The sequence below is a fragment of the Nocardioides ginsengisoli genome (assembly GCF_039537225.1).
GTDB classification, from domain to species: Bacteria; Actinomycetota; Actinomycetes; order Propionibacteriales; family Nocardioidaceae; genus Nocardioides; species Nocardioides ginsengisoli.
The window spans coordinates 1-93,763 of record NZ_BAABAC010000028.1 but is presented as its reverse complement, the minus strand read 5'-3'; the positions used below and the strand labels follow the sequence as shown (position 1 = coordinate 93,763).

Below are 93,763 nucleotides of genomic sequence, written 5' to 3'. Positions count from 1 at the left end.
ACACCGCACTCGGCGGCAAGTCACCAGCCGACCTCGTGCCCAACCTGCGTGGACAGAACACCTAGTCCGCGACGCCTAGTCCGACACCGACTCCAGCCAGCCCAGGCTGCGGGCGACCTTCTCCAGCGCGCCGACCAGGACGTCGTACTCCTGCTGGTCGAGATCCTCGGTCGCCCGCTCGACCACGGCCTGCACCGGACCGTCCTGCAGCTCGGCGACCCGCGCGTGCCCGGCCGCCGTGAGCCGCACCTCGTTGCCCTGGTGCTCGACCAGTCCGTCCTTCTCCAGCCCCCGTACGGCGTCCTCGACGTCGGACCCCGCGAAGGGCGCGAGCAGCTCCGCGACCCGGTCGTGGACGACGCCGCCCTGTGCGAGCCGACTCAGCACCTGCCAGCCGGCACGGGAGAGTCCGGTGGCCTCGACGGCGTCGGCGACCTGTTCGTCGAGGAGCCGGCCGAGGGTGGTGAGCCAGTAGCCGAGCGGGCGCGGTGCGGTCATGGTCACGCTGTACCCAGCGCCCGTCGCGCCACCCGCCTCCCCCCTACGACCGCCCGATAGCCTGGCCCGCATGCCCAGCGTGCGCCCGATCATTCCGACCGAGCACCGCGACCACCTGGCGTCGCTGCCGTCTGCGAGCTTCCTGCAGACGCCCGGCTGGGCGAAGGTGAAGAGCGAGTGGCGCAGCGAGTCGCTCGGCTGGTTCGACGACGCCGGCCGCCAGGTCGGCTCGGCGCTGGTGCTCTACCGCCAGCTCCCCAAGCTCAACCGCTCGCTCGCCTACCTGCCCGAGGGGCCGGTCATCGACTGGACCGGCGACGACCTCGCCGCCTGGCTCGACCCGATGGTGCGCCACCTCAAGAAGCAGGGCGCCTTCGCGGTCCGGATCGGCCCACCCGTCGTCACCCGGCGCTGGACGACGGCGCAGGTCAAGGACGGCATCGCCGACCCCGGCGTCCGGCTGCTCGGCCAGATCCCGCCGGCGGAGCGCACCCCCGGGGGCGCCCGCGTGGTAGCCCAGCTGCACGAGCTCGGATGGCGACACCAGGGCGTCGAGGGCGGCTTCGCCGCGGGCCAGCCGCAGTTCGTCTTCCAGATCCCGCTGCGCCATCCCGACGGCACGCAGCGCACCGAGGACGAGGTCCTCAAGGGCATGAACCAGCTCTGGCGCCGCAACATCAAGAAGGCCGCCAAGGAGGGCGTCGAGGTGGTCCGCGGCAATCGCGCCGACCTGCCCGCCTTCCACGAGCTCTACGTCCACACCGCCCAGCGCGACCACTTCACGCCGCGTCCGTTGCGCTACTTCGAGACCATGTACGACGCCCTGAGCGCCGACGCCCCCGAGCGGTTCACCCTCTGGCTGGCCCGCCACGACGGCGACCTGGTCGCCTCCACCATCGCGATCCGCGTCGGCGAGCACGCCTGGTACTCCTACGGCGCCTCCTCCACCGAGAAGCGCGAGGTCCGCGGCTCGAACGCCGTCCAGTGGGCGATGATCCGCGACGCGATCGCCGCCGACGCCGCGGTCTACGACCTTCGGGGCATCACCGAGACGCTCGACGCCGACGACTCCCATGTCGGACTCATCCAGTTCAAGGTCGGCACCGGCGGTGAGGCGGTCGAGTACGCCGGCGAGTGGGACCTGCCCGTCAACCGCCCGCTCTACAAGGCGTTCCAGCTCTACCTGAAGCGGAGGGGCTGATCATGAGCGAGCGAATCATTCAGAACAGGGCTTGGAGTGCCTCATGCCCGCCCGGAGCGAAGCGAGGACGGGCATGAGCTTGACGCTGTCCGTCGACGGCCCGCGCTGGCGCGCCCACCTCGAGTCGGTCGCCGCGACCCACCCGGGCATCGTCCCCGTCGCCAAGGGCAACGGCTACGGCTTCACCCTCGGCCGGCTCGCGCGCAAGACGCAGTGGCTGGCCGAGCGCGGCCACGACGTCCGCACCCTCGCCGTCGGCACCTACGACGAGCTGCCCGAGGTCGCCCAGCGCTGGCACGGCGACCTGCTCGTGCTCACCCCGTGGCGCCCGTGGGTGCCGCTGCCCGAGCCCGGGCTCGCCCGGCGCCTGATCCACACGATCAGCCGCGTCGACGACCTGCGCGACCTGCTCCACCTCGACCCGTCTGCCCGGATCGTGCTCGAGCGGATGACCTCGATGCGCCGCCACGGCATGGCCGCCCGCGAGCTGTGGGAGGCCGGCGACCTGCTCCGCAAGCACCCCGGCGCCCGGGTCGAGGGCCTCGCCCTCCACCTGCCGCTCGGGCAGGGCACCCATGTCGGCGAGGTCACCCGGCTGATGAACGACTTCGTCGCGGCCGAGGTCCCCGCCCGCGGCGCGCCCGTCGTCTGGGTCAGCCACCTCACCGACGCCGAGCTCGCCACCCTCCGGGGCCAGTACGGCGACTTCGTCTTCCGCCCCCGCATCGGCACCGGCCTCTGGCTCGGCGACCGCGGCGCGCTCACCGTGTCCGCGACCGTGCTCGACGTCCATCCGGTCGAGCGCGGCGACGCCTTCGGCTACCGCGGCCGCACCGCCCCGAAGTCCGGCCACGTCCTCGTGGTCAGCGGCGGCACCGCCCACGGCATCGGCCTCGAGGCGCCCACCGGCGAGCAGTCGATCAAGGCACGCGCGGCGACGCTGGCCCGCGGCGGCCTCGACGCGGTCGGCTTCGTCCGCTCGCCGTACTCGATCGACGGCAAGCAGCGCCTCTTCGCCGAGCCGCCGCACATGCAGGCCTCGATGCTCTTCGTCCCCCACGGCGCCCGTGTGCCGGCGGTGGGGGAGGACGTCGACGTCCGGGTGCGCTACACCGCGACGGCGTTCGACCGGATCGTCGTCACCGGCTGACGCTCGACCGGGTCGTGCGCCGGCCGGTAGAGGTCGCGCACGATGATCGCCGCGAGGTAGAGCTCGCCGGCCACGCGCACCACGATGCCGACCCAGTAGAAGCCGGCGTCGCCGCCGCCCGCCGGGGCCAGGTAGCCACCGAGGTACCACCACACGGTGCAGAAGTAGAAGACCTCGCACGCCTGCCACACGAGCTGGTCGCGCCAGCGCGGCCGGGCCAGGACGGCGAGCGGCAGCAGCCACAGCACGTACTGCGGCGAGTAGACCTTGTTGACCAGCAGGAAGCCGACCACGATCAGGTAGCCGAGCTGGGCCAGCCGCGGGAGCGGGGGCTCGCTGATCAGCTCGGGCCGGGGCGCCCACCGGGGTCGCCGCGAGGTCATGCCGATGACGAACACCCCGGCGCACCAGGCGCCGAAGAGCACCCACGACCAGACGTTGATCGTGTGCGCCGAGAAGTCGGCGTTCGCCGCCTGGTCGATGAGCATCCACACCGACCCGAGGTCGGCGCGCCGCTCGGAGTTGAACGACCAGAACACCTTCCACTGGTCGGGCCCGCTCAGGTAGCCGGGCGCGTTGGCGACCGCCCAGGCCGCGATCGCCCCGACGGTGATCATGACGAACCGCCCGACCTCGCGCCGGCGCAGCAGGATCACGAGCACCGCGCCGAGCAGGAAGAGCGGGTAGAGCTTGACCGCCGTACCGAGCCCGATCAGGACGCCGGTCAGCGCCGCCCGGTCGCGGGCGAAGGCCCACAGCGCCCCGGCGACCAGGGCGACGGCGAGCAGGTCCCAGTTGATCAGCCCGGTGAGCAGCAGCGCCGGGGAGAGGGCGAACGCCGCCGCGTCCCACGGCCGCCGCGGATGGACGCCGGCCAGCAGCCAGACCGACAGCAGGGCCAGCGCCCCGAAGCCGACCGCGTTGACCAGGAGGAAGATGCTCTGCTCGCGGATCACCTGCGGGTCGGCGTAGAGGTCGGAGACCGACTCGCGGTAGCGCGGCTCGAGGTCGGGCGATCCGTTGAGCCAGTGCGTGACCCACGCCGTGCCCCACGCCCAGTAGGCGATGCCGACGGGGTACTCCATCACCTCGTAGCGTGCCCGCGTCTGCTCGTCGCCGGTGAACGGCCAGGCGTTCTCGGCGAAGCCCCGCGGCACGTACAGCGGCCGCAGGTCGGTGTAGCACATGTGGGAGTAGGTCCAGTTCTGGTCCTTGCCCTGCGCCACCGAGCACGGCGCCTTCTGCGCCATGCCGGCCACGAACACCACCGCGGTGAGCAGCAGGAGCACCCGCACCGGCGTCCACCACCGGTGCCGGCGCGCCCGCTCGCCCATCGGCCCGCCGACGACCTCGCTCAGCGCCGCGACGACGCCGTCGTCCCGCGTCGGGTGGACGTGGGCCATGGCCTCAGGCGGCGCTGCGTCGCGTGCCGGAGCGGCGCCCGCCCGTACGCCGCCCGCCGCTGCGGCGCCCGAGCGTGGCGCGGCCCTGCGACTGCGCGGGCTTCGACGGCTTGGGCTTGCCGCCGCCCAGGATCCCGCCGCCGCTCGTGTCGCCGGACGACGGGGTGTCGGTCGGCAGGTCGGTCGGCGGGATCTCGGTCGTCGGCGGAGCCGTCGGCGTCGTCGGAGCCGTCGGGACGGTCGGCGTCTGCGTCGTCTTCGTCGGCTTCGGCTGCTTGGTCTTCTTCGGCGGCGGCGGCGGAGCCGGCTCGTGGCCGCTGGACGGCGGCGTGCCCTTGACCCACGCGGCGGGCGGCAGGCTCTCGACCGGGTCGCCGTCGAGGGCCTGCTTCATCACCGCGGCCCAGGTGAGCGCCGGGTAGGTGCCGCCGAAGTACGACGGCAGCCAGCCCTTGAGCTCCTCGTTGCCCTTGCCGCGGACGTACATCACCGCGGTCGAGAGCTGCGGGGTGTAGCCGACGAACCAGGCCGAGGAGACCTCGCCCTTGCCGTTGGTGGCGGTGCCGGTCTTGCCCGCGGCGGGGCGGCCGAGCGAGAGCGTCTTGGCGCCGGTGCCGGTCTTGACCACCTGCTGCAGCGCGTAGCCCACGTCGTCGGAGATGCCCTCGGAGATCGCCCGGTGGGTGGTGACCTTGTGGTTGTACTTCACGATGCCGTTGCGGTCGACGACCTTCTCGATGATGTAGGCGTCGGCGGCCTCGCCGCGGTTGGCGATGGTGGCGTAGCCGTTGGCCATGTTGATCGGGCTGACCGTCGCCGAGCCCAGCGAGACGCCGGTGTTGGCGTCGAGGCCGGCGCTGGAGCTCGGGTAGCCGTAGGGCGGGTTGGCCGGCTTCGCGGGCGGCAGGCCCATCGCGTTGGCGGTCGCGATGATCTTCGCCGGGCCGCCGGGGATGGCGAGGGTGAGGTCGATGTAGGCGGTGTTGATCGACTCCTCGGTGGCCTTGATCAGGTCGACCTTGCCGTAGGCGTGGTTGGCCTCGTTCTCGAACGGGCGGCCGCCGCCGGGCAGGTAGTAGGGCGAGTTGCCGTCGAAGGTGTCCTTGAGCTCGAAGCCGGCCTTGAGGCCCGCGGCGAGCGCGAACGGCTTGAACGTCGAGCCGGCCTGGCCGCCCGCGACCGCCCAGTTGAGCTGGGACTGCAGGTAGTCCTGACCGGCGAAGATGCCGCGGACGGCGCCGGTGCCGGGCTCGACCGAGGCGACCGCGACGTGCAGCTGCTTGGGCCCGAAGCCCTCCGGGCGCTCCTCGGCGACGCCCGCGGCGGCGGCGTTCATCGCCTTGCGGGTGAAGGTGGTGGTGACCCGCAGGCCGCCGCCGTTGATCTCCTGCTCGGAGAAGCCGAGGCGGAGCAGCTCCTTGCGGACCATGGTCAGCACGTGGCCGCGCTGGCCGCCGTACTGGGTCGTCTGCTTGATCTTCGGGAACTTCGGCAGCCCCTGCTCGAGCGCCTTCGCCGCCTCGTCAGCCGTGATCGTCTTCATGCTCTGCATGCCCTTGACGATGCGGTCGAAGCGGTCGGCGAGCCGGGCCTTGGCGGCGTCGCCGTTGGCCGGGTCGTAGAGCGTCGGGTTGTTGAGGACGGCGGCGAGCACCACGGACTGGCGCAGGGTGAGGTTCTTGGCGTCGCGGCCGAAGTACGCCTGCGCGGCGGACTGGATGCCGTAGGCGCCGCGGCCGAAGTAGATGGTGTTGAGGTAGCCCTCGAGGATCTGCTTCTTGCTCAGCGTGTTCTTGATCTTGAGGGAGAGGATCGCCTCCTTCACCTTGCGCTTCCAGGTGCGCTCCTGGGTGAGGTAGAGGATCTTCACGTACTGCTGGGTGATCGTCGACGCGCCCTGGGTCGCATTGCCCTGGGCGTTGCTGAACGCCGCGCGCAGGATGCCCTTGGGGTCGAGACCGTTGTCGGTCCAGAAGGTGCGGTTCTCGGAGGCGACCACGGCGTCCTTGATCGTCTGCGGCATCTCGTCGTAGCTGATCGAGTCGCGCTTCTGGATCGCGAACTGGCCCAGCTGGGACTTGCCGTCGGCGTAGAACACCTGGGTGGTCTCGGTGAGGAACTGCTGGTTGGGGTTGGGGATGTCGATCGACTTGTAGGCGACGAAGAAGGCGCCCACGCCCAGCAGCGCCAGCACCAGGCCGGTGATCAGGCTCCAGAGCGCGAGCCGCTTGATCCGCTGCTTCCAGGTGCGCGGCTCACGGCTCTTCTTGGAGCGCCCCTTGGAGCGCCCCTTTGAGCGCGCCGAGGACTGCGGGGAGGCGCCGGCGGACTTGCGTTTTCCCTGAACCACGGACCACAGGGTACGGGCGGGCACCACGTCGGCCCGATTCCGAGCCGTGGCCCGGGGATGGGCTGTGCGGCGGCGGGCCACGGTCGGGACGTCGTACCGACACTCCTGATCCATCGGAAGTTCACGTCCCGTGGATATATCGCTACGATAGGTCGTATGGCACGGCGTGGAGACACCATCGAGCTCGCGGTCCTCGGACTGCTGCACGAGGGACCCATGCACGGCTACGAGCTGCGCAAGCGGCTCAACCTGATGCTCGGATGGGGCCGCCTGCTCTCCTATGGCTCGCTCTACCCGGCGCTGAAGAAGATGCTCCGCGGCAACCTCATCGAGGAAGTCGTCCCGTCGGGCGTGCAGACCCGCCGGCAGCGGATCGTCTATCAGGTCACTGAGCTGGGCACCGAAGAGTTCTCGCGCCTGATGTCGGAGGTGGGTCCTGCCGCATGGGAGGACGACAACTTCGACATCCGGTTCCGGTTCTTCTCCTCCACCGACATGGAGATCCGCCTGCGCGTCCTCGAAGGACGTCGCTCGCGCCTCCAGGAGCGACTCGACCGGGTGCAGCGTGAGCTCTCGATGACCCAGAAGGAGGTCGACCGCTATGCCACCGAGCTGCAACGGCACGGTGTCGAGTCGGTCGAGCGTGAGGTCCGGTGGCTCTCCGACCTCATCAACGCCGAGCGCGGTGCCCAGGGGCACGGCACCGCCTCACCCGAGACGCCGACCTCGTCGGCGCCGTCGACCTGAGTAGACATTCACCCCACCTGAGCAGTCAGCAGTTCATGACCAAGGAAGGAACACCCCCAATGGGTTCGGTTCGAGTAGCGATCGCCGGCGTGGGCAACTGCGCCACGTCCCTGATCCAGGGCGTGCAGTACTACCGGGACGCCGATGCAGCGAGCACCGTCCCGGGGCTCATGCACGTGCAGTTCGGCGACTACCACGTGAGCGACGTCGAGTTCGTCGCCGCGTTCGACGTCGACGACAAGAAGGTCGGCAAGGACCTTTCCGAGGCCATCAACGCCTCGGAGAACAACACCATCAAGATCGCCGACGTCGCGACCCTCGGTGTCGAGGTCCAGCGCGGCCCGACGCTCGACGGTCTGGGCAAGTACTACCGGATGACGATCGAGGAGTCGGCCGCCGAGCCGGTCGACGTCGTCCAGGCGCTCAAGGACGCCCAGGTCGACGTCCTCGTCTCCTACCTCCCGGTGGGCTCCGAGGAGGCCGACAAGTTCTACGCCCAGTGCGCGATCGACGCCGGCGTGGCCTTCGTCAACGCCCTCCCCGTCTTCATCGCCTCCGACCCGGTCTGGGCCAAGAAGTTCGAGGACGCCGGCGTCCCGATCGTCGGCGACGACATCAAGTCGCAGGTCGGCGCCACGATCACGCACCGCGTGATGGCGAAGCTGTTCGAGGACCGCGGCGTGGTGCTCGACCGCACCTACCAGCTCAACGTCGGCGGCAACATGGACTTCAAGAACATGCTCGAGCGCGAGCGCCTGGAGTCCAAGAAGGTCTCCAAGACCCAGGCCGTCACGTCGAACCTGAACGGCCCGCTGGCCGGCAAGATCGACGACAAGAACGTCCACATCGGCCCGTCCGACTACGTGGCGTGGCTCGACGACCGCAAGTGGGCCTACGTCCGCCTCGAGGGTCGCGCGTTCGGCGACGTCCCGCTCAACCTGGAGTACAAGCTCGAGGTCTGGGACTCCCCCAACTCGGCCGGCATCATCATCGACGCCGTCCGTGCGGCCAAGATCGCCAAGGACCGCGGCGTCGGCGGCCCGATCATCCCCGCGTCGGCGTACCTCATGAAGAGCCCGCCGGTGCAGATCGAGGACACCGAGGGTCGCGCCCAGCTCGAGGCCTTCATCAAGGGCGTCTAGCCCTATCGACGCGAGCGTTACACATCGCTCCCTGCCGACCCCGGCTCGCTACGGCGAGTCGGGGTCGGTGTCGTTTTCGGGCGCGCGGCGTCGGGGGCCGGGCCGAGCGCGCTTGTAACTCGGTGTCCATGCATCCACCACAGGGTCATGACGTGTCACAGCACCGCGGTAGATCCCCGAACACCGAGTTACAAGGGTGCTCAGCCGCCGATCTTGAAGCAGCCGAGCTCCTTGCGGAACTCCAGCCGGGTCCAGACCGCGCGGTGGTCGGAGACCGCCGAGCGCAGGACGGCGGCCTGGATCGGCGTGAACCAGCCGTCGTGGAGCACGTAGTCGATCCGGTTGCGCGGGTTGCCCGCCGGCACCGTGTCGCCGGCGCCGGCGCCGACCGCCCAGGCGTCGCCGAGGCCTGACGAGCGCAGCATCTGCACCGGCGCGGTGCCGGGGCCGGCGTTGAGGTCGCCGCCGAGGATCTTCGGGTTCGGGTCCTTGGCCAGGATCTGGATGGCGGTGCGCGCCTGCGCCATCCGGGCGGTGCCGGCGCCCTGGTCGAAGTGCGTCGAGTAGACGCTGATCATCGTGCCGTCGACGTTGACCGTGGCGTGCAGCAGGCCGCGCTGCTCGCGGCCGCCGGCGACGGGGAGCAGGGTGTTGCTCCACGCGGTGATCGGGTAGCGGGACAGGATCGCGTTGCCGATCGGGCCGGTGCCGCGGCTGCGCTGGTTGCCGCCGTAGACCCAGGCCAGGCCGGTCGCCTTGGCGAGCGCCGCGGCCTGGGTGATGCCGCCGGTGCGGGCGCGGCCCTGGTCGACCTCCTGGAGCAGGACGATGTCGGGCTTCCAGGAGGAGATCTCGTGGCCGATCGCGCCGAGCTGGAGACTCTCACCGGGCGTCGCGCCGTGGTGGATGTTGAAGGTGAGCACCGTGAGCGGGCGCCTGAGCGGCGCCGACGGGCACAGGGACGCCGGGATGTCCGGCAGTGGCGGCAGCGGCTCGTCGCGGCTGGGCTGATAGCCGGACGACGGCGCCGAGGGCACCTCGCTCTGTCCGCTGCCGGGCGATCGGGGAGCGCTGCGCGGCGGCTCCTTGGCGCCCTGGATCACGAACACGATCCCGACGACCAGCAGGACGACGACCGCCGCCGCGACGGTCGCCACCTGGGCGGCCACGCTGGTTCCGGGCACGGCCTGGGGGCGCGCCGGCCGTTCCGGCTCGGCGGCGCCCTCTCCCTCGTCGTCCGGCTCCGGCGGACGGTCGTCGCTCACGCGCCCATTCAACCGGGCCCGCGGTCACCGCGGGCCCGAACCCCCGACGGGGAGCCTCAGGCCTCGGCCTCGGCCTTGATCCGCTCGAGGGTCTGCCGGATGCCGCGGCGCAGCTCGTCGGTGAACGGCTCCTGGCCGCCGAGGACGACCTTGGTCAGCAGCAGCGACAGGCCGGACACTCCGTGCGGGGTCTCGCGGCGCTCGGTGAGCCGGGTGCCGCCGGCGGCGGTGGGCTCCAGCTCGAAGGACCACACGGTGCGGTTCTCGCGGATCCGGAAGGCGAAGTCGCCGGGCGTGGCGTCGGTCGGCGGCTGGAAGCGGACCACCTTGCCGCCGGTCGGCCAGCGCTTGAGGCCCTGCTTGTTGAGGTTGCTGAAGCTGGCGCCCATCGTGACCACGCCGCCCTTGACGGTGGACTTCACGACCTGCGGGCTCCACTTGGCCATCGCCGGGATGTCGGTGACCAGGGCCCAGACCCGGTCGGTCGGAGCGTCGATCTCGATGGTGTCCTCGAGCAGCTTCGCGTACGTGTCGGCCATGGTGTTCCTCCGGAGGGAGACAGTCGGATCTCCGGCACGCTACCGCCCGGTAGCGTACCGACGGTACGTGACCCGCACCACAGATCGCCGTCCGCCTCGTGCGCGGAGCACAAGCGACGAGCAGCCGGGCAGCCGAGCAGCCGAGTAGCCGGGGGAGGGCGCTCAGTCGCGCGCGTCCCACCACTCCCGCAGCGCCGCGGCGGCGTCCTCCTCGGCCATCGGTCCGTTGTCGAGGCGCAGGTCGAGCAGGAACTTGTAGGCCTCGCCGACCTCGCGCCCCGGGCCGATGCCGAGGATCGTCATGATCTGGTTGCCGTCGAGGTCGGGCCGGATCGAAGCCAGCTCCTCCTCGGCGGAGAGCCGGTCGATCCGGGCCTCCAGGTCGTCATAGGTACGACGCAGCCGGTCGGCCTTCTTCTTGTTCCGCGTGGTGCAGTCGGCGCGGGTGAGCACGTGCAGCCGCTCCAGCTGGTCGCCGGCGTCACGCACGTAGCGGCGTACGGCGGAGTCGGTCCACTCGCCCGAGCCGTAGCCGTGGAAGCGCAGGTGGAGCTCGACCAGGTCCCCGACCGCGTCGATCTGGTCGTTGGAGAAGCGCAGCGCCTTCATCCGCTTGCGGGTGAGCTTGGCGCCGACCGCGTCGTGGTGGTGGAAAGTAACCGATCCGTCGTCCTGGAAGCGGCGGGTGCGCGGCTTGCCGACGTCGTGCATGAGCGCGGCGAAGCGGGACACGAAGTCCGGACCGGCGGGGATGTCGCTGCGCTCGGAGAGCCGCGGCTCGAGGTCGATCGCCTGCTCGAGGACGGTGAGCGTGTGCTCGTAGACGTCCTTGTGGCGGTGGTGCTCGTCGCGCTCGAGCTTGAGCTTGGGCAGCTCCGGAAGCACTCGGGCGGCGAGCCCGGTCGCGACCAGGAGCTCGAGGCCGAGCCGCGGGTACGGCGCGCAGATCAGCTTGGTCAGCTCGTCGCGCACCCGCTCGGCGGAGATGATGTCGATCCGCTCGGCCATCGCGGTCATCGCCTCGACCACGCCCGGGTCGACGGTGAAGCCGAGCTGCGCGGCGAAGCGCGCGGCCCGCATCATCCGCAGCGGGTCGTCGGAGAACGACTGCTCGGGCGTGCCCGGCGTGCGCAGCACCCGGTGGGCCAGGTCGAGGACGCCGCCGAACGGGTCCTCGATCTCGCGCCCCGGCAGCCGGACGGCCATGGCGTTGACGGTGAAGTCACGCCGGCCGAGGTCGCCGGCCAGGCTGTCGCCGTACTGGACGTCGGGCTTGCGGCTGTCGACGTCGTACTCCTCGGAGCGGTACGTCGTGATCTCGACCACCCAGTCGCCCTTGCGGCAGCCGATGGTGCCGAAGTCGCGGCCCATGTCCCACCAGGCGTCGCCCCAGGCCTTGAGGATCTTGTCGGTCTGCTCGGGGCGCGCCGACGTGGTGAAGTCGAGGTCGTTGGAGCGCCGCCCGAGCATCGCGTCGCGCACCGGCCCCCCGACCAGCGCCAGCTCGTGGCCGGCCGCGGCGAAGAGGGCGCCCAGCTCGTCGATGACGGGAGCGATCCGGTCGAGCTCGGCGGCGACCGCGGACTGGACGTCGGCCAACCGGAGCGGCTCACCCGGGGCGGGCAGCGGCGTGGGGCGGTCGGCGGCGTCGGTCACGGGCGGAGAGTCTAGGCGTGACCCTCCCGGGTGCCCCACTACCCTCGGGATCGTGGTCCGCCGTCAGTCACGCCTGCTCGGGGGAGTGGTGACGGCTCTCGTGGTCGCTCTCTGTCTCCTCGTCGCCCCGACGACGGCGAGCGCCCGGCCCGGCGACACCTACGACGCCCCGCTGCAGGTCACCATCGACGACCTCACGCCCGGGGTGCTGCCGCGCTCGGGCCCGCTCATCGTGACCGGCACGATCACCAATGTCGACCTCGAGACGTGGCACGACATCCGGCTCTACCCGATGTTCGGCGCCGGGCCCGACTGCACCACCTGCCCGCCGGTGATGACCACCGAGGCGGAGCTGGCGACGGCCGCCGCGAGCGACCCGGAGACGCCGGTGGGCGACCGCTACACGCGCGACCCGAAGGTCCGCTACGACATCACCACGCTCGACCCGGGGCAGTCGGTGAGCTATCTGATCCGGATCCCGCAGTCGGTGCTGAAGGACCGGTTCCCCCACCCGCAGGCGGGGGTCTACTGGTTCGGCGTCCATGCGCTCGGGTCGAGCCCGTCCGACAACGACCCGACCGCCGACGGCCGGGCCCGGACCTTCCTGCCGTCCGTGCCGGCCTCGACCAAGGACAGCGTCGACACGGCGGTCGTCGTACCGCTGCGGGGACGGATCGCGCACGCCGCCGAGGGCGAGCTCGGGCGCACCCAGGCGTGGGAGCAGGCCCTCAGCCCGGACGGCACGCTCGGGTCGGCGCTGGCGTTCGGCTCCGCGAGCGGCGCCAACCCGGTGACCTGGCTGCTCGACCCGGCGCTGCCGGACGCCGTACGCCAGCTGGCCCGGGGCAACCCGGTCCGGGCGATCACGCCGAACAAGCCCAACGAGGAGCCGCCGAGCTCCGACGGCGCGTCGCCCAGTGAGACACCGAGCGGCGACGCCGGCGACGGCGGGGGAGCGGCGGCCGAGGTCGACGGCGCCACCCTCGAGCCCGACAACCCGGTCGTGACGACGGCCGAGAGCTGGCTGCGCCAGGCGCAGGCGGTGCTGCCGGGCGGCTCCGTCGCCCTCCTGCCGTACGGCGACCCCGACCTCGCCGCGGCCGCCACCGGCCTGCCCGACCTCTACAAGACCGCGCGCGAGCACCCGGGCCGGGTCCTCAAGGACTGGGGCGTGCACGGCACCCCGGTCGTCGGCGCACCCAACGGCTACCTCGACGAGGCCGCCATCACCAAGGTGGACGACGGCGCCACGGTGCTGCTGACCGACCAGATGTTCCCGACCGAGACCTTCTCCGAGACCCCGCCCGTCGGCGGCCTGATCGGCGACAGGTCGGTCGTGGTGACCAGCTCCGGGGCGGCCCGCGGCGGCCCCGGGCCCGACGACGCCCAGTCGCCGGTCGGGCTGCGCCAGCGGCTGCTCAGCGAGGCCGCCGTACGCGTGCTCAAGGCCGGCGCCAGCCGCCCCGAGCCGCTGACCCTCGTCCTCCCGAGCGGCATCGACGCCGCCGGCGCCCGCTCCTTCTGGGACGGCCTCGGCGCCGTCCCGTGGCTGCACCTGGTCGACCTGCCGACCCTCGTCGGCGCCAGCTCGGTCGGGGCCGGGCCGTCCTCGGACCGGCAGATCGACCCCGACGAGCTGTCCTACCCCGACGGCCAGCACGACGCACAGCTCGACCCGAACGTCCTCGGCGAGGCGGGCACGCTGATCCGCTCGGCGCGGACCTTGCAGAGCATCCTCGGCAAGGACTACGCCATCGGCGAGGAGCTCGTCGGCGAGGCGCTCGCCGGCACGTCGTACGGCGTGCGGGGCGACAGCGACGCCGGTCCTCGCCTGGGCCGCACCCGGGATTGGGTGCTGGAGAAGCTCGACAAGATCACCATCGACGCCCCGCAGGGCGTGACCCTGTCGAGCAGCTCGGGCAGCTTCAACATCTCGGTGCGCAACACGCTCGACCAGCCGGTCACTGTCCGGATCGAGGCGACCACCGACGAGGGCGCGACGATCCGCGCGGCCAACCCGATCGTGCTCACGGCCAACAGCCGCGCGTCGGTGCCGATCGAGGCGAGCATGCGGCGGGCCGGCGTCCACAACATCCGGCTCCGGCTGACCGACGCCGACGGCAACCCGATCGGCGCCGAGGACGCGCTGCCGATCCGCTCCGGACAGGTCGGCGTGGTGATCTGGGTGATCATCGGCACCGGCGGCGGGATCCTGTTCTTCGCGATCGCGGTCCGGCTCTACCGCCGGATCCGCCGCCACGGCCAGGCCACCGAGCCCACCGAGCCCACCGAGCCGACCCAGCCCGCCGAGGTCACCCCGTGACCGAGAGCGCGCCCGCCGGCGAGCAGAAGGGCATCCTCGCCAACACCGCCGTGATGGCGGCTGGCACCGTGTTCTCCCGGCTGAGCGGTCTGATCCGGGCCACGCTCCTCGCGGCGGCGCTCGGCACCTTCCTGCACGCCGACATCTTCACCGTGGCCAACACGGTGCCGAACATGCTCTACATCCTCATCGCCGGCGGCGTGTTCAACGCGGTGATGGTGCCGCAGCTGGTGCGGTCGATGAAGAACGACCCGGACGGCGGCGCGGCGTACGTCAACCGGGTGATCACCCTGGCCGCCTGCTTCCTCGGCGCGGCGAGCGTGCTGCTCGTGCTCGCCGCGCCGCTGGTCATCGACCTGATGATGCCCAAGCTCGGGGCGCCCCACTATGCCGAGCAGCAGCAGTCGGCGATCGACTTCGCCCGCTACTGCCTGCCACAGGTCTTCTTCTACGGCATGTTCGTGCTGCTCGGGCAGGTGCTCAACGCCCGCAGCCGGTTCGGCCCGATGATGTGGGCGCCGATCGCCAACAACGTGATCTCGGTGGCGGTGCTCATCGCCTACATCGTGTCCTTCGGCACCGTCGGCCCCGACGAGCGGATCGCCGCCTTCTCCTCCCAGCAGGAGCTGCTGCTCGGCCTCGGCTCGACCGCCGGCATCGCGGCGCAGTTCCTCATCCTGATCCCCTACCTGCGCTCCGCCGGGATCCGGTTCCGCCCGCGCTTCGACTGGCGCGGCGTCGGCCTCGGCCACACCTTCCGGCTCGGCGTGTGGACGGTGCTCTTCGTGATCGCCAACCAGATCGCGTACGTCGTCGTGGTGCGCCTCGCGTCCGGCGGCACGGCCGAGGCGCACGACGGCACCGGCATCACGATCTACTCCAACGTCTTCCAGGTGGTGATGGTCCCGCACTCGGTGATCACCGTCTCCCTGGCGACCGCGATCCTGCCGCGGCTGTCCTCGGCCGCCGCGACCGGCGACCTGGGCCGGCTGGCCACGACGCTGAGCAGCACCATGCGGACGGCGCTCTCGGTGGTGGTGCCCTTCGCGGCGCTGCTGCCCGCCATCGCCAGCCCGGTGTCGCAGGTGCTGTGGGGCCACGGCGGGTCGGCCACGACGTACTACCGCTTCGAGCCGTCGCTGGTGCTCTTCGGCTTCGGCATCGTCGCGTTCACCGTCCACTACCTGGTGCTGCGCGGCTTCTACGCGCTCGAGCTCAACAAGCTGGTCTTCTTCATCCAGTGCGCGATCGCGGCGACCAACATCCTGCTCGCCGTCGTCCTGGTCGGCCGGGTGCAGCCGTGGGACACCTCCCCGATGCTGGTCGTCGCCTACACCGGCGCCTACACGGTCGGCTCGGCGATCTCGGCGTTCGTGCTGGTCCGGCGGCTGCGCCGCGGCGGCGCCGCCGACAGTCGGCGCGCCTGGCGCGGGTTCGTGCTGCGGTTGGTCGCGGCCAGCATCGTGGTCTTCCTGGTGGCGAGCTTCGTCGACCTCGTGGTCGGCGACACCATCGTCGAGATCGTCGGCACGCACCCGCACTGGACGCTCGCGGCGGTCGAGGTCGCCGTCGTCTGCGCCGCTGCGGGCGCCGCGCTGCTGGCGGTGGCGCGTCCGCTGCGGCTGACCGAGGTCAGCGCCGTCGTCGGCACGGTCCTGGGCCGCCTGCAGCGACGCTGATCGGGCTAGGGTGGCCAGAGGGATCACGAGGGGGATCGGAGTGGCGACGTCGACGCGGTCGGGGGATGTCCTCGCCGGCCGCTACCGGTTGATCGACCTGCTGACCGAGAGCGGCGGCGGGCGGTTCTGGCGTGCCCACGACAACGTCCTCGAACGGTACGTCGCGCTGCACGTCATCGCCGAGGACGACGAGCGCGCGGCCGGTCTGGTCGAGGCTGCGCGGACCTCCGCCCAGGTCCTCGACCCGCGCATCCTCCGCGTCCTCGACGCGGAGAAGGAGGACGGCCGCTGCTTCGTGGTCAACGAGTGGGGCACCGGCATCTCCCTCGACATCCTGGTCACCCACGCCGGACCGCTCGACCCGCGACGCGCGGCCTGGCTGGTCGCCGACGTCGCCGGCGCGCTGGCCAAGGCCCATGCCGCGGGCGTCACCCACGGCCGGCTCAACCCCGAGAACGTCCTCATCGACCGCTACGGCGCCGTCCGGATCATCGGCATGTGCGTCGACGCCGCGCTGCACGGCCTCTCGCCGGGCGACGTCCGCAGCGACCTCGAGGACCTCGGCGGCCTGCTCTACTGCGCCCTCACCGGCACCTGGCCCGGCCCGTCCGGCTCGATCGTGCCGGCCGCGCCCCGCGAGAACGGCGCCTTCCTCAGCCCGCGCCAGGTCACCGCCGGCGTCCCCAAGCCGCTCGACCTGCTCTGGCGCGAGTTCGACTGCCCCGGCGTCCACAGCCGCCGGCTGTTGCGCGGCGGCGAGCACCCGGACGTCGGCTCGGCCGCGGCGATCGCCGCCGAGCTGCTCGCCTTCGTCGGCGACACCACCGGCATGCCCGAGGAGCTCGCCCGCGCCATCCCGCCGATCAACGAGCTGCGTCCGGTCTGGCTGCCCGCGGTCGCCGATCCGCTGCCGCACGACTCCTCCCGCGACGATCTCCCCGTCGTACCGGACGATTCGGTCGCCGCAGCGGCCGCAGAGCGACCCGAACGTCCGGTACGACCGGAGCCCGAGGAGACCAAGGAGCCCAAGGAGCCCGACCCGCCGATCCCGCTGGTCACCGAGCTGCCCACCGAGGCCGGGATGCCGGTCTTCGGCGACGACGATGACGACGTCGCGTGGCTGCGCACCCGCACCACCCCGCCGCCGCCCCCGCCGCCGTTCGAGGACCTGCCGGAGCGTCCGCTGTTCGCGCCCGACCCGCCCGGCGGCGTACGGCGTCCGCGGATCCCGCCGGTACCGTCCGACCAGGCACCGACGGCCGGCCCGGGCTACTGGCCCTGGGACACCGGGTCCGGCCAGCCCCCCGGCGCCGACGACGACACCGCCGAGGACGAGCGCGTCCCCGGCCGCAACTGGCTGCGGCTCGCGATGGCCGTCGGCGCCGCCGTCCTGCTGCTGGTGGCGATCGCGATCGCGTTCAACCTCGGCCGCGGCCGCACCGCCCTCGGCGGCGACCCGGGCTCCGGCGACACCCCCAGCCAGACCACGACGCGCGCCGCGCGGGCCGCGGTGATCAACGGCGTCAACGTCCGCGACTTCGACCCTCTCGGCGGCGGCACCGAGAATCCCGACAGCGTCGGCAATGTCGTCGACGGCAACCCCGCGACGACCTGGCGCACGTCGACGTACGACGCCCAGCTCGGGCCGGTCGCGCCCGCGCTCAAGTCCGGCGTCGGCCTGGTGCTCGATCTCGGGGCGGCGCACACGATCAGCTCGGTCGACATCCGCGCGGTCGCGGGCGAGAGCACCGTCTCCCTCTACGCCTACGACACGGCGCCGTCGGCGGCGCCGACCGGCGACCCGTCGGCCCGGGCGAGCGGCTCGGGACGCTTCGACCTGACACCGGCCGCGACCTCGCCGGTGAAGGCTCGCTACCTTGTCCTGTGGTGGACAGCGTTGCCCAAGGTCAGTGACGGCTATCGGGCAGAGATCTCCGAGGTGGTGGTCCGTGGCGAGTGAGCTCTCGGCCGACCCCACGGACGCCGAGCTCCTGGCCGCCCACGTCGCCGGCGACCCCGACGCCTTCGCGACGCTCTTCGCCCGTCACCGCGACCGGCTCTGGGCCGTCGCGCTGCGCACCTGCGGGCACGCCGAGACCGCGGCCGACGGCCTCCAGGAGGGGATCGTCGCGGCCTTCCGCCGGGCGGAGTCCTTCCGCGGCGAGGCCGCCGTCACCACCTGGCTGCACCGGATCATCGTCAACGCCTGCCTCGACCGGCTCCGCGCCGAGAAGGTACGCCGGGCCGAGCCACTGCCCGACGACCTCGACGAGGCGGAGCGCCCGCACCACACGCAGGCCGACCCCCGGGCCGCCGACCCGGCCGAGCAGAGCCTCGCCGGCGAGCGCCGCCGGCAGGTGCTCACCGCGCTCGGGACACTGAGCGCCGAGCAGCGGGCGGCCGTCGTCCTGGTCGACATGGAGGGCTACTCGGTCGCCGAGGCCGCGCAGATCCTCGACTGCGCCGAAGGCACCGTGAAGAGCCGCTGCTCGCGGGCGCGGGCGCGGCTCGCCGTCCTGCTGGCCGAGCTGCACGGCGTCGACGCCGACGTGAGCGCCCCCACGGCGCCGGACGGGAACCCGCCGGGTCCGCCGGACGTCGGATCCCTGGCGTCGCGCGGACCGCCGGCCGACACCGCCGCCGTCGACTGACTCGCCCGGCCCCGGCCGGAGAACCCCCATCAGGACTGCCCCATGAACGACACCACCGAGCCCGACCTGCCGCTCACCCCTGCCCAGGAGGCGGCGGTCCGCCGTGCGCTCGCCGAGGCCGGCGGCCCCGAGCCGATGCCGGGCGAGGTCGTCGACCGCCTCGACGCCGTCATCGCCGACCTCGCCGGCGAGCGCGCGACCGCGCTGCCCGGCGGCGTGCCCGAGGGACACCCCGAGGCGCCGGCGGTCGTCGTCCTCGACCGCGCGGCGCGGCGTCGCCGTACCCGCGTGCGGGTGCTCTTCGGCGCGGCCGCCGCCGTCGCCCTCGTCGCGGTCGGCGTCGGCACGCTCGGCAACCGCAGCAGCAACGACGCCGCCGCCGGCGACGCGTCCACCGCGGCCGAGGCCCCGGCCGATCGCTCCGACTCGCCCGAGGCCGCCCCCGAGGGGAGCGCCCTGAAGAGCGCCACCGACGACAGCACGACGAGCAACAACCGGGTGCCCGACTCCGTCGCCGGCGGCTACGCCGCCGAGCTGCGCCGGGTCGACACCGACCAGCCGCTGCGCCGGGTGCGCCCGGACCACCTGCGTGCCGACCTCGTCGCGCTCCAGGCCGCCGTCCTGCCCGACCCGGCCACGGCCGACTACTCCGGCCTCACCCTCACCGCGCCCGCCGACTTCATGTGCGCGGCCGCCGCCTTCGGCCCCGGCCACCTCGTCGGCGTCGAGTACGACGGCACGCCCGCCGTGGTCGCCTTCCGCAAGCCGATGGGCACCACCCAGGAGGCCGAGGTGCTCTCCTGCGGCACCGGCGACGTCCAGCGCTCGACGACGCTCGCGGCCACCGGCTGACCGCGCAGCGGCCCGGACTCCCGTCCGGGAATGCCGCCGCCTACGATCGGGTTGCTCAGTTGCCGTTGTTTTTCCTTCTCCTGGGGAGCCCCATGTCCGACGTGACCACCTCCGAGACCCGCAATGTGATCGTCATCGGGTCCGGCCCGTCCGGTTACACCGCCGCGATCTACGCCGCCCGGGCGCAGCTGAAGCCCCTGGTCTTCGAGGGCTCCGTCACCGCCGGTGGCGCGCTGATGAACACCACCGAGGTCGAGAACTTCCCCGGCTTCCGCAACGGCATCCAGGGCCCCGAGCTGATGGACGAGATGCGGGCCCAGGCCGAGCGCTTCGGCGCCGAGCTGATCGCCGACGACGTCGTCGAGGTCGACCTCACCGGCGACATCAAGGTCGTCAAGACCGCCACCGACACCTACACCGCGCGCGCGGTGATCCTGTCGACGGGCTCGGGCTACCGCAAGCTCGACCTGCCCAACGAGGAGAAGCTGTCGGGCCGCGGTGTGTCCTACTGCGCTACCTGCGACGGCTTCTTCTTCCGCGAGCAGCACATCGCCGTCGTCGGCGGCGGCGACTCGGCCGTCGAGGAGGCCACCTTCCTCACCCGCTTCGGCTCGAAGGTCTCCCTGATCGTGCGCCGCGACGAGCTGCGCGCCTCCAAGATCATGCAGGAGCGCGCCTTCGCCGACCCCAAGCTCGAGATCGTGTGGAACTCGGTCGTCGAGTCCATCAACGGCGAGGACTCCCTCGAGTCGCTCACCCTCAAGGACACCGTCACCGGCGAGACGAGCGAGCTGCCCGCCACCGGCCTGTTCATCGCGATCGGCCACGAGCCGCGCTCCGAGCTGCTGGTCGGCCAGGTCGACCTCGACGACAACGGCTACGTGCTGGTCCAGCCCGGCTCGACGGCGACCAACATCCCCGGCGTCTTCGCTGCGGGCGACCTGGTCGACCACACCTACCGTCAGGCCATCACCGCCGCCGGCACCGGCTGCTCGGCCGCGCTCGACGCCGAGCGCTACATCGCCGTCCTCGACCACGCCGCGGCCACCGCGGCCGCGACCGCCTGACCCACCCGGAGCCGCGCGGCGGGGAATGTCTCGACGCCCGCGTAGGTTCAAGACACCAGACTTCTACGTTCAACCAGCTGAAGGAGCGCCACCCGTGGCCGACAACATCTCCGCCGTGACCGACGCCGAGTTCGACGCGCAGGTCCTCAAGTCCGACAAGCCCGTCCTCGTGGACTTCTGGGCCGAGTGGTGCGGCCCGTGCCGCCAGGTCGCCCCGATCCTCGACGAGATCGCCGGCGCCCACGGCGACAAGATCACGTTCTACAAGATGAACGTCGACGAGAACCCGGTCACCCCCGCGTCCTACCGCGTCACCGGCATCCCGACCATCAACGTCTACCAGGGCGGCGAGGTCGTGAAGACCATCGTCGGCGCCCGTCCGAAGGCCGCGATCCTCAACGAGCTCTCGGACTTCATTTCCTGATCCGCCGAGCGTGTCTCCGGCGTAGAGGGGGCAGCAAGCTGCCATCGCCGCCTCCCGCCACGCTGCCGGCACAGCACGTTCCAGAGCCCCCGTTCCCTCAGGAACGGGGGCTTCGTGCTTCCCGGGGCACCGGCGTCGGCACGTGCTTGGGCCGTCGTACGACGCCCACCAGGCGCTCCCAGGCCGCCTCGACCTCGCCGCGCCAGGTGACCAGCGAGCGCAGCTCCATCCGCATCCGGGGCGTACGCGGGTGCGGGCGGTGCGTCTTGAAGCCCACCCGGGCCAGGAAGTCCGCCGGCAGCACGCAGGCGGTGGGCCCGGTGACCGGCAGCCGCGGCGCCCGGCCGACGCGGGCGAACGCCTCCACCGCGCGGATCCCGTCGCGGCCGACCAGGTCGCGGGCCATGCCCTGGATCAGCAGCCGGCCGAGCCCGCCGCCGGTGTGCTCGGGGCGGATCCAGGCGGTGGTCAGCAGCACCGCGTCGCCCGACACCGGCGCGGTCGGGAAGGCGGCGACGCCGGGCACGAACGCCGCCGGGGCGTAGACCAGGTAGCCGACCGGCTCGCCGTCCACGAGCGCGACCCGGCCGCAGGAGCCCCACTCGCGCAGCACCTCGGAGATCCAGGCCTCCTTCTCGCGCGCCCGCTCCTCGGGCTCGAGGTGCTCGCGATGGACCGGCTCCCGCTCCCAGAACAGGCAGGTACGGCACGGCGCGCCGACGGCGTCGAGCAGGTCCAGGGTCAGCGGGAGCGTGGTCCGGGCCACACCTGATGCTACGCCGCGATATCCGGTGGCACCGACCTGAGAGAATGCCTCTCGTGCGCAAGATCCGCCAGAGCCAGAAGCTTCGCAACGTCCGCTACGACGTCCGGGGACCGATCCTCGTCGAGGCACAGCGCCTCGAGGCAGAGGGTCACAAGATCCTCAAGCTCAACATCGGCAACCCGGCACCCTTCGGCTTCGAGGCACCCGAGGCGATCGTCGCCGACATGGTGCACAACCTGCCTGACGCCCAGGGCTACAGCGACTCCCGCGGCATCTACTCCGCCCGCACCGCCGTCGCGCAGTACTACCAGTCGCGCGGGCTGAAGGAGACGGCCGTCGAGGACGTCTTCATCGGCAACGGCGTCTCCGAGATGATCTCCATGGTGCTGCAGGCGTTCGTCGACGACGGCAACGAGATCCTCGTCCCCTCGCCCGACTACCCGCTGTGGACGGGCGCGGTGTCGCTCTCCGGCGGCACGCCGGTGCACTACCGGTGCGACGAGGAGAACGGCTGGATGCCGGACCTCGAGGACATCGAGTCCAAGATCACCGAGAACACCCACGGCCTCGTCATCATCAACCCCAATAACCCCACGGGTGCCGTCTACAGCAAGGAGATGGTGGCCCAGCTCGTCGACATCGCCCGGCGCCACGACCTGGTCGTCTTCGCCGACGAGATCTACGAGAAGATCCTGTTCGAGGACGCCGTCCACCACCACGCGGCCGAGGCCGCCGGCAGCGACGTCCTGTGCCTCACCTTCAGCGGGCTCTCCAAGGCCTACCGGGTCTGCGGCTACCGCGCCGGCTGGGTGATGATCTCCGGCCCCAAGGAGATCGCCGAGGACTTCCTCGAGGGCCTCACCACGCTCTCCAACATGCGCATGTGCGCCAACGTCCCGGCGCAGCACGCGATCCAGACCGCGCTCGGCGGCTACCAGTCGATCAACGAGCTGATCGTCCCGGGCGGGCGCTTCTACGAGCAGGCCATGCTCGCCGACCGGCTGCTCAACGAGATCCCCGGCGTCACCTCGGTGCGTCCGCGCGGCGCGCTCTACTGCTTCCCCCGACTCGACCCCGAGATGTACCCGATCGAGGACGACGAGCAGTTCGTCATCGAGCTGCTGCGCGCCAAGAAGATCCTGGTCACCCACGGCACCGGCTTCAACTGGTTCGAGCCCGACCACTTCCGCCTGGTGACGCTGCCCGACGTCGACGTCCTCGAGGAGGCGATCGGCCGGATCGCGGAGTTCCTCGCCGCGCGTTTCTGACGCCCGCACCCCTCGCACACGCGACGGCCGTCTGCCCCCGGGCAGGCGGCCGTCGGCTTTTGTTCGCCCGGGGTGAAGATCGAGGGCGATTCTGCGCGACACGCAGTCGCGTTCTCTCAGGTTGGCCTGTCAGACTCCACCGGTGCTCGACATCACGTACCCGCCTGTCATCGTCACCGCCAAGGTGCTCTTCAAGCTGATGCGCCAGCGGGTGGTCGTCTCCGGCTCGGACTCGATCCCGCGCAAGGGTGGCGCCCTCCTCGCGATCAACCACACCGGCTACATCGACTTCATCTACGCCGGCGCCGGCGCCGAGCCGCGCAACCGCCTGGTCCGGTTCATGATCAAGAAGGAGATGATGGACAAGCCGGGCGTGGGTCACCTGCTGCGCTCGTTCCACCACATCCGCGTCGACCGGTCCTCGGGCGTGCAGTCGATGAAGGACGCGCTGGCCTACCTCAAGGCCGGCGAGGTGGTCGGGATCTACCCCGAGGCCACCATCTCCCGCTCCTTCGAGATCAAGGAGCTCAAGTCGGGCGCCGCACGGATCGCCGCCGACGCCGGCGTCCCGCTGATCCCCGTCATCGTCTGGGGCGCGCACCGGCTGATGACCAAGGACCACCCCAAGGACTTCTCGCGCTCGCCCAAGACCATCGTCGTCAAGGTCGGCGAGCCGATCTACCCGACCGGTGAGGACACGACCGCCGAGACGGCCGAGCTCCGCGCCGCGATGCAGCGGATGCTCGACGAGGTGATCGCGGAGTACCCCGAGGCCGAGAAGGCGCCGGGCTCCTGGTGGACGCCGGCCCGCTTCGGTGGCGGCGCCCCCACGCCGGAGGAGGCCGACAAGCTGGACCGCGAGGAGCTGCGCGCTCGCGCCGCCCGCCGCGCCGCCAAGTCCGCGGCCAAGAAGGGCTGACCACCCCCGCTCACCCGAGGCCCGGCGTCGTCACCGTGACGACGCCGGGCCTCGTTGTTTCACGGGAAACAAGCGGCGAGATGCGCGTCGCAGTCCGTTCCACGCCTGAGTGACGGTCGATCTATCGCCTTATCGATGTGTCGTCATGGCGACTTGTCGACAAATAAACAGCGCCCCGGTACGCCGTACCGGGGCGCTGGGCTGCTGCGGAGCCCACAGCGGGCGTGCAGCGGGCGTGCTGGGGGGAGCGATCAGATCGGCCGGTCCTGGCGGTTGCGCGGGTCGATCAGGTCGACGATGCGCTGCAGGTCGCCGGTGTTGGCGAACTCGATGCTGATCCGCCCCTTGGCCTTGCCGAGGTCGATCTTGACCCGGGTCTCCAGCCGGTCGCCGAGGCGCTCGGAAAGCTCGCCGAGTCCGGGGGCCTGGGGCTTGGCGCGGCGCGGCTTGGGCGCCGTACCGCCGATGCCGTCGCCGACCGCCACGATCTCCTCGAGGCCGCGGACAGAGATCCCCTCGGCGACGACCCGCTGGGCGAGGCGGTCCTGCTGCTCCGCGTCACCGACGCCCAGCAGGGCGCGTGCGTGGCCGGCGGACAGGACGCCGGCGGCAACGCGGCGCTGGACGGCGGGGGAGAGCTTGAGCAGGCGCAGCGTGTTGCTGATCTGCGGGCGCGAGCGACCGATCCGCTGGGCCAGCTCGTCGTGGGTGCAGGAGAAGTCCTCGAGCAGCTGGTGGTAGGCGGCCGCCTCCTCCAGCGGGTTGAGGTTGCTGCGGTGCAGGTTCTCCAGCAGCGCGTCGCGGAGCATGTCGGTGTCGTCGGTCTCGCGCACGATCGCCGGGATCGTGTCGAGGCCGGCGGCCTGGGTGGCGCGCCACCGGCGCTCGCCCATGACCAGCTCGTAGGCGTCGGCGCCCGTCTTGCGGACGACGACGGGCTGCAGCAGGCCGATCTCCTTGATGGAGTGGACCAGCTCGGCCATCGCCTCCTCGTCGAAGACGGTCCGCGGGTTGACCGCATTGGGTCGGATCGACCCGACGGGCAGCTCGGCGAAGTAGGCCCCGTCGACGGCCCGCAGAGCCGAATCTTCGATCTGAGAGCCGTTCACCGGGTGGGTGGACCCAGGGGCCACCGATGCGCCAGAAGGCGCTCCAGCGGCAAAGTCCGCATGCTGGTCATTCGAGTTGACTACAGCGGTGTCATTCCCGTTGGTCGGGGCCGGCGGGGGTGCCGTCGGGATGAGCGATCCGAGGCCACGGCCGAGGCCACGGCGGGGGGCACCTGCGTTCACGAAAGACTCCCTCGGACGACGATCTCGCGCGCCGCTTCGAGGTAGCTCAGCGCGCCCGGTGAGCCCGGATCGTAGGTCATCACGGTCTGCCCGTACGACGGCGCCTCGGACACGCGCACCGACCGCGGGATGGCGGTCTTGAGCACCTGGTCGCCGAAGTGCTCGCGCACCTCCGCCGCGACACCGGCGGCGAGCCGGGTCCGGGCGTCGAACATGGTGAGCACGATGGTCGACACGGCGAGGTCGGGGTTGAGGTGCGCGCGCACCATGTCGACCGTGGAGAGCAGCTGGCCGAGCCCCTCGAGGGCGTAGTACTCCGCCTGGATCGGGATCAGCATCTCCGCGCCCGCGACGAGCGCGTTGAGCGTGAGCAGGCCGAGCGAGGGCGGACAGTCGATGAAGACGTAGTCGAACCGCTCCTCGCCGATCACCTCGGCGGTGCCGATGCGGGGGTGGGCGTCGAGCGCCTTCTTCAGCCGCTGCTCGCGGGCCACGACGCTGACCAGCTCGATCTCGGCTCCGGCCAGGTCGATGGTCGCGGGGACCACCCAGAGGCCGGCCGCGTCGGGGCAGGGCTGGACGATGTCGGCGATCTGCACGCCGTCGACCAGCAGCTCGTACGACGACGGCGTGCCCTGCCGGTGCTCGATGTTGAGCGCCGTGGAGGCGTTGCCCTGCGGGTCGAGGTCGATGACCAGGACGCGCTGCCCGAGCTGGGTCAGGGCGGCGGCCAGGTTGACCGTGGACGTCGTCTTGCCGACGCCGCCCTTCTGGTTGGCGACCACGAAGACGCGCGTCTCGGAGGGACGGCTCAGCTGCTCCTGCGGGATGCCCGCGCGGACCATGACGGTCGCCTGGGCGGCCCGGGCCAGGGGAGTGAGGTCGTCGTCCTCGGCGGCCGCGCGCTCAGCGAGCTGGGCCGCTGTCATCGGGGCGGCCGGAGCCGCGGGGGCCGTCGGCGCAGTCACGGTGTCCGTTTCACGTGAAACGGCGACGTCGACATCGACGTCCGAGGAGCCGGTTTCACGTGAAACCTCGTGCTCCATGGCCGAGGTGGCCACACCGCCGTTCTGTGGATAACTAGGGGCGGACTGTGGAGAGTCACGCTCAGCACCTGCCCCCGGACCGGTGGAAAACCCGGGACCAGGACCCAACGAGTCGCTCACGACTTCCTCCTCTTCTTCTTCGTCGAACCACGTCGCGACCCCCGAGAATCGCGCTGGCCACGAAGCGGCAACGATACGCGGGCCGGATCGGCCCACGACAGTCGGACGATGCGGATCGGCTCGACCGCGCCCTCGGCGGCGAGCTCCGCACCCAGCTCCTCGATGACGGCCGGAGCACAGCCGAGACGGGCGAGGGTCGGCGTCGCTTCGGCGACCTCCTCCTCGGCACTCGTCCCCTTCATCGCCAGCAGCGCCCCCTCGGGCGCAACCAGCGGCATGCACCAGGTCGCCAGCTTGTCGAGCGCCGCCACCGCGCGGGCGGTGACCACGTCGAAGCTCGCCGTCCCGTGGACCGCATCGGCGCGGCCCCGGATCACGGTCACGTTGTCGAGGCCCAGCTGATCGACGGCCTCCTCGAGGAAGGTCGTCCGGCGCAGCAGCGGCTCGATCAGCGTCACCCGGAGGTCGGCACGGGCGATCGCGAGAACCAGGCCAGGCAGGCCCGCTCCGGACCCGACGTCAGCGACGCTGGCGTCGGCGGGCAGGGCGGCGGCCAGCAGGCCGCAGTTGATCAGGTGCCGCTCCCACAGGCGCGGCGTCTCGCGGGGGCCGATGAGGCCGCGGACGACGCCGTCCGTGGCCAGCAGCTCGGCATACGCCAGCACGAGATCGAGGCGGTCGGCGGGGAAGACCTCACCCAGAACCGCCGGGGGTGACGGCAGCACCCCCGGGCCCTCGCGGTCCTCAGGACCGGGGGACACCGGGGGTGCCTTGTCGTCGTGTTTCACGTGAAACGTCGACTCCTACGGACCGGGACGCTCAGGCGTCCGCGGGCAGTACGACGACGTACCGGCGCGGCTCGACGCCCGCCGACTCCGAGCGCAGTCCGGCCGCGGCGACCGCGTCGTGCACGATCTTGCGCTCGAAGGGGGACATCGGCTCGAGGGAGACCGGCTCGCCCGAGCCGGCCACGGCCGCGGCGGTCTCGGCGCCGAGCTGGGTCAGCCGCGAGCGCTTGTCGGCGCGGTAGCCCGAGATGTCGAGCATCAGCCGCGAGCGCTCACCGGTCTCCCGGTAGACGGCCAGGCGGGTGAGCTCCTGCAGCGCCTCCAGGACCTTGCCGTCCTGGCCGACGAGCTGGGAGAGGTCGGCGCCGACGATGGAGACGGCCGCACGGTCCGCCTCGACGTCGATGTCGAGGTCGCCGTCGAGGTCGGCGATGTCGAGGAGCTCCTCGAGGTAGTCGGCCGCGATGTCGCCCTCCTGCTCGAGGCGGGAGACCCGGTCACCCTCGGCGGGCGCGTCCGCCTCGTCGCTCTCAACCTCGGTGTCGGTGTCGACCTCGGCGGTCTCGACGCTCTCGGCGTCCTCGTGCACGGCTGCGGTGTCGGTCTCGATCTCGGCGCTCACTTGCTGCCTTCCTCGTCGTTCGTGGTCTGGTCCGGGTTCGGCGACGGGTTCGCCTGGGTGCCGGAGGTGTTCGGGGGAGTGGTCCGCGGACCGCCCTTGCGCTGCGAGCGGCTCTGCCGCTTCGGCTGCTGCCGGACCGAGGGACGCTCCTCGATCTCGGGACGCTCCTCGACGACGGTCTCCGTCGCGGTGTGACCGTGCCTGGCGGCCTTGGCCTTGTCGCGCTCCACCTTGGCGGCGAAGGCCGGCGTACCGGGCGCGGGGTTGTTGCGGATGACGTAGAACTGCTGGCTCATCGTCCACAGGTTCGAGGTCGTCCAGTAGAGGAGGACGCCGATCGGGAAGGCGACACCACCGAGACCGAAGGCCACCGGGAGGATGTAGAGCAGCATCTTCTGCTGCTGGGCGTAGGGGCCGCTCATCGCCTCGGCCGGCATGTTCTTGGCCATCAGCTGGCGCTGCGTGGTGAACGTGGTGGCGGTCATCGCGAGCACCAGGAAGGCGGCGACGATCATCACCGCGGTGTTGGGGGTGTCGCCCCAGGTCCGCGATGCCCAGAAGTTGCCGTTGATCGGCAGGCTGCCGAAGATCTTCGACTCACCGAACTCGTGCGCCTTGGCGACGGTGAGGAAGCCGTGGGCGGTGTCGCTCTTGGTGGCGCCGGAGAGCAGGCGGAAGAGCGCGAAGAAGATCGGCATCTGCAGCAGGATCGGCAGACACGACGCGAACGGGTTGGTGCCCGCCTCGCGGTAGAGCTTCATCGTCTCCTCGGCCAGCTTCTGCCGGTCGTGGCCGTACTTCTTCTGCAGCTCCTTCACCTTGGGCTGCAGCAGCTGCATGTTGCGGCTGGACTTGATCTGCTTGACGAACAGCGGGATCAGCGCCGCCCGGATGACCAGCGTCAGGCCGATGATCGAGAGCGCCCAGGACAGACCGCCCTTGGGGTCCAGGAACAGGCTGAACAGCTCGTGCCAGCCGATGAGCACCGCCGAGATGATGTAGTACAGCGGCACCATGATGAAGTGGCCGATGTCGCCGATGAAACCCACGGATCAGGCTCCTTGCGGGGAGTGGTGGTCGCCGGCGACGGTCGCCGGGCGGAGGTCTTCAGAGTCGCGCTCGGTACGCGCGGGGGAGGGGTCGTCACCGTGGCGGTGGCGCGGCGGGACGTGGTCGACGCCGCCGGGCGCCCAGGGGTGACAGCGCAGCAGCCGTCGTACGGCGAGCCAGGTGCCCTTGATCGCGCCGTGCACCCGCAGCGCCTCGAGCGCGTACGCCGAGCACGACGGGTAGTAACGGCAGGTCGGGCCCAGCAGCGGGCTGATCACCAGCTGGTAGCCACGCACCAGCCCGATCAGCAGCCACGTCACGGGGTTCACCGCGCGGCCTCCGGCCCGCCCGCGCGCACGCGGTCGAGGCAGCGGTCGAGCTCGCGGGCCAGCGTCGGGTACGACGCGTCGGCCGCGGCCGGCTGGGCGCGCACGACGAGCACCGCCTCGGGCGGGAAGGCGAGCATTCGCTCGCGCATGAGGTGGCGCAGCCGGCGCTTGACCCGGTTGCGGACCACGGCGCCGCCGACGGCCTTGCTCACGACGAAGCCGACGCGAGCCGGACGCTCGTTCGGCTGCTCGTGAGGCTGCTCGTGAACACCCCCGGACATGCCGACAACCTGCTGCTCGTCAGCGAGTAGCAGGTGGACGACGAGGGTGCGCGACCCGGCACGACGGCCTTGGCGGCTGGCGGACCGGAAGAGCTCCGGTTCGGTCAGCCGCTGGCCGGCAGCGAGCACGTCAGCCCCACGGGAACCGCTGGGCGGACACGCTGATCCGTCCTCAGACGGACAGGCTCGAGCGGCCCTTCCGGCGACGGTTCGCCAGGATGGCGCGACCGGCGCGGGTGCGCATGCGCAGTCGGAAACCGTGCACCTTGTGACGGCGACGGTTGTTGGGCTGGTACGTCCGCTTGCTCACGAATCGGCCTCTCAAAGGTGGTGCAATGCTCGGGAAGGGTCATCACCGGCTTGCGGCAGCGACTCCGGTCAGGAGCCGAACAGCACGTCGGCCGGCACCGCGCAGCCACGAGGCCCTCACGGTTGCGAGATCGTCGTGGACATGCGGCACCGGTCGACTCCGGTTGACCAATCAACGGTACGCGGAGGCCGGATCAGGGGTCAAACCGACGCGTGCTTGGAGGTTCCTGCCGTGCGCCAGATCAAAACCTGTGGATAGCGGGTTGATCCCTCCCCACACGGGCCGTTAGGTTCGACCGATCCGGTCTTCCCCACCAGCTCCGGGCACCGCCGCCGACCCGCATCGTCACTGCACCCTCCGCCAGCTCGGGATTGTGCCTCTGACCTGCACGAACACCGTCGTCACGAGGCCTGGGGAATGGTCCCGGTTAGGTGTCGTCACTGCGATGATGCAACTCTTCACAACCTGTGGACAAACTTGTGGAGCAACCGGCCTTCCGTTGGTGTCGCTCCACCAGGACGTACGACGACCGACGAAAGAGGGAGCGGCGTGACCGGCAACCCGGATCAGCCCCAGGACGACACGAGCAGCGCGGGCGGCGCGGCGCCCGACACCCCGCCCGTCGACCCGGCCACCGCTCGCCTGGTGCAGGAGTGGGCCGCCGTCGTCGGCGATCTGCAGACCCACCAGCGCGCGTGGCTCCAGGCCAGCCGCCCGGTGACCCTGCACGGCACCACCGCGATCGTCGCCGTCCCCGACGACTTCACCCGCAAGCGGCTCGAGGGCCGGCTGCGCGGCGAGCTCGAGGACGCGCTCACCGACCGCTTCGGCCACGACGTCCAGCTCGCGGTGACCGTCGACGCGAGCCTGCGCCACGACGTCGGCTACGACACCACCTCCTACGACGACGGCACGTCGTACGACGCGCCGAGCTACGACGCCCCCGTGGCCACGGCCTACGAGCGCCCCCGCGAGGCCGAGGCGCCGGCCCCCGTCGCCGATCGACAGATCGATATGTCGACAAAGGGACAAAACGACACGTCGACCTATGTGCCCGCCTACGACAGCGCCCCGACGCCGCCCGACCTCGGCGCAGCCGCCGGCAGCGGTCCCTCGGCCACGCCCGCCGGCGAGTCGCGGCTCAACCCCAAGTACACCTTCGAGACCTTCGTCATCGGCTCCTCCAACCGCTTCCCGCACGCGGCGGCGGTGGCCGTGAGCGAGGCGCCGGGGCGCAGCTACAACCCGCTCCTGGTCTACGGCGAGTCCGGCCTGGGCAAGACCCACCTGCTGCACGCGATCGGCCACTACGTCCGCACGATCTATGCCGGCTCCAAGGTGCGCTACGTCTCCAGCGAGGAGTTCACCAACGAGTTCATCAACGCGATCCGCGACGACCGGCAGGACCGGTTCAAGCGGAAGTACCGCGACATCGACGTGCTCCTCATCGACGACATCCAGTTCCTCGAGGGCAAGACGCAGACGCAGGAGGAGTTCTTCCACACCTTCAACACGCTGCACAACGCCAACAAGCAGATCGTCCTCACCTCCGACCGCCCGCCCAAGCGGCTCGAGGCGCTCGAGGACCGGCTCCGCAACCGGTTCGAGTGGGGCCTGATCACCGACGTGCAGCCGCCCGACCTCGAGACCCGGATCGCGATCTTGCGCAAGAAGGCCGCGATGGACCGGCTCACCGCACCCTCCGACGTCCTCGAGTTCATCGCCTCGAAGATCCAGACCAACATCCGCGAGCTCGAGGGCGCGCTGATCCGGGTCACCGCGTTCGCCAACCTCAACCGCCAAGACGTCGACATGACGCTCGCCGAGATCGTCCTCAAGGACCTGATCCCCGAGGGCGGCGAGCCGGAGATCACCGCGTCGCTGATCATCGCCCAGACCGCGGCGTACTTCGGGCTCTCCATCGACGAGCTCACCGGACCCAGCCGCGGCCGTCACCTGGTGATGGCCCGGCAGATCGCGATGTACCTGTGCCGCGAGCTCACCGGGCTCTCGCTGCCCAAGATCGGCGCGCAGTTCGGCAACCGCGACCACACGACGGTGATGTACGCCGAGCGGAAGATCAACCAGCTGCTCGGTGAGCGCCGCGCGGTCTTCAACCAGGTCAGCGAGCTCACCAACCGGGTCAAGATGCAGGCGCGCCAGGGCTGAGCGACCTGTCGGCGGGCGATCTGTAGTCCGGTCGAACCACAGGAATCTGTCATCCGCCGCTGTGGAGAGAGCGGGGGAAATGGTGCGAACTACACGGGGAGGATTCCGTGGAGCCGCCAGTGCGGGCCTCCACAAGGGGGTCGTCGTCCACACCGAAGCTTGTGATTCCCGATTTCATCCACAACCGTCATCCACCGGTCATTCGGCCGTTCACCTGGGGAAACACATGTATTCCACAGTTTCCACCGCGCCTATGACCACTCCCTGACGACATACGCACCTCGATCGCCGGAACTCCTCCGAGCCCCATTCCTGTGGATCACACCCGCCCGGTGCCGCGCTCAGGGGCGACGTGGCAGGATGCAACTCCCATCCCACTCGTGAAGAGGTACGACGACGTGAAGTTCCGTGTCGAACGCGATGTCCTCGCCGACGCCGTCGCCTGGGCCGCGCGCAGCCTGCCCGTGCGCCCCAGCGCGCCCGTGCTCGCCGGACTCCTCATCGAGGCCGGCCGCGACGGCCTGGTGCTCTCGACGTTCGACTACGAGACCTCCGCCCGTGCGACGCTCGCCGCCGAGGTGAGCGACGAGGGCAAGGCGCTGGTCAGCGGCCGGCTGCTCGCCGACATCTGCCGCAGCCTGCCCAACAAGCCCGTCGAGCTGACCCTCGACGGCGCCCGGGTCTCACTGACCTGCGGCTCCTCGCGCTTCTCGCTGCAGACGATGCCCGTCGAGGACTACCCGACGATCCCCGAGATGCCGGCCGCGACCGGCACCGTGCCCAGCGACGCCTTCGCGCACGCCGTCGCCCAGGCGGTCACCGCCGCGGGTCGCGACGACATGCTGCCGGTGCTCACCGGCGTCCGGCTCGAGATCGAGGGCGAGACGATCGCGCTGCTCGCGACCGACCGCTTCCGCCTCTCGCAGCGCGAGCTGGCCTGGAACCCGGGCACCCCCGACGCCACGCTCGCCGCGCTGGTGCCGGCCAAGGTCCTCGGCGACACCGCCAAGTCGCTGACCGCGGGCCCCGAGGTGACGATCGCGCTGTCGGCGTCCGGCTCGGGCGACGGCATCATCGGCTTCGAGGGCACCGGCCCCGGCGGCGTACGTCGTACGACCACCCGCCTGCTCGACGGCGAGTTCCCCAAGGTCCGCAGCCTGTTCCCGACCGAGAAGCTGACCGTCGCCAAGATCGACCGGCAGGAGCTCATCGAGTCGGTCAAGCGCGTCTCGCTGGTCGCCGACCGCAACACCGCCGTCCAGCTGAGCTTCCGCGACGGCGCGCTGATCCTCGACGCCGGGTCGGGCGACGACGCCCAGGCGTCGGAGTCGGTCCCCGCCGAGATCCAGGGCGAGGACCTGGTCACCGGCTTCAACCCGAACTTCCTGCTCGACGGCCTCGGCGCGATCGACGAGGCGGTCGTCGAGCTCGCGTTCACCCAGGCGTCCAAGCCGGTCGTCATCAGCGGCACCGGCGACGAGGCCACCGAGGGCGCCTCGTTCCGCTACCTGCTGATGCCGCGCCGTCTGCTCAGCTGAGCGAGCGGCACCACCGGAGCAGGAACCGCCGACCGCCGTACGCCAGCCACGCAACCCGGAGGGAGATCCGCGCATGCACATCGGACTCGTAGGACTCGGCAAGATGGGCGGCAACATGCGCACCCGGCTGCGCGAGGCCGGGCACACGGTGGTCGGCTACGACCGCAATCCCGACCTGGCCGACGTCGACAGCCTGGCCGCGATGGTCGAGGCGCTGCCGGCGCCGAAGGTGGTCTGGGTGATGGTCCCGGCCGGCGACCCGACCCGCTCCACGGTCGCCGAGCTCAAGGAGCTGCTCGGCGAGGGCGACCTGGTCGTCGACGGCGGCAACTCCAAGTACACCGACGACGCCGAGAACGCCGCCTCGCTCGCCGAGAAGGGCATCGGCTTCGTCGACTGCGGCGTCTCCGGCGGCGTGTGGGGCCTGAAGAACGGCTACGCCCTCATGTGCGGCGGGTCGCCCGACGACATCGCCAAGGTGCAGCCGGCGTTCGACGCGCTCAAGCCCGCCGAGGGCGGCTTCGTCCACGCCGGCCCGACGCCGGGTGCCGGGCACTTCGCCAAGATGGTCCACAACGGCATCGAGTACGCGATGATGCAGGCTTACGCCGAGGGCTGGGAGCTGCTCGAGAAGGTCGACATCGTCGAGAACGTGCCCGACATCTTCGAGTCCTGGCGCCACGGCACCGTGATCCGCTCGTGGTTGCTCGACCTGCTCACCGAGGCGATCCAGAGCGACCAGCACCTCGACAAGCTGCGCGGCTACGCCGACGACTCGGGCGAGGGCCGCTGGACGGTGCAGGCGGCGATCGACAACGCCGTGCCGATGCACGTCATCGCGGCCTCGCTGTTCGCGCGCTTCAGCTCGCGGCAGGACGACAGCCCCGCGATGAAGGCGATCGCGGCGATGCGCAACCAGTTCGGCGGGCACGCCGTCCACACCGAGCCGCCCCCGGGCGGCGAGGCCAACCCGAACGGTCGCTGAGTCAGCCGAACGCGACGAGCGCCGCACGGACGACGGCGAAGCCGAGCCACGCGATCAGCACGATCCGCGCGGCCGGGTGCTTGACCAGCCGGTCGAGCGAGGGCGCCGGCTGCCGGCGCAGCCGCGCGCGGACCACGGCCACCGCGAGGCCGAGGACGACCAGCGCGAGCACCGGTCCGAAGGCGTTGGCGCTCACCGCGTGGTGCCACCAGCCGTGGGTGAGGTAGGTCCACGAGCGGGTCAGGCCGCAGCCGGGGCACGGCAGTCCGGTGATCCGCCGGAACGGGCAGATGACCGGCCCGTCCTCGATGTGGGCGGGCGCGAGCAGGGCGCTCACGCCCAGCGCGACGACACCGGCGGCCGCGACGAGTTCGGAGCTCGCGGGCCACCGGGTCGCCGGCGCGTGGGTGGTGCTCATCGATCCCTACGGCTGCGCGTCAGCGCAGCGGACGGCCCTGCGCGTCGGGGATCTTGCGCAGCGTGATCAAGATGGCGTCGATCAGCGACCAGATGCCGAGGCCGCCGCAGGTGAGCAGCTTGGCGACGCCCAGGCCGGTGTAGCCCAGGTAGAAGCGGTCGATGCCGAGCCCGCCGAGGAGCCAGGTGAAGATCAGCGTCATCACCCACTCCTTGTCGGAGAACAGCCCGGGGACGTCCTTGGCCAGGACGTACTGCTGGCTGTCGGCCGAGCGGACCGCGGTGTCGGCCTTGAGCTGGCCGGCGCGGGCCATCTGCGCGAGGGTGCCCATGTCGATGGGGCCCTGCTCCTGGCCGAGGTAGTTGATGTAGAACGGGCCGTTCGGCGCGCCGTAGCCGGCGGGGGCGCCGTAGCTACCGGGGCCACCGGGGCCGCCGGGAGCACCGGGCGCGCCGTACGCGGGCTGGCCGTAGCCCTGCGGGGGCTGCTGGCCCGGGTCGGGAGCGCCGTAGGGAGGGTTGGGTGGTTGCGTCATGCGGCTCAGCCTAGGGTGATCCGGCCGCGCTCAAACCTGATCCGCGCGAGCTTTGACCGAGTGATTCGGGGAGAATGGCGAGAGGAGGAGGTGAGGGCTGTGCACGTCGCACACCTGACGCTGCACGACTTCCGGTCGTACGCCGACATCGACGTCGCGCTCGAGCCCGGCGTCACCGCCTTCGTGGGGCGCAACGGCCAGGGCAAGACCAACCTCGTCGAGGCGGTCGACTACCTGTCCCGGCTGTCCTCGCACCGGGTCGCGACCGACGCCCCGCTGATCCGCGCCGGCGCCGACCAGGCGATCGTGCGCGCGGCCGTGGTCCGCGAGGGACGCACCGCGATCCTCGAGGTCGAGCTCAACCCGGGCCGCGCCAACCGGGCCCGGATCAACCGCTCGCCGCTCTCGCGGGCCCGCGACCTGGCGGGCATCGTCCGCACCGTCGTCTTCAGCCCCGAGGACCTGGCCCTGGTCAAGGGCGATCCCGGGCAGCGGCGCCGCTTCCTCGACGACCTGCTGGTGCTGCGCACCCCGCGCTACGCCGGCCTGCTCTCCGACTACGACCGGGTGCTCAAGCAGCGCAACACCCTGCTCAAGACGCTGTACGCCGCCCGCGGATCCTCCCGCGAGGCCGCGCTCGCCACCTTGGCGGTGTGGGACGACCACCTGGTCGCCACGGGCAGCGAGCTGCTCGCCGCCCGGCAGGCGCTGGCGGCCGACCTGACGCCGTACGTCGGGAAGGCCTACGAGGCCGTGGCCCGCGGCGCGTCGCGCGACGACGCCCGGATTGCCTACCAGGCAACCGTGCCCGAGGCCACGCCCGAGGCCTTCCGCGACGAGCTGGCCCGCCGGCAGTCCGACGAGATCGGCCGCGGGCTCACCCTGGTCGGCCCCCACCGCGACGACCTGCTGCTCACGCTCGGGCCGGGCGACGACCAGCGGCTGCCGGTGCGCGGCTACGCCAGCCACGGCGAGTCGTGGTCGTTCGCGCTCGCGCTGCGGCTGGCGTCGTACGACCTGCTGCGGGCCGACGGCGACGACCCGATCCTGATCCTCGACGACGTCTTCGCCGAGCTCGACGCCGAGCGGCGGGTCCAGCTCGCCGAGCTGGTCGCCGGCGCCGAGCAGGTGCTGGTCACCGCGGCGGTCGCGGCCGACGTCCCGGCGCAGCTGGCGGGCGCCACCTTCCACGTCGCCGCGGGGGAGGTGACCCGTGGCTGAGCTCGATGGGCCCGACGAGACCGCTGGGCCCGACGAGACCGATGAGAGCGTCGAGGAGGAGGTCGAGGAGCACCGCCCCGACGGGCTCGACCTGGCCCGCACCCTGATGCTCGGCACCGCCGGGGCGAGTACGACGCCCGCCCGGCGGATCCCGCGCCGCAGCTCGTCGTCCGGCTCCGGCAGCGGTTCGGGCTCGACGTGGACGCCCGGCCGCCGGCGCAACCGCGGCGAGGCCCAGCTCAGCGGCGCCCATCCCGACGGGCGCGACCCGCAGGGCCTCGGCTCCGAGGTCGACCGGCTCATCGACGGCCGCGGCTGGGGCCTCGACCTGCAGGTCCGCGGCGTCTTCGCCCGCTGGACCGAGATCGTCGGCCCCGAGATCGGCGCCCACTCCACCCCGGAGTCGCTGACCGACGGCACGCTCGTCGTCCGCACCGACTCCACGGCATGGGCGACCCAGCTCAAGCTGCTCGCCGCGTCGGTGGTCAAGCGGCTCAACGAGGAGCTCGGCGCGGGGACGGTCACCGTGGTCGAGGTCCTGGGTCCGCACGCCCCCAGCTGGAAGCACGGACGACGCAAGGCGCCCGGCAGTCGAGGGCCCCGCGACACCTACGGCTGATCGGGGGCCTCGGCGGCCCTGTCGGCGTACAGGGAGTCAGCCGACCCCCTGCGCGGCGCTCCGAACCGCCTTTCTGGGCCGTTGAGCGACATATTTCCTCGCCGGTCACCTCCGCGTCGAGGGTTGCCTACGTGTCTGAAGGCTCTCAGACGGCTAGAATGGATCATCGGCCGGGAACGCGTCTCGGGACGCTCGACTCGGCCTTCGCCATGCCTGCGCACGGCGACCCTGCTGTCGACCAAGTGAATGAGGTCCCGCGTGTCCACTGACGACCAGTCTCCCCAGGTCGTGCCCGAGGTCCCCGAGACCCCGGACCCCACTCCGACGGCCAGCACCTCCGAGGTCACCGCCGAGTACGACGCCTCCGCGATCCAGGTCCTCGAGGGCCTCGAGGCGGTGCGCAAGCGACCCGGCATGTACATCGGCTCCACCGGCGCGCGCGGTCTGCACCACCTGATCTGGGAGATCGTCGACAACGCGGTCGACGAGTCGCTCGCCGGCTACTGCGACACGATCAAGGTGACGCTCAACCCCGACGGCTCGGTCAGCGTCGCCGACAACGGCCGCGGCATCCCGACCGACACCGCGCCGGGCCAGGAGCTGCCGGCCGCGACGCTGGCGCTCACCGTGCTGCACGCGGGCGGAAAGTTCGGCGGCGGCGGCTACAAGGTCTCCGGCGGTCTGCACGGCGTCGGCTCCTCGGTCGTCAACGCGCTCTCGACGCGGCTGCGCCTGGAGGTCAAGAACCGCGGCTTCGTCTGGGAGCAGGAGTTCTCCCTCGGCACGCCCGACTACCCGCTGCGCCAGGTCCGCCCGCTCGAGGACGGCGAGCGCACCGGCACCACCGTCACCTGGTTCGCCTCGCCCGAGATCTTCGAGACCACCGACTACGACCTCGAGACGATCTCGACCCGGTTCCGCGAGATGGCCTTCCTCAACAAGGGCCTGCGGATCGAGCTGCGCGACGCGCGGCCCAAGGCCGAGGAGCTCGTCGAGGCGGTCGAGGACGGCACCTCCGACGTCGAGGGTGTCGCCGAGGACGCGTCCGCCGTCCACGCCGCCGACGTCGACGGGCACCGCGCGCTGGAGCAGGTGTTCCAGTACGAGCGCGGCCTGGCCGACTACGTGGACTTCCTCAACCGCCGCAAGACGCCGATCAGCACGATCATCGCGGCCGAGGCCGACACCGGCGACGACGTCCCCAACCCGATGAGCCTCGAGCTGGCCATGCAGTGGCAGGCCTCGTCCTACAACGAGTCGGTCCACACCTTCGCCAACACGATCAACACCCCCGAGGGCGGCACTCACGAGGAGGGCTTCCGCGCCGCGCTCACCTCGCTGGTCAACCGGTGGGGCGAGGAGTGGGGCCTGATCAAGAAGAAGGAGGACCGGCTGACCGGTGACGACATCCGCGAGGGTCTCACCGCGATCATCAGCCTGAAGATCTCCAACCCGCAGTTCGAGGGTCAGACCAAGGCCAAGCTCGGCAACACCGAGGCCAAGGGCTTCGTGCAGTCGGTCGTCAACGACCAGCTCGGCGCCTGGCTGGAGCAGAACCCCAACGAGGGCAAGGAGATCATCCGCAAGGCGCAGGCCGCGGCCACCGCGCGGATCGCCGCGCGCAAGGCGCGCGACCTGGCCCGCAACCGCAAGGGCCTGCTCGGCGGCGGCGGGCTCCCGGGCAAGCTGCGCGACTGCAGCTCGCGCAACCCCGAGGAGTGCGAGGTCTTCATCGTCGAGGGTGACTCGGCCGGCGGCTCGGCGGTCATGGGCCGCGAGAACCGGATCCAGGCGATCCTCCCGATCCGCGGAAAGATCCTCAACGTCGAGAAGGCGCGCCTCGACAAGGTCCTGGCCAACCAGGAGGTCCAGGCGATCATCTCCGCGCTCGGCACGGGCGTGCACGAGGAGTTCGACCTCGCCAAGCTGCGCTATCACAAGATCGTGCTGATGGCCGACGCCGACGTCGACGGCCACCACATCAACACGCTGCTGCTGACCCTGCTGTTCCGCTTCATGCGCCCGCTCATCGAGGCCGGGCACGTCTACCTGGCGCAGCCGCCGCTCTACCGGATCAAGTGGAACAAGCCGCACGAGCACGAGTTCGTCTACTCCGACGCCGAGCGCGACGCGGTCATGCGCGACGGTCTCGAGCAGGGCAAGAAGCTGCCCAAGGAAGCGCCGATCCAGCGCTACAAGGGTCTGGGCGAGATGAACGCCGACGAGCTGTGGGAGACCACGCTCGACCCCGACCAGCGGGTGCTGCTGCAGGTGACCCTGGAGGACGCCGCCCAGGCCGACGAGATCTTCTCGATCCTCATGGGCGAGGACGTCGACCAGCGGCGCTCCTTCATCCAGCGCAACGCCAAGGACGTCCGCTTCCTCGATATCTAGGTCTCTAGAAGCATTCCTAGATTTCGATAGAACGAGCCAGAGAGAGCAAACGTGACGGAAACCCAGAGCAACCTCGGTGAGGGCGCCGGCGGCGGTCGGATCCAGCCCGTCGACCTGCAGGAGTCGATGAAGCGCTCCTACATCGACTACGCGATGGCGGTCATCGTCGGCCGCGCGCTGCCCGACGTACGCGACGGACTCAAGCCGGTGCACCGCCGCGTCCTCTACGCGATGTACGACGGCGGCTACCGCCCCGACCGCGGCTTCAACAAGTGCGCCCGCGTCGTCGGCGACGTCATGGGTAACTACCACCCCCACGGCGACACCGCGATCTACGACACCCTGGTGCGCCTCGCGCAGCCGTGGGTGATGCGCAACCCGCTCGTCAGCGGTCAGGGCAACTTCGGCTCGCCGGGCAACGACCCGGCCGCGGCCATGCGGTACACCGAGTGCCGGATGGCGCCGCTGGCCATGGAGATGGTCCGGGGCATCGACGAAGAGACCGTCGACATGACCCCCAACTACGACGGCAAGACCGAGGAGCCGACGATCCTGCCGGCCCGGTTCCCCAACCTGCTGGTCAACGGCTCGGCCGGCATCGCGGTCGGCATGGCGACCAACATCCCGCCGCACAACCTGCGCGAGGTCGCCGAGGGCGCGGTCTGGGCGCTCGAGCACCCCGACGCCACCCGCGAGGAGCTGCAGGACGCGCTCATCGAGCGGATCAAGGGCCCCGACTTCCCCAACGGCGCCCTCATCGTGGGCCGCGAGGGCATCGAGCAGGCCTACCGCACCGGCCGCGGCTCGATCACCCAGCGCGCGGTCATCGAGGTCGACGAGGACAAGTCCGGCCGCACCGTCCTGGTGATCACCGACCTGCCCTACATGGTCAACCCCGACAACCTGCTGGTGAAGATCGCCGAGCTGGCCGACGCCGGCAAGGTGCAGGGCATCAGCGACGTCCGCAACGAGACGTCCTCGCGCGTGGGGCAGCGGATCGTCGTCGTCCTCAAGCGCGACGCCGTGGCGCGCGTCGTCCTCAACAACCTGCTCAAGCACACCGAGCTGCAGACCAACTTCTCGGCCAACATGCTCGCGCTCGTCGACGGCGTCCCGCGGACGCTGACCGTCGACCAGTTCATCAGCAACTGGGTCGAGCACCAGATCGAGGTCATCCGCAGGCGCACCGAGTATCGCCTGCGCAAGGCCGAGGAGCGGGCTCACATCCTGCGTGGTCTGGTCAAGGCGCTCGACGCGCTGGACGAGGTCATCGCCCTGATCCGGCGCTCGCCCGACGTCGCCGAGGCCCGGGTGGGCCTGATGGAGCTGCTCGAGATCGACGAGCTCCAGGCCACCGCCATCCTCGACATGCAGCTGCGCTCGCTGGCGGCCCTGCAGCGGCAGAAGATCATCGACGAGCTCGCCGAGCTCGAGCTGACCATCGCCGACCTCGAGGACATCCTCGCCAACGTCGCGCGGCAGCGGCAGATCGTCATCGAAGAGCTCGGCGTCATCGTCGAGAAGTACGGCGACGACCGCCGCACCCAGATCATCGCGGCCGCCGGCGACATGTCCATGGAGGACCTGATCCCCGACGACGACCAGGTCGTCTCGATCACGCGCGGTGGCTACGCCAAGCGCACCCGCGCCGACCAGTACCGCACCCAGAAGCGCGGTGGCAAGGGCGTGCGCGGCGCCTCGCTGCGCGGCGACGACGTCGTCGAGCACTTCATCGCGACCACCTCGCACCACTGGCTGCTGTTCTTCACCACGGCCGGCCGGGTCTACCGGACCAAGGTCTACAACCTGCCCGAGGCCTCGCGCGACGCGAAGGGCGGCCACGTCGCCGGCCTGCTGTCGTTCCAGCCCGACGAGTCCATCGCCCAGGTGCTGGCGATCCGCGACTACGAGCAGGCGCCGTACCTGGTGCTGGCCACGCGCAGCGGCCTGGTCAAGAAGACCCGCCTGGGCGACTACAACAGCCCGCGCCAGGCCGGAGTCATCGCGATCAACTTCCGCGAGGACGACGACGAGCTGATCGGCGCCGAGCTGGTGAGCGGCGACGACTCGATCCTGCTGGTCTCGCGCAAGGGCCAGTCGATCCGGTTCAACGCCGACGACGAGCAGCTGCGGCCGATGGGCCGGGCGACGTCCGGTGTGACCGGCATGAAGTTCCGCGACGGCGACGCGCTGCTGTCGCTGAGCGTGATCCGGGCCGCCGACGCCGCGCACGAGGAGTCGGACGAGAACATCCAGTACGTCTTCACCATCACCGACGGCGGCTTCGCCAAGCGGACCCGGATCTCGGAGTACAAGGTCCAGGGCCGCGGCGGTCTCGGCGTCAAGGCGATGGCCCTGGCCAACGAGGACCGCGGCTCGCTGGTGGGCGCGTTCATCGTCGTCGACGGCGACGAGGTGCTCTCGATCACCCAGTCCGGCCAGGTGGTGCGCAGCCCCATCAACGACGACTTCCGCCCCACCGGTCGCTCGACCCAGGGTGTGAAGTTCGTCAGCCCGAAGAAGGGCGACGCGGTCGCCGTCGTCGCCCGCTCCGTGGAGGCCAAGGAGGCCGACGAGGAGGGCGAGGAGACCGCCGAGGGTGTGCCGACGGAATCGCCCGTTCAGGGTTCGGATGCCACAATCGAAGGATCCGAGAGCCCGGAGACGGGTGCCGAGGGGGCGTCCGACGAGTCGACCGCCCCAGGAGAGAGTGAGAGCTGATGACCGAACGCGTCGAGGACACCGTGGTCCGGCCGGCGGCACCGCCCGCACGCCCGGACGGCGCCTCGGCGACCGGTCCGGTCCCGGCGGCCCCCGCCGCCGGGCGCGGCCGCACCCCGCGCCGGGCGCGGCTGCGGATCACCCGGATCGACCCGTGGTCGGTCATGAAGACGTCGTTCCTGCTGTCCATCGCGTTCGCGGTCGTCACCGTGGTCGCGGTCGCGATGGTCTGGCAGGTCCTCGGCGCCGCCGGCGTCTGGGACTCGATCAACTCCACGATCCAGGAGGGCATCGGCGGCAAGGACGTCGCGTCCTTCCGGATCGAGGACTACGTCGGCACCAGCCGCGTCCTGGGCTTCACCATGCTCGTCGCGGCCATCGACGTCGTCCTGATCACGGCGGCCTCGACCCTCGTCGCCTTCCTCTACAACATGTCCGCGGCACTGCTCGGCGGCGTCGAGATCACCCTCGCCGAGGACGCCTGACGCCCCCGTTTTGTTGCTGGCTCGCCTGCTCCGGTAGTGTCTGTCCTCGGCTCGCTGCCGCGGGGCTTCCACCCAGAGCGGCTTGCCACCCGGGCCTATAGCTCAGACGGTTAGAGCACCACACTGATAATGTGGGGGTCAGAGGTTCAAGTCCTCTTAGGCCCACAGCAAGCCCCGGCCGCGGTCACGCGGACCGGGGCTTCTTTGGAAGAAGGAGCGAAGCAGTGAAGAAGATTCTTCTCGCAGTCCTCGCCGCCGCCGGCGTCGTCCTCGCCGGCCGCAAGCTCCAGGAGAGCAAGGCCGAGCAGGCCCTGTGGGCCGAGGCCACCGACACGCTCCCGAAGAACTGAACACCTCGCCCGGCCGTCGTACGGCCGGGCAGGGGGCCTTGGCGCAATTGGTAGCGCACCTGCTTTGCAAGCAGGGGGTTAGGGGTTCGAGTCCCCTAGGCTCCACCACCTGAAACCGCAGGTCAGCCTGCGGTTTCTTTCATTTCAGGAGTGCTCTGGTTCGGTTCGGGATCGGGCGTTAGGGGGACTGCAGGGGAAAGGACCTCGCCAGCACGACCCGCCCGAGCAGCCCCGGCATTCACCGCTGACCAAATTCGTCCGCAGGTGATCGCTGCGGACCTCGTCCAGCACATAGGTGACTGGAAGAGGCCGCAGATGTCCCATCCAGAGCGGTCGCGGCTGCTTCTCCCGACGTGAGCGCCAACCGGGTGCTCGCGACACCAAGGAGATCGAGATGACGATCAAACCGCTGGGCGTCCCCGACGAATGGGACGACAACCACATCCTCATGTTCGAGGAGTTCTGCGCATTCATCCGTACGCCGCAACGCACCGTCCGCGAGTGGCGCCGCCTCAGGCGCGGCCCGCGGTGGTGGCGTTTCAACGGCAACGGCCGCCTCTACACGACCGTCGCCGAGCTGCGCCGCTTCCTCAAGGCCGGTGAGTGAGATGGCCGCGACCCCCGGACCCGCCGACGAGCGACCCCGATGGGTGAGCATCACCGGCGCCGCCATCTGGGTGAGCCTCTCGGCCAAGACCATCCGCCGCAAGATCGCCGCCGGCGAGCTGCGCGCCTACCGCTGCGGCAAGACCATCCGCATCAAGACCGACGACCTGGAGGCGATGATGCGCCCCGTACCTTCGGCGAAGGACTGGTGAGGGCCGGCGAAACCAGCCGCCCGCGCGCCGATTGTTTGTGATCCTGACTCCGACACTTGCGGGTTCCGGGAAACCTAGTTCTGACGCTAGGATTACGGCAATCACTTGCTGTCGACTAGGAATAATGCAATGGCTCGCATCAGCGTCCCCGAAGCCGCAGCACGACTCGGCGTGGTTGCGCAGCGCGTACGCCAGCGGATCCAGGACGGCTCGTTGCCTGCCGAGCGCGTGGGCGGGCAATGGATCATCGATGAGAAGGACTTGGCTCGGGTCTCCGACTCCAACGCGCCTGGCCGGCCCCTGTCCGAGCGATCCGCTTGGGCGCTGGTCGCGGCGGCCGAGGACAACGCAGTCCTCTTGCAGTCGCTCTCGGCCCCCGACCGATCCCGGGCTCGCGCCCGCCTCCGCAAACTCGCCGCCGCGCACCACGACGACTCCCACGAAAGCCTCCGCCTGCTGTCGGTGTTCATGCGCAACCGGGCGGCGCGACGCTGCTATCTGGTCGCCCAGCGCGACCTCAAGGACCTGCGCAACGACCCGCGCATCCGACTCTCCGGGCTCTCGCACCCCGAGTCCGGCCTCGCGTCTGGTGACGTCGTAGAGGGCTACCTGTCCGTCAATGACCTCGACGACGTCATGCAGGACTTCCTGCTGCGAGACGTGGACCGCGACCGCGCCAACGTCTTCCTCCATGTCGTCTCGCCCGACATCGAGGAAAGCCTTCCGCTCCTCGGCCACGCCTGGAACAGCCTGCTGATGGCCGCCGACCTCTCCGAGCACGACGGACCACGCGAACGTCACCGAGCCATGGAGCTGCTCGACCTGGCGCAACAGGCTCAGGCCCAGGCCCTGCAGGCGCGTCGGCCCCGAAGCGAAGGGCGGAACGAGTGAGCGACCCGGTCGTGCTACCTGCCATGACTGAGGCGCAGGCTGCCTCCTGGCACGCGATGATGGATCTGTACACGAAGGTCCCCGAGCATTGGACGCTCGTGGGTGGACAACTCGTGCACCTGCACTGCGCTGAACGCGGCTCCTACACCGCCCGCCCTACCACCGATGCTAAGAGCGGCGAGTCCGCGCTACGAAGCCTCATCGTTGCCGTCGACGACGGTCGCTTCTCCGCGTCGACATACATCGCAACGGTGTACTCGCCGTCCGCCAACTCATGCTGCTCGAGCGGCAGGATCGCGAGCTCGCCTTCCGATCTCTCGGCGACGAGCTCGTCCTCGGCGGCCAACCGCGAGCCCTCGAACACCTTGACCGTTACGGAAGAGGCTCCCGATGCCAATGCCACGACCTCGGGTGGCGCGAGGGAGGACCACTTTCGGAGTCGCCCGGGCAGCACAAAGCCACCACGGAGGGTGAGGCTGGTCTTCGCTCGGGGGACCAACGGCATGAGCTCCACATGGACCTGTCCGTCTGGAGCCCCGACGATCTGCACCTGACGCGCGAGCATCCACCCGTCGGGCACGCCGGCGACCCCGTCCATCAGCTCCCAGCCGGGGCGCGCACATTGCTCGAGATGCCGCTCGAGGCGTACGCGCGTGTCAGCGAGAGCGAGAACGACGTTGTCCTCTCCAACTGCGACCCGTTCGACCTCGACGAAGCAGCCCTGCAGCTCATCCCATCTCAGTGGCATGATTCGGCGGGGGCGGCGCTCCAGCTGAGCCCCCTCAACTCCCAGCCGCGCGGTGAGTACGTCGCCGGGAAGAGACTCCGCACTGAGCATGTCGGTGCTCGCCAGGCGAGACGTGCCATTGCCAGCGGAGACCATCGGCACGGCGAGCACGCCGTCAGCCGTCTCGAACGCGGCACGCTCCGACGATGACCCAGCCGATGGAATCGCGAGATTGAATTCGACGACCTTGCGCGGGAACGTCCGAACGTAGGCGAGAAGCCTCGTTCGGCGCGCAACTGGTGACCCATGCGTCTGATGATCTGTACCGCCGGTCCAAGCCTCCAGCTCAAGGCAGGCGGCTTGTACGATCCGCTCTCGTGCGGCCGGCACCGTCCACAGCCTCCGCAGGTTGTTGCTGAGCGGGCTGGGCACCTTCGTCGCGTACAGATCGAGCGAGAGCTCCATGTCTGGGGCTCCCATCCGGAAGCCGGGCGGCAGACCCTCCGCCTCGAAGACGTGGTGCAAGCCACTTCTATCGTGTCGGCGCACCACGGCCTGCGACATCGGCAGGCCGTCAGCCGCATGCCGCCAAGCGCGTAGGCGGTCGGGACGCCGCGCTCGCCCTCCCAGGCCTCGAGCCATGCGTTCAGAGACGCCCACATGTCCTCCGCGATCGTGCGGTAGTCGGTGATCAGCCTCTGCTGGCGCGACTCCGGGACCTCAAGGAGTGGAAACAGGCGGCCGTAGTAGTTGTTCGACGCCATGTCTGCGCCTGCCTGCATCTGCTCGGCCGCCATCGTCAGTACGACTAATAGCGGGAGGGACGGTGGCGTGTCCAACCGCGCCGCGGCATGTCGCTTCGTAGCTTGAGCGTGCCAGCGGAGGGTGCTGGCGCCTTCGCCGTCCAGATGGGAGGGTCGGACGGACCGCCTTCAGGTACGCGGCGAGCGGATCTCCGGCTAACCCTGCGGCATCCGCGATCGCCGCGAGGGTCTCCCCCTCGGCGAGCGTGTATACGGGAAGGCCGGCCTTGTCGCTACCGAACATGGCATCAGCCGTCGCCTCGCACAGACGGTCGTACTCGCTCACGCACTCACTCCCCGGCTGAGATCTCCACGGTTGGAACGTAGTAAGAACCTCCGACAGATTCAGGAGAATGGAAACTTCGCCTGTCCCACCGCGTTGCATCGATCGTGTCGTGGCCCCGCTCGAGGCGCAGAATGATGTGCACCACTGCAGACACCGGGGAGGAGGCCTCTCTCCAGCCTGCGTGGGCCCACGCACTACGGCGAGGTTGCGCATCACGCATGCAGCACGTTGCGGGCGTGGTGCTCTAGATCGATAAGACGCCAACGAGCGCAACCCGACACGCCGGTTGCCGGTTGCCAGCTCGAGCTGACGTTCGACTACTATCGCGACATGCCGAGTAGCCGCGCAGGATCGTCCGTCTCCCGTGGTAAGGCTCCGAAGGCGTCGAAGCCGCCCTTCCGCTTCATCGATCTCTTCGCTGGCGTCGGCGGGTTCCACGCAGCGCTGTCCGCGTACGGCGGTGAGTGTGTCTACGCGGTGGAGATCGACAAGGCTGCGGCAGCTGTCTACAAGCGGAACTGGGGCCACGACTCGCTGGGTGACATCACCAAGGACGCCAATGAAGACGTGATGAACGTTGGTGCTCACGAGATCTTGGCCGCGGGTTTCCCCTGCCAGCCGTTCTCGAAGTCCGGTGCTCAGAAGGGCATGGACGAGACGCGCGGGACGCTGTACTGGAACATCCTTCGGATCATCCAGGAGCGTCGCCCCAAGGTCGTCCTGCTCGAGAACGTTCGGAACCTCGCGGGGCCTCGGCACTTGCACGAGTGGCAGGTGATCATCGAGACGCTGCGCGACGAGGGCTACCGAGTCAGCGAGACTCCGGCAATCTTCTCCCCCCATCTTCTTCCGCCGAGCCGCGGCGGGCGGCCCCAGGTCCGAGAGCGGGTGTTCATTACGGCGACGCTCATCCCGGATTCGCTGATGAACAGCCCGGAGCTCGAGTTCGACCCGGCGCCGGTCGCGCTCATAAGTGATCGAGTCGACGGTTGGGAGCCGAAGACGGAGTGGCATCTCGAGGATCTGCTCGACGACTCCCACAACCTCCCAGGCTGCGACCTGACCGCTGCGGAGCGCCGCTGGATCGACGCGTGGGATGAGTTCGTTCAGATCATGTGGGAGCTCCGAGACGGTCGCCGCCTTCCAGGCTTCCCGCTCTGGGCTGACTCTTGGCGGGATGTGAAGGACGCGTGGAAGCGGGACAAGGAGAAGGTTCCGGACGTTCCACGTATCCCTCTCGTTGATCCGACGCTGCCCGACTGGAAGCGTTCTCACCTGATCAAGAACTACGAGTTCTTTGCGGCGCACCACCGGATCATTCGGGATTGGGCTGAGCGGTGGGGGGTCTATACCGAGGCCTTCCCGCCATCGCGGCGCAAGCTTGAGTGGCAGGCACAAGACACCGCTCGTCTCTGGGACACGGTCATGCACTTCCGTCCGTCGGGCATTCGCGCGAAGGCCCCGACTTACCTTCCCGCTCTGGTCGCGATCACGCAGACGAGCATCGTTGGACCGCGCGAGCGCCGCCTGTCGCCGAGAGAGACCGCGCGTTTGCAGGGTCTTCCGGACACCTTTGACTTCGGTGATCAGCGTCCGGCTGCGACGTACAAGCAGATGGGTAATGGCGTCAACGTCGGCGTTGTCTGGCACGTTCTTCGCGAGCACGTGCGACGCGACGAGTGGTTGCTGAAGCACTCAGCTGAAGGACGCGACATCATTCAGGCGGTCCTTGATGCGCCGGCGTCCCCTGATGCGATTCTGGCGCGGCACCGGCCCAAGGGCTGAGGTCGAGCGATGGCCGTCGTGATGAAGTCACCTGGTCGCGGCGGTCTCCGAGTAGATCAAGAAGTTGTCGATATTGCGCTTGTTGATCATCACCTTGAGGGCTCTCGAGGCACCGCCTGGCTGCTTGCCCTGAGCGAAGTCACCGAGGACAACATGGAAGTTGGCCTCATTGACCTCGAGGATCATCATCTTGACGAACCGGACTGACTCTTTGAATCGGTTCGCATATGACAACGGGTCGTACGGCTTTCGGCCTCGGTAGCCAACCGAGCGCTTCCATTCGTTCCAGGCGATGGTTGCCCGGTCTCCGTTGTCGCGAGCGTGATGGGTCAGGTGCTCGTAGATCACGTACCAGAAGCGCCCGTACTCGGCGACGCATCGCTTGATGTCCTCGGCGTCGTTACCTGGGGACTCGTGCTTCGTGACATCCGAGGCCTTGAGGTCGCCGTAGTACTCCAGCGTGTCGCCGTTCTTGAAGACAAGGTCATAGTCGAACGCGCCATCGTGCTTTACCTTCTGGTACTCAACGAGCTCGCCGAGTCCGCGTCCTCGCAAGAACGCGTCGAGGCGATACTCGACATAGAACCCGGGCCATTCGCCCTGGAAGGTGTCCGGCCATGCGGCGGCGTGCATCTCCTTGATCGCGTCGAGCGCGTCGATCTGGTCGTCAAGCAGGAACTCGACGTTGAAGCGGTGAAAAACGTCGAGCCGAGGGTGTGACGGCTCGTACCCGCCGATGAGATACGCGGCGAACTGGTCAGCGCGGACGCTGGTGAGCCGGTTGCCGTTGCGGTCGACCCGGGAGAACTGCCCGTGCATCTGCGCTTGATACAGGTCGTTCGTCGAGACATGGGCCGCGGAGTTGTTCGCTTTGCGGAGGACATAGGTCGTCGGATCGAAGTCGACGAAGATCGTGACGTCGCCGTAGTGATAGATGCCCACGAAGCGCGTGACGAGTCCGTCCACAGTGGCGTGGCGCTCGACATCAAGCCATGTCTTCGGGATCTGAATGCGCTTCTTGAAACCCGGCCACGGGTTGCCGAGATGAGTGACCTGCTTCTTCAGGATGACTTGATCCCTGTATCGGATCACGCGTTCCCCTGCGTAGCGGGTGACCTCTGCCCCCGGAAGAGCGGCAATCAGGAGAACATTCTTCTTGAGGTCGCTGAGAGTCGTGTCGACGTCCTCGATGAGTGCTCCGTTGGAGCCGATCTGATCAACGACGACAGTTCCCACGATCCGTTTTGTACCAGGACCCGCCAGCAAGCACGCTGACTTTGGCGACCTCGGTGGGGCGCGCGACTCTCCGGGGGCATGCTGGAGGCGTGGCGCGGGGGTATCAGTCGTGGGCTTCGTCAGCCGCATCGCGTGCGACCATGCAGGGCAACCGGGCTCGCGACACCCGGCCGGAGATGGCTGTGAGGCGACTCCTGCACGCGATGGGTCTGCGTTACCGGGTCGACGCGCGCCCTCTTCCCGATCTGAACCGGCGCGCCGACATCGTCTTCTCCAAGGCGAAGGTCGCAGTCTTCATCGACGGCTGCTACTGGCACGGATGCCCGGAGCATGGAACGACAGCTCGCACCAATGCGGACTACTGGGGTCCGAAGATCCAGCGCAACCGCGATCGCGATGCCGACACCAGTCAGAGACTTTCGGAAGCAGGATGGACGGTCGCGCGATTCTGGGAGCACGAGCCCCCTGGAGCCGTTGCGGATGCCGTCAGCGCCTTGGTGCGCGAGAGTGCCGCTCAGGAACTCTGCGAGCCTTGAGTTGCAGCGCAGGCAGCCCGGATATGCCGGACTTCAGTCGGACCCTGTGGCTACGGTGTGGGCGATCAGTAGCCACGACATTCGTGCGCGGCTCGCTAGCGACGATTGAGGACGATTGTCATGACTGCACCGACGGCCGGTTTCCACGGGATGACGCGGTACGAGCAGCAGTTGTGGACCAAGGCGGTGGCCCGTCTGAACGCCACTTCCGCAAGGCGGAGCCGGCAGTTGGTGGGTCGTGCCACCAAGCCGATCGCGAACCTTGCCGGCAAGGCCTGGGACAAGTTTCCAATCAACGACGACATCACGCTGCAGTTCGAGAAGGCTCTGGAAGGTCTCGTGGGCGTGACGATGGAGCCCGCGATGAAATCGGTGAACCTCGAGAAGGTTGCGGCGCGAGTGGGTGTTCCCTGGGAGGAATTCCAGACGCTGGATCTCAAGCGGCTCGACGAGGCATCTCCCCGAACGCGCGGTCTCTACACAGGGGCCGCGCTCGTGGAAGGCGGCGCGACGGCGTTGGCGGTCACCGGAGCGACGGTGGCCACCACGGTGAGCGGCGGTACGACTGCCGCGTTGGCAATTGGGGCCGTGGCAACGGACATCGCCTCCAGCATTGGGCTCCTGGGCCGCATCACTGCCGTTGCCGCAGCCGAGTACGGCTACGACGTACGGCTCCCCGAGGAGGAGATCTTCGCGCTCGGCACGATCTCGGTTGGCTCGGCGGGATCTCCAGCCGCCAAGGTCGCCGCGCTCGCATCCCTCTCTCGCCTCACCCAGGAGATGATGCGACGAGCCACCTGGGCGCAGCTGAACAACCACGCGCTGGTCAAGGTGATTGACGCGGTGTTCAAGGCGCTCGGCCTCCGACTGACTCAACAGAAACTGGGGCAGGCGGTCCCGTTTGCCGGAGTCCTCATCAACGGAGGTCTCTCGGCGCAGATGGCCGACCAGACCTATCGCCGTGCTCGTGATGTCTATCGGCTGCGTTTCCTTTCGGAGAAATATGGGATCGACCCGGGGGCCTGGGTAACTTCGGAGGATTCGATCGTCGTGGATGAGGTGCTGGGTGCAGCGCTCGACCAATTTGAGGTTGACGACTCGGTAGATAGTGCCCAGCCCGCTGTCGATCTCGAGTTTCGCGACAGATGGACTAGTCGAATCGTGCGGGGGCTGACGTGAACATCTCCTGACCGTCCGCGCTCGCCCCTGGTCGTTGTCGGTGCACCCCCTTACTGTCGAATCCATGACCGCAACCCAGTGGACGGCAGCCGCTCTCCTCCAGCGGTACGACGAGGTGCGCTCCCACACGGAGAGGCTCGCCGCGCCGCTCTCACCCGAGGACCAGACGGTCCAGTCGATGCCCGACGTGTCGCCGACGAAGTGGCACCGGGCGCACGTGACGTGGTTCTTCGAGACCTTCGTCCTCGCAAGCAACGAGGCGGGGTTCGCGCCGTTCCAGGACCAGTACTGGTTCCTCTTCAACAGCTACTACGAGGCCGTCGGGCCGCGCTACAACCGGGCCGAGCGGGGTGTGATCAGTCGGCCGGGCGCTCATGACGTGGGGCTCTACAGGGGCAATGTCGACGCCCGGATGCAGGACCTGATCGACGGCCTCGATCAGGGGACGATCGACAAGGTCGCGGCGACGATCGAGCTCGGGTTCCACCACGAGCAGCAGCATCAGGAGCTGCTGCTGATGGACATCAAGCACGTCCTCTCCCTCAACCCCCTCCGCCCCGTGTACGGCGGCGCGCCGGCGCCGTTGGTCGACACCGACCGCATGGGGTGGGTCGAGGTCGAGGGTGGGCTGGTGGAGATCGGGCATCGCGAGGGCGCGGGGTTCTCGTTCGACAACGAGCTGCCGCTGCACCAGGTCTACCTCGAGCCGTTCCGGCTCGCCGACCGCCTGATCACCAACGGTGAGTGGCTGGAGTTCATGGCCGACGGCGGCTACCGGCGTCCCGAGCTCTGGCTCTCCGACGGGTGGGCGCAGGTCAAGACCAACGGGTGGGCGGCGCCCTTCTACTGGAGCGACTACGACGGCGTCTGGTTCGAGCACACCCTCCACGGCACCTTCCCGGTCAACCCGGGCCTGCCGGTCAGCCACGTCAGCCACTACGAGGCCGACGCCTACGCGACGTGGGCCGGCAAGCGGCTGCCGACCGAGGCCGAGTGGGAGCACGCCGTCCGCACCGACACCGGCGACGCCGCCGAGCCCCACGGCAACCTGGCGGACACCGAGACCTTCCACCCCCGCGCGGCCGAGCCGGGCAACGGGCGGCTCCGGCAGGTTTACGGCGACTGCTGGGAGTGGACGTCGTCCGCCTACCTCCCCTACCCGGGTTTCCACCCGGCGGCCGGCGCGATCGGCGAGTACAACGGCAAGTTCATGTCCAACCAGATGGTCCTGCGCGGCGGCTGCGCGCTCACCCCGCCCGGCCACGCCCGCGCCAGCTACCGCAACTTCTTCCCACCCGGTGCGCGCTGGGCGTTGAGCGGCGTCCGCCTCGCCGACGGGGGTGCCCCCGCATGAGCGAGCCGCGCGTCCGGGTCCTGCTCGAGCCCGGCTGGGAGACGGGCAGCATCGCCGACGACGTACGACGCGGGCTGAGCCGCTACCCGCGCACCCTCCCGCCCCGCTGGCTCTACGACGACCACGGCTCCGCGCTCTTCGACCGGATCACCCGCCTGCCCGAGTACTACCCCTTCCTCGCCGAGCGGGCGATCCTCGAGGCGCACGCCGACGAGATCGTGACGGCCAGCGGGGCGACCGCGCTCGTCGAGCTCGGCAGCGGCACCAGCGAGAAGACCCGGCTGCTGCTCGACGCGTTCACCCGGAGCGGCCAGCTCACCCGGTTCGCCCCGGTCGACGTCTCCGAGGGCACGCTGCGTACGGCGGCCGACCAGATCGCCGAGCGCTACCCCAGCCTCGAGGTGGTGGCGGTGGTCGGCGACTTCACGCTCCACCTCGCCCACCTCCCCGAGGGCGGACGACGGATGGTCGCCTTCCTCGGCGGCACCATCGGCAACCTCTATCTCGAGGAGCGCAGGGCGTTCCTCGGGGCGCTGGCCGACGTCCTCGAGCCCGGCGACTCGGTCCTGCTCGGCACCGACCTGGTCAAGAGCGCCGACCGGCTCATCGCCGCCTACGACGACAGCCAGGGCGTCACCGAGGCGTTCATCCGCAACGCGCTGGTCGTCGTCAACCGCGAGCTCGGCGGCGACTTCGACCCCGACGCCTTCTCCTACATCCCCTTCTGGGACCCCCACATGGAGCGGATGGACCTGCGCCTGCGCGCCGAGGTCCCGCAACGGGTGAGCGTCCCCGGCGCCGACGTGGTGCTCGACCTGGCGATGGGCGAGGAGATCCGGATCGAGATCTCGACCAAGTTCCGGATCAGCCGGATCGCGGCCGAGCTCGAGGCCGCCGGACTGGGCGTCGCACGAGTGTGGACCGACGAGGCGGGAGACTTCGCGCTCACGCTTGCGGTGAAAGCCTGAGTTCGCCGGAACTTTTCCCGCTGTTGGGTATGGACGTATCGGGTATCGACACGGCAATGTCGATCGAGCGCCGGGTCTCCCCCCGGCCGTCTGACTCGGAGGGATGGAACCGGTGAAGAGACCACTCACGATCCTCGCATCGCTCGCCGTCGGCGCCGCCGTCATGGTGCCTGCAGCGAGCAGTACGGCGTCCCCCACGCCGGCCCGCGGCCCCGCACCGGCGGCCGCGCCCACGGCGTCCACGGCGTCCACCGCGGCCGCCGGCGGCGGCTACACCGCTCCGCCGCTGCAGTGGGGCGCCTGTGCGAGCCAGCGGCTGCAGGACGAGGGCGCGCAGTGCGCCATGCTCGAGGTCCCGCTCGACTACGCCAAGCCCCACGGCCGCAAGATCCACATCGCGGTGAGCCGGGTGCTGCACACCGACCCCGACTACAAGGGGATGATGGTGGTCAACCCCGGTGGTCCCGGCGGCTCCGGCCTCATCTACTCGATCTTCGGTCAGTTCGTGCCCAACGGCGTCGGCGCGAAGTTCGACTGGTACGGCTTCGACCCCCGCGGTGTCGGCAGCAGCGAGCCGGCGCTCAGCTGCAACCCCGACTACAAGGGCGCGGGCTTCAACCGGCCCAACTACGTCCCGACCAAGCCGTGGATCATGAAGTGGTGGCGCAAGGTCACCCGCGGCTACGCCCGTGACTGCGGCAAGTCCGCCGCTCGCCGGATCCTGCCGCACATGCGCACCGTCGACGTCGCGCAGGACCTCAACACGCTGCGCCGTACGGTCGGCCAGAAGAAGCTCAACTACTACGGCTTCTCCTACGGCACCTACCTCGGCCAGGTCTACGCGACCAAGTACCCCAAGCACGTCGGCCGCTTCGTGTGGGACGGCGTCCTGAACGCCAAGAACGCCTTCTACAAGGCCAATGTCGAGCAGAACATCCAGTTCGACCGCAATATCAACGTCTACTTCCGCTGGCTCGCCAAGAACGACGCCGTCTACCACCTCGGCACCAACGGCGACGCGATCCGCAAGGGCTACTACAAGCTGCGCCGCAAGCTCGACCGGCACCCGGCCGCCGGCGGCAAGCTCGGCCCCGACGAGCTCGACGACGTGATGCTCAGCGCCGCCTACTACGTCTACGGCTGGGCCGACATCGGCGCGGCGTACACCAAGCTCGTCAAGACCGGCGACGGCGCCGACATCCTCGCGATGTACGCCGGCCCCGGCGACGACAACGGCTTCGCCGTCTACAACGGCGTGCAGTGCACCGACGCGAAGTGGCCCGGGTGGCAGAAGACCAAGGCCGACTCGTGGCGCGTCTACCGCCAGCACCCGTTCCTGACATGGGGGAACACCTGGTACAACGCGCCCTGCCTCACCTGGCCGGCCCCGTCGCACCGGGCGTTCAAGGCCAGCGGCAAGCGGGTCCACGCCAAGATCCTGATGGTCGCCGAGACGCGTGACGCGGCGACGGTGTTCTCGGGAGCGCTGGCCACGCGCAAGCTGTTCCCGTCGTCCTTCCTCATCGAGGGCGTCGGCGGTACGACGCACGCCGGCTCGCTGTCCGGCGTCGCCTGCACCGACGACACCATCGCCACCTACCTCGACACCGGCAAGCTGCCGGCCCGCAAGTCGGGCAACCGCAGCGACAAGAAGTGCCCGCCGGTGCCGCCCCCGGCCGCCAGCATGCGGGCGCGCGGCGGGTTCGCGGGCGTCAGCTCCGACCGGCTTCCGGCCGACCTGCGGGCGCTGCTCGAGCAGGTGCAGATGATCGGGCGCTGAGCGTTCCCCTCCCCAACTGCACAGCACAGATCCACAGGGTGGGCGTCGACCGTGTGCGGTCGGCGCCCACCGTGCTGTCGTCCATGGCAAGATCAGCGACGTGAGAGGCACCCGGGTCGCTGCGACGCTCATCGCCGCCGTCCTGCTGGCCTCCTGCTCGAGCGATCCGAAGCCCGTCTACCAGGCCTCGCCCACGCCGACCGCGACCGTCAGCCCGTACGACGCCTCCAAGGAGCCCTCGGCCGCGGTGCTGGCCCTGGTCCCCGCGGCCGCCGACACGCTCGAGGTCACCGACTTCGACCAGCTCCGGCTGGTCCTCGGGTTCGCCACCCTGCGCGGGTCGAGCGCGGCGCCCGACCGCGAGCGGTTCTGGCGCGAGGTGCCGCGCACGGCGGCGCTGTCGACCGGGCTGCTGCGACCCGTCGAGACGCAGCTGCGCAACCGCTTCGGCTTCGGCCAGGACGACGTCGCCTGGGAGGCGCGCTACGCCGGCGGGGCCCAGGGCTGGGTGCTCGTGTTCCACGACGACATCCCGATGGCCGCCGTACGACGGGCGGTCGAGGCGGGCGTCGGTCCGCTGCGCGGCGCGGTCGTCGACACCGAGCGGCGCCTGGTCACCTCCGCCGCGCTGCCGGACCTCGCGACGTCGTGGAGCGCCGACCAGCAGCTCGCGCCGCTGACCGGCGGCGAGGCCGTGTCGACGTACGTGCAGCGGGGATGCGTGCCCTTCGACACCGTCTTCGGCACCGGCATGGAGAGCCAGCTCGCCGCGGCGCCCAAGGCCGCGCTCGCCGGGCTCGAGCCGCTCGACGCCTTCGCCGTCGCGCTCGGGACCGAGCTGGTCACCGTCCAGCTCGGCGCCGAGCGGTCGGACGCCTTCGACCGGGTGCGGCTGGCCGAGCTGATGCCGCCGACGCAGCCGGAGTTCGGGCTGGTGATGAGCCGGGGCGTGGCCGACCCGTCGACCGGACGACTCGGCTACGTGCTGGGCGATCCCGCCGCCGCGGCGCGGCTGACCCGCGAGCGGCACCTGCCGTTCGCGGTCTGCCCCGGCTGATCCGTCGTACCCGGCATCTCGGTCGCGAATCGGTGCGAAACGGGACCAGAATGCCGGGTGCGACGGCGCTCAGCCGGCGCTGAGAGCGTCGTACTGCGCCCGGTCGTGCGCGCAGAACACGGTCACCTCGTTGCTGTGGCCGTGGGCGAGCTCCTGCAGCCGGGCGAGGTTGTCGACCCGGCGCTGGTTGGAGACCGCCATCAGCCGCTGGAAGGCGGCCAGGGACGACGGGCAGGTCGGCGGCTGGTCGAGCTGGGTGCCGGCGAAGAACGCGTCGCCGGCGTGGAGCAGCCAGTGGCCGTCGTCGCGTCGTACGGCGATCCCGGAGTGGCCGCGGGTGTGGCCCGGCAGCGGGATCAGCACCACGTCGTCGTCGAGCGCGGTCACCGACGGGAAGCCGAACCAGCTGTCGTTGCCCTCGGTGTGGGTGGTCCACTGCGGGCCGTGCGCCCACTGTGCCCCTATGTACCGGGCCTTCTCGCGCAGGGACGGCGCCATCGCGGCCTCGTGCTCGCGCGCGTGGACGTGGACGCGGGCCTGGGGGAAGTCGCTCAGGCCGCCGGCGTGGTCGAGGTCGAGGTGGGTGAGCAGGACGTCGGTGACGTCGGCCGGATCGAGGCCGTGCGCCTTGATCTGCGCCTGCGCCGTCTCGGCCGGGTCGAAGGCGGGCCGGACGCTGGCGACGAAGCCGAAGCCGAGGCGCCTGCGGTCGGCGAGATCGCCGGTGCCGAGGCCGGTGTCGACGAGCGCCAGTCCTTGCGGACGCTCGACGAGGAGCACGTGGGCGACCATGGGGGGAGCAAGGGGCGGGCGCATGGTCGCGCAGTTGAGGTGATGGATCCGCACGTCGCTGATCCTCACATATTGAATTGGTCGAGAGCCGGCTTCGCCGCCGGACGGCAGCAAGCTGCAGAGGCGGGCGGCTCCCGCCACTCTCGACTGACGCTAGCCGTGCAGGTTGCGGGCGGTCGGCGAGGTGGGGACCGTGCTCGGGTCGGGGGCGGTGCCGAAGAGGCGGTCCGCCGTGCCGGCGGTGGTGACGGTGAACCAGTAGTGCTCGCTCTTGAAGTGGTGGAGCCGGTGGTGGCGCCAGATCCGGCGGTAGGCGGCGGACTGGGGCCGGTAGTCGCTGTGGAGCAGGTAGTGGGTCCACTCGTAGGTCGACTTGATCGCGTAGATCGACACCAGCAGCGTGAACATCGCGCTCGGCGTGGGCGTGACCAGCCAGGCGAGCGCCGTCCAGGCGGGGGCGAGCCAGAGCTGGACCTGCCACGGGATGAAGACCAGCGGGATCGCGCGCGGGTCGGCGTGGTGGGCGCGGTGCTTGCGGGCGAGGAGCGGGTCGAGGGTGAGGCCGGCAACGCGGCGCGGGCGCCAGTGCAAGATGTTGACGTGGACCAGCCACTCCACGACCGGGAGGACGGCGAGCAGGCCGACCGGGATGGCGAGCTCGCCGAGGTCGCCCGGGCCCGCGAGGACGCGGCCCGTGATCGCGGCGGCGAGGCAGCCGCCGAGCAGGTAGGGGCTCGGATGCCGCCAGAACTCGGCGAACACCTCCCCCATCGTCGCGCTGGTACGGCGCTCGAGGGTGCTCATCGCGGCCCGTCCATCGCGGCGAAGGCGGCGAGCAGCGCGTCGCCGGTCGGCGTGAGCACGTGGACGGCGGCCGCGCGCGCGGTCGGTGCGTCGCCGGCCCGGATCGCGGCGGCGAGCAGCCGGTAGGGCTCCAGCCGGCCGACCTCGTCGGCGAGGATCGAGACGAGGGCCGGGACGACCGGCTCGTAGGCCGAGCGGAGGCTGTTGAACATCAGCCGGAAGACGAGCGAGTCGGCGCCGTCGACCAGCACGTCCCAGTAGTCGAGCGCGCCGACCTGCCAGGCGACCGGGTCGGTGGTGGTCTCGAGCCGGGTGACGATCGCCTCGAGCGAGTCGGCGAGGCCGGGGCCGCCGCGTTCGGCGGCCAGGGCGGCGATGCCGGGGCCGATCTCGGCGCGCGCCTCGATGATGCTGCGCCCGATCGCCGCGTTGAGCTGGCCGCCGCGGACGAGGAGGCGCGGGAGCAGGTCGAGCCCGGCCGAGCGGCGGTAGTCGCGGACCGTCGTACCGCCGCCGTGACGGACCTCGACCAGGCCGGTCTGGGCGATCCGCTGCAGCGCCTCGCGGACGGCCGGTCGGGAGATGCCGAGGACCTCGGCGAGGCGGCGCTCGCTGGGCAGCGGCTCGCCGACCGGGAGCTCGCCGTCGACGACGTCGTCGAGGAGCTGCTCGAAGACCTGGTCGGCGACGGAGCGGCGGGAGATCGGACGCAGGGCCATGTCGAAACGGTAGGTCGGTGGCGGCTGATGGTCAAGTGGTCAGACCACTGACCGAGCGTCGAATGGGCAGAAACTGCAGACAAATCGACGAAAAGTTGCGGTTTGGTCCCCAACCGCAACGGTTTTGCCCCGAAGAGGGGGCGTGCGGAGCGGCCTCGTAGGCTGCTCGTGTGGTGCGGTGGTGGAGCGTTCGGATGTGGGGTGCCCACCTGCTGGGGCTGCTCTGCGTGTCGATCGCGATCGGCATGGGCGTGTGGCAGTACGACGCCTGGCAGACCCGCCGCGCGGCCGAGCGGGTCGACCTGACCCACCTCGCGCCGATCCCGATCCAGGACGTGATCGGCCCCGACGACCCGTTCCCGACCAAGGGGCTCGGGCGGCAGGTCGACGTCCGCGGCGAGTTCGTCGCGAAGGGCACCGTGCTGATCTCCGACCGGGAGAGCTCCGACGGCAAGCCGGGGCTGTGGCTGGTGACCCCGCTGTCGGTCGGCGCGCCGGACGCGCCCGCGGTCCCGGTGGTGCGCGGGTGGGTCGCCGAAGGCACCGACCTGGCCAGCCTGCCGGCGCCGCCGACCGGTCCGGTCGACGTGGTCGGCTGGCTGCAGCCGCCGGAGAGCGGCGCGGTCGACGACGACCCGAACGACGCCGTACTGCCGAGCCTGCGGATCGCCGACTTGATCCAGCGCCTCGGTGGCCAGGACCTGTACGGCGCCTACCTGGTCGCCAAGGAGCCGCTGACCACCGACGCCGCGGCCGGTGTCGGTCACGCGACGCTCGACGCGCTGCCGGAGGCGAGCCGGTTCACCGCGCTGCGCAACATCCTCTATGCCATCGAGTGGTGGGTGTTCGCGGCCTTCGCGGCCTTCCTCTGGTTCCGCTATGTGCGCGACGCCACGGCCGAGCCGGACCTCGAGGAGGCCGGCGGCGAGGGCGTCGGGGACGACGCCGTACCCTCGAAGCCGTGACCAAGCTCTTCAACGTCTACCGCGTGCTCGCGCTCGTGGTCGGCGTCCTGCTCGTCGTGGGGTCGCTCGGCTCCCTGATGAAGTACCTGCTCACCGAGGGCTCGACGCTCCAGCAGCTCGGGGAGCACCTCGGCATCATCTGGATGCTGCACGGCTTCATCTACATCGTCTACGTGGTCGTCGCCTTCGTGCTGGCCCAGCGGGCGCGCTGGTCGATCCCCCAGCTCGGGCTGATGCTGATCGCCGGCCTGATCCCCGGCCTGATCTTCTGGGTCGAGCACCGGGTGGTCGTGCGGCTGCGTGAGGACCACCCGGAGCTCGCGCGGGCCTGAGCCCGGCTCAGCGACTCAGATCGGCGGCTGCTCGCCCGCCGGCTCCTCCGGCAGCGGATCGGTGAGCGGGTCCGCGACCGGCGCGGGGGCGTTGTCGACCGCGGTCGGCTCGGGCGTCGGCTCGGGCGTCGGCTCGGGGGTCGGCTCGGGCGTCGGCTCCGGCGTCGGCTCCGGCGTCGGCTCCGGCGTCGGCTCCGGGGACGGCGTGGGCGTGGGCGCAGGCGGCGGGGACGCCGCCGTACCTGCCGGCTCGGGGGCGGACTGCCACGGCGAGCCACCGCGCTGGGCACCACCGGCCTGCAGCTTCTTCGCGACGGTGGCCACGAGCGCGCCCAGCGCGCCGAGTGCCACCAGCTTCTTCAGCTTCTTCATCCCGAGTCTCCTTCAGCCAGTGTCCGCGACCCGTCCGGGCCGCTCCTTGATCCCACCATGGCACGGCGGGTGCCTCCGACACGAGGTACCCGGGGCGGCGGTCAGTAGGATCGACGCGTCAGCATCACCATCCCGTACCAAGCCGGAGACGAGGCATTTCCATGGCAGCGCAGCAGGCCGTCCTCAAGACCAACAAGGGCGACATCACGCTCAACCTGTTCCCGAACCACGCGCCCGAGACGGTCGCGAACTTCACCGGCCTCGCGTCGGGCGAGAAGGCCTACGACGCCGGCAACGGCGCCACCGGTCCGTTCTACGACGGCCTCACCTTCCACCGCGTCATCCCGGGCTTCATGATCCAGGGCGGCTGCCCGCTCGGCACCGGCACCGGCGGCCCGGGCTACACCTTCAAGGACGAGCCGCACCCCGAGCTGGTCTTCGACAAGCCCTACCTGCTCGCGATGGCCAACGCCGGCCCGGGCACCAACGGCTCGCAGTTCTTCATCACCGTCGGCCCGACCACGTGGCTGAACTTCAAGCACACCATCTTCGGTGAGGTCGCCGACCAGGCCGGCCGCGACGTCGTCGACGCCATCGCCGCCGTGCCGACCGGCCCGATGGACCGCCCGGTCGAGCCGGTCGTCATCGAGTCCGTCGAGCTCGTCGACTGACCTGACGATCACGCCATGAGCACCCCTCCGGTCGGAGTGCCGACCTGCTATCGGCACTCCGACCGCGAGACCTACATCCGCTGCCAGCGCTGCGACCGGCCGATCTGCCCCGACTGCATGCGCGAGGCGGCGGTGGGCTTCCAGTGCCCCGAGTGCGTCGCCGAGGGCCAGCGCGGCGTCCGGCAGGCGAAGACGGCGTACGGCGGCCGGATCGCGGCCAACCCCGGCGCAGCGTCGATCGCGCTGATCGGCATCAATGTCGTGGTCTGGGTGATCATCATGGCCACCGGCCGCTACGGCAGCCGGCTCTTCGAGCTCTTCGCGCTCGCGCCCACCGGCTCCTGCCGTGAGGGCAACGGGATCTACTACCCGTTCGTCAACCAGGCCGCCTGCGAGGCCGGCACGACGGCCCACTGGACCGCCGGTGTCAGCGACGGCGCCTACTGGCAGCTGCTCACCGCGATGTTCACCCACGTCGAGCCGTGGCACATCGCCTTCAACATGCTCGCCCTGTGGGTCCTCGGCCCCCAGCTCGAGCAACTGCTCGGCCGCGGCCGCTACCTGGCGCTCTACCTGCTGTCCGGGCTGGCCGGCTCGGTCGCGGTCTACTGGCTCGCCGCGCCGCAGACACCCACCGTCGGCGCCTCGGGCGCGCTCTTCGGCCTGATGGGCGCGCTGGTCGTGGTCGGCATCCGGATCCAGGCCAACATCCAGAGCCTGCTGCTCTGGATCGGCATCAACCTGGTGCTCACCTTCACCCTCCCCAACGTGTCCTGGCAGGGACACTTCGGCGGACTGGTCGGCGGCGCCGCCATCGCCGCGGTGCTCGTGTGGGCGCCGAAGGAGCGTCGTACGGCGGTCCAGGTGGCCGGTCTCGGCGCCATCGGCGCGGTCCTCGTCGTCGCCACGCTCGCGCGCACGCTCGTCCTCGCCTGAGCGCGGCGGGGGCGCTGGGCGTAGCTGGCGCTGGGCGCTGCCGCTGGGCGTAGCCGCTGGGCGTAGCCGGCGCGGGGCGCTCCCTAGCGGCGACCCGGATTTCCCCAGGTTTCTCCACCGGTGTGGATGAATCACACGTGTGTAGTTCTCCCCAGCTGTGGACAGGCCTGGGGAAAACGCCGGGGCGTGACCGCCCTTGTAACTCGGTGTCCGGTGATCCACCACGGCGAACCGTCAACTACCACTGGGTCGTTACCGGTCATGACCCTGTGGTGGAACACCGGACACCGAGTTACATGCGCGGTAGGCCGGTGCGTGCGAGGCCCCCGACCTGGGGAAAAACAGCACCGCGCCGCGGACCAAGGAGGTCCACCGACGCGGCGCGCGGCTGAGCTGCGCGGGAGGCCTACTCCCAGCGGGTGGCGAACGCGAAGCCCACCGCCATGAACCCGATACCCACGAACAGGTTCTTCTGCCCCAGGTCGTTGAGGATCGGGATGTCCTTCGGGTCGTTGCCCGTGAGGAAGATGTAGAAGACGCAGATCCACAGCAGGCCGATCAGGAAGCACCCGAGCATCCCGACCACGACGCCGCGGCCGCGGCCGAGGGGGGTCTTCGGGTGGGCCGAGATGATCAGGCCGAGGAAGAGCGCGATGAAGCCGATCAGGTAGTTCTTGCCCTCGAGGTCCTGCAGGAAGGACGGGCCGCCGGCCGGATTGGGCTTGCCCTTGGCGTTGATGCTGCCCCAGCCGTCGGTGGGCCGGATCCCGAAGTAGTAGTACAGGATGAAGGCGATGCCGCCGGCGATCAGCAGCAGCGCGATGGCGAACCGGATGCTCAGGACCGGGCCGCGGTCGGGGTCGCCGAAGACCTCACGGTCCTTGCGCTTCGACAGACGGGACGGCTTGGCCACGATGGGCTCCTCGATCAGACTCGGGTGTCGGTACGTCGCCCCTGCGGGCGGGCGCTCGACCGGTGTTGGACACTGTCAGTATGACGGGTAGCCATGCCGGAGGTGGGACGGGTCGCCGTACCGGGTCCGAGCGGCGGTCCCTGGGTTGGCGGATCGGTACGCCGGTCGTGGCCCTGCTCAGCGGGTCCCTGCTCGCGGTCTCGGCCGCCAACAGCCACGGCACCGACCTGCGGCCGGGCCGCTACAACAACCTCGCCGAGCTGGTCGCCGGGGAGGCGTCCGACTACCGCACGGTCGAGGACCGGTTCAACGAGCTGTCCGACGAGGTCGACCGGCTGACCGCCTCGATCAACGACAAGGGCGTGGGCCGGGCCCGGGCCGACGTCGCCAAGCTGCGCGACCCCGCCGGCCTCACGCCGCGCTCGGGTCCGGGGCTGGCGATCACGCTGTCCGACGCGCCGTCCGAGCTCGTCGACGCGGCGGTGGCCCGCAACAAGGAGGTCGACCCCGAGAAGCGGATCAACCTCAACCGCTTCGTCGTCCACCAGCAGGACATCCAGGCGGTGGTCAACGCGCTGTGGGCCGGTGGCGCGAGCGCGGTCACCATCGCCGGCCAGCGGGTGATCTCGACGACCGGCATCAAGTGCGAGGGCAACGCCGTCCAGCTCCAGGGCGTGCCCTACCCCCAGCCGTACGTCATCGAGGCGGTCGGCGACCCGACCGGCCTCTACGAGAGCGTGGCCTCCGACCCGCTCGTCGCCGGCTTCCGCACCGACGCCGCGAACCCGCTCATCGGGATCGGCTACTCGCTCGACTTCAAGGCGCGGGTCGAGGCGCCGGCGTACGACGGCGTCCTCGACCTGCAGTACGCCCGCCCGTTGCGCTGACCCCCGGCGTCGTCGGCAGCTGGCGGCCATTGCCATTGCCATTGCCGTTGCCATTGCCGACCGGGCCGGGGTCGAGCGGGTTCAGCGGGTCGGTGCCGTTGGCGACCTCCTGGCCGTCGCTGATGCCGTCGCCGTCGGTGTCGGGGTTGTTGGGGTCGGTGCCGCGGGCGGCCTCGTCGGCGTCGGACAGCCCGTCGCCGTCGGTGTCGACCGGGGTGGTCGGCTTCTCGTAGATCGACACGAAGATGTAGACCCGGTTGCCCTGGTCGAGGGTCTCGCCGGCCGCGGGATCCTGCTCGGTGACCCGGCCCTTCTTCTGGCTGCTGTCGTCGGCCGGCGCGTCGCGGACGACCGGCTGGAAGCCGGCCTCCTTGATCAGCCGGATCGCCTCGGCCTGCTTCTTGCCGACCAGGCTCGGGACCGTCTTGGGCCCGTTGGAGATGCAGAGCTCGACGGTGGCGTCCTTGTCGACCATGGTGCTGGCCGGCGGGTTCTGCTCGGTGACGGTGCCCTTGTCCTCGTCGGACTCGCACGGGCGCTCGCTGATGTTGCGGCGCACGATGCCAGCCGCCACCAGGTTGTCGATGGCCACCTTGCGCTTCTCACTGACCACGTTGGGCAGGGAGAACTGGCCGGGGCCGAGCGAGACCACGAGGTTGACCTTCGTCGCCGACGCGACGTAGTCGTCGCCTGCCGGGTCCTGCTCGATGACGTGGCCGGCCTCGATGGTGTCGTCATTGCGGACGGTGACCGTGCCGACCTCGAGTCCGGCCTGGCCGATCGAGGTGCGCGCGTCGTCCTCGCTCATCCGGACCACGTCGGGCACCCGCACCGGCGGCGGGGTGTCGTCGAAGAGCCGCGGCCACACGATGTAGGCGGTCGCGATGATCGCCGCGACGAGCAGGCCGAGCACGACCCACAGGCCGACCTTGCTCCGCTCGTCCTTGCGCGCCGGCGGGATCGCGGGGCGCACGGCCGTCTCGGCCGGACCCGGGGGCGGCGGAGGCGTCGCGGCCACGACCGCGGTCGGCGCGGTGCCGCCCGGTACGACGGCCTGCACCGGCCGGCCGGCCAGGTAGCGCTCGATGTCGGCGCGCATCTGCGCGGCCGACTGGTAGCGGTCCTCGACCCGCTTGGCCAGCGCCTTCATCACGATGGCGTCGATCTCGGGGGTGAGGTCGTGCTCGTGCTTCGACGGCGGTACGGCGGGCTCGCGGACGTGCTGGTAGGCCACCGCGACCGGCGAGTCGCCGACGAACGGCGGTCGGCCGGTGAGCAGCTCGTAGAGGAGGCACCCGGCGGAGTAGACGTCGGAGCGGGAGTCGACGGTCTCGCCGCGGGCCTGCTCCGGGGAGAGGTACTGGGCGGTGCCGACGACGGCCGCGGTCTGGGTCATCGACGACTGGGCGTCGCTCATCGCGCGGGCGATGCCGAAGTCCATCACCTTCACGTCGCCCGACGGCGTGAGCATCACGTTGCCGGGCTTGATGTCGCGGTGGATGATCCCGGCGCGGTGGCTGTAGTCGAGCGCGGAGAGCACGCCGCTGGTGATCTCGAGCGCGCGCTCGGGCAGGATCTTGCGGCCCTCGCGCAGGATGTCGCGCAGCGTGCGGCCGGCGACGTACTCCATGACGATGTAGGGGACGACCTCGGACGAGCCGTCGAGCTGCGCGGTGCGCTCCTCGCCGGTGTCGTAGACCGAGACGATCGCCGGGTGGTTGAGCGAGGCCGACGACTGCGCCTCGCGGCGGAAGCGGGCCTGGAAGGTCGCATCGCTGGCGAGGTCGGTGCGCAGTCGCTTGACCGCGACGACCCGGCCGAGGCGGGTGTCGGTCCCCTTGCGGACCTCCGCCATGCCGCCGCGGCCGAGCAGCTCGCCGAGCTCGTACCGCCCGCCCACGACGGGCCGGCTCGAGCCGGGTTCGGTCGGGGGAGTGGTCATTCCGCACCTCTCGGAAGGGTCAGCGGGCTGCTGGTGTCGGTCGGGCTGTCGGTGGGCGCCGTCGGTGTCGTCGGCGGGGTGGTCGGCGGTGTCGGTGTCTCGCGCGGGCCCCAGTAGTAGACGATCACCTCGTCGCCCTGGTGGAGCTTGCCGTTGCGCGAGAACCGGGACACGGTGCCTTCGTCGCAGTTGCCGGTGTTGGGCCGCGTGTCGAGCTCACTCGAGGCGACCAGGCCCTCGTCGTTGAGGTCCTTGACCGCCGTGGCGGCGTCGGCATAGCACCGGTAGCGGCTGTCGCTCACGGTGACCGTCGTTTCCTGCGTCGGCGTGGTGGGCGTCGTCGGCTCGGTCGGTGTGGTCTCGGTCGAGCGCGTCGTGGCCGGCGGGGTGGTGCTCGGGTTGTCGCTCGCAGTGTTGTCGTTGCCCCGGCCGAGCAGCAGCGCGGCGGCCGCGACGGCGGCGATCACCAGCAGGATGACCGCGATCGCGATCGGCCACGGCGACCTGCGCCGGCGCTCCTCCTCGGCGCCGGCATAGGCCGCGGGTGTCTCGAGACGGCGGATCGGCTCGGCCGGGGTGGGCGGGGTCGGCACGGGGACCGGCACCGGCGGGACGACGCCGGTGAGCACGCGGGTGCCCTCGTCGTCGGCGGGTGGGGCGGCTGCGGCGGCGACCGACGGGTCGCGCAGGGCGGCCGCGAAGGCCGCGCCGTCGGCGTAGCGCTCGGCGGGGTCCTTGGCGAGCGCGCGTCGTACGACGGCGGCGAGGGGGCCCGGCACGCTCGCGGGGAGCTGCGGGACCGGCTGCTGCAGGTGGGCGAGCGCCGTGGCGACCGGCGTCTCGGCGTCGAAGGGACGCTGGCCGGCGAGGCACTCGAAGGCGACCACGCCGAGCGAGTAGACGTCGGAGGCGGGCGTCGACGGGTTGCCGCGGGCCTGCTCGGGGCTGAGGTACTGCGGCGTGCCCATCACCGAGCCGGTGCGGGTCAGTGCCACCGAGTCGGCGGCGCGGGCGATGCCGAAGTCGGTGATCTTGACCTGCCGGTCGGAGGTGACGAGCAGGTTGGCGGGCTTGACGTCGCGGTGGACGATGCCGGCGCGGTGGGCCACGCCGAGCGCGTCGGCGGCCTGCGCCATCAGGTCCTGGACGACGGCGACGTCGAGCGTGCGGCCGCTGCTGCGGGCGTTGGCGAGCAGCGCGGAGAGCGGCTGACCGTCGACCAGCTCCATCACCAGGTAGGGAGCCTGCGGCCCGCCGACGGTGGGCGTGTCGTCGCCGGCGCCGTAGTCGTAGACCCCCGCGATGCCGGGGTGGTGCAGGGCCGCGGCGCTGCGCGCCTCGCCCTCGAACCGGGTGCGGAACATCGGGTCGTCGGCGTACTCGGCCTTGAGGACCTTCACCGCCACCGGCCGGTTGAGCCGGGTGTCGGTCGCTCGCCACACGACACCCATGCCGCCGGTGGCGATCATGGAGTCGAGGCGGTAGCGGCCGGCCTGGTCGGCGTACTGGCTCACTTCTTCAACACCGCTTCCATCACTGCCTTCGCGATCGGGCCGCCGAGCTGCCCGCCCGCGATCTCGTCACACGCCTTGTCGGGCGCCTCCTGGATCATGACCGCCACCGCGACCTGGGCGTTCTCCGCCGGCGCGAACGAGACGAACCAGGCGTACGGCGGCTTGCCGCCCGCGCTGCAGCGGGTGGAGGTCCGCTGCGCCGTACCGGTCTTGCCGGCGACCTTCACCCCCGGGATCGCGGCCGGCGAGGCGGTGCCGTTGTCGACGACCGAGACCAGCAGGTCGGTCATCTCGCGCGCCGTCTGCGCCGAGATGGCGCTCGGGTTGAGCTCCTCGGGGTCGGTGGAGCGCAGCACGTCGAAGCCGGCGGTCTGCACCTGGTCGACGAGGTAGGGGCGCATCACCCGGCCCTGGTTGGCGATCGCGGCGGTGACCATGGCCATCTGGAGCGGCGTCGACTGCACGTCGAACTGGCCGATGCCGGTCTGCGCGGTCTCGGCCTGGCTGAGCTCGCGGGTGCCGCCGCCGTCGGACTGCGGGACCGCGACGCCGGTCGGGTAGACCGACTGCGCCTGGCCCTTGAGGTCGAGCAGGTAGTCGCTGTTGAACCCGAACGCCTCGGCCTGCTTGCGCATCTTCTCCGGGCCGAGCTGGACGGCGAGCTGGGCGAAGGTGGTGTTGCACGACCAGTCGAGCGCGGCCGCGAACGAGATCCGCCCGGGGCTGCACTGGCTGCGGCCGTCGTTGGAGATGGTGCGCGTCGTGCCCGGCGGCCGGTACGACGCGCCCGCGGGGACCTGGTCGCCCGCGTGGTAGTCGCCGTTCTGGATCGCCGCCGAGCCGGTCACCAGCTTGAACGTCGAGCCTGGGAACAGCCGGGTCTGGATCGCCCGGTTGAGCAGCGGCTGGCGGGGGTCCTTGGCGAGCTGGGTGTAGGCGGCGGACGCCTTCTTGGAGTCGTGGGTGGCGAGCTCGTTGGGGTCGTAGGACGGGTAGGAGGCCATCGCCAGGATCCGGCCGGTCTTGGGCTGCAGCGCCACCACCGCGCCCTCGCCGCGCGGGCCGAGGGTGTCGCGCAGGCCCTCGAAGGCGGCCTTCTGCGCGGCGGCGTTGAGCGTCAGCACGACATTGCCGCCCTGGCTGGTGTCGCCCTTGAGCAGGTCGACCAGGCGGTTGACGAAGAGCTCGGGGTCCTCGCCGGTGAGGACGGCGTTCTGGCTGCGCTCGATGCCGGTCTGGCTGCCGAGCTGGAGGTAGCCGGTGACCGGGGCGTAGATGCGCGCGCCCGCCTCGGGGTAGACGCGGAGGTACTTGTACTGGTCGTCGGACGGCTTGCTCGTCGCGATCGGCTCGTCGCCGACCAGGATCTGGCCGCGCTCACGGGAGTAGGACGCCTCGGCGACCCGGGCGTTGCGCGGGTCGGTGTTGTAGCTGTTGGCCTTCACGAACTGCAGGTAGGTCACGTTGACCATCAGCGCGAGGAACAGCAGCATGCAGAAGATGGCGACGCCGCGGATCGGCTTGTTCATCGCGGCACCACCTTCACGATCTGGGTCGCCTGCTCGTCGGGGTCGTCGGCGTCGGCGGTCAGGTCGGGCAGCGGGCGGCGGGCCTGGTCGGAGATGCGCAGCAAGATGGCGACGATCACCCAGTTGACGACGAGCGAGGAGCCGCCGTACGACAGGAAGGGTGTGGTCAGACCGGTCAGGGGGATCAGCCGGGTCACGCCGCCGACGACGACGAAGACCTGCAGCGCGAAGACCGCCGCGAGGCCGGTGGCGACCAGCTTGCCGAAGCCGTCGCGCGAGATCAGCGCCGCGCGCAGGGCCCGCTCGACGACCAGGCCGTAGAGCAGCAGCACCGCGATGACGGCGGTGAGGCCGAGCTCCTCGCCGATGGCGGCGAGGATGAAGTCGGACTCGACGTACGGGACCCGCTGGGGCATGCCCTCGCCGAGGCCGCGGCCGACCAGACCGCCCCACGCGAAGCCGTAGAGCGCCTGGACCAGCTGGTAGCCGTTGCCGTTGGGGTCGGCGAAGGGGTGCAGCCAGATGTCGACGCGGTTCTGGACGTGGGCGAAGATCCGGAAGGCGACCGCCGCACCGCTGAAGAACATCAGGCCGCCGACCACCAGCCAGCCCGGCCGCTCGGTGGCGACGTAGAGCATGACGAGGAAGAGGCCGAAGAACAGCAGGCTCGAGCCGAGGTCGCGCTGCAACACCAGGATCCCGAGGCTGACCACCCACATCATCAGGATCGGGCCGAGGTCGCGCCCGCGCGGCAGGTCGACGAAGACGATCCGGCGGCCGGCCAGCGCGAGCGCGTCGCGGTGGACGACGAGGTAGCCGGCGAAGGTGATGACGAGCAGCAGCTTGGCGACCTCGCCGGGCTGGAAGCTGAAGCCGGCCAGCGAGATCCAGATCTTCGCGCCGTTGATCGACGTACCGAGGCCGGGGACCATCGGCAGGACCAGCAGCACGATCGCGGCCAGGCCCGAGGTGTAGGTGAACCGGGCGAGCAGCCGGTGGTCGGGCAGCGCGATGAGCGTGCCGATGAAGAGGGCGACGCCGAGCGTCATCCAGGTGAGCTGCTGGCTGGCGAGTCCGGTGTCCTTGGCCAGGTCGACGCGGTGGATGATCGCGAGCCCGAGGCCGTTGAGCGCGGCCACGACGGGCAGCAGCACCGGGTCGGCGTACGGCGCGACGATGCGGACCACGACGTGCGCCCCCACGACGAGCAGGGCGAGCCAGCCGCCGTAGCCGATGATGTTGGCCGGCACCTTGCCGTCGACGCCGAGGCCGACCGCGGCGTAGGCGCCGATGCCGACGACCAGCGCGAGGATCAGCAAGAAGAGCTCCGCGCCCCGCCGGCGGCGGTGCACGAAGCCCATCAGGGCGGAGTTGGTGGCCATGCGCGCCTCAGCCGCCCGGGGTGGCGCCCGTGAGGTCGGCAGCGCCGCTGCTGGTGGCGGGGGTGGTCGGGGTCGTCGGACTGGTCGGGCTGGTCGGGGGCGTGGTCGGGGTGCCGCTCTCGGACGGCGTGACCCGGGCGTTCTGGCCGATCCGGGTCACCTCGTCGCGGGCCCGCGCGAAGCTGTCGAAGATCATGTCGCCGTCGCGGATCTGGTCCTGGGTGGAGTCACGGAGCTGGTCGAGCTTGAGGTCGGACACCTCGTAGACGTTCGACAGGCCCGGAACGTTGACACCGCGATAGATCACGACGTAGCCGTGGTCCTCGCCGACGTAGTACTTCTGCTGGGTCCACCAGTACGCCGTGCCGAGCGCCACCCAGACGATGCCGAGGACGACGGCGGCGCCGAGCAGCCGGCGCGCCCAGACGTAGCGGGGCGGGGCCTGCGGGGCGTAGCGCAGGGCCTCGGGGTCGAGCGGCGGGTCCTCGCGGACCACGTGGCCGCCGATGCCCTCGGGGATCTCGGCCGCGATCGGCTCGAGCTCGCCGGTGTCGCCCGAGCGGTGGCCGCGGAAGAGCGCGCGCGGACGGCGCCGGCCCAGGTCGGCGGCGGCGCCGACGACCATCGGCTGGAGCGGGGGCGGCGGCGGGCTGTCGGGGGTGGCCGGGGAGGCGGCCGGGTCGATGACGTCGGCGACGACGCAGGTGACGTTGTCGGAGCTGCCGGCGTCGAGGCTGGCGCGGACCAGCTCGATCGAGGCGAACTCCGGCGAACCGTCGGCCAGCAGCTCGGTCAGCCGGGCGTCGTCGAGGACGCCGCACGCGCCGTCGCTGCACAGGAAGAGCCGGTCGCCCGGCACCAGCTCGAGCGCGAACAGGTCGGGCTCGACCTCGTGCAGGCCGTCGAGCGCCTTGAGGATCAGATTGCGGTGAGGGTGGACCCGGGCCTCGGCTTCGGTGATCCGTCCCTCGTCGATCAGGCTCTGCACGAAGGTGTGGTCGTTGGTGAGCTGGGAGAGCTCGCCGTCGCGCAGCAGGTAGGCGCGGGAGTCGCCGACGTGGCCGACCGCGAGCCGGTTGCCGTCGAAGAGCGCCACCGTGGCCGTCGTACTGGTGCCGTTGAGGGCGGGGTCGTGGTCGACCTGGGCGCCGATCGCGATGTGCGCCTCGTGGATGCCGTCGTTGACCCGGTCGATGACGTCGACCGAGCCGGGCGGCTCGTCGAGCTGGCGGAGCTCGCCGATCGCCGTACTGGACGCGATGTCGCCGCGGGCCGCGCCGCCGACGCCGTCGCAGACGGCGAGCAGCCACGGGCCGGCGTAGCCGGAGTCCTGGTTGTCGCGGCGTACCCGGCCGACGTCGGAGACGGCGTGGAAGCGGAGCTGGAGCGTGGGACGCGCGGCCGCCTCGGCGGGCGCGTCAGCGGGCGCGTCCGGGGTGGGGGGCGCGTCCGGTGCCTCGGCGGTGGGCTCGGGGGAGTCGGTGCCGGGATCGGTCATCTACTTCCTCAGCTCCACGATGGTCTTCCCGATGCGGATCTGGGAGCCGAGCCCGACCGGGACCGGCTGGGTGAGCCGCTGGCTGCCGAGGTAGGTGCCGTTGGTGGAGCCGAGGTCCTCGACGTACCACTGGCCGCCGGAGGAGACGATGCGCGCGTGCCGCGTGGAGACGTAGTCGTCGTCGAGCCGGATCGCCGCGTCGTTGCCGCGGCCGATGAGGATCGGCGCCTGCGCGAGGTCGGCGGTGATGCCGGTGTTGACGCCCTGGACGACGGCGACGTGGCTGGGCTGGCCGCGGCGCGGCGACTGCGCCTTCGGCGGCTTCGGCTGCTTGCCGGGCGCCGCCGGCGTCGGAACCCGCGCGCCGAACATGTCGGAGCGGATCACCGAGATCGCCGAGAGCACGAAGATCCACAGGATCGCCAGGTAGGCGATCCGGACCAGGAACAGGGTCAGCTCAGACAAGGTCAGCCTCCTGGTCCGCCTCCTGGAGCAGGCGGAGGGTGAGCGAGGTGTGGCCGATCTGGACCCGCGAGCCGTCGCGCAGCGTCGCCCGCGCGACCTTCTGCCCGTCGACCCGGATGCCGTTGGTCGAGCCCATGTCGTGGACCTCGACGAGCACCGGGCCGACACCGGGGGTCGCCCCGCCGGGCTGGGTGGTGATCAGGAACTCGGCGTGCCGTCGGCTGACGCCGGGGTCGTTGATCCGCAGGTCGGCCTCGCTGCCGCGCCCGACCACGAGGCCCGGCGCCTGCAGCGGGTGCTGCGTGCCGTTGACCTCGAGCACCGCACGCGTTCGCTGCGGCGCGCCGCGGCCGGTGCCGCGCCGGGAGTGTCCGGTCACTGCCGCCTCCGCCTGGCTGCGCACCCGGAATCGCCCGGTGCCCAGGTCGTCGGCGGACTCGAACGCGATCCGGATCGGACCCGGGAAGACATAGGACTGGAGCTCGGCGTGCTCGGTCAGCTGCAGCTCGAGCTCGCTCGCCAGCGTCGAGTCGTAGGGCGCCAGCCGCTCCAGGTCGCCCTCGGAGAGCTCGACGACGAAGCTGTTGGGCACCAGCCGCCGCTGTCGCGACAGCACCTGCGCCTTGTTGTCGAGCTCGCGCTGGAGCGCCGCCGCGATCTCGACCGGCTGCACCGCACTGCGGAAGGTCCGCGCGAAGACACCCGAGATCGCCTGCTCCAAACGCTGCTCGAAGCGCTGCAGTCCACCCACGTCACGGTCCTCCTCTCGCACGGCTCGCTCGACCACCCGTCCTCGACGGGCCACTTGATCGTATCGGTGGGGTCCGCGTCCACCCGGGACCTTGGGGTCCGGAGCGGGACGCGACGGCGTGGTTTTGGGAGACGGGCGGGGACTGGGCTAACCTGAGCGGGCTTCGAGCGCGAGTGGCGGAATAGGCAGACGCGCACGGTTCAGGTCCGTGTGTCCGAAAGGACGTGGGGGTTCAACTCCCCCCTCGCGCACAAGCAAGAAGCGAAGGCCCCGGAGGGATTTCCACCGGGGCCTTCGTGTTTTTTTGGGCGTTGGCGCTGAGAGTGCAAGGGCGCGCGAAGGGTGCACCAGCCTCTACTCGGAGAGGTACGGGCATGGCTTACATCGAGAAGCGTCGGCGCGTCCCTCGACGCCCGAAGGTGCCGAGGTGTCTCGGAGAGCGGCGCTTCGTGGGTTCGGCGTCCAAGACGGGCGCTGACCGCTCCGCGTTCCAGGACGAGTGGTCGCTTGACGTGGTCAAGGACGGGCAGCGGTCTCCGTCGGTAGTCGAAGAACACCCAGTCGCGCCTCGATCGCGGCGGCTACTTCGAGCGCGTCTACGTCCCGCCCGGAGTTGGCGGTCACCTGCACACCCAGAGGCATGCCGTTCAGAAGGCCGACCGGCACGGAACAGGCAGGGAGACCGGCAAGGCTTTGAGGTGCTGCGTCGCGCATGACGCCAGCACGAAAGTCCCGTTCTGTGCTGGCGCAGCGGTCTTCCACCTTTCTCGCCGAGACGTTGACGATCGGGCTGACGAGAGCGTCGACCTCGGTGAAAGCCCGGACCATGGCTTCGGTGAGTCGCGCTCGTACGGGCGCTGACCAGAGATGCCTGCCCGGGGGGAGTCGGTCGGCGACTTCCAGTCGCTGTCGTACGTCGGCGCCGTAGAGCGGTGCATCGCCGGGCCAGGTGCCTGCTTCGGTGTGTGTGCGGAGTCCCTCAGTCAGCACAACGGTGGACAGGAGGTCGTAGGGGTCGAACATCGAGACATCGATGGGCGGCGGGACCAGCTCGAACCGGGGGTCGGTCGCCAGGGCCTCGAGAGCACGATTGACAGCGGTGGGACCCACCTCGCCGCCGTCCGGCTCGAACGAGGGGAGCGCGGCGATGCGTAGGACGCTGCGGCAAGAGTTGCGGTGTGCCGTCTCCGGGCTGAGGACCCGAAGCAGGAGGGCGAGGTCAGCGGTTGTTCGCGCCATCGGTCCGACGGCGTCGAGGCTGGGCGCGAGGGGGTGCGTGCCGTCGGTGTCGACCGATCCGTGGGTTGGGCGAAGCCCGGTCACGCCACACAGTGCGGCCGGGATGCGAATTGACCCGGCTGTGTCGGTTCCGATCGCGAGGGGGGTGAGTCCCGCCGCAAGAGCCGCAGCGGAGCCTCCGCTCGAGCCGCCGGGTACGCAGTCCAGGTTCCAGGGATTCCTGGTCGGTCCGAAGTGGGGGTTGTCGGTCGTCACGCCCCATGCGAACTCGTGCGTGGAGGTCTTCCCGATGATGACGGCGCCGACGTCCAGGAGCTGCTGAATGACGCGTGCGTTTCGTGCGGGTTGGTGCCCGCGGTAGATGGCGGAGCCATAGGTGGTCGGGAGGAAGTCCGTGTCGAGGAGGTCCTTCACGGCTACGGGCACGCCCTCGAGAGGGCGCGCCGAGCCTGAGGCGATACGGAACGTGGAGTGCTCGGCATCCAGGAGCGCGGACTCGTTGACCGACGCGAAGGCGTTCAGACGAGGGTTGATGTCGGCGATTCTCTGCAGGAGCGAACTGACGACCGCGGTCGGTGTCAGTGCTCCCGATCGGTACGCATCGAGGAGGGCGGTGGCTGAGAGCCAGTGGAGGTCAGTCTGTGCGGACGGCATAGCGGTTCAGGAACATGTCGACGCCGGAGACGATGAGCTGGTCTCGCACGTCGTCGGTGAGCGGGCAGCCGTACCCGCCGTAGACAAGATTGGGTGAGACGACCAGGCCCGACAGCTGGAGGACTGCCAGCTCGATGTCGTCGATCACCAGGTCGCCACGCTTCACCAAGCGTTCGAGAGCCGCGGCAATGACGGGGTGGAATCGAAGCGGGCCTCGGGTCTGCCAGGCATGGCCCAGTTCTGGGAAACGCCGCAGTTCGCCGACAACCAGAGCACGAAGGTCCATGATCGCGGGTGCAGCGATGCCCGCAACCCATTCGCGGCAGGCGTGGATGAGGTCGGTGCGAAGATCCTCGGAGTCGGCCAGCTGGCGTTCGACGATCTGGACCCCCTCCTTGAGGGCTTCGTCGAGCTCGTGGTTGATGATCGCTATGAAGAGCGCTTCCTTGCTGCCGAAGTGGTTGTAGACGGTGACCTTCGAGACGTTCGCCTCTGCCGCGAGGGTGTCCATGGAAACGCCGTAGCCGTTCGCCAGGAAAGTCTCACGAGCTGCGTCGACGATGGCAGCGCGCTTCGTCTCCGCCCGACGTCCTTCCGGTCGCCGAACCTCCGCGGCCCGCTGACCGCTCCTCTTCTTGGTCTCCGCCATTGGATTCCATCGCCTCTTCCTGAACGCAAGCCAGCCCTTGAACCCATAACTGTACCCGTTCGTTCAGTCGGTGCGGAATGCGCAACGCAGCGATGAGCGGGACACGGCGCGAAATATCAGTGGGCGGTCGGCGGCGTGAGGATCTCGCGCCGCAGCACCGTCTTCGGAACCGGCGTCGAGAGGATCAGCGTCGTCGATGCGCGGCTCCAACGGGCAAGGCGATCGATCAGGTTCTCCAGGTGCTCGACGTCGCGCGCGTACGCGATGATCACGGAGCAGTCATCCCCGCTCACCCGATGCATCTCGACCACCTCTGGGAAGGATGCGGGGTCCAGTTCGCGCCTCACGCACCGGATCGTGTTCTCGCAACCCATGCGAATGATGGCGCGGATGCCCAGGCCGACCGCCTGCGGACTGACGACGGCTGCATAGCCGACGATGACTCCGGCCTGCTCCAGCCGTTTGACCCGCTCGGCCGTCGCGGGCGCCGACAGCGATATCTGGCGCGCCAGCTCCCGGATGGAGATCCGGCCATCGCTCTGCAGGATCTCGACGATGCTCCAATCAATGTCGTCCATGAGTTCGATGGTAGCCAACGGCGCCTTTCGGGATGGCAAATGCAAGGCCGATGGCGCCAACGACCCGACACATGCGTATGTGTGGCCCGCATGCTCGGGACTAGCGTTTGAGTCATGTCAGCCACGTGGACCGCGTTGGAGCGGGAGTATTCGCCAAGCAGCGTGGTCGAGGACCTCGCGGCGCTGGAGGCGGCGTACGCCTCCATGAGTGCGGCCGTAAGGATGCAGAACCGGCCTGTCCCCTATCAGTTCGGCGAGGGGGAGGAGGAGGTCCTGGACTTGTTTGTGCCTCCTCGTGACAATCGCACCGGGATCCTGCACGCCTTCCTTCACGGCGGCTACTGGCAGGCCTTGAGCAAGGATGACGCGAGCTTTCCCGCGAAGCTGTTCAACGAACGTGGCGACTTCTATGCCGCGGTGAACTACACCTTGGCCCCACGGGCCACCCTTGAGGTGATCGTCGAGCAGTGTCGCAAGGCCGTCGAGTGGCTCCACCGCAATGCGGGCGAGCTCGGCTTCGATCCCGATCGCATCATCCTGTCCGGTTCGTCGGCCGGTGCGCACCTGGCAGCTATGGTCGCGCTCACCGACTGGGCGGCTCGAGGTGTCGTCGGCGACCCCCTCAAGGGAGTCGTCCTCCTGTCGGGTGTCTACGAGCTCAGTCCGCTCGTCCACACCTACATCAACGACGCTGTGAGGCTCACGCCGGCGAGCGCGCTCGACCTCAGCCCGCTCCTGCTCCTACGGAACCGGCGCGTGACCGTGCCCGCCGTCGTCGCTTGGGGCGAGCACGAGACCGCCACGTTCAAGCGTGAGAGCAAGGTGATGGCCGCAGCCCTCAACCTGAACGGCGCGGGCGCCTCGGTGCTCGAGGTCTCCGGCCGAAACCACTTCAACATCGTGCACGACCTGTCGGACCCGAGCACCGAGCTCGGGCGTCACGTTCTCGAGAACGAAAGGAAATGGACCCATGGCAGCATCGTCTGAGCCTCGCAACCTGGACATCGCGACGGAGGCGGTTCGAGCAGCGCAGTCCGCATCGACCGGTGGCAAGCCCATGCTCGATTTCGAAGGTGAGAGCACCCCCTACATCGACTACCAGTCGATCGACGTGCTGCTCTCGCTCCAGCATCCGCGGAGCCCGTCGCACGAGGAGATGACCTTCTACGTGGCCGGCCAGGTCAAGGAGCTGCTGTTCAAGCTCGCCGTCAACGAGGTCCAGGAAGCGCAGCGACAGCTGAACGAGGACAACTTCGGCGCCGCCATGAAGTACCTCCGCCGGATCAAGGAGATCCTCGTTGTCCTGCGGAGTCTTTGGCCGATGTTGGACACCCTGACGCCCAACGACTTCAACTCCTTCCGCGACTACCTCGGAACGTCGTCCGGCTTCCAGTCCTACATGTACCGCGCGCTCGAGTTCAGCCTGGGCAACAAGAACGAGCACATGCTCAAGCCGCACAAGGGCGTTCCGGTCATCTACCCCGCTCTGGTCGAGGTCTTCGAGGCCCCGAGCCTGTGGGACACCGCGAATGCCGCGCTCAAGCGCAACGGGCACCCCATTGAGCAGGCCCACCTCGATCGAGACCTGACCGCGTCGTATGAGGGCCATGCATCCGTCACGGCGGCATGGGTGGCCATCTACCGGAAGAACGATCCCGAGGATGTCTTCTTCCAGCTCGGAGAGGCTCTGATGGAGGTCGCCGATGCCTTCAGTCACTGGAGGATGAAGCACCTGTTGACGGTCGAGCGGATCATCGGTTTCAAGATCGGCACGGGCGGCACCTCGGGTGTCGAGTGGTTGCGGACGATCGTCAACCACCGGTTCTTCCCCGAGCTGTGGGAAGTGCGCACTCAGCTCCCCTGACGGGGGGCGCGAAGTCCAACGGCTCGCCGCGCTCGCCTGCGGCGGGCCGTTGGGCTCGGTCGCGTGACTGCGCCGAGGGAAGTGCGCGGTCGGTGGCGGACCCGGTTCGGAGGCTCAGGAGATGGTCGTCAGTGCGATGACCGGGATGCGACGCGTCGTACGCGTGGCGTAGTCACGAAAGTCTGGCCAGGCCCTCGCCTGGAGTTCGTACAGGCGATCCCGCTCGTCGCCCACCACCTCGGTGGCGGAGACAGTCTCCTGGAGCCCGTTGACCTCGATGGTTGCCGTGCCGGTGCGAAGCAGGTTGCCATACCAGACCGGATCCTCCGGAAGACCGGAATGTGACGCGACAATGATGCGCCGCCCGCTGTCCTCGAGGTACATCATCATGTTCGCTCGGCTCCGACCGTCCACCGCATCGGTGGTATGCAGGATCAAGAGTGGGATTCCCTCGAATTCTCCACCGAGCAAGCCTCGGTTCTGTCGGAACTCGGCAAAGAGAGCGGCCGCCTTCGCGTCCCACTCTGCTGGCGTCATGGTCACCGGTGTCCTCCTCGAATAGCCTTAACTGTACGAACAAGTACAGTTCATGTCGGCCCAAATGGCAACAGCAGGGCCGGCTGGACGGGCGCTGAGGGCCGGCCGAGCCGAGGGGCCGATCGTGGCGCTGTCGTTCTGACCGGCGCCCGAGACTCGAAGACCGTTGCTCGGGGACCCGAGAGCGGCGACTGACCGTAGGAGTAGAGATTCAGATGACCATGGTTTTCGGCGCGGAGGCCCACGGCACGACCCGGGTCAAGCGCGGCATGGCCGAGATGCTCAAGGGTGGCGTCATCATGGACGTCGTCACCCCCGAGCAGGCCAAGATCGCCGAGGACGCCGGCGCGGTCGCCGTCATGGCGCTGGAGCGGGTCCCCGCCGACATCCGCGCCCAGGGTGGCGTGTCGCGGATGAGCGACCCCGACATGATCGACGGCATCATCGCCGCGGTCTCGATCCCCGTCATGGCGAAGGCCCGCATCGGCCACTTCGCCGAAGCGCAGATCCTGCAGTCGCTGGGTGTCGACTACATCGACGAGTCCGAGGTGCTGACCCCGGCCGACTACGAGAACCACATCGACAAGTGGGCCTTCACGGTGCCCTTCGTGTGCGGTGCGACCAACCTGGGTGAGGCGCTTCGTCGCATCACCGAGGGCGCCGCCATGATCCGGTCCAAGGGCGAGGCCGGCACCGGCGACGTGTCCAACGCGGTCACCCACATGCGCACCATCCGCAAGGAGATCCGCCGCCTCGGCGCGCTGGCCGAGGACGAGCTGTACGTCGCGGCCAAGGAGCTGCAGGCGCCGTACGAGCTGGTCGCCGAGGTCGCACGCACCGGCAAGCTGCCCGTCGTTCTGTTCACCGCCGGCGGCATCGCGACCCCGGCCGACGCGGCGATGATGATGCAGCTCGGCGCCGAGGGCGTGTTCGTGGGCTCGGGCATCTTCAAGTCGGGCAACCCGGCGCAGCGCGCCGAGGCGATCGTCAAGGCCACCACCTTCTTCGACGACCCCGACGTGGTCGCCAAGGTCTCGCGCGGTCTGGGCGAGGCCATGGTCGGCATCAACGTCGAGGAGATCCCGTAGCCGCACCGGCTCGCCGAGCGCGGCTGGTAGTGCCTGCGGCTCCCATCCAGAGAACGGTGGCCCTCTACCAGCTGCCCTAACAAACCTGCCTATCGAGATCGAGGCCATCGCACATCGCGGTGCCGAGAACGAGGAGACGAACGAATGACCACCATTCCGCCAGTGATCGACTTCAAGAACTGGGTTGCGGAGAACGAGCACCTGCTGAAGCCGCCGGTGAACAACAAGCAGGTGTGGGAGCCGATGGGTGACTTCATCGTCCAGGTCCTCGGTTCGCCGAACCAGCGGACCGACTATCACCTCGACCCGTACGAGGAGTGGTTCTACCAGGTCAAGGGCGACATGCACGTGAATGTCATGACCGACGACGGGCCGCGACGCATCGACATCAGGGAGGGTGAGATGTGGATGCTTCCCCGCAACGTGTACCACTCGCCGCAGCGCCCGGAGCCGGGGACGATCGGGATCGTCATCGAACGCATCCGCGAAGAGGGTGTCCTGGAGAAGTTCGTCTGGTTCTGCCTTCAGTGCAACAACCAGGTCCATGAGGTCGAGCTGCAGGTGCGTGACATCGTCCAGGATCTGCCGCCGGTCTTCGAGCACTTCTATGCATCACTCGCGGCGCGCACGTGCCAGACGTGCGGCGCGCTTCATCCCGGCAAGGGCTAGTGCGGCACCACGTCGGCGATCGACGTCCCCACGCACTCGACTCCGCGCCGCTCGCCGATCCTGCGGTGGCAGTCAGCCGGTCCTTCGGCTGGACTCGGAACGAGAGGCCAAGATCCTCGTCCGGGACCAAGAGGTTCCGGCGAGTCACCGCGGAGTCCTGGGACGCTGGCCTCCACCTGGGGGCCAGGGCGGTGACGGCGGCGGCCCAGGTGGTGTCACCCGAGCCCTGTGTTCTTCGCTCAGGCGCCGACGGCGACGAGGCCGCTCGAGTCGCGAAGGATCTCCAACGACCTCACTCTCGAACGGTGCGCAGCGCCAGGTCGGGACGCTTGGAGAACGCCTGGCACGGGCGCAATGACCTTGTTGGCGCGCGTTGCGTTCGAGCCCGCAGCGTTGCGCACGCACACTCGTCCTGACCCTCGGCGCGGAGAACGTCATGGGCGGAAGTGACTACCCGGTCCGCTGGGCGAGCAGCCGGTCGTGTCACGTCGTTGCGCGCTCGAGTTTCCTGACCGCGCCCGAGCGCGAAGCCGATCCTGACGACCGATGCGAGCCGTTTCCTCGCACCGAGCGCAGGTCGATGGTTCACGAGCGGAAGTAAGGGGTCATAACGCCAGATCGCCTCCGTCAACCGCGATCGTGCTCCCTGAGACGAAGCCGGCGAGGCCGGATGCTGCGAAGAGAACGGCACGGGCTACGTCGTCCGGGTGCGCGATTCGTCCGGCGGGAAGGCGGTCTGCGTACCGGTCGAGTCCGGCGGCGAGACCGTCGGCCTGGTCGGCCTGGTCGGCCTGGTCGGCCTGGTCCGCCTGGTCGGCCTCCACGCCGGGCGTCCACGTCAGCGTCGGGGCAACGGCGAGGGCCCGGATCCCATGAGCGCCGAGCTCGACCGCCAGGCTCTTGGTGAGCCCGGCGACCGCGTGCTTGGAGCTGACGTAGTGTGCGGAGTTGCCGCCCGAGGCCGTGTTGTAGGCGGCCGTCGACGTCAGGTTGATGATGGCACCGCCTCGTCCGCTCGCGATCATGTGGCGAGCGGCTTCGCGCGAGCCGATGAAGACACTCCTGAGGTTGATGTCATGGACCGCGTCCCAGTCCGCGTCCGTGATGTCGAGCAGCGCCTGGCGTGGGTAGGCACCCGCGTTGTTCACCCACACGTCGAGACGGCCGAATCGGTGGTGGGCGCCGGTCGCGAGCGCGCGGATGGAGACACCGTCACGCACGTCGACATGTGCGGCCACGGCAGCTGATCCGAGTTGATCAGCTGCCCGTTCGGCTTCGGCAACATCCTTGTCGGCGACGACGACATTGGCTCCTGCCTCACGAAGACGTCGGCAGATTGCGTAGCCGATGCCGGCGGCGCCGCCCGTCACGACGGCGGTCCGACCGGCCAGCCCCACGAGACCCTCGAGCGGGACGGAAGTCAGGTCTGGCAGGAAGTGGCGATCGTGCGCGCGGGAGAACAAGGGTGTCACGCTCCGGGTTGGTCGGTCGGAGATACGCCAAGAGCTCGGCGCCGCCCAACGCGACGCGGCGGCACATTGTCACCACATGGAGCGCACCAGGTCCCTCAACCGGCAACGTGCGTCGGTTCCGAGGACTGCGGATTCCGACGGGTACGCCGAAGCCGTCATCTCCCCCAGCTCGTCCAGGTCGGCCTGTGCAAAGTCGACATCACGAAGTCGAGTCGGTAGGCCAAGCTCCGCGCACCATTCGCGCACCAGGACGGACGCGCTGTCCGGCTGGCTCCGTGCGCCGGTCCGTCGCGTGGGCGTCGGCTGGCTCACGTCCAGCGCTTGCGCGATCGCTGCCAGCGTGCGCGGTCGCGCCGGGGTCATCCGTGCAAGGACGGCCGGAAGGGTGATCGCGGAGGTGACGCTGTGCGGTACGCCGAAGGTTCCGCCCAGGATGTGTCCGAGCCGGTGGCTCAGTCCGTAGGACATCGCCTGGGGATGGGAATAGCATTCCCATGCGGCGATCTGCGCCGCACCGCGGTGGCTGGTCTCGGCTGACAGCGACTCGACCATGCGGCGAATGCCTGAGAAAGCAAGGCTGTCCACCAGGGGCAGGGCCTCCGTCCCGAGCAAGCCCTCGATGGCGTGGTCGACCGCCTTCACGCCCGAGGAGAGCCAGAGGTCGCCGGGTGTCGATTCGACGACCCGCTCGTCGTACACGATGGCGTCGGCGGTGACGTCCAGGCGAGCGTGACTGCGTTTGAAGGTCGAGGTCCCATGCGTCTCGGTGACTCCGAAGGTGTGCGATAGCTCCGAGCCCGACAAGGTGGTGGGCACGACGACGTGGCGCGGCCGAGTGCGACCCGCGTCGATGGTGTGCCCCAGGGCGGCCTTCGCGGCATCGATCACCGAGCCGCCGCCGACCGAAACGACGGAGTCGATCTCGTTGTCCAGCAGAACGTCAGCGGCCGAAGCGACGTCAGCCGCAGGGACGTGGGCATTGAAGGTGCTGTGCGTCAGGACGATCGTCGGCGCCGCCGTCATCACGGAGTCCATCAGGCTGCGGTCAGCAGCCTGGGCGGCTGTCGTGAACAGAGCGGTCCTCCGGGCCCCGAGGCTGCTCAGCAGGTCCGCCACCAGGGACAGGCTCCCGTTGCCCCAGGAAACAGAAGCGATGGGGAGGTTGACGAGCGTGCCCGGGGTGAACCCCACCTCTGGGCCTGTCAGCGCCGTCACCGGTCGGCCGCCGCGGCGGTTCCGGCGAACGCGGCGACGCGCTCGGCCAGTGCAGGAAACAGCGCGAGGGCGTTGTCGCGCTCCACCTGCCGACGGACGTTGTCGTCGGAGAAGAACTCATCGACGCCGGCGACCGTCTCGACGGTGGTCGACTCCGGCATGAAGGGGTAGTCGGTGCCGAAGAGGATGTGCGTGGTGTCGGTGAATGAGCCAAGGCCGGCGAGGGTGTGCGGGTTCGCGGACATGGCAGTGTCGAAGTAGACCGATCGCAGGGAGCCGAGCAGGTCGGCCGGCTCGCGTGCGGCGAGCGTCGGGTTGATCGTGACGGCGTAGGTGAGCCGTTTGGCCAGGTAGGGCGCCGCCCCTCCGGCGTGGGGAGCGATGAGCTTCAGGTCGGGACGCCGGTCCAGGGTGCCGTGGTAGAGCAGGCTCGCCAACATCCGGGTGGTTTCGAACGGGAACTCGTACAGCGAGGGTGGCAGCCCGAACGATGGCTGGTCCGAAGCGGGGGGAACCGTCGGGTGCACGAATGCCACCGTGTCGAGCTCAGCAATGCAGTCGATGACGGCGTCGAACTCCGCTTCGCCGAGGTAGGTGCCGTTGTAGTGCGTGAACAGTCCGACGCCGTCCAGGCCGAGGGTGCCGACCGCGTACTGGATCTCCGCGAGAGTGGCCGCGACGTCCGGCAATGGAAGGACGGCGAATCCGCCGTAGCGGCCGGGGTGGCGCTCGATGAGCTCGGCCATGTACTCGTTGGTCGCCCGAGCGGCCCGGACTGCGTCCGGGCCGCTGGTGAATCCCATGCCCGGGGCGGTGATGGACACGATGGATGCCTGGATTCCGTTGCGGTCCATCACCGCCAGGTCGGTGTCGAGGTCCCATTGTGGGTACGCGACTCCCTTGATGGGTTCGTCCACGCCCGCATCCCTCAGGGCCTTCAGGTAGGGCTCCGGAATGATGTGGTGATGAACATCGATGCGGTGTGACGATTCCATGGGCTGCACGACTTTCTGAGTTCTGGGGTGGCGGTGGTTGGACGGGTGGGGCGGTGACTAGTCGAGCGGCTCGAGAGTCTCGAGCGACGCGATGAGCTCGGGCTGGCGCTCCTCGAGCCACTTCGGAAGCTGAAGACAGCTGCCGAGGCTGTCGAGCCCCTCGTCCTTCTCGAAGCCGTCGGGGTGGCTGCGCGTCGCCTCGAACATGGCGCCGGCGGGCGTGCGAAAGTACACCGAGTAGAAGTAGTTGCGATCGCGCGGCTCGGTGACGTCGATGTAGCCCATGGCCTCGAGGTGGTCCTTGAAGTCCAGCTGGGCGGTCGCCTCCTTGACGTCGAACGCGACGTGGTCGACGGTGTTGCGCATGTAGCCCCAGGACCCCTGCTCAATCTCGGGCTGGTGGTCGATCTCGACCAGCTGGCCGGCTCTGCCGGCCGACATCGCGTAAGAGCTGACGGAGCCGTCGGTGTCGCGGGACTCCAAGCCCATGCCCTCGTCGAGGAAGTAGTGAAGCTCGTCCGTCTCGCGGGTGCACACCGTCACGCTGTGCACGCCGCGAATCGCAGCGGCTGGCGGGACATCGGAGCCGTGCCAGGGCAGCCGGTCATCGGTCTCCACGCCCACGAGCTGGAAGTCGATGCCGTCCGGGTGCCGGAACCAGACGCGTCGATCGCCCAGACGGTCGAACTCCTCGTGGGCGACGCCGTGCTCGCCGAACCTGTCGACCCAGAAGTTCAGGCTCTCCTTGGGAACGGACAAGGAGATTGAGCTGATCTGTCCGGACCCCTTCTTGCCCTCGGGCTTCTCCGGGCCGAACACGAAGGACGTCAGGAGCGTCCCCGGCTCGCCGTACTCGTTGCCGTAGTAGAGGTGGTAGAACGGCCGACTTCCGTCGAGCAGGACCGTGCGCTTGACGTTGCGAAGGCCCAACAGGCCCACGTGGAACTGAACGTCGGCGCGACCGTTCGTGACGGTGGTGGTGATGTGGTGATAGCCGTGGAAAGCCATGGTCACCCCTTCTTCTCGGGCGCCTGAGGCGGTGTCCCTGGGGTCAGGGTCCTGATCTTTGAACTCGTCGTTCAAACGGCGCAACGTGGTCTTGACTGAACTGTACTGGATAGTTCATTGTTTGGGGATCCACATCACACCAGTGATTGGCCCGACGCGCAATGTCTGACGAGGAGCCCCCGTTGTTTGACCTGAATGAAGCCGAGGCTCTGTACCTCGACGAGACTGACCCGGTGGCTTCGAATCGCTCGAAGTTCCTCATCCCGCCTGCTCCGTCGGGCGACGGCGAAGCCGCGTACCTCGCGGGCAACTCGCTGGGACTCCAGCCCCGTCGAACTCGGATCGACCTGGAGGCGGAGCTCGACGACTGGGCCACCTACGGTGTCGGAGGCCACACGAAGCCGCGCAAGCCGTGGGTCAGCTACCACGAGGGTCTGCGTGACCCGGCTGCACGGCTGGTGGGCGCGCTGCCCGCGGAGACGGTCGTCATGAACACGCTGACCGTGAACCTGCACCTGATGATGGTCAGCTTCTATAAGCCCACCGCGGAGCGCTACCGCATCCTCATCGAGGACGGCACGTTCCCCTCGGACTCCTACGCGGTCCGCAGCCAGGCCGAGTTCCACGGGTACGACCCCGACGACGCTGTGCTCCGAGTCAAGCCCCGCGAGGGTGAGGCGGTGGTCCGCACCGAGGACGTCCTGGACCTCATCGAGCGCGAGGGCGACAGCATCGCGCTCATCATGCTGGGCGCCGTCAACTACTACACCGGCGAGCTGATGGACATTCCCACCATCACCGCAGCCGGTCGTGCGGCCGGGATCGTGGTCGGCTGGGACCTTGCCCACGCTGTCGGCAACGTGGAGCTGAGGATGCACGACTGGAATGTCGACTGGGCGGCCTGGTGCTCCTACAAGTACCTGAACTCCGGTCCGGGAGCAGTGGCCGGTGCTTTCGTCCACCAACGCCACCTTGCTGACGCCTCCCTGGTGAAGTTCTCTGGCTGGTGGAGCACGAACGCCGCCACTCGGTTCGAGATGAAGCCGGAGCTCGATCCCGTTCACACCGCTGACGCATGGCAGCTGTCGAACCCGCCCATCATGGCGATGGCACCGGTCGAGACGTCTTTGAAGATCTTCGACGAAGTCGGAATGCCGGCGCTGCGGCAGCGGAGCCTGCGGCTGACCGGATACCTCGAGAAGGCTCTCGGTGTCGCCCTTGCCGACGTCCCGGCGCGAGTCATCACGCCTCAGGACGCCGAGCGGCGCGGTGCCCAGCTCTCGGTACAGATCATCGGCGCCGACGCGGAACACGTGTCCACGCGCATGCGGGACGAGTACGGCGTCTTCACCGACGCCCGTCAGCCGGACGTCATCCGGTTCGCACCGGCACCTCTGTACTGCACCTTCCACGACTGCTGGCGCGCAGCGCGCGCACTTCACGAGGTGCTGAACAGCGCAGGGTGATCGGCGGCGAGCCGCACACGAACGTCTCGGAGAGCAGTGCCAACACAACAACGAGCAACACCAATTCTTCGGAGGTATTCATGGCGCGTCTGTTCAAGACCCAGGCGGTGGTCGGGTCCGCGTTGCTCGCGCTGGCTCTCGCCGGCTGCGGAGATTCCGGCAATGGCGGAAGTGACAAGCTCAACGGGGGTGGGGAGCCGATCGAGGTGACCTCCGTCAAGATCGGATTCCAGGGGCCGCTCTCCGGCGACTACCAGCAGCTCGGCCTGAACGAGTTCAACGGTGTCGAGCTCGCCGTCAAGGAGGCCAACGCCTCCAAGGAGTTCGGCTTCGGCGTCGAGCTCGTCAAGGGCGATGACCAGGGAGACCCGAGCAAGGCTCCGGCAGCAGCCACTTCGCTCATCCAGGACCAAGGCGTGCTCGGTGTCGTGGGCCCGGCCTTCTCCGGTTCGGTGAAGGCCGCCGGTGCGCAGTACTCGTCTGCGGGACTGGCCTTCGTCACGCCGTCCGCGACCAACGCACAGCTGCAGGACCAGGGCTTCTCGTCGTTCCACCGCAGCGTCCCGTCGGACAACGTCGAAGGGACCATCGGCGCTGAATGGCTGGCACAGAAGGCTAAGAAGGTCTTCGTCATCGACGACCTCGGTGACTACGGAAAGGGCGTTGCGGACGCCCTGCAGAAGAAGCTCGAGTCCGAGGGCGTCAAGGTCATTCGGGAAGGTGTCGACGCAAAGACGACCGACTACAGCGTGGTCGCGCAGAAGGTGAAGGCCTCTGGCGCGGAAGCGCTGTTCTACGGCGGGTATGACGCTCAGACTGCGCTGCTGGCGAAGGCCATCAAGGCTGTGGGTTACGACGGCCTGAAGGTGACGGGCAACGGCAGCAAGTCGACCATCTTCTTCGACCAGTCGGGTGACGCCGGCAACGGCTGGTACTTCCTCTGCGGTTGCGCCGATGCAGCCAGCGATCCCAAGGCCCAGAAGTTCACTGATTCCTACCGATCTGCCTACAACCAGGATCCGTCGACCTTCACGCCTGAGTCCTACGACGCGACCCGTGCGTTGCTGACTGCCATCAAGAACGCGGCGGCAGACGGCTCGCTCACCCGGAAGGCGGTCGCGAAGTCGCTCGACGAGATCGACTTCCAAGGCATCGCGTCCCACATCAGGTTCGACGGCAAGGGTGACATCGACTCCAGCGTGGCGGTCGTCAACCTCTACGAAGCCGAGGACAAGACCTTCAAGTTCCTCGGCGACGTCACGAAGCAGACCTCGTAGGGATCCCGAGGGTGTGCTCGCCGCGTGGCCGTGCCCCGGCGGGCGGCGAGCACACCCATGCCCCTCATGTGGGGCAATTCACTGGCACCGCCGACAGGTTTCGCGGACGCCGCTCCGCGATCCGGCACCGCCGGGATCGGCGCATGCAGAAAGGCTCGTTATGGACTACGTCCACCAGTTACCTGACTACTTGGTCCTCGGCCTCACGCGAGGATCGATGTACGCGCTCATCGCGATCGGCTACACGCTGGTCTACGGCGTTCTCCAGCTGATCAACTTCGCACACAGCGAAGTGTTCATGTCGGGCGCCTTCGGCAGCTTCCTGGCCGTCGACGCGCTTGCTCCTCATGTCGGCTCGACGGCCGGAGCCACCGCAGTGTTCCTGGTCGGCATTCTCGCCGGAGCCGGCACCGGTTCGTGTATCGCCTTCATGCTTGAACGCGTCGCCTACCGACCTCTGCGGCAACGAGGCGCACCGAAGGTCGCCTTTCTCATCTCGGCCATCGGCGCGTCCTTCTTCTTGTCCCAGGTCGCGGGCAAGTTGTTCAACCGCCTTTCCAACAACAGCTTTCCTGAGTACTTCGACGTGAACCACGTGGCGTTCACGATCGCCGGCGCCGAGGTGCGAGTCATCCAGCTCATCATCGTGGCCTCCGCGCTGGCACTCATGGTCGGGCTCGACGCCCTGGTGAACCGGACCAAGCTCGGGCGCAGCGTGCGTGCCGTCGCCGAGGACGCACCCATGGCCGCACTGCTCGGGATCAACATCGATCGCACGGTCTCGCGCACCTTCATCATCGGCGGAGCGCTCGCCGGCGCTGCCGGGTTCCTCTTCGGCACCGCCTTCGCATTCTCCAACATGATGGGTTTCCAACCCGGCATCAAGGCGTTCGCAGCCGCAGTCCTCGGTGGCATCGGCAACATCCGAGGGGCGATGATCGGCGGAGTCACGCTCGGGCTCGTCGAGGCTCTCATTCCTCCGCTGCCCGGTGTCGGCATCCAGTGGACCGATGTCGTCGCGTTCGGCGTGCTCGTCGCGGTCCTCGTCTTCCGGCCCACCGGAATTCTCGGCGAGCGTCTGGGGAGGGTCGCGTGAATCTCAAGGACGCTCTCTGTGGTGAGTCCGCTCGCCGACTCCTCATCTGCCTGGTGGGCGCAGTCATCGTCGCGGTGATGTGGGGTCCGCAGCAAGGAAGCCCTGACGACTACGGGCACGGATTCAAGCAAGCGGTTCTCGACCCGCGAATCTTCGTGTTCCTGGGTCTGGGCGTGCTGATGTTCGTCCTCGCACCACGCACCGCACAGCTCAAGGCTCGCCTCGCCCTGCCCGGCTCAGGGCTCTTCGGCGCGGCGGCGGCAGGAGTTGCGCTCGCCCGAACCCTTCTGCACTGGTACGACCCGGTCGGTGACGGCAAGTTCGCGGCCGCGTCCCGAGCGGCCACCTCTGGACTGGCGGACGTCTACTTCGGCTGGCTCTACGTCGTCACGTGGCTGCTAGTCGTCGGTGTCGGCCTGGTGGCCATCCTCAGGCGGTCGCGGGCCCTCGCGAGCGTCGGTGCGCTCGCGGCGCTCGCCGCAGCAGAGCTCACCACGGTCGCTCACGCGGACCTCGTGTCAACCAGCAGGGGCATCGATCACTCCTACGGGGCAGACGCCACCGTCGTGGCCTATGTCGGCGTCGCCATCTCCTTGGTCTATTCCGGGTGGACAGGAAGGCGGAGCTCGATCCGAGACAAGGCACTCGACCTCCAGGCGAGGTACCCAGGCGTGCTCATCGCCGCCATGGCCCTCTTCCTTGCCACCGCGTCCGTCGGCTTCGCGACATGGTTCTCTCCGGGCCGGCTGAACGCGCGCCTGTGGACCAGCGCCGACCTGTTCGATGGCACTGGTATCAGCGCGCTGGCCGCCGTGATGCAGCGCGGCGGCCTGGCAGCCAGCCTGGTCGTGGCGGCCGCGGTGGGTGCGCTCGGCATCTACCGGTCCAGCACGTCACTTCGGATCGCAGCGGCCGGTCTCAGCGTCCTCGGCGGAGCGCTCACCCTGTTCACCGCACATGCCATGGGCCAGATCGGTGTGGACAACGGGGTCGACGGAGCGACGTCGCCCTGGGCCAACCTGGGGACGGGACCTTGGTTCGCACTCCTGGGCTTCCTGCTGCTTGCCGTCGCTGCCGCCAGCCCATGGATCGGCCGATCGTCGTCGAACGCGGCCCGAGGCCGCAGCCGAGCGGCCTCCGCCACCGCTGCCAGTCGGATGTCGGTCACGCCGACACTACTCGCCGGACTGGTGGTGGCGATCGTGCTCCCACACGTCTTCACCGAGTACTGGCAGCAGGTGTTGGTCACGCAGATCGGGGTCTACGTCCTCCTCGCCGTGGGCCTGAATGTCGTCGTTGGCTGGACCGGGCTGCTCGACCTCGGGTTCATCGCCTTCTACGCCATCGGCAGCTACACCACGGCCTTCTTGGTCGGCTCCCTTCCTGTCCATCCACCGTTCGGGATCCATCTGACGCCACTGGCAGCGATCCCGGTGGCGATCGGAGCCTGCATCGTCGCTGGTGTCGCGCTCGGTGCTCCGACTCTCCGACTCCGGGGCGACTACCTCGCCATCGTGACGCTCGGATTCGGCGAGATCATCAGGATCGTTGCCATCAACAATCCCGGCAACATCACCAACAGCACCCGCGGGCCAGAGACTCCAGTGCCGCATCCGGAGATCAACGTCGGGATTCTCGACCTCAAGTGGGGCACTGACCCGCTGCAGTACTGGTATCTGCTCCTCGCCATCCTCGCCATCGTCGTCTTTCTGTTCACCCGCCTCGAACGGTCATCGCTCGGTAGGGCGTGGGCGGCCGTTCGGGAGGACGAGGTCGCGGCCAAGGCATGCGGCGTGGACGCGACCCGAGCCAAGCTGCTCGCCTTCGCGATCGGCGCTTCCACCTCGGGTCTCGCGGGTGTGTTCTTCGCGAGCCAGGTGGGCTACTTCAACCCCGACAACTTCCTTCTCCTCAACTCCATCCTCGTCCTGGCCTACGTGGTCTTCGGCGGGATGGGGTCGATGAAGGGAGTCATTGTGGGCGCGGCGTTCCTCACGTGGCTTCCAGAGTTCTTGAAGGACCAGGTTCCGGCCGACGATCGGCAGATGTGGATCGGTGCGGTCCTCCTCTTCATGATGATCTTCCGCCCCTCGGGCCTGATTCCTGAACGCCGGCACACGGTCGAGCTCACCCACACGGACAACCGGCAGGCCGTCACTGCGGCGACGGCTTCAGAAAGCGAGGGGTCGTGATGGACACCGAGACGACCGTGCAGAACACGGAACGGAAAGCACCGGCGATGGCGCTCGTTGACACCACCCAGGAATCCGACGTCCGTCCGGTCTTCGCAGTCAAGGGGCTCACCCTGCGCTTCGGCGGGCTGACCTCGCTCAACAACCTGGACATCGAGATGCACCGCGGCGAGATTCTGGCCGTCATCGGACCGAACGGCGCAGGAAAGACCAGTCTGTTCAACTCGCTCACCGGGGTCTACCGCCCGCAGGAAGGCACGATCACGGCTGTGCCCAGGACGGGCGCCAAGGAGATCTCGGTCATCGGGCACCCGATTCACAAGTTGAACCGCGCCGGCATCGCTCGTACGTTCCAGAACATCCGCCTCTTCCCGGCCCTGACAGTGCTCGAGAACGTCCAGGTCGCGGTCGAGTCGACGCAGAAGTCCGGGGCGATCGGCGCGATGCTGCGCTCTCCCCGGCAGAGGCGCGAGGCGCTGGCTGCTGATTCGTTGGCTCGTTCGTTGCTTGCAGAGGTCGGACTTGCCGGCTGTGAGAACGACCTCGCGACGTCGCTCTCCTATGGGGCGCAGCGCCGTCTCGAGATCGCACGAGCGCTCGCCACCGACCCCGGGGTCCTTCTTCTCGACGAGCCTGCCGCTGGCACCAACCCGAACGAGAAGGCCGAGCTCGCCGAACTGATTCGACGGATCAACAGGGAGCACGACGTCAGTGTTCTCCTCATCGAGCACGACATGCAGATGGTCATGTCGATCGCGGACAGGATCGTGGTCCTCAACTTCGGCAAGAAGATCGCTGAAGGCATGCCGACCGAGATCCAGAACGACCCCGAGGTCATCGCGGCGTACCTGGGCACATCCTCCAGCGACGATCAGGTGCTCGCAGAGGTCACGGGGAAGATCGCGGCCCATGCCGAGAGCCCTAAGGACAACGCAGTGAGGGTGAAGGCGTTGGCGGTAGCGGGGCTGGACGTCCGTTACGGCACGATCCCGGCGCTGAAGTCCATCTCCTTCCACGTCAACGAGGGCGAGATCGTGGCCTTCCTGGGCGCCAACGGCGCAGGAAAGACCACCACCCAGCAGACGATCTCCGGGCTCGTCCGGCCCACGTCAGGCACCATCACCTACCGCGGCAAGCCGATCTCGGGGAGACCCGCGCACGAGCTCATCAGTGAGGGCATCTGTCACGTTCCGGAGGGCAGACACGTGTTCCCCCGGATGAGCGTGCTGGAGAACCTCCAGATGGGTGCCTACCGCTTCCGTCTCGTCGACACCGCCGCCATCGAACACGTCTTCGAGCTGTTCCCGCGCCTGGCGGAGAGGAAGCACCAGCTCGCCGGCACCTTGTCTGGGGGTGAGCAGCAGATGCTTGCGATCGGCCGAGCACTGATGGGACGGCCGAGCCTCCTCCTTCTCGACGAGCCGTCGATGGGCTTGGCGCCGCTGGTGGTCCAGGACATCTTCTCGATCATCGAGCAGATCAATGCCGAGGGCGTGACGGTCCTGCTCGTCGAGCAGAACGCAGCCCAAGCACTGTCGATCGCGGACCGAGCGTATGTCCTGGAGAACGGCTGCATCGCGCTCGAGGGCACCGGCCGCGAACTGCTCGCGGATTCCCGGATTCGCGAGGTGTACCTCGGCGAGTCCGTCTGTTAATGTACTAGGCAGTTCAGTTCAGTTCAATGGAGGGATGAAGCGATGAAGGAAGAGACGGTCATGAAGGTGCTCGGCATCTCGGGGAGCCTTCGCCGGGAGTCGTACAACACGCGGTTGCTGCGGGCGTCCGAGAGCCTCGCCCCGATCACGATGAACATCGAGGCCTACGAGGATCTGGCCGGCATCCCGCCGTACAACAGCGACGACGACGGCGAGCACGCTCCGGCGCTGGTGCAGAGCTTCCGAGCGCAGGTGCGTGATGCAGACGCGCTGCTGATTGCGACGCCGGAGTACAATTACTCCATTCCCGGAGTCCTGAAGAACGCGATCGACTGGCTCAGCACCGGCGACGGGGGGCAGCTGCTCGCCGGCAAGCCGATCGCCGTCATGGGGGCGGCTCCGACCGCGTTCGGTTCGGTTCGCGCGCAGCTCGCGCTGCGCCAGGTATTCGTGTGGACCGACTCGAAGCTGGTTGTCAAGCCGGAGGTCATGGTGTTCAACGCTCACGAGCGCTTCGTCGAGGACAAGCTCGTCGACGAGGGTACGCAGGACCTGGTGCGCCGCCTGCTGCACGCCCTCGCGGCGAAGGTGGAAGAAGCTCGTTGAGGAGGGTGAAGGGCCTGCTCTGGCGATGTCTGGTGCGTCGGTTCCTCAAGATGTCCTGCCCTGTGTGCCAGGTCCGAACGGGTGACCTGGTTCGTCATGTCGTGACGATGCACGTTCTTTCTATGGGGCCGTTCGCCCGAGACTGAGCCATGAACCCCGCCCGTTGGGGCCGGTTCGGTCGCCGCAGGCTCACCGGGTCAAGTCCGCTGGGGTGGTGTACGAGGTTGATCCCTCGGTTGGGCGTGTCGTCAGGCTGTGAGGGCCTGTAGTTCGAGCTCGGCGGTCACCTCCTCCTCGACCAGGGTGGTGTCGACGGCTTGGGCGCGGGCGAGGACGTCGAGTCCGAGGTAGCGGCGGCCTTCGGCCCACTCGTCGTGAAGCGCCCCAGGTTCTCTGCCGCTCCTATGCGGGTTGCGGCTCTCGGTTGAGGGCTGCGTA

At 69.6% G+C, this 93,763-nt stretch carries 86 protein-coding genes, 3 tRNA genes and 1 pseudogene; 50 read left to right on the top strand and 40 right to left on the bottom strand.

The genetic code is table 11. From position 1 onward, the window contains the following. Positions 1-75: 75 nt before the first annotated feature. On the bottom strand, positions 76-498 hold the full coding sequence (locus tag AB4880_RS16645; RefSeq protein WP_367920335.1) for a MarR family winged helix-turn-helix transcriptional regulator: 423 nt from the start codon (positions 496-498) through the stop codon (positions 76-78). Between the two features lie 70 nt (positions 499-568). Here AB4880_RS16645 and AB4880_RS16640 point away from each other — a divergent pair, with 70 nt between their 5' ends. Continuing rightward, positions 569-1,699 (top strand): lipid II:glycine glycyltransferase FemX, encoded by a 1,131-nt coding sequence (locus AB4880_RS16640; RefSeq protein ID WP_367920334.1) that lies wholly within the window; start codon positions 569-571, stop codon positions 1,697-1,699. A 73-nt stretch (positions 1,700-1,772) separates the two neighbouring features. Continuing rightward, positions 1,773-2,849, top strand: coding sequence for an alanine racemase (locus tag AB4880_RS16635; RefSeq protein WP_367920333.1), 1,077 nt, complete (start codon positions 1,773-1,775; stop codon positions 2,847-2,849). Here the strand turns inward: AB4880_RS16635 and AB4880_RS16630 are convergent. Together AB4880_RS16630 and AB4880_RS16625 are read right to left on the bottom strand one after the other, a co-directional pair. Continuing rightward, positions 2,807-4,252, bottom strand: a complete 1,446-nt coding sequence (locus tag AB4880_RS16630) for a glycosyltransferase family 87 protein (protein WP_367920332.1) — start codon at positions 4,250-4,252, stop codon at positions 2,807-2,809. The two genes, AB4880_RS16635 and AB4880_RS16630, sit on opposite strands and share 43 nt — an antisense overlap. Positions 4,253-4,256: 4 nt before the next feature. Further along, a complete protein-coding gene (locus AB4880_RS16625) occupies positions 4,257-6,602 on the bottom strand; it encodes a transglycosylase domain-containing protein (protein WP_367920331.1) in 2,346 nt (781 codons plus the stop codon). A 156-nt stretch (positions 6,603-6,758) separates the two neighbouring features. Here AB4880_RS16625 and AB4880_RS16620 point away from each other — a divergent pair, with 156 nt between their 5' ends. Next, the gene (locus AB4880_RS16620) at positions 6,759-7,349 is read left to right on the top strand and encodes a PadR family transcriptional regulator (protein ID WP_367920330.1); all 591 of its coding nucleotides are present in this window, start codon (positions 6,759-6,761) and stop codon (positions 7,347-7,349) included. A 59-nt stretch (positions 7,350-7,408) separates the two neighbouring features. After that, positions 7,409-8,491, top strand: coding sequence for an inositol-3-phosphate synthase (locus AB4880_RS16615; protein WP_367920329.1), 1,083 nt, complete (start codon positions 7,409-7,411; stop codon positions 8,489-8,491). Positions 8,492-8,691: 200 nt separating this feature from the next. Here the strand turns inward: AB4880_RS16615 and AB4880_RS16610 are convergent, their stop codons facing one another. The 3 genes from AB4880_RS16610 to AB4880_RS16600 form a co-directional block, all read right to left on the bottom strand. Further along, positions 8,692-9,756, bottom strand: a complete 1,065-nt coding sequence (locus AB4880_RS16610) for an endonuclease/exonuclease/phosphatase family protein (RefSeq protein ID WP_367920328.1) — start codon at positions 9,754-9,756, stop codon at positions 8,692-8,694. A 56-nt stretch (positions 9,757-9,812) separates the two neighbouring features. After that, complete coding sequence (locus AB4880_RS16605; protein ID WP_367920327.1) at positions 9,813-10,295, bottom strand: SRPBCC family protein; 483 nt, start codon at positions 10,293-10,295, stop codon at positions 9,813-9,815. A 162-nt stretch (positions 10,296-10,457) separates the two neighbouring features. Beyond that, entirely contained in the window at positions 10,458-11,894 is a 1,437-nt protein-coding gene (locus AB4880_RS16600; protein ID WP_437440507.1) for a CCA tRNA nucleotidyltransferase, read from the bottom strand. A gap of 109 nt (positions 11,895-12,003) precedes the next feature. Between AB4880_RS16600 and AB4880_RS16595 the strand changes: the two genes are divergently transcribed. The 7 genes from AB4880_RS16595 to trxA all read left to right on the top strand — a co-directional run bounded on the left by AB4880_RS16595 (position 12,004) and on the right by trxA (position 20,947). Next, positions 12,004-14,274: a DUF6049 family protein gene (locus tag AB4880_RS16595; RefSeq protein WP_367920325.1), complete on the top strand. Its 2,271-nt coding sequence runs from the start codon at positions 12,004-12,006 to the stop codon at positions 14,272-14,274. After that, positions 14,271-15,953, top strand: a complete 1,683-nt coding sequence (gene murJ / locus AB4880_RS16590) for a murein biosynthesis integral membrane protein MurJ (protein ID WP_367920324.1) — start codon at positions 14,271-14,273, stop codon at positions 15,951-15,953. The genes AB4880_RS16595 and murJ overlap by 4 nt, the downstream gene beginning before the upstream one ends. A 40-nt stretch (positions 15,954-15,993) precedes the next feature. Then, complete coding sequence (locus AB4880_RS16585; RefSeq protein ID WP_367920323.1) at positions 15,994-17,913, top strand: protein kinase family protein; 1,920 nt, start codon at positions 15,994-15,996, stop codon at positions 17,911-17,913. Further along, positions 17,903-18,604 (top strand): RNA polymerase sigma factor SigM, encoded by a 702-nt coding sequence (gene sigM / locus AB4880_RS16580; RefSeq protein WP_367920322.1) that lies wholly within the window; start codon positions 17,903-17,905, stop codon positions 18,602-18,604. The genes AB4880_RS16585 and sigM overlap by 11 nt, the downstream gene beginning before the upstream one ends. A gap of 42 nt (positions 18,605-18,646) precedes the next feature. Then, entirely contained in the window at positions 18,647-19,456 is an 810-nt protein-coding gene (locus tag AB4880_RS16575) for a hypothetical protein (RefSeq protein ID WP_367920321.1), read from the top strand. A gap of 92 nt (positions 19,457-19,548) precedes the next feature. Further along, entirely contained in the window at positions 19,549-20,523 is a 975-nt protein-coding gene (gene trxB / locus AB4880_RS16570; protein ID WP_367920320.1) for a thioredoxin-disulfide reductase, read from the top strand. Between the two features lie 94 nt (positions 20,524-20,617). Next, positions 20,618-20,947, top strand: a complete 330-nt coding sequence (trxA, locus tag AB4880_RS16565; RefSeq protein ID WP_367920319.1) for a thioredoxin — start codon at positions 20,618-20,620, stop codon at positions 20,945-20,947. Positions 20,948-21,044: 97 nt separating this feature from the next. Here the strand turns inward: trxA and AB4880_RS16560 are convergent, their stop codons facing one another. Then, on the bottom strand, positions 21,045-21,713 hold the full coding sequence (locus tag AB4880_RS16560; protein WP_367920318.1) for a GNAT family N-acetyltransferase: 669 nt from the start codon (positions 21,711-21,713) through the stop codon (positions 21,045-21,047). A 53-nt stretch (positions 21,714-21,766) separates the two neighbouring features. Here AB4880_RS16560 and AB4880_RS16555 point away from each other — a divergent pair, with 53 nt between their 5' ends. Together AB4880_RS16555 and AB4880_RS16550 are read left to right on the top strand one after the other, a co-directional pair. Next, positions 21,767-22,981 (top strand): pyridoxal phosphate-dependent aminotransferase, encoded by a 1,215-nt coding sequence (locus AB4880_RS16555; RefSeq protein WP_379229396.1) that lies wholly within the window; start codon positions 21,767-21,769, stop codon positions 22,979-22,981. A gap of 142 nt (positions 22,982-23,123) precedes the next feature. Continuing rightward, on the top strand, positions 23,124-23,900 hold the full coding sequence (locus tag AB4880_RS16550) for a lysophospholipid acyltransferase family protein (protein WP_367920316.1): 777 nt from the start codon (positions 23,124-23,126) through the stop codon (positions 23,898-23,900). 251 nt (positions 23,901-24,151) lie between these two features. Here the strand turns inward: AB4880_RS16550 and AB4880_RS16545 are convergent, their stop codons facing one another. The 8 genes from AB4880_RS16545 to rpmH all read right to left on the bottom strand — a co-directional run bounded on the left by AB4880_RS16545 (position 24,152) and on the right by rpmH (position 29,738). After that, positions 24,152-25,009, bottom strand: a complete 858-nt coding sequence (locus AB4880_RS16545) for a ParB/RepB/Spo0J family partition protein (RefSeq protein ID WP_379229395.1) — start codon at positions 25,007-25,009, stop codon at positions 24,152-24,154. A gap of 179 nt (positions 25,010-25,188) precedes the next feature. Next, positions 25,189-26,160 (bottom strand): ParA family protein, encoded by a 972-nt coding sequence (locus tag AB4880_RS16540; RefSeq protein WP_379229394.1) that lies wholly within the window; start codon positions 26,158-26,160, stop codon positions 25,189-25,191. A 194-nt stretch (positions 26,161-26,354) separates the two neighbouring features. Next, entirely contained in the window at positions 26,355-27,146 is a 792-nt protein-coding gene (gene rsmG, locus AB4880_RS16535) for a 16S rRNA (guanine(527)-N(7))-methyltransferase RsmG (RefSeq protein ID WP_367920314.1), read from the bottom strand. Between the two features lie 31 nt (positions 27,147-27,177). After that, the gene (locus tag AB4880_RS16530) at positions 27,178-27,768 is read right to left on the bottom strand and encodes a Jag family protein (RefSeq protein WP_367920313.1); all 591 of its coding nucleotides are present in this window, start codon (positions 27,766-27,768) and stop codon (positions 27,178-27,180) included. Continuing rightward, positions 27,765-28,817: a membrane protein insertase YidC gene (yidC, locus tag AB4880_RS16525; RefSeq protein WP_367920312.1), complete on the bottom strand. Its 1,053-nt coding sequence runs from the start codon at positions 28,815-28,817 to the stop codon at positions 27,765-27,767. Before yidC ends, AB4880_RS16530 begins: the two co-directional genes overlap by 4 nt. Positions 28,818-28,820: 3 nt before the next feature. Continuing rightward, positions 28,821-29,138: a membrane protein insertion efficiency factor YidD gene (gene yidD / locus AB4880_RS16520; RefSeq protein ID WP_367920311.1), complete on the bottom strand. Its 318-nt coding sequence runs from the start codon at positions 29,136-29,138 to the stop codon at positions 28,821-28,823. Positions 29,139-29,143: 5 nt separating this feature from the next. Next, a complete protein-coding gene (rnpA, locus tag AB4880_RS16515) occupies positions 29,144-29,557 on the bottom strand; it encodes a ribonuclease P protein component (RefSeq protein ID WP_367920310.1) in 414 nt (137 codons plus the stop codon). Positions 29,558-29,600: 43 nt separating this feature from the next. Beyond that, positions 29,601-29,738 carry a 50S ribosomal protein L34 gene (rpmH, locus tag AB4880_RS16510; protein WP_075018668.1) on the bottom strand — a complete coding sequence of 46 codons (138 nt, stop codon included), beginning with the start codon at positions 29,736-29,738 and terminating at the stop codon, positions 29,601-29,603. A 645-nt stretch (positions 29,739-30,383) separates the two neighbouring features. Here rpmH and dnaA point away from each other — a divergent pair. The 3 genes from dnaA (at position 30,384) to gnd (ending at position 34,430) form a co-directional block, all read left to right on the top strand. Next, a complete protein-coding gene (dnaA, locus tag AB4880_RS16505; RefSeq protein ID WP_367920340.1) occupies positions 30,384-31,907 on the top strand; it encodes a chromosomal replication initiator protein DnaA in 1,524 nt (507 codons plus the stop codon). Between the two features lie 398 nt (positions 31,908-32,305). Continuing rightward, entirely contained in the window at positions 32,306-33,445 is a 1,140-nt protein-coding gene (gene dnaN / locus AB4880_RS16500) for a DNA polymerase III subunit beta (protein WP_379229399.1), read from the top strand. A gap of 73 nt (positions 33,446-33,518) precedes the next feature. Beyond that, a complete protein-coding gene (gene gnd, locus AB4880_RS16495) occupies positions 33,519-34,430 on the top strand; it encodes a phosphogluconate dehydrogenase (NAD(+)-dependent, decarboxylating) (RefSeq protein WP_367920308.1) in 912 nt (303 codons plus the stop codon). Position 34,431: 1 nt separating this feature from the next. Here gnd and AB4880_RS16490 read toward each other — a convergent pair whose 3' ends face one another. Both AB4880_RS16490 and AB4880_RS16485 read right to left on the bottom strand, forming a co-directional pair. Next, complete coding sequence (locus tag AB4880_RS16490) at positions 34,432-34,848, bottom strand: DUF2752 domain-containing protein (RefSeq protein ID WP_367920307.1); 417 nt, start codon at positions 34,846-34,848, stop codon at positions 34,432-34,434. Positions 34,849-34,867: 19 nt separating this feature from the next. Beyond that, positions 34,868-35,383 carry an NINE protein gene (locus tag AB4880_RS16485; RefSeq protein ID WP_367920306.1) on the bottom strand — a complete coding sequence of 172 codons (516 nt, stop codon included), beginning with the start codon at positions 35,381-35,383 and terminating at the stop codon, positions 34,868-34,870. A gap of 99 nt (positions 35,384-35,482) precedes the next feature. Here AB4880_RS16485 and recF point away from each other — a divergent pair, with 99 nt between their 5' ends. From recF to AB4880_RS16430, 11 genes are all read left to right on the top strand, one after another. After that, a complete protein-coding gene (gene recF / locus AB4880_RS16480) occupies positions 35,483-36,604 on the top strand; it encodes a DNA replication/repair protein RecF (RefSeq protein WP_367920305.1) in 1,122 nt (373 codons plus the stop codon). Further along, a complete protein-coding gene (locus tag AB4880_RS16475) occupies positions 36,597-37,223 on the top strand; it encodes a DciA family protein (protein WP_367920304.1) in 627 nt (208 codons plus the stop codon). Before recF ends, AB4880_RS16475 begins: the two co-directional genes overlap by 8 nt. A 258-nt stretch (positions 37,224-37,481) precedes the next feature. Next, positions 37,482-39,617, top strand: a complete 2,136-nt coding sequence (gene gyrB / locus AB4880_RS16470) for a DNA topoisomerase (ATP-hydrolyzing) subunit B (protein WP_367920303.1) — start codon at positions 37,482-37,484, stop codon at positions 39,615-39,617. A gap of 51 nt (positions 39,618-39,668) precedes the next feature. Further along, positions 39,669-42,338, top strand: a complete 2,670-nt coding sequence (gyrA, locus tag AB4880_RS16465; RefSeq protein WP_367920302.1) for a DNA gyrase subunit A — start codon at positions 39,669-39,671, stop codon at positions 42,336-42,338. Continuing rightward, positions 42,338-42,823: a DUF3566 domain-containing protein gene (locus AB4880_RS16460; protein WP_367920301.1), complete on the top strand. Its 486-nt coding sequence runs from the start codon at positions 42,338-42,340 to the stop codon at positions 42,821-42,823. The genes gyrA and AB4880_RS16460 overlap by 1 nt, the downstream gene beginning before the upstream one ends. A gap of 91 nt (positions 42,824-42,914) precedes the next feature. Beyond that, positions 42,915-42,988, top strand: a tRNA-Ile gene (locus AB4880_RS16455). 59 nt (positions 42,989-43,047) lie between these two features. Then, complete coding sequence (locus tag AB4880_RS16450; protein ID WP_367920300.1) at positions 43,048-43,173, top strand: DLW-39 family protein; 126 nt, start codon at positions 43,048-43,050, stop codon at positions 43,171-43,173. Between the two features lie 32 nt (positions 43,174-43,205). Further along, positions 43,206-43,281 (top strand) — tRNA-Ala (locus tag AB4880_RS16445). 286 nt (positions 43,282-43,567) lie between these two features. After that, positions 43,568-43,780, top strand: coding sequence for a DNA-binding protein (locus AB4880_RS16440; protein ID WP_367920299.1), 213 nt, complete (start codon positions 43,568-43,570; stop codon positions 43,778-43,780). A gap of 1 nt (position 43,781) precedes the next feature. Further along, positions 43,782-43,991 carry an excisionase family DNA-binding protein gene (locus AB4880_RS16435; RefSeq protein WP_367920298.1) on the top strand — a complete coding sequence of 70 codons (210 nt, stop codon included), beginning with the start codon at positions 43,782-43,784 and terminating at the stop codon, positions 43,989-43,991. A gap of 129 nt (positions 43,992-44,120) precedes the next feature. After that, a complete protein-coding gene (locus AB4880_RS16430; RefSeq protein WP_367920297.1) occupies positions 44,121-44,882 on the top strand; it encodes a helix-turn-helix domain-containing protein in 762 nt (253 codons plus the stop codon). Between the two features lie 142 nt (positions 44,883-45,024). Here AB4880_RS16430 and AB4880_RS16425 read toward each other — a convergent pair whose 3' ends face one another. Next, positions 45,025-46,074, bottom strand: a complete 1,050-nt coding sequence (locus AB4880_RS16425; RefSeq protein ID WP_367920296.1) for a hypothetical protein — start codon at positions 46,072-46,074, stop codon at positions 45,025-45,027. Positions 46,075-47,028: 954 nt separating this feature from the next. Here AB4880_RS16425 and AB4880_RS16420 point away from each other — a divergent pair. Then, positions 47,029-48,483, top strand: a complete 1,455-nt coding sequence (locus tag AB4880_RS16420) for a DNA cytosine methyltransferase (RefSeq protein ID WP_367920295.1) — start codon at positions 47,029-47,031, stop codon at positions 48,481-48,483. Between the two features lie 27 nt (positions 48,484-48,510). On the opposite strand, the gene AB4880_RS16415 is transcribed toward AB4880_RS16420, so the two are convergent. Beyond that, positions 48,511-49,719, bottom strand: coding sequence for a hypothetical protein (locus AB4880_RS16415; protein ID WP_367920294.1), 1,209 nt, complete (start codon positions 49,717-49,719; stop codon positions 48,511-48,513). A 53-nt stretch (positions 49,720-49,772) separates the two neighbouring features. Here AB4880_RS16415 and AB4880_RS16410 point away from each other — a divergent pair, with 53 nt between their 5' ends. From AB4880_RS16410 to AB4880_RS16385, 6 genes are all read left to right on the top strand, one after another. Further along, positions 49,773-50,255, top strand: coding sequence for a very short patch repair endonuclease (locus AB4880_RS16410; protein WP_367920339.1), 483 nt, complete (start codon positions 49,773-49,775; stop codon positions 50,253-50,255). Between the two features lie 120 nt (positions 50,256-50,375). After that, positions 50,376-51,434 carry an EcsC family protein gene (locus tag AB4880_RS16405; protein ID WP_367920293.1) on the top strand — a complete coding sequence of 353 codons (1,059 nt, stop codon included), beginning with the start codon at positions 50,376-50,378 and terminating at the stop codon, positions 51,432-51,434. Positions 51,435-51,498: 64 nt separating this feature from the next. Next, the gene (gene egtB / locus AB4880_RS16400; protein ID WP_367920292.1) at positions 51,499-52,788 is read left to right on the top strand and encodes an ergothioneine biosynthesis protein EgtB; all 1,290 of its coding nucleotides are present in this window, start codon (positions 51,499-51,501) and stop codon (positions 52,786-52,788) included. Further along, positions 52,785-53,756 carry an L-histidine N(alpha)-methyltransferase gene (gene egtD, locus AB4880_RS16395; RefSeq protein WP_367920291.1) on the top strand — a complete coding sequence of 324 codons (972 nt, stop codon included), beginning with the start codon at positions 52,785-52,787 and terminating at the stop codon, positions 53,754-53,756. Before egtB ends, egtD begins: the two co-directional genes overlap by 4 nt. Before the next feature lie 112 nt (positions 53,757-53,868). Next, entirely contained in the window at positions 53,869-55,536 is a 1,668-nt protein-coding gene (locus tag AB4880_RS16390; RefSeq protein ID WP_367920290.1) for an alpha/beta hydrolase, read from the top strand. Positions 55,537-55,636: 100 nt separating this feature from the next. Continuing rightward, on the top strand, positions 55,637-56,593 hold the full coding sequence (locus tag AB4880_RS16385; RefSeq protein ID WP_367920289.1) for a hypothetical protein: 957 nt from the start codon (positions 55,637-55,639) through the stop codon (positions 56,591-56,593). A gap of 69 nt (positions 56,594-56,662) precedes the next feature. Here AB4880_RS16385 and AB4880_RS16380 read toward each other — a convergent pair whose 3' ends face one another. From AB4880_RS16380 to AB4880_RS16370, 3 genes are all read right to left on the bottom strand, one after another. Next, the gene (locus AB4880_RS16380; RefSeq protein WP_367920288.1) at positions 56,663-57,439 is read right to left on the bottom strand and encodes an MBL fold metallo-hydrolase; all 777 of its coding nucleotides are present in this window, start codon (positions 57,437-57,439) and stop codon (positions 56,663-56,665) included. Between the two features lie 99 nt (positions 57,440-57,538). Then, a complete protein-coding gene (locus AB4880_RS16375; RefSeq protein ID WP_367920287.1) occupies positions 57,539-58,189 on the bottom strand; it encodes a sterol desaturase family protein in 651 nt (216 codons plus the stop codon). Continuing rightward, positions 58,186-58,908, bottom strand: a complete 723-nt coding sequence (locus tag AB4880_RS16370) for a FadR/GntR family transcriptional regulator (RefSeq protein ID WP_367920286.1) — start codon at positions 58,906-58,908, stop codon at positions 58,186-58,188. The genes AB4880_RS16375 and AB4880_RS16370 overlap by 4 nt, the downstream gene beginning before the upstream one ends. A gap of 194 nt (positions 58,909-59,102) precedes the next feature. Here AB4880_RS16370 and AB4880_RS16365 point away from each other — a divergent pair, with 194 nt between their 5' ends. Together AB4880_RS16365 and AB4880_RS16360 are read left to right on the top strand one after the other, a co-directional pair. Continuing rightward, positions 59,103-59,873 (top strand): SURF1 family protein, encoded by a 771-nt coding sequence (locus AB4880_RS16365; RefSeq protein ID WP_367920285.1) that lies wholly within the window; start codon positions 59,103-59,105, stop codon positions 59,871-59,873. Then, positions 59,870-60,205, top strand: coding sequence for a DUF3817 domain-containing protein (locus tag AB4880_RS16360; protein WP_367920284.1), 336 nt, complete (start codon positions 59,870-59,872; stop codon positions 60,203-60,205). Before AB4880_RS16365 ends, AB4880_RS16360 begins: the two co-directional genes overlap by 4 nt. Before the next feature lie 15 nt (positions 60,206-60,220). Here the strand turns inward: AB4880_RS16360 and AB4880_RS16355 are convergent, their stop codons facing one another. After that, a complete protein-coding gene (locus tag AB4880_RS16355) occupies positions 60,221-60,577 on the bottom strand; it encodes a hypothetical protein (protein WP_367920283.1) in 357 nt (118 codons plus the stop codon). Positions 60,578-60,738: 161 nt separating this feature from the next. Between AB4880_RS16355 and AB4880_RS16350 the strand changes: the two genes are divergently transcribed. Continuing rightward, positions 60,739-61,248, top strand: a complete 510-nt coding sequence (locus AB4880_RS16350; RefSeq protein ID WP_367920282.1) for a peptidylprolyl isomerase — start codon at positions 60,739-60,741, stop codon at positions 61,246-61,248. 15 nt (positions 61,249-61,263) lie between these two features. Next, positions 61,264-62,184 carry a rhomboid family intramembrane serine protease gene (locus AB4880_RS16345; protein WP_367920281.1) on the top strand — a complete coding sequence of 307 codons (921 nt, stop codon included), beginning with the start codon at positions 61,264-61,266 and terminating at the stop codon, positions 62,182-62,184. 406 nt (positions 62,185-62,590) lie between these two features. Here AB4880_RS16345 and AB4880_RS16340 read toward each other — a convergent pair whose 3' ends face one another. After that, positions 62,591-63,097 carry a cell division protein CrgA gene (locus AB4880_RS16340; RefSeq protein WP_367920280.1) on the bottom strand — a complete coding sequence of 169 codons (507 nt, stop codon included), beginning with the start codon at positions 63,095-63,097 and terminating at the stop codon, positions 62,591-62,593. A gap of 80 nt (positions 63,098-63,177) precedes the next feature. Here AB4880_RS16340 and AB4880_RS16335 point away from each other — a divergent pair, with 80 nt between their 5' ends. Next, positions 63,178-63,984, top strand: coding sequence for a DUF881 domain-containing protein (locus tag AB4880_RS16335; protein WP_367920279.1), 807 nt, complete (start codon positions 63,178-63,180; stop codon positions 63,982-63,984). Here AB4880_RS16335 and pknB read toward each other — a convergent pair. Genes pknB through AB4880_RS16300 form a run of 7 tightly spaced genes read right to left on the bottom strand, consistent with a single transcriptional unit; the run spans position 63,914 to position 73,065 of the window. Next, positions 63,914-65,926, bottom strand: a complete 2,013-nt coding sequence (gene pknB / locus AB4880_RS16330; protein ID WP_367920278.1) for a Stk1 family PASTA domain-containing Ser/Thr kinase — start codon at positions 65,924-65,926, stop codon at positions 63,914-63,916. The genes AB4880_RS16335 and pknB overlap by 71 nt on opposite strands. After that, on the bottom strand, positions 65,923-67,440 hold the full coding sequence (locus tag AB4880_RS16325) for a serine/threonine-protein kinase (RefSeq protein ID WP_367920277.1): 1,518 nt from the start codon (positions 67,438-67,440) through the stop codon (positions 65,923-65,925). Before AB4880_RS16325 ends, pknB begins: the two co-directional genes overlap by 4 nt. Then, positions 67,437-68,969 carry a peptidoglycan D,D-transpeptidase FtsI family protein gene (locus AB4880_RS16320; RefSeq protein WP_367920276.1) on the bottom strand — a complete coding sequence of 511 codons (1,533 nt, stop codon included), beginning with the start codon at positions 68,967-68,969 and terminating at the stop codon, positions 67,437-67,439. Before AB4880_RS16320 ends, AB4880_RS16325 begins: the two co-directional genes overlap by 4 nt. Then, positions 68,966-70,351, bottom strand: a complete 1,386-nt coding sequence (locus AB4880_RS16315; protein WP_367920275.1) for an FtsW/RodA/SpoVE family cell cycle protein — start codon at positions 70,349-70,351, stop codon at positions 68,966-68,968. Before AB4880_RS16315 ends, AB4880_RS16320 begins: the two co-directional genes overlap by 4 nt. 7 nt (positions 70,352-70,358) lie before the next feature. Beyond that, positions 70,359-71,849, bottom strand: coding sequence for a PP2C family protein-serine/threonine phosphatase (locus AB4880_RS16310; protein WP_367920274.1), 1,491 nt, complete (start codon positions 71,847-71,849; stop codon positions 70,359-70,361). Continuing rightward, positions 71,850-72,314 carry an FHA domain-containing protein FhaB/FipA gene (locus AB4880_RS16305; protein WP_367920273.1) on the bottom strand — a complete coding sequence of 155 codons (465 nt, stop codon included), beginning with the start codon at positions 72,312-72,314 and terminating at the stop codon, positions 71,850-71,852. Next, positions 72,307-73,065 carry an FHA domain-containing protein gene (locus AB4880_RS16300; RefSeq protein WP_367920272.1) on the bottom strand — a complete coding sequence of 253 codons (759 nt, stop codon included), beginning with the start codon at positions 73,063-73,065 and terminating at the stop codon, positions 72,307-72,309. The genes AB4880_RS16305 and AB4880_RS16300 overlap by 8 nt, the downstream gene beginning before the upstream one ends. A 167-nt stretch (positions 73,066-73,232) precedes the next feature. On the opposite strand from AB4880_RS16300, the gene AB4880_RS16295 reads away from it, so the two are divergent. Beyond that, positions 73,233-73,316, top strand: a tRNA-Leu gene (locus tag AB4880_RS16295). A gap of 265 nt (positions 73,317-73,581) precedes the next feature. Here AB4880_RS16295 and AB4880_RS16290 read toward each other — a convergent pair. The 3 genes from AB4880_RS16290 to AB4880_RS16280 form a co-directional block, all read right to left on the bottom strand. Next, on the bottom strand, positions 73,582-74,958 hold the full coding sequence (locus AB4880_RS16290) for an amidase (protein ID WP_367920271.1): 1,377 nt from the start codon (positions 74,956-74,958) through the stop codon (positions 73,582-73,584). Further along, a complete protein-coding gene (locus tag AB4880_RS16285; RefSeq protein ID WP_367920270.1) occupies positions 74,939-75,607 on the bottom strand; it encodes a TetR/AcrR family transcriptional regulator in 669 nt (222 codons plus the stop codon). The genes AB4880_RS16290 and AB4880_RS16285 overlap by 20 nt, the downstream gene beginning before the upstream one ends. Before the next feature lie 116 nt (positions 75,608-75,723). After that, positions 75,724-76,185: an Lrp/AsnC family transcriptional regulator gene (locus AB4880_RS16280; protein ID WP_367920269.1), complete on the bottom strand. Its 462-nt coding sequence runs from the start codon at positions 76,183-76,185 to the stop codon at positions 75,724-75,726. Positions 76,186-76,299: 114 nt separating this feature from the next. Between AB4880_RS16280 and AB4880_RS16275 the strand changes: the two genes are divergently transcribed. Next, positions 76,300-77,172: an alpha/beta hydrolase gene (locus AB4880_RS16275; RefSeq protein WP_367920268.1), complete on the top strand. Its 873-nt coding sequence runs from the start codon at positions 76,300-76,302 to the stop codon at positions 77,170-77,172. After that, on the top strand, positions 77,156-78,049 hold the full coding sequence (locus AB4880_RS16270) for a tryptophan 2,3-dioxygenase (RefSeq protein ID WP_367920267.1): 894 nt from the start codon (positions 77,156-77,158) through the stop codon (positions 78,047-78,049). Before AB4880_RS16275 ends, AB4880_RS16270 begins: the two co-directional genes overlap by 17 nt. A 114-nt stretch (positions 78,050-78,163) precedes the next feature. On the opposite strand, the gene AB4880_RS16265 is transcribed toward AB4880_RS16270, so the two are convergent. Further along, positions 78,164-78,586 carry a nitroreductase/quinone reductase family protein gene (locus tag AB4880_RS16265; RefSeq protein WP_367920338.1) on the bottom strand — a complete coding sequence of 141 codons (423 nt, stop codon included), beginning with the start codon at positions 78,584-78,586 and terminating at the stop codon, positions 78,164-78,166. 221 nt (positions 78,587-78,807) lie between these two features. On the opposite strand from AB4880_RS16265, the gene pdxS reads away from it, so the two are divergent. Further along, complete coding sequence (pdxS, locus tag AB4880_RS16260; protein WP_379229398.1) at positions 78,808-79,674, top strand: pyridoxal 5'-phosphate synthase lyase subunit PdxS; 867 nt, start codon at positions 78,808-78,810, stop codon at positions 79,672-79,674. A gap of 144 nt (positions 79,675-79,818) precedes the next feature. Then, positions 79,819-80,343, top strand: coding sequence for a 3-hydroxyanthranilate 3,4-dioxygenase (locus AB4880_RS16255; RefSeq protein WP_367920265.1), 525 nt, complete (start codon positions 79,819-79,821; stop codon positions 80,341-80,343). A 605-nt stretch (positions 80,344-80,948) separates the two neighbouring features. Here the strand turns inward: AB4880_RS16255 and AB4880_RS16250 are convergent. From AB4880_RS16250 to AB4880_RS16235, 4 genes are all read right to left on the bottom strand, one after another. Continuing rightward, positions 80,949-81,806: an SDR family NAD(P)-dependent oxidoreductase gene (locus AB4880_RS16250; RefSeq protein WP_367920264.1), complete on the bottom strand. Its 858-nt coding sequence runs from the start codon at positions 81,804-81,806 to the stop codon at positions 80,949-80,951. Between the two features lie 78 nt (positions 81,807-81,884). Further along, entirely contained in the window at positions 81,885-83,006 is a 1,122-nt protein-coding gene (locus AB4880_RS16245; protein WP_367920337.1) for an iron-containing alcohol dehydrogenase, read from the bottom strand. A gap of 20 nt (positions 83,007-83,026) precedes the next feature. Next, the gene (locus AB4880_RS16240; protein ID WP_367920263.1) at positions 83,027-84,025 is read right to left on the bottom strand and encodes an amidohydrolase family protein; all 999 of its coding nucleotides are present in this window, start codon (positions 84,023-84,025) and stop codon (positions 83,027-83,029) included. 57 nt (positions 84,026-84,082) lie between these two features. Beyond that, complete coding sequence (locus tag AB4880_RS16235; protein WP_367920262.1) at positions 84,083-85,108, bottom strand: VOC family protein; 1,026 nt, start codon at positions 85,106-85,108, stop codon at positions 84,083-84,085. A 107-nt stretch (positions 85,109-85,215) separates the two neighbouring features. On the opposite strand from AB4880_RS16235, the gene kynU reads away from it, so the two are divergent. The 6 genes from kynU (at position 85,216) to AB4880_RS16200 (ending at position 93,325) form a co-directional block, all read left to right on the top strand. Continuing rightward, positions 85,216-86,499: a kynureninase gene (gene kynU, locus AB4880_RS16230; RefSeq protein ID WP_367920261.1), complete on the top strand. Its 1,284-nt coding sequence runs from the start codon at positions 85,216-85,218 to the stop codon at positions 86,497-86,499. An 80-nt stretch (positions 86,500-86,579) separates the two neighbouring features. After that, positions 86,580-87,776 carry a branched-chain amino acid ABC transporter substrate-binding protein gene (locus AB4880_RS16225; RefSeq protein WP_367920260.1) on the top strand — a complete coding sequence of 399 codons (1,197 nt, stop codon included), beginning with the start codon at positions 86,580-86,582 and terminating at the stop codon, positions 87,774-87,776. Between the two features lie 160 nt (positions 87,777-87,936). Continuing rightward, the gene (locus tag AB4880_RS16220) at positions 87,937-88,872 is read left to right on the top strand and encodes a branched-chain amino acid ABC transporter permease (RefSeq protein ID WP_367920259.1); all 936 of its coding nucleotides are present in this window, start codon (positions 87,937-87,939) and stop codon (positions 88,870-88,872) included. Then, positions 88,869-91,064: a branched-chain amino acid ABC transporter permease gene (locus AB4880_RS16215; protein WP_367920258.1), complete on the top strand. Its 2,196-nt coding sequence runs from the start codon at positions 88,869-88,871 to the stop codon at positions 91,062-91,064. Before AB4880_RS16220 ends, AB4880_RS16215 begins: the two co-directional genes overlap by 4 nt. Beyond that, positions 91,064-92,719 carry an ATP-binding cassette domain-containing protein gene (locus AB4880_RS26115; protein WP_437440506.1) on the top strand — a complete coding sequence of 552 codons (1,656 nt, stop codon included), beginning with the start codon at positions 91,064-91,066 and terminating at the stop codon, positions 92,717-92,719. Before AB4880_RS16215 ends, AB4880_RS26115 begins: the two co-directional genes overlap by 1 nt. Before the next feature lie 42 nt (positions 92,720-92,761). Further along, positions 92,762-93,325, top strand: a complete 564-nt coding sequence (locus tag AB4880_RS16200) for an NADPH-dependent FMN reductase (RefSeq protein WP_367920257.1) — start codon at positions 92,762-92,764, stop codon at positions 93,323-93,325. A gap of 248 nt (positions 93,326-93,573) precedes the next feature. Here the strand turns inward: AB4880_RS16200 and AB4880_RS16195 are convergent. Continuing rightward, positions 93,574-93,763 (bottom strand): annotated as a pseudogene (locus tag AB4880_RS16195) (hypothetical protein); the annotation flags it as partial.

Excerpts from the sequence above, each read along its gene's own strand:
- AB4880_RS16285 (WP_367920270.1), bottom strand. The coding sequence starts at position 75,607 with ATGGCGGAGACCAAGAAGAGGAGCGGTCAGCGGGCCGCGGAGGTTCGG.
- AB4880_RS16375 (WP_367920287.1), bottom strand. The coding sequence starts at position 58,189 with ATGAGCACCCTCGAGCGCCGTACCAGCGCGACGATGGGGGAGGTGTTC.
- AB4880_RS16635 (WP_367920333.1), top strand. The coding sequence starts at position 1,773 with ATGAGCTTGACGCTGTCCGTCGACGGCCCGCGCTGGCGCGCCCACCTC.
- gnd (WP_367920308.1), top strand. The coding sequence starts at position 33,519 with ATGCACATCGGACTCGTAGGACTCGGCAAGATGGGCGGCAACATGCGC.
- AB4880_RS16575 (WP_367920321.1), top strand. The coding sequence starts at position 18,647 with ATGAACGACACCACCGAGCCCGACCTGCCGCTCACCCCTGCCCAGGAG.
- AB4880_RS16370 (WP_367920286.1), bottom strand. The coding sequence starts at position 58,908 with ATGGCCCTGCGTCCGATCTCCCGCCGCTCCGTCGCCGACCAGGTCTTC.
- egtD (WP_367920291.1), top strand. The coding sequence starts at position 52,785 with ATGAGCGAGCCGCGCGTCCGGGTCCTGCTCGAGCCCGGCTGGGAGACG.
- AB4880_RS16460 (WP_367920301.1), top strand. The coding sequence starts at position 42,338 with ATGACCGAACGCGTCGAGGACACCGTGGTCCGGCCGGCGGCACCGCCC.
- AB4880_RS16435 (WP_367920298.1), top strand. The coding sequence starts at position 43,782 with ATGGCCGCGACCCCCGGACCCGCCGACGAGCGACCCCGATGGGTGAGC.
- AB4880_RS16405 (WP_367920293.1), top strand. The coding sequence starts at position 50,376 with ATGACTGCACCGACGGCCGGTTTCCACGGGATGACGCGGTACGAGCAG.
- AB4880_RS16255 (WP_367920265.1), top strand. The coding sequence starts at position 79,819 with ATGACCACCATTCCGCCAGTGATCGACTTCAAGAACTGGGTTGCGGAG.
- AB4880_RS16270 (WP_367920267.1), top strand. The coding sequence starts at position 77,156 with ATGGCAGCATCGTCTGAGCCTCGCAACCTGGACATCGCGACGGAGGCG.
- AB4880_RS16220 (WP_367920259.1), top strand. The coding sequence starts at position 87,937 with ATGGACTACGTCCACCAGTTACCTGACTACTTGGTCCTCGGCCTCACG.
- pknB (WP_367920278.1), bottom strand. The coding sequence starts at position 65,926 with ATGACCACTCCCCCGACCGAACCCGGCTCGAGCCGGCCCGTCGTGGGC.
- AB4880_RS16240 (WP_367920263.1), bottom strand. The coding sequence starts at position 84,025 with ATGGAATCGTCACACCGCATCGATGTTCATCACCACATCATTCCGGAG.
- AB4880_RS16485 (WP_367920306.1), bottom strand. The coding sequence starts at position 35,383 with ATGACGCAACCACCCAACCCTCCCTACGGCGCTCCCGACCCGGGCCAG.
- AB4880_RS16430 (WP_367920297.1), top strand. The coding sequence starts at position 44,121 with ATGGCTCGCATCAGCGTCCCCGAAGCCGCAGCACGACTCGGCGTGGTT.
- AB4880_RS16310 (WP_367920274.1), bottom strand. The coding sequence starts at position 71,849 with ATGACCGATCCCGGCACCGACTCCCCCGAGCCCACCGCCGAGGCACCG.
- AB4880_RS16490 (WP_367920307.1), bottom strand. The coding sequence starts at position 34,848 with ATGAGCACCACCCACGCGCCGGCGACCCGGTGGCCCGCGAGCTCCGAA.
- AB4880_RS16265 (WP_367920338.1), bottom strand. The coding sequence starts at position 78,586 with ATGACGCCAGCAGAGTGGGACGCGAAGGCGGCCGCTCTCTTTGCCGAG.
- AB4880_RS16225 (WP_367920260.1), top strand. The coding sequence starts at position 86,580 with ATGGCGCGTCTGTTCAAGACCCAGGCGGTGGTCGGGTCCGCGTTGCTC.
- AB4880_RS16440 (WP_367920299.1), top strand. The coding sequence starts at position 43,568 with ATGACGATCAAACCGCTGGGCGTCCCCGACGAATGGGACGACAACCAC.
- AB4880_RS16315 (WP_367920275.1), bottom strand. The coding sequence starts at position 70,351 with ATGGCCACCAACTCCGCCCTGATGGGCTTCGTGCACCGCCGCCGGCGG.
- egtB (WP_367920292.1), top strand. The coding sequence starts at position 51,499 with ATGACCGCAACCCAGTGGACGGCAGCCGCTCTCCTCCAGCGGTACGAC.
- AB4880_RS16630 (WP_367920332.1), bottom strand. The coding sequence starts at position 4,252 with ATGGCCCACGTCCACCCGACGCGGGACGACGGCGTCGTCGCGGCGCTG.
- AB4880_RS16275 (WP_367920268.1), top strand. The coding sequence starts at position 76,300 with ATGTCAGCCACGTGGACCGCGTTGGAGCGGGAGTATTCGCCAAGCAGC.
- AB4880_RS26115 (WP_437440506.1), top strand. The coding sequence starts at position 91,064 with ATGGACACCGAGACGACCGTGCAGAACACGGAACGGAAAGCACCGGCG.
- AB4880_RS16425 (WP_367920296.1), bottom strand. The coding sequence starts at position 46,074 with ATGGAGCTCTCGCTCGATCTGTACGCGACGAAGGTGCCCAGCCCGCTC.
- AB4880_RS16200 (WP_367920257.1), top strand. The coding sequence starts at position 92,762 with ATGAAGGAAGAGACGGTCATGAAGGTGCTCGGCATCTCGGGGAGCCTT.
- AB4880_RS16640 (WP_367920334.1), top strand. The coding sequence starts at position 569 with ATGCCCAGCGTGCGCCCGATCATTCCGACCGAGCACCGCGACCACCTG.
- AB4880_RS16420 (WP_367920295.1), top strand. The coding sequence starts at position 47,029 with ATGCCGAGTAGCCGCGCAGGATCGTCCGTCTCCCGTGGTAAGGCTCCG.
- AB4880_RS16290 (WP_367920271.1), bottom strand. The coding sequence starts at position 74,958 with ATGCCGTCCGCACAGACTGACCTCCACTGGCTCTCAGCCACCGCCCTC.
- AB4880_RS16645 (WP_367920335.1), bottom strand. The coding sequence starts at position 498 with ATGACCGCACCGCGCCCGCTCGGCTACTGGCTCACCACCCTCGGCCGG.
- AB4880_RS16365 (WP_367920285.1), top strand. The coding sequence starts at position 59,103 with ATGTGGGGTGCCCACCTGCTGGGGCTGCTCTGCGTGTCGATCGCGATC.
- trxB (WP_367920320.1), top strand. The coding sequence starts at position 19,549 with ATGTCCGACGTGACCACCTCCGAGACCCGCAATGTGATCGTCATCGGG.
- AB4880_RS16320 (WP_367920276.1), bottom strand. The coding sequence starts at position 68,969 with ATGAACAAGCCGATCCGCGGCGTCGCCATCTTCTGCATGCTGCTGTTC.
- pdxS (WP_379229398.1), top strand. The coding sequence starts at position 78,808 with ATGGTTTTCGGCGCGGAGGCCCACGGCACGACCCGGGTCAAGCGCGGC.
- AB4880_RS16335 (WP_367920279.1), top strand. The coding sequence starts at position 63,178 with ATGACGGGTAGCCATGCCGGAGGTGGGACGGGTCGCCGTACCGGGTCC.
- AB4880_RS16350 (WP_367920282.1), top strand. The coding sequence starts at position 60,739 with ATGGCAGCGCAGCAGGCCGTCCTCAAGACCAACAAGGGCGACATCACG.
- AB4880_RS16345 (WP_367920281.1), top strand. The coding sequence starts at position 61,264 with ATGAGCACCCCTCCGGTCGGAGTGCCGACCTGCTATCGGCACTCCGAC.
- AB4880_RS16615 (WP_367920329.1), top strand. The coding sequence starts at position 7,409 with ATGGGTTCGGTTCGAGTAGCGATCGCCGGCGTGGGCAACTGCGCCACG.
- AB4880_RS16605 (WP_367920327.1), bottom strand. The coding sequence starts at position 10,295 with ATGGCCGACACGTACGCGAAGCTGCTCGAGGACACCATCGAGATCGAC.
- AB4880_RS16355 (WP_367920283.1), bottom strand. The coding sequence starts at position 60,577 with ATGAAGAAGCTGAAGAAGCTGGTGGCACTCGGCGCGCTGGGCGCGCTC.
- AB4880_RS16280 (WP_367920269.1), bottom strand. The coding sequence starts at position 76,185 with ATGGACGACATTGATTGGAGCATCGTCGAGATCCTGCAGAGCGATGGC.
- AB4880_RS16620 (WP_367920330.1), top strand. The coding sequence starts at position 6,759 with ATGGCACGGCGTGGAGACACCATCGAGCTCGCGGTCCTCGGACTGCTG.